This is a genomic window from Pseudonocardia xishanensis, assembly GCF_039541715.1.
Taxonomy (GTDB): domain Bacteria; phylum Actinomycetota; class Actinomycetes; order Mycobacteriales; family Pseudonocardiaceae; genus Pseudonocardia; species Pseudonocardia xishanensis.
The window spans coordinates 54,403-165,717 of sequence record NZ_BAABGT010000027.1; the positions used below are offsets into that span (position 1 = coordinate 54,403).

Here is a 111,315-nt window from a genome sequence, read left to right on the forward strand (position 1 = left end):
CACCGGCGAGACGTTCACGCTGACGTACGGGGCCCGCGTCCCCATCTCCTCCTGCCAGCGCGCGGCCTCGCGGCAGGACTCCGCCAGCACCCAGCGACCGAGCTCCACGATCGCCCCGGACCGCTCGGCGAGCTCGATGAACCGGCCGGGCCCGAGCAGGCCGTGCTCCGGGTGCTCCCAGCGGACCAGCGCCTCCATCCCGCGCAGCGAGCCGTCCGCCAGCCGCACCAGCGGCTGGTAGGCCAGCCGGAACTGGTGCCGGTCCACCGCTGCGCGCAGGCCCGCCAGCAGCCCGGCCCGGACGGCCTCGCCGGCGTCCCGCTCGGGATCGAAGACGGCCCGGGAGCCGCCACCCTGCCCCTTCGCCCAGGACAGCGCCACGCCCGCGGCGCGCTGCAGCTCCGCGGCGCACTCGTTGTCGGTGGGTCCCTCGGCCACCCCGATGCTCGCGGTCAACCCGACCCGGTGCCCGCCGACGTGGAACGGGGCGGCGACCGCGGCCAGGAGCCGGTCCGCCACGCCGAGCACCTCGCCGAGCCCTTCCGGATCGATGAGCAGCACCGCGAACTCGTCCCCGCCGGTGCGGGTGACCAGGTGCCCGCCCGCCGCGGTGCGCAGCCGGTCCGCCAGTGCCGTGAGCAGCTCGTCCCCGACGGCGTGCCCGTGGATCTCGTTCACCCGGCGGAAGTCGTCCACGTCGATCGCGCACAGGCCGACCCGGGTGGCTCCGCCGCCGAAGGCCTGCCGCACGGCGGCCTCGGTGAGGTGCCGGTTGGGCAGCCGGGTCAACCGGTCCCGGGACGAGGCCTCCACCAGCGACGACCGCAGCCGGTACCGCTCGGAGACATCCTCGATCACGCCGATCAGGTGGCTCGGTCGCCCGGAGTCCTCCCGGATCAGCGACCCGGTGACGTGCCCCCAGGTCCAGACCCGCGTCGGCCCGGCGAACCGGACGTCCACGCTGACCGTGTCCGCGGCGCCCGACGCCAGCCTGCCGTATGCGGCGAGGAAGGCCTCCAGGTCCTCCGGGTGCACGAAGTCGCCGACCGGCAGCGGCAGGTCCGGGCGCTGCAGCAGGCCCAGCATCCGGCACGCCGCCGGGTTGAGGTCCTCGACCAGCCCGTCCAGGCTGGCCACCGCGATGCCGACCGGCCCCTGGGTGTAGATCGTGCGGTAGTGCGCCTCACTCTCGGCGAGCACCCGCTCGACGTCCCGGCGGGCCCGCAGCGTGGCGCGCAGCAGGTCCTCCTGGGCCTGGTGGGCGCGGAACCGCAGGCCGCCCGCGAACCCGGCGGCGAGCTCGTCCAGCGCGGGGAGGAGGCGGAGCCGCGCGGTCGTGTCGTCCAGGTCCAGGACCTCGGGAGCGACCTCGCGGAGCAGCCGGAGCGTCCCGGGCAGGACGTCCTCGGGCGCCGCGCCGACGATCCCGACGCGGTCCCCGCAGAACCCCGACGCCGCCAGGTCCGCTCCGATGCCCCGCGCGGCCAACGGCCAGAAGGGCTCGGTGCGCAACGCGGACCGCAGCCGGACCAGCAGACCGGCCAGGATCGCGGCGTCCTCGGCACCCGCGGCGTTGGGCAGCAGCTCGGCCCAGCGATCGGCCAGCGACCGCACCTCGGGGCCGGGATCCTCGGTCACGAGGGCGGCCACCGCGCGGACTGGCGCCGCAGGCGACCGCGGGTCCGGGACGTCACTCGCCGCGACCACTTGAGCCACCTCCCGTCGCCCGTGGGGTCCGGTTTCGTCCCGATCGGGGACAATCTTCGGCCTCGACACGTCGGTTCGCTACTACTCGTCGGCCGGCTTCCCCCGTTCGGGGAGTCGGCCGTCCGACCGAACGGCGGAGTCTCAGCGCAACGGAAGCAGCGTCCCGACCTCCGAGGCGCGCGACCCCGACGACCTCACCGTGCCCGACTCGACGGCATCCGTCCAGTTCAGACGACCCGTGGCCAGCCCGAGCCAGGTCCGGGCGTCCATCTCCACGGTGTTCGGCGGCGTGCCGCGGGTGTGTCGGGGTCCCTCGACGCACTGGATCGCCGCAAAGGGCGGGATGCGCACCTCGACGCTGTGGCCGGGCGCCTTCTCGGCCAACGCGGCGAGCGACTCCTTGACCGCCTCCTTGATCACCGAGCGTGGCGGCGGGGGACCGCCCGCCAGCCAGGTGTCGAGGAGGTCGGTCATCCCTCGACGGCCTCGAACAGGGCGGGCAGGGTCCCCTCCCACGCCTCGCGCAGCTCGGCCAGCGGCAGGGTCGGGATCTCGGCGATCTCCAGCTCGGCGCCGTCGACGGTGCCGAGCGCCCGGGCGGGCACACCCGCCTCGGCCGCGGCGGCCAGCAGCTCGTCCGCGGCGTCCGCGGCGACGGTGACCAGCACTCGTCCGGGAGACTCGCTGAACAGGTCCACGAACGGGTCGGCGCCGGGCAGCGTGACCCGGGCTCCCCGGCCGCCGATCAGCGCCGCCTCGACCAGGGCCTGGGCCAGCCCGCCGTCGGACAGGTCGTGGGTGCCGGTGAGCACGCCGGCCTGCGCGGCCAGCAGCTGCGCGAGCCGCCGCTCCGCCTCGAGGTCGACCGCGGGCGGACGACCGCCGAGGTGCCCGTGCACCACGTGCGCCCACTCGCTGCCCCCGAGCTCGTCCCCGGTGTCGCCGAGCAGGACGATCGCGTCCCCGGCGCGGCGGAACCCGGCGGGGATGCGGGCGGCGACGTCCTCGATCACGCCGAGGACGCCGACGACCGGGGTCGGCAGGATCGCCTGGCTGCCGGTCTGGTTGTAGAAGGAGACGTTTCCGCCGGTCACCGGGATGCCGAGCTGGGCGCAGCCGTCCGCCAGACCGCGCACGGCCTGGGAGAACTGCCACATGACGTGCGGGTCCTCGGGCGAGCCGAAGTTCAGGCAGTTGGTCACGGCCAGGGGCACGGCGCCGCTCGTCGCGACGTTGCGGTAGGCCTCGGCCAGCGCGAGCTGCGCTCCCGCGTACGGGTCCAGCGCGGCGAACCGCGCGTTGCAGTCGGTGGCGACGGCGATGCCGCGGCCGGTCCGCTCGTCCACCCGCACCACGCCGGCATCCGCGGGCTGGGCGGAGGCGGTGTTGCCGCGGACGTAGCGGTCGTACTGGTCGGTGACCCAGGCGCGGGAGCACAGGTTCGGCGACGCGGCCATGCGCAGGATCTCGGCGCGCAGCTCGGAGGGGGCGCCCGGGCGCGGGAGGGTGTCCGGGGTGTTCTGCTCCAGGGCGTCCTGGTCCGCGCCGCGCTCGAGCGGGCGGTGGTACACCGGCCCGTGGTGGGCCACGGTGCGCGGCGGCACGTCCACCACGGTCTCGCCGTGGAAGTCGATGACCAGGTGCTCGCCGTCGGTGACCTCACCGATCACCGTGGCGATGGTGTCCCACTTCGCGCAGACCGCCATGAACGCGTCCACGTTCTCCGGCGTGACGACCGCGCACATCCGCTCCTGCGACTCACTGGAGAGGATCTCCGCGGGAGTCATCCCGGCGGCGCGCAGGGGGACCCGGTCCAGGTCGATGTGCATGCCGCCGTCGCCCGCCGCGGCGAGCTCGGAGGTGGCGCAGGACAGCCCGGCGCCGCCGAGGTCCTGGATGCCCACCACGAGCCCGGCGTGGAACAGCTCCAGGCAGCACTCGATCAGGACCTTCTCGGTGAACGGGTCCCCCACCTGCACCGACGGCAGCTTCTTGCGCCCGGTGCCCTCGCCGAAGGTCTCCGACGCGAGCACGGAGACCCCGCCGATGCCGTCCAGCCCGGTCCGCGCGCCGAACAGAATGATCTTGTTGCCGGCGCCGGAGGCGAAGGCCAGGTGCAGGTCCTCGGTGCGCATCGCACCCACGCACAGGGCGTTGACCAGCGGGTTGCCCGCGTAGGAGGCGTCGAACACGACCTCGCCGCCGACGTTCGGCAGCCCCAGGCAGTTGCCGTAGCCGCCGACGCCCGCCACCACGCCGGGCAGCACCCGCGCGGTGTCCGGCGCGTCCGCCGGGCCGAAGCGCAGCGGGTCGCCGACCGCGATCGGCCGCGCTCCCATGGCCATGATGTCCCGGACGATCCCGCCGACCCCGGTGGCCGCGCCCTGGTAGGGCTCCACGTACGACGGGTGGTTGTGCGACTCGACCTTGAAGGTCACCGCCCAGCCGTCCCCGATGTCGACGACGCCCGCGTTCTCGCCGATGCCCGCGAGCATCTTCTCCCGCATCGCCTCGGTGGTGGTCTCGCCGAAGTAGGCGAGATGGACCTTCGAGGACTTGTAGGAGCAGTGCTCGCTCCACATCACCGAGTACATCGCGAGCTCGGCGTCCGTGGGGCGGCGGCCGAGGATCTCGCGGACCCGGGCGTACTCGTCCTCCTTGAGCCCGAGCTCGCGCCACGGCTGCGGCTGGTCGGGGGTCGCTTCGGCCTGGGAGACGGTGTCGGTGACGGTACGCGCGTCGAGCTCGGTCACGGGTACCAGCGTAAACGTCCGGACGTCCGGACCTTCGAGGCGTCGGTCTCAGTGGTCGGCGCCGGGCTCGCGCGACGGGCCGGCCGGCGCCGGGCCGATCCCGGTACCGTCGAGCGGGGGGCTGGAGCAGGGGAGGCGCTGTGTCGAAGATCGTGGTGCGGGTCGCGCAGATCGTCGGGGTGCTGATCCTCGCGGGGATCGCGGTGTCGGTCGTCGTGGGGCTGGTGCAATGGGTGCTCGGGCTCGCGGTCATCGTGGCGATCCCGGTGGGCGCCTACTGGCTCTACAAGAAGGTCAAGAGCGGCGACAGGCCGCAGATCCCGCACGCCGCGACCGGTGCCCTCCCCGCCGGGAAGGGCGACCGTCGGTCCGAGCTGGAGTCCCGCGCGGTGCTCGACGCGTCCGGTCGCTGCGGCTGGTGCGGTGCGGCGGAGCTGCACAAGGACGAGTACGGCTTCCCCACCACCCCGCTGCGCTACCACCGCGCGGAGATCGACGCGATGCTCTGAGGGTGGGATCAGGATCCCGGGAGCTTCACCACGCTGACGAAGAAGTGGTCGATCTGCTTGATCGCCTCGATGAACCCGTCGAAGTCCACCGGCTTGGTCACGTAGGCGTTGGCGTGCAGCTGGTAGCTGCGCAGCACGTCCTCCTCGGCCTGGGAGGTGGTGAGCACGATGACCGGGATCGAGCGCAGCGTCGGGTCGTTCTTCACCTCGGCGAGCACCTGGCGGCCGTCTCGGCGCGGCAGGTTGAGGTCCAGCAGGATCAGGTCCGGCCGCGGGTGGTCGACGTACGGCGGCTCGTGGCGCAGGTAGGCGATGGCGGCGTCCCCGTCGGTGACGACGTCCAGCCGGTTGTGCAGGTGCTCCTCGAACGCCTCGCGGGTCATCAGCACGTCGCCGGGGTCGTCCTCGACGAGCAGGACGTTGACGATCCGGGCCGGATCGGTGAGGGCATCGGAGGTCACGCGCTGGGCTCCTTCGCGAGCTGGGGTTCGGGGGCCGACTGTGCCACGGGGAGTGTCAGTCGGAAGGTCGTGCCGGGCTCGTCCGACGAGCCGTGGTCCACCCAGATGCGGCCGCCGTGGAACTCGACGATCTTCTTCGCCAGCGCCAGCCCGATCCCGGTGCCTGCGTAGACGTCCCGGCCGTGCAGCCGCTGGAAGATCACGAAGATCTTGTCGACGTACTCGGGCTCGATGCCGATCCCGTTGTCCGCCACCGCGATCTCCCACTCCTCCCCGTGGCGCACTGCGGAGAGCCGCACGACCGGCGAGACGTCCGGGCGGTGGAACTTCACGCCGTTGCCGAAGAGGTTGACCAGCAGCGCCTGCAGCAGCCCGGCATCACCGGTGACCGTGGGCAGGTCCGGGGGCAGGACGATCTCGCCGCCCGCCTCCTCGACGGCGGTGGCGAGCTGGTCCGCCGCGGTGTGCGCCACGGCGCCGAGGTCGACGGGCTCGAAACCGGACGTGGTGCGCCCGACCCGGGAGAACGACAGCAGGTCGTTGATCAGCCGCTGCATCCGCTGGGCGCCGTCGACGGCGAAGCCGATGTACTGGTCCGCGCGGTCGTCCAGCTGCCCGCCGTAGCGGCGCTGCAGCAGCTGGCAGAAGCTGGACACCTTGCGCAGCGGCTCCTGCAGGTCGTGGCTGGCCACGTAGGCGAACTGCTCGAGGTCGCGGTTCGAGCGCTCGAGGTCCAGGGTCCGCTCGTCCAGCTTCGCGTTGGCCTCGTGGAGCTCGTCCACCTCGCGCTGGATGTGGGCGCGCATCGCCTCGACGTCCGCGCCGAGCGCCACGATCTCGCGCGGGCCGCTGCCCTGGATCTCCGAGCCCATGTCGCCGTCGACGACGCTGCGGGTCTGCGCGGCCAGTCCCCGCAGCGGGCGCAGGATCACCGACCGCAGACCGAGCGAGGCGAGCAGCAGGAACACCGCCGCCACCACGGTGATCACGATCCCGACGACCGCGACGAACGTGATCGCGCTGTCCAGCTGCCCGCGGGCGATCGCCCGGCTGCGGTCGACGTCCGCGATGAGGCCCGCCGCCGACGCCCGCACCCGGTCGAACAACAGCCTGCCCTGGGTGGGGTCCGGGACCGGGAGCCCGGCCTGCGCGGCCGCGATGGTGGGCTCGGCGTACTCCCGGCGCCACTGGTCCGCCAGCCGCTCGGTCTCCGTCAGGGTGGCGAGGTAGGTCTGCTGCTCGGGCAGTGCCTCGATGCCGCGCAGCCGGGCCGCGGCGTCCGCCTCCGTCCGGATGCCCGCGAGGTAGGGCTCGAGGAAGACCGGGTCGGGCTTGAGCGTGAACCCCCGCAGGCCGGTCTCCTGGTCGACCAGCCCGGCGTTGACGTTCTGCGCGCTGGAGACGGCCGGGGACACCTTGTCGAACAGCTGGTCCCTGGCGTCACCGATCCGCACCACGGCCCACGCGCCGAGCCCCACCGCGACCAGCGAGAGCACGGCGACCACGGTGGCGCCGACGGCGAACCAGCGGCGCAGCGTCCAGCGGTTCTGGGCCGCCGTGAGCGGGACGGGGTGCAGGCGCAGCGGCCCCCGGCGGGGCGCGACGGCGTTCACGCGTCCACCGGGTGGTCGGCGAGCAGCAGGATGGCGACGTCGTCCGCCAGCGGGCCGCCGTTCACGGCCTCGGCGCGCTCGACGAGCCGGGCGGGCAGCTCGGCGTCGTCTCGCTCGCCGGCCAGCAACGCGACCAGCCCCTCCTGCCAGAGCAGCTCGTCCGGCCCGGGACCGCGGCCCTCGATCAGGCCGTCGGTGTAGAGCAGCAGGCTCCAGCCCGGGGCGAGCTCCACCGTCTCCGACTCCCACTTCGTGTCCGTGAGCACTCCCAACGGGACGCCGACGCGGGGGGTGAGCGGCACCGGCCCCGGTCGCAACGAGATCGGCGGCGGATGCCCGGCCGACCGGATCCGCACCCGCGCCCCGCCCGCGGGCGCGGGGTCGACGGTCACGGTGCAGACGGTGGTGAACAGCAGCGGCTCGTGGCGCTCGCTGACCAGCACCTCCTGCAGCTTGGGCAGGACCTGCGGCTCGTCCACGCCGGCGAGCACCAGGGCCCGCCAGGAGACCCGCAGCAACGCCCCCAGGGCGGCCTCGTCCGGGCCGTGGCCCGAGACGTCCCCGATGATCGCGTGCACGGTGCCCGACGGGCCGCGCACCGCGTCGTAGAAGTCCCCGCCGATCACCGCCCGGGTGCGACCGGAGCGGTAGTACTGCCGCCCGTGCACGGTGCTGCCGCCGAGCAGCAGGTTCGGCAGCAGGCCGCGCTCCAGACGCACCGACTCGGCGGCGACCAGCTGTTCCTCGCGTAGCCGCACCATGCTGGCCTCGGCCCGGCGCCGCTCGACGGCGTAGCGGATCGCGCGGATCAGCACCTCGCCGTCCGCCTTGTTCTTGACCAGGTAGTCCTGCGCGCCCGCACCGACGGCGGCGACGCCGAGGTGCTCGTCGTCCAGGCCGGTCAGCACGCAGACGGCGGCGGCGGGATCGGCGACCAACAGCTCGCGCAGGCCCTCGAGGCCGCTGCTGCCGGGCAGGTTCAGGTCCAGCAGCACACAGTCCGTGGTGGCCAACAGGTTCTCCGCCACAACGGCGCGCACCGACTCGGCCACCGTCACGGTGACGCGCGGGTCCACCTCCGCGAGCAGCTCCTGGACCAGGAAGGCGTCCCCGGGATCGTCCTCGACCAACAGCACCCGGTGCGGGGCCGAACCGGGGTCGGGTCGGGTCACGGACGGCCTCTCGTTCAGCGGGACCGTCACCCTAACCGGACGCGGCGCCTCAGGCGGCCGGAGCCCCGGCTACCGCGGCCAGGACCGAGGTGAACAGGCCGAGGCCCTGCACCGAGGGCCCGGTGAGCAGGTCGATGGCGTGCTCGGGGTGCGGCATCAGGCCGACGACCCGGCCGTTCGCCGAGGTCACGCCCGCGATGTCGTTCGTGGAGCCGTTCGGGTTGGTCCCGACGTAGCGGAACGCCACCCGGCCCTCGCCCTCCAGCTCGGCCAGGGTCTGCGCGGTCGCGACGAACCGGCCCTCGGCGTTCTTCACCGGGACGACGATCTCCTCGCCCGGCGCGTAGCCCGAGGTCCAGGCGGTGGCGGAGTTCTCCACCCGCAGCGTCTGGTCCCGGCAGACGAAGTGCAGCTTCGCGTTGCGGGTCAGCGCGCCCGGGAGCAGCCCTGCCTCGCAGAGGATCTGGAAGCCGTTGCAGATGCCCAGCACCGGCAGGCCCTTCGCGGCGCCGTCGACGACCTCGCGCATGATCGGCGCCAGGCTCGCGATGGCGCCCGCCCGCAGGTAGTCGCCGTAGGAGAACCCGCCGGGGACGACGACGGCGTCCACCCCCTGCAGGTCGTGGTCGCCGTGCCAGAGCGGGACGGCCTCTGCGCCCGCGTAGCGGACCGCGCGGGCGGCGTCGACGTCGTCCAGGGTGCCGGGGAAGGTGATGACCCCGATGCGGGCGCTCATACCCGGGTCACCGTCCAGTCCTCGATCACCGGGTTGGCCAGCAGGTCACCGGCGATCCGGTGCAGGGTCTCGTCGTCGACGGAGTCGTCGACCTCCAGCTCGAAGTGCTTGCCCTGCCGCACCTCGATGCCGCTGACCCCGATCCGGGTCAGCGCGCGGGACACCGCCTGGCCCTGCACGTCGAGGATCTCCGGCTTGGGCATCACGTCCACGACCACTCTCGCCACGGTTCTCCAGCCTACGGTGTCCCCCATGCAGCTCACGCACTACGGCCACGCCTGTGTCCTGGTCGACACCGGCACGGCCCGCATCCTGATCGACCCTGGCGCGTTCTCCACCGGCTTCGAGGGCGTCACCGGGCTCGACGCGATCCTGGTCACCCACCAGCACTTCGACCACGTCGTCCCCGAGCGGCTCGACGCGGTGCGCCGCGCGAACCCGTCGGCGCGGTTGATCGTCGACTCGCAGACCGCCTCGGAACTGTCGCTCGACGCGGAGACCGTCGAGCCGGGCCGGACCCTCTCGGTGGCGGGCGCGACCGTCGAGGTCCTCGGTGGCGACCACGCCGTCATCCACCCGGACATCCCGGTGATCCGCAACAACGGCTACCTCGTGGACGGCTCCCTGCTGCACCCCGGGGACGCCTACACCCCGGTGGACCGCCCGATCGACACGCTGCTCCTCCCGACGGGCGCGCCGTGGCTCAAGGCCGGGGACGCGGTGGACTACCTGCGCTCGATCGCCCCGCGGATCGCCGTGCCGATCCACGAGGCCGTGCTGGCGGACCCGGCGCTGCACTACGGCCTGTTCACGAACCTGGCCCCGAAGGGGACGGCGGTCGTCGTGGCCGACCGGGAGAAGGCCCTTGACCTGAAGTCCGGTTGAGGTCGCAGGCTCGTCCCGTGTTGACGATCAGGGTGGACGAGTTCGGTGACCCGTCGGTGCTCCGACCGGTGGAGGTGCCCGCTCCCGCGGCCGGGCACGGCGAGGTGGTGGTCGAGGTCGAGACGGCAGGGGTGCTGTTCCTGGACACGATGATCCGCCGTGGCGACGGCCCCTACCCGGCCACCCCGCCGTACGTCCCCGGGCGCGGGGCGGCGGGGCGGGTGGTGGCGGTGGGGCCGGGGGTCGACGGGTGGCTCGGGAGGCGGGTGCTCGTCGACGGTCCCGGGACGTACGCCGAGCAGGTCGCGGCCCCGCCGTCGGCCCTCGTCCCGATCCCGGACGGCCTCGACGCGGCCGAGGCGATGGCCCTGCTGCACGACGGCGGCACGGCCCTGGCGCTGATCGGTGCCGTCGGCGTGCGGCCGGGAGAGTCCGTGCTGGTCCTGCCGGCGGCGGGCGGCGCGGGTTCGCTCCTCGTCCAGCTGGCTCGCCGTGCCGGGGCGCGCGTGGTCGGGGCGGCGCGCGGCGCGGCCAAGCTCGCGGTGGCCCGGGAAGTGGGCGCGGACCTCGTCGTGGACTACGGCGTGCCGGGCTGGGCGGACGCGATCCGCCGTCGGGTGGGCCGGGTGGACGTCGTGCTCGACGGCGTCGGCGGCGACCTCGGCACCGAGGCGTTCGGCCTGGTCGCGGAGGGCGGCCGATACTCCCACTACGGCGCACCCTCGGGGCGACCCACCACCCCGGCCGCCACCCCGGACGTCCAGGTGCTGGGGATGGCCCAGCTCGCGGGGTTCGCCCGGGGCCGCCGAGAGCGGCAGGAACGGGTGCTGCGGGAGGCCGCGGCGGGCAGGCTGACCCCGGTGATCGGCCGCACCTTCCCGCTGGCGAAGGCCGCGGACGCCCACACCGCCCTGGAGAACCGCGAGATCGCGGGCAAGGCCCTCCTGATCCCCTGATGTCCGGCTCGCAGGTCGACAGTGGGGGACCCGCGGACACCTCACCCGCGAGTCCCCCACTCCGGACCCGCGAGTCGGACGTCGGGGGCTCAGGCGGACTTCGTGGTGGGGGTGGCGGGGAGGGCGGCGTAGGTGGTGGGCCAGGCGCCTTCGGCCAGGACCGCGTCCACCGTCTCCAGGACCGTCGCGATCCGGCCGGGGCGGCGCAGGTCCTTGGCGCGCACGCCGATCCGGACCACCCCCGCCCGACGGGCCACCCGCAGGGCCTCGGTGCGCAGGACCCGGCGACGCCAGGACTCGGCGCGGGTGCGGGCCGCACCCTCCAGGGTCTCCTGCAGGCGGAAGCCGAGGGCGCGGGCGCGGAGGAAGACGGCGTCGTCGAACAGGTGGGCGCCGGCCTCGTCGAGACAGACCCGGAAGCCCTGGTCGCGGACCGCGTCGATGGTCCCTGGCGAGACGAGCCAGCGTGGCGCGGCGAAGACATCCGTGGCGAGCCCGAGGCCGGTGAGCGCACGCCGGGCCGCGACGAGCCGCAGGCCGGCCTCGTGCCGGGGCAGCGCGGAGAACTCACCCTTGCGCCCCACACCGCCGCGCAGCGCCGGATCGGGGGTGTGGTCGTAGCCGTGCAGGGCGATCGCGTCCCCGCGTTCCCGGATCCAGTCGAGGAGCTCGGCGGAGGGCGGGCCCGCGGGCGAAGCGGGTTGGACGAGCTGCGTCAGCGGGACGCCGCGGGCGTCGAGGTCCGCGGCCAGGGTGCGGGCTGTGGCGAGGGCGTCGGGCCGGGCGTCGGTGAGCCCGGACAGGGAGACCACCAGTCGAGCGGGCATGCCCCGAAGGGAACGCCCCGGAGATGAACTCCGGGAGACCTCCGCGGGTCCGGCCGCGGCAGGGCGGTGAAACTCCGCGCAGGACCCGGCCGATGTCCGACTCACCCGTCGAGAACGGGGGACTCGCGGGGCGAGGGCCCGCGGGTCACCGCCAGGGGGTGGCGGTGATGCGTTCGTAGACCTCGATGTACCTCGCGCGCACCGCCGCCACGACGTCCGCCGGGACCTCGGGGCCCGGGGCGGTCCTGTCCCAGCCCGTCGAGAGCGCCCACTCCCGCGCGTACTGCTTGTCGAAGCTGAACTGCGGGCGGCCGGGCTCCCAGTCCGCCGCAGGCCAGAACCGACTGGAGTCGGGGGTCAGGACCTCGTCGCCGAGGACGATCTCGCCGGACGCGTCGAGCCCGAACTCCAGCTTGGTGTCCGCGAGCAGGATCCCGTTCTTCTCCGTGACCTCCGCACCCATCCGGTAGACCTCGAGGGTCAGGTCGCGGAGCCGGGCGGCCGTCTCGGCGCCGACGAGGTCCTCCACCTGGGCGAACGTGATCGCCTCGTCGTGCTGCCCCTTCGGCGCCTTGCTCGACGGGGTGAAGATCGGTTCGGGGAACCGGGACCCGTCCTCCAGCCCGGGCGGCAGGGCGATCCCGGACACCGTGCCCTTCTCGCGGTACTCGACGAGACCCCCGCCCGTCAGGTAGCCGCGGGCCACGCACTCGACCGGCAGCATCTCCAGCTTCCGGCACCGCACGGCGCGGCCCGCGAACTCCGCCGGGACGTCGGTCGCGGAGATCACGTGGTGCGGCACCAGCGCCGCGACCTTGTCGAACCACCACAACGACAGTGCGGTGAGGATCGCGCCCTTGTCCGGGACCGGCGTCGGGAGGACGACGTCGAACACCGACAGCCGGTCCGACGCGACCAGGATGATGTCGCCCCGGTCGGAGTAGATGTCCCGGACCTTTCCGGAGTGCAGCAGCTTCACAGGATCGCTCCGGGCGTGTAGCGGGCGGCCTCGGGGTGCGCGTCCGTGATCTCCGCGATCTGCCCGACGACCGCCGCGACCTGCGCGGTCGCCGCGCCGGTGAAGGACAGCGGGTCCTTGAGCAGCCCGTCGAGCAGGCCGGTCGGCAGGCCCAGTCGGGAGTCGGCCTGCAGGCGCGCCAGCAGGTCGTTCTCCCACTGGCCCTGCTCTCGCATCGCCAGCGCGACGCCGACGGCGTGTTCCTTGATCACCTCGTGTGCGGTCTCGCGGCCGACCCCGGCCCGGACCGCGGCCATCAGCACCTTGGTGGTGGCGAGGAAGGGCAGGTAGCGGTCCAGCTCGCGGGCGATCACGGCCGGGTAGGCGCCGAACTCGTCCAGCACCGTCAGCGCGGTCTCGAACAGCCCGTCGAGGGCGAAGAAGGCGTCCGGCAGCGCGACCCTGCGGACGACGGAGCAGAACACGTCCCCCTCGTTCCACTGAGCGCCCGCCAGCTCGGCGGCCATCGCGGCGTTCCCGCGCAGCACGACCTGCAGCCCGTTGATCCGCTCGGCGGAGCGGGTGTTCATCTTGTGCGGCATGGCGCTCGACCCGACCTGGCCGGGCTTGAAGCCCTCGGTCGCGAGCTCCTGGCCCGCCATCAGCCGGATCGTGGTGGCCAGCGACGACGGCGCCGCCCCCAGCTGCACCAGCAGCGACGTGACCTCGTGGTCCAGCGACCGCGGGTACACCTGGCCGACACTCGTCAACACCCCCGCGAACCCGAGGTGCTCCGCGACCCGGGTCTCCAGGGACGCGAGCTTGGCGGAGTCGCCGTCCAGCAGGTCCAACATGTCCTGCGCGGTGCCGACCGGGCCCTTGATCCCGCGCAGCGGGTAGCGCGCCCGCAGGTCCTCGAGCCGCCGGAAGGCGACGAGCAGCTCGTCCGCCGCGGAGGCGAAGCGCTTGCCGAGCGTGGTGGCCTGTGCGGCGACGTTGTGCGAGCGCCCGGCCATCACCAGGTCCGAGTACTCGGCGGCGCGCCGGGCGAGCCGGGCCAGGATCGCGACGGAGCGGTCCCGCACCAGCTCCAACGACAGCCGCATCTGCAGCTGCTCGACGTTCTCGGTCAGGTCCCGGCTGGTCAGACCCTTGTGGACCTGCTCGTGCCCGGCGAGGGCGTTGAACTCCTCGATGCGGGCCTTCACGTCGTGCCGGGTCACCCGCTCGCGCTCGGCGATCGACGCGAGGTCGACCTGCTCCAGGACGCGCTCGTAGTCCGCGATCGCCTCGGCGGGGACCTCGACGCCGAGATCGCGCTGCGCCTTCAGCACCGCGATCCACAGCTGTCGCTCCAGCACGATCTTGTGCTCGGGCGACCAGAGCCTGACGAGCTCCGGGCTGGCGTAGCGGGCGGCGAGGACGTTGGGGATCACGTGCACGGATGGTATGCGCTGCGCGCGCTCACGCGGCAGCCGGTGCACCGGCTACAGGCTGCGCAGCAGCGCCGCCCGCGCGACCCCGCGCGGATCCGGGTCGGCCTCGATCAGTGCCGAGATCACGGCGCCGTCGACGCTCTCGACGATCCGGTGCACCCCGTCGGTGTCGAGCCGGTGGCCCGCGCGGGCGAGGGCCTCGCCGAGCAGGGCGTCCAGCTCGGGGCGCAGCGTGCGCATCAGCGGGGCCAGGTAGGGCCGCCGCCCGGCGCCGACGAGCTGTTCGTAGCGGAGCAGCACCGCGTCCAGCCCGCCGTCCCGGGAGCCGCGGCCGAGCAGCTGGTCGAGGACGACCTCGACCGGCTCGTCCGCCGAGTCCAACGCCGCGCGGCCCGCGGCGAGGTCCTGCCTGCCGGTGTACTCGACGGCGGCGGTGATCAGCTCCTCGAGCGAGTCGAAGTAGTACGTCGTGGAGGCCAGCGGCAGCCCCGCCCGCTCGGCGACCGCGCGGTGTCGCAGGGCCTCGAACCCGCCCTCGCGCAACAGCGCACCGGCCGCCTCGGTCAGCGCCTGCCGCCGCCGCTCCCCCTTCTCGGTCGCCACCCGCCCAGTCTGCCCAACCCGCAGGCGGCGCTCGTCGCCGGTCAGAGCCGCGGGGCGAGGGCGTCGGCCAGGGTGGCGACCTCCGCGGCGAAGGGCACGCCGCCGGAGTCGCTCTGCGCGCGGGAGGTGACGGTCACCAGCCCCCCGGACGCCGTGGACCGTTCCTCCATGACCCAGCCGACGGCACCCGCCGTCTGCGTGGGCTCCTCCCCCGGCGGTGTGTAGACGACCGAGAGCAGGCCGGTCAGGTCCCCGTCGACGACCTCCAGGTTGACCTCACGACCCCCGCCCTGGCGGCAGACCATCGTGGTCGGGGCCTGCCGGGCGCTCGCCAGCGCGGGCAGGGCGGTGTCGACGAGCGCGCGCAGCTCCGGGTCCTGCGGGTTCACGCAGTCCCGTCCGGACGCCGGCCCCAGCGGCACGCCGACGGGCGCGGGCGCCACGGCCGCCCCCGAGCCACCCGGCGCCGCCTCCCGGGCGAGGTCCGGGGCGCCCAGCTCGCGGGCACCGGACCCCGAGTCCTGCGCCGGGGCGGCCGCGGAGGTGGTGGTCCGGCCGTCCCGCGCCAGCACCACACCGGTCGTCACACCGCCGGCCAGCACGATCACCGCCGCGGCGACCCCGCCGGTGAGCAGCATCCGGTTGCGGCGACCGATCCGGTGCGACTCGCGCCGCACGTCGTCCGCCGAGAACCCGGCCTCGGGCGGCTCGGGGACCGCGTCGCGGAAGGCGGCGGCCAGCCGGTGGTCGTTCCGGGGGTCCATGGAGTTCACCCGGCCTCCCTCAGGTCGTCCAGCGAGTCCCCCAGGATCCCGCGCAGCGCCGCCAGCCCGTGGCTGGTCTGACTCTTCACCGTGCCCTCGGAGCAGCCGAGCGCGGCGGCAGTGCCCGCGACGTCCAGCCCCTCCAGGTACCGCAGCACCAGCACCGCGCGCTGCCGCGGCGGCACCGACCGCAGCGCGTCCACCAGCGCAGTGCGGGTGGCCACGTCCGCGTCCACGCCGGCGACCTCCGGGGTGCGGTCGGTGGACCGCTCCCGCCGCCACGGCCGCCGCGACTCGTCGATCACCGCCCTGACCAGCGTCTTCCGCACCCAGCCGTCCAACGCCAGCGGGTCCCGGATCCTGCGCCAGTGCCGGTGCAGTGCGACGAACGCGGACTGGGCGTGGTCGTCCGCCCGGTGCCAGTCCCCGCAGAGCAGGAAGGCGGTCCGGCGCACGGTGTCCCGGCGCGCGCGGAAGTACTCGGCGAAGGCCCGCTCGTCGGCGTCGTCCACGGATCCCCCCTTCTGCACACAGGACGGTCGAAACGGGACACACGGTTGCACGGCTCACCCGAACGGCCCAATCCCGTGACCGTTTCGTGACCCGGGCGCAACAGTGAGGCCGCCACCTGGAACACTGCGGTCTCGATGCGGACCTCGACGCGAACCCGACGCCCCGCGGCGAAGGTGATGAGTGCGGCCCGGGCGAAGGTGCAGAAGCCCGATCCCGCCGCGCCCCTCGACCTGCGCTCGGACACCGTCACCCAGCCCACCCCCGAGATGCGCCGGGCGATGGCGGAGGCCGAGGTCGGAGACGACGTCCTCGACCGCGACCCCACGATGGCCGCGCTGGAGGAGCGGGTCGCCGGGCTGCTCGGCGCCTCCGCCGCCCTCTGGACGCCCAGCGGGTCGATGGGCAACCTCATCGCGCTGATGTCCCACCTGCAGCGGGGCGACGCGTTCCTCGCCCCCACCGGCGCCCACGTGCTGGACGCCGAGCTGGGCACGGCCGCGTGGCTGGCAGGCGGCATGCCCCGGCCTCTGGAGCACGACGCGGGACCGGGCCGGGTCTCCCCCGCGGCCGTGCGCCGCGCGGCGAGCGGGGACGCCCCGTACTACGCGCTGAACACGAAGCTGCTCTGCGTCGAGAACACCCACAACGCGGCGGGCGGGACCGTGACGCGTCCCGAGGACCACGCCCGGGTCGCGGCGGCCGCGAAGGGCGCGGGCCTGGCCGTGCACCTCGACGGCGCGCGGCTCTGGCACGCCGCGGTGAAGCTCGGCGTGCCGCCGGGAGCGCTGACCGTGGGCACCGACACCGTGCAGGTCTGCCTGTCCAAGGGGCTCGGCGCGCCCGTCGGCTCGCTGGTCGCGGGCTCGGTCGAGTTCGTGCAGCAGGCCCGGCGGCTGCGCAAGATGCTGGGCGGCGGGGTGCGTCAGGGCGGGGTGCTGGCGGCGGCGGGCCTGGTCGCGCTGGACCGGATCGACCTGCTCGCCGAGGACCACCGGCGGGCCACCACGTTGGCCGCGGGCCTGCGCGAACGCGGCTGGCGGGTGCAGGAGCCGGAGACCAACATCGTGCTCGTGGCGGTTGCGGACCTGCCCGGCACGCTCGCCCGGTTCCGCGACTCCGGCGTCCTGGCCAGCTCGATGTCCGGCAAGGTCCGGCTGATGACGCACGCGGACCTCACGGACGCCTCGATCACGGCGGCGTTGGACCGGATCGGGCCGCTGACGCAGGACTCTCCTGTGCGTCGAGCCGTGCGTGGAGCCTCCTGACCTCGCAGACCAGCAGGTCGATCTTCTGCTCGGCCTCGGCCAGCTCGGTCTCGGTGCGCCGGTTGGACGCCCGCAGGTTCTCCACGAACCAGCTCGCGATGGACGCGGTCACCACGCCGAGCAGCGCGATCCCGGCCACCATGAGCGTGGCCGCGACGACCCGCCCCTCCAGCGTGACCGGGTAGCGGTCGCCGTACCCGACCGTCGAGATCGTGGTGATGGTCCACCACAGCGCCTCGCCGAAGTCCGTGATCGTGGCGCCAGGCGCGTCCCGCTCGGCCTGCAGCACGGACAGCGCCGCCACGAACGCCACGAGCCCGACGGTCCCGGTGACGTACACCGCGATCCGGCCGCGGAAGTCGTCCCGCAGCTGGCGGTTGAGCACGCTGATCACCGTGACGATCCGCAGCACGCGCAGCTGCCGGAACATCGGCAGCAGCAGGATCGCCAGGTCGACGAGGTGCGTGGCGACGAACCGCCACCGCCGCCGGGCGAGCGCGAGCCGCACGAGGTAGTCCAGGCCGAAGACGACCCAGATCGCGGTCAGCCCGACGTCCAGCACCTCCGGCGAGCCCCGGTCCAGCACCTGCCACGCGTAGACCGCCAGGAAGACGACGGCCAGCCCGGTCAGGGGCCAGTCCATCCGACGGTCCCACGCCGCGATGCGGGGCTCGTCCGCGTAAGGGTCCGCCATGGGCGGAACTATGCCCGCTTCGCCACGAACGGCCCCAACCGCTCCAACGCCTCGACGATCGGGGCGGTCGCGCCCGCGAAGGAGAACCGCACGTAGCGGTGCCCCTCCACCGGGTCGAAGTCGACGCCCGGCGCCACCGCCACGCCGGTCTCGCCGAGCAGCTCGTAGACCAGCCGCATGGAGTCGTCCGTGAGGTGCCCGACGTCCGCGTAGACGTAGAACGCGCCGTCCGCGGGGGCGAGCCGGTCGATGCCGAGCCGGGGCAGGCCGTCGAGCAGCAGGGACCGGTTGTGGGCGTACCGCTGCACGTGCGAGTCCGCCTCGGCGTAGGACTCCGGGGTGAACGCGGCGACCGCGGCGTGCTGGGGAAGTGCGGGCGGGCAGACCGTGAAGTTGCCCGCCAACCGGTCGACGGCCCGGCGCAGGTCCTCCGGCACCAGCAGCCAACCGAGCCGCCAGCCCGTCATCGAGAAGTACTTGGAGAAGGAGTTGACCACGATCGACTCGCGCGAGGTCTCCCAGGCGCAGGCGGTCGCGGGTGACCCCGGGTAGCCGATCCCGTGGTAGATCTCGTCGCTGACGAGCCGGATGCCGCGCTCCGCGCAGCGCAGCGCCAGGGCGGCCAGCTCCCCCGGGTCCAGCACGGTGCCGGTCGGGTTCGCGGGGCTGGCCACGATCAGACCCGCGACGTCCAGGCCCTCCAGCATCTCGACCGTCGGCTGGAACCGGGTCTCCGGCCCGGTCGGCAGCTCGACGACCTCGCAGCCCAGCGCGGAGAGGATGTTGCGGTAGCAGGGGTAGCCGGGGCGGGCCATGGCCACGCGGTCGCCCGCGTCGAACGCGGCGAGGAAGGCCAGCAGGAAGCCGCCGGACCCCGCGGTGGTGACGACGACGTCGTCCGGGGAGATCTCGATGCCGTACGTGCGGCGGTGGTGGGCCGCGATCCCCTCGCGCAGCTCCGGGATGCCGAGCGCGACGGTGTAGCCGAGCACCTCGGTCTCCAGCGCGGCGGCCGCGGCGGCCCGCACCGGGGCGGGGGCGGGCGTGGACGGCTGCCCGGCCGAGAGGTTGATCAGGTCGCCGCGGGTCTTCTGCCGCTCCGCGGCGGCGGCCCACACGTCCATGACGTGGAAGGGGGCGATGCCGGAACGGGCGGAGGGGCCGGGCTGACCGACGAACGTGGAGGTCACGACGGTCCAGCCTACGAGCCCGAGGCGGAGCGGGGCCGCCGAGCACCTCGGCGGCCCCGGTCCCGTTCCGGGTGGCGGTCAGGAGAGGCCCACCACCCGGAGGCGGATCAGCTCTCGAACTGGCCGGTCAGCACGCCGACGACGTCGAAGATCTGCTTGTCGGTGCTCGCCACCGCGTCGTCGATGTACTCGCCGACCGGCTCCAGCGGCGGGGTGCCGTGGGTGACGTTCTCGTCGAGGTACGCGGCGACCGGCGCGACCTCGGCCGCCGACGCCTGGCCTGCGACGGCGATCATGGCCGCGGGAGCGACCAGGGAGGCCACGCCGACGGCGAGCAGGGTGGTCTTGCGGGGAGCGTGCGAACCCATGGGGATCTCGCTTTCACATCTGGGGAGACGGAGATTTCCTTCGGTTCGCACCACACGTCGGTGTGCGGTGCGACGGGGAAACCCTCGCCAAACGGACCCCTGGTGATCAACCGGTGGCGAGCCGGTTTACACGCTGTTTGCACGAATCTCATGTAGCTCACATGGCCTAACGAACTGCCCTGAACGGGTCATGGCAGCTCACAACGTGCGGCGCACGAACGCTTGATTCGTGACATCGCGAACCGTCGTTGGCAACAGCTGCGTAACCTGGCCGTCACTTCAGCCACCGACGTGTGAGGCCGGGATCACCGACCCGGATCCGTCACCTCGCCCTTCTCCGCGCGCAGGCCGATGTCCGTGCGATGGTGCGATCCCGCCAGGTGGACGCCCTCGACCCGGCGGTAGGCCTCCGCGCGGGCTGCGGCCAGGTCCGGCCCGGTCCCCACCACGGACAGCACCCGGCCGCCGGTGGAGACCACCGCGCCGTCCTCCCGGCGCCGGGTGCCCGCGTGCAGCACACCCTCGGCCTCGGCCCCGGTGATGACGTCGCCGAGCCGGGGCGTGCCGGGATACCCCTCCGCGGCCACCACCACGGTCACCGCGGCGCCGTCGGTCCACTCCAGGGGGGCGTGGTCGGCCAGCGTGCCGGTCGCGGCGGCGTTCAGCAGGCCCGCCAGCGGCGTGCGCAGCAGCGCGAGCACCACCTGGGTCTCCGGGTCGCCGAAACGGCAGTTGAACTCGATCACCGACGGGCCGTTGCCCGTCAGCGCGAGCCCGGCGTAGAGCAGGCCGGTGAACGGGGTGCCCCGGCGGGCCATCTCGTCCGCCACGGGCTGCACCACGGTCGCCACGAGCTCGTCCACCAGTCCCTCGCCCGCCCACGGCAGCGGGGCGTAGGCGCCCATCCCGCCGGTGTTCGGGCCGGAGTCGCCGTCGCCGACCCGCTTGAAGTCCTGCGCGGGCACCAGCGGCACCACCGTGGTCCCGTCCACCAGGCAGAACAGGGAGGCCTCCGGGCCGTCCAGGTAGGACTCGAGCAGGACCGGGTGGCCGTCGTCCAGCAGGTGCATGGCGTGGGCGCGGGCGATCTCGAGGTCCTCGCTCACCACCACGCCCTTGCCCGCGGCCAGCCCGTCGTCCTTGACGACGTAGGGCGGGGCGAAGCCCGCCAGCGCCTCGTCCAGCCGCGCGGGGTTGTCCACGATCACCGACGACGCCGTGGGCACCCCCGCCGCCGCCATGACGTCCTTCGCGAAGGCCTTCGAACCCTCGATCCGGGCCGCCTCGGCACCCGGGCCGAAGCAGGCGAACCCGGCCGCCCGCACAGCGTCGGCGACCCCCGCGACCAGCGGGATCTCCGGACCGATCACCACCAGGTCCGCACTCCAGTCCCGGGCCAGCGCGACCACCGCCGCGCCGTCGCGGACGTCCACGCCGCGTTGCTCGGCGACGGCCGCGGTCCCGGCGTTGCCGGGGGCGCAGGCCAGCGCCGTCACCTGGGGGTCCTGCGCCAGGGCGAGGACGAGGGCATGTTCTCGGGCACCGCTCCCGACGACCAGTACGCGCACGGGGAGGAACAGTAACCGGCTGACGTGGGGTGATCCTCGTCGCGTACGGCCGACCAGGGTTCACCCGTCGTCCGTACCCTCGACACGGCACCGACGTTCGGGGCGGCGACCCTGGCGTTCCCCTGCGGAAGGAACCCCGTGCCGCTCGTGATCGCCCACCGGGGCGCGTCCGGCTACCGACCCGAGCACACCCTCGCGGGCTACGAGCTGGCCGCGCGGATGGGGGCGGACTTCCTCGAGCCGGACCTGGTCAGCACCGCGGACGGGGTGCTCGTCGCCCGGCACGAGCCGGGGATCGGCGGCACCACGGACGTCGCCGCGCACCCCGAGTTCGCCGCGCGCCGCACCGTGCGCGAGATCGACGGCGTGCCCCGCGAGGACTGGTTCACCGACGACTTCACCCTCGCCGAGCTGCGGACCCTGCGCGCCGTCGAGCGGCTGCCCGCGCTGCGCCAGGGCAACACCCTCTACGACGGGCTGTTCGCGGTCCCCACCTTCACCGAGATCCTCGAGCTGCGCGAGCGCCTGTCCGTCGAGCTGGGCCGCGAGATCGGGGTCTACCCGGAGACGAAACACCCCTCGTACCTGGCCTCACGGGGGCTGGCCTGCGAGCCCGCGCTCGTCGCGGCGCTGCGGGCGTTCGGCCTCGACCGCGCGGACTCGCCGGTCTTCGTGCAGTCCTTCGAGACCCGCAACCTGCGCGCGCTGCACGTCGAGACCCCCGTCCGGCTGATCCAGCTGGTCGACTCGGCGGGCGCGCCCGCGGACGACCCGCGGACCTATGCGGAGCTGCTGGCGGACCTGCCCGCCGTCGCGGCCTACGCGGCCGGGATCGGCCCGGCGAAGGACCTGGTCATCCCACCCGGCGGGGCGCCGACGTCCCTCGTCGCGGACGCCCATGCGGCGGGCCTGCTCGTGCACCCCTACACGTTCCGCAACGAGAACTCGTTCCTGCCGGACGTGATGCGCCGGGGCGCCCGCGAGGACCAGATCGGGAACGTCTTCGCCGAGTACCGCGCCTTCCTCGACGCGGGCGTGGACGGCTTCTTCACCGATCACCCCGACACCGCGCTCGCCGCCCTCTCACTCAGCGCCTCCGGCGCCCGGTGAGTGGCGCCGGAGCCGCACTCACCGCACACGACCCCGGAGGTGGCTCAGGATCAGGTCGGTCGTCTCCGCGGGGCGTTCCTGGTGCACGAAGTGGCCGGTGTCGAGGACGCGGTGGGCGAACGGACCCGTCGTCCAGCGCTCGGAGCGACGCGCGGTCGTCTCCAGGACGCAGGGGTCCGCGGAGCCGTGCAGCTGCAGGACGGGGACCTCGGCGGGCCGTGAGACGGCCGCGGCGAACCGACGACCCTCCGCGCGCAGCTGAGACCGCGCCATCCAGCGGTAGTACTCCAGGCAGCAGTGCGCGACCGTCGAGATCCGCATCGCCTCCCGGTTGCGGCGGGCGGCCTCGGCGAAGTCCGCGGTGTCGGTCCACTCCTGCCCGGACCAGGCCCGCATGATCCGCTCGACCCGCGCGCCGTCGTCTCGGCGCAGGGAACGTTCGGGGCGACGCGGCAGCTGGAAGCCCGCCATGTAGCTCGCGCTGGCCCGGCCCTGACCGAAGGGCTCCCGCGCCACCGCGGCCCGGAAGGCCAGCGGGTGCGCGATGCCGATCGTGGTCAGCGTCGTCAGCCTGCGCGGGTGCAGTGCCGCCAGCGTCCAGGCGATGGCACCGCCCCAGTCGTGTCCGACGACGTGCGCGCGCGGCTCGCCCAGCGAGCGGATCAACCCGTCGACGTCACCGGCGAGGGTCCACAGGTCGTAGCCGCGGGGCGGCTTGTCCGAGTCCCCGTAGCCGCGCAGGTCCACCGCGACGGCCCGGTACCCGGCCTCGGCGAGCGCCCGCAGCTGGTGCCGCCACGACCACCAGAACTCCGGGAAGCCGTGCAGCAGCACCACCAGTGGGCCCTCGCCCGCCTCGACGACGTGCAGCCGGATCCCGTTGGCCGAGAGCGACCGGTGCGTCCACGGCCCCGGGACCCGGACGACCGAGGGCTCGGGGGCCACCTAGCGAGCGTGGCCGTTGAGCTGGGGGGTCGCGGGGGTGTCGCTCTTGCCGCGGTTGCCGAGCACCTGCGCCGTGTCCCTGAGCGAGGAGATCGTGCGCTCCGGCTTGCGGATCTTCTTCACCCGCAGGTAACCGATCAGCGCCGCGAGCCCCGCCGCCAGGATCATGATCCCGAAGACGATGCCGAACGCCGCCGAGCGCGGCAGCCAGATGTCCAGCACCTCGCCGATCGCGAGGAACAGGAAGAACAGGCTGAACAGGGCGATGACGAGGGCGACGATGAAGAAGACGCTGCCTTGCACACCCTTCTTGACCTCGGAGGTCACCTCGGCCTTGGCCAGCTCCACCTCGGAGCGGACCAGGGTCGAGACGTGCGACGTGACGTCGCGGACGAGGTCGCCGATCGACTGCTCCGAGGAGCCGGGAGCCGGCTCCTTCGACAGCGGGATCGACGGCAGTACGGGCGGAACGTCCGTGCCGCCGGAGCTGGTCGGGGTGGCCACCGCGGTCCCTCCTGCTGGTTGGTTGTGCGCATCCTTCCACGAAGGACTTCCCCGCACCGGTCAGGTCAATCTCTGATCACTCGTGAGTGTCCCGCCCACCCCGGCCGCGCAGCTTCTTGATCGCCCCGCGGCGGGTCTTCGAGTCCAGCCTGCGGCGCTGCGACCCCCGGGTCGGCTTGGTCGGGCGCCGGGACGCGGGCGGCGCCTTCGTGGCCTCGCGCAGCGCCTGGGCCAGCCGTTCCCGGGCGGACTCCCGGTTGCGGAGCTGGCTGCGGGAGTCCCCCGCGGCGATGGTGAGGACCCCGTCGACGAGCCTGCCGCGCAGGTTGCGCAGGGCGCGGTCGCGCAGCTCGTCGGACAGGCTGGGCGAGTTCGCGACGTCGAAGCCGAGCTCCACCCGCGAGTCCGTGGTGTTCACGCCCTGCCCGCCCGGGCCGGACGAGCGCGAGAACCGCCAGCGCAGCTCGCGGGCGGGGATGACGACCCCGCGACGCACGAGCACGCCGTCGGGGTCGTCGTCCACCATGGGGTCAGTCCTCCCCCTTGCCCTCTTTCAGGCCCGACTGGATCAGGCTCATCACGCTGTCGTCCGCCAGCGTCGAGACGTCCCCGACCTCGCGGTTCTCCGCGACGTCCCGCAGCAGCCGGCGCATGATCTTGCCGGAGCGGGTCTTCGGGAGCTCCTCCACCACCATGATCTGGCGGGGCTTGGCGATCGGGCCGATCTCCTTGGACACGTGGTTGCGCAGGGCCGCGATGGCCTCCTCGCCCTTCGCCTCGTCCTGGGCGACGTTCCCGCGCAGGATGACGAAGGCGACGATCCCCTGGCCCGTCGTCGGGTCCGACGCGCCGACCACGGCGGCCTCGGCCACCGTCGGGTGGCTGACCAGCGCCGACTCGACCTCGGTGGTGGAGATGCGGTGCCCGGAGACGTTCATCACGTCGTCCACGCGGCCCAGCAGCCAGATCGCGCCGTCGTCGTCGTACTTGGCGCCGTCCCCCGCGAAGTAGTAGCCCTGCTCGGCGAAGCGGGACCAGTACGTGTCCTTGTACCGCTCCTCGTCCCCCCAGATGCCGCGCAGCATCGACGGCCACGGCTTGTCGAGCACCAGGTACCCGCCCTCACCGTTGCCGACCGGCGTGCCGGACTCATCGACCACGGTCGCGCCGATGCCCGGCAGCGGCCGCATGGCCGAGCCCGGCTTGGTGGCCGTGACGCCCGGCAGCGGGGCGATCATCATGGCGCCGGTCTCCGTCTGCCACCAGGTGTCGACGATCGGGCAGCGCTCCTTGCCGATCTTCTCCCGGAACCACATCCAGGCCTCGGGGTTGATGGGCTCACCCACCGTGCCGAGCACCGTCAGCGTGGAGAGGTCGAACTTCTCCGGGATCTCCGCGCCCCACTTCATGAACGTGCGGATCAGCGTGGGCGCGGTGTAGTAGATCGTGACGCCGTACTTCTGCACGATCTCCCAGTGCCGTCCCTCGTGCGGGGTGTTCGGCGTGCCCTCGTACATCACGGACGTGGCGCCGTTGGCCAGCGGCCCGTACACGATGTAGGAGTGCCCGGTGACCCAGCCGATGTCGGCGGTGCACCAGTAGACGCTCTCGCCGGGCTTGTGGTCGAACACCACGTTGTGGGTGTAGGCGACCTGTGTGAGGTAGCCGCCCGAGGTGTGCAGGATGCCCTTGGGCTTCCCGGTGGTGCCCGAGGTGTAGAGGATGAACAGCGGCTGCTCGGCGTCGAACAGCTCGGGTTCGTGCTGGTCGGAGGCACCGTCGACGGCGTCGTGCCACCAGAGGTCCCGACCCTCGGTCCAGGCGACGTCGGTCTCGGTCCGCTTGACCACGAGCACGTGCTCGATGGTCGTGCCCTCGACGGCCTGGTCGGTGTTCTCCTTCATCGGGGCGGGCTTGCCCCGACGGAACTGGCCGTCGCTGGTGATCAGCAGCTTGGCCTCGGCGTCCTCGATGCGGGCCTTGAGCGCACCCGGGGAGAAGCCACCGAAGACCACGCTGTGCATCGCGCCCAGGCGCGCGCAGGCCAGCATGGAGAACACGGCCTCCGGGATCATCGGCAGCTGGATGGCGACCCGGTCACCCGCCCCGACACCCAGCTCCGTCAACGCGTTCGCGGTCTTGCAGACCTCACGCTGCAGCTCGGCGTAGGTGATCGTGCGGGTGTCCCCCGGCTCGCCCTCCCAGTGGAAGGCCACCCGGTCACCGTTGCCGGCCTCGACGTGCCGGTCCACGCAGTTGTAGGCGACGTTCAGCTTCCCGCCGACGAACCACTTCGCGAACGGCGGCTGCCAGTCGAGGACCTGCGACCACTTCTCGCCCCAGCTCAGCCGGTCGGCCTGCTCGGCCCAGAAGGCCTCGCGGTCGCCCTCGCCGCGCTCGTACCAGTCCGCGGTGGCGTTCGCCTGAGCGGCGAACTCCTCGCTCGGTGGGAAACTACGGCTCTCGGTGGACAGGTTGCTGAGTGTCGCTCCCGACTCGGCCATTTCTGTTGCGTCCTCCTCCGGCACCGGCGCTCATGACGCAGCGCGCACGTCGACTTGTGAACGTAGTGCTCCGCGACGGCCCGCGCACCGTCGGTACGGACGGGACACGGGCCGGCCGTTCCGGACGGTAGGGCAGCATGACGGGGTGCCGGATCCGCTCGCGCCCCTCCTCGACCTCCCGGGGGTGACCGCCGCCGTCGCCTCCGTGCGCGAGGCGCTCGTCCCGGTGCACAACCACACGGTCAACCGGCGTGGCTGGCCCGCGACCGCGGCGGAGGCGGCCCTGCGTGCCGCCCGTGCGTCCGCGGCGCTGGACGGGGCGCCCCTCTCACCGGCGCGGGAGGAGCACGTCACGCACCCGGTGCTGGCGGGGGCGGTCCGGGTGGCGGACGAGGCCGGCAAGCTGCTGGCGACCTGGAAGGGGGCGCCGTTGCAGGCCCTGGCCCGGCTCCACGTGCTGGCCGCGGCCGACCTGGCCCCCTCGGAGACCCTGGGCAGGCCGCGGGAGGGCGCGTCCGCCCGGTTGTCGGTGCTCGCCGACCTGCTGACCGGCGGGACCTCGGTGCCCGCGCCGATCCTCGTCGCCGTCGTGCACGGCGAGCTGCTGGCCCTACGTCCGTTCGGGACGGCGGACGGCGTCGTCGCCCGCGCGGCGGCCCGACTGACCGCCGTCTCGACCGGGCTGGACCCGAAGTCGCTGGCGGTGCCGGAGGTGGGACACCTGCGACGCGCGGCCGAGTACCGCGCGGCGGCGGTGGCGTTCGCGACCGGGTCGCCGGACGGGCTGCGCGAATGGATCCTGCACATCTGCTCCGCCTGGGAGGCGGGGGCGCGCGAGGGGATGTCCATCGCCCAGGCCCGCGCATGAGATCGGGCGGTGTCCCCCCGGAGGGGAACACCGCCCGATTCGCACGAGAATCCGGGGTCCAGGCGTGCACTACGTGTCGTGCAACGGCCTCGGCGTCCGGCGTCCCGGTCCGCAGGCCCACGACGACATGCCTCCCGCGGCGTGCTGTGCGTGGAGTGCCCGGCGCTCGTGCACGGAGCCTCGAGAGGGGGAGTCGGGTGCTTCTCTGCCGCACCGACCCTGGCCTTCCGGGGGTCCGTGAGGACTATTCGTACTCCGTGACGCCGGACACAGCAAGGGGTTGGCCGAAGTGCACCGGTTCAGCAGCACAGCGTGGCGATCACCGCGGGAAAGAGGACCCGGACGGCGGTGGCGCAGGGCTCTCACCTGCGTGAACGCGATCTCGTCCACCATCCCGCGCCGCCGGCTGCGGCCAGGCCGCCCGCCACGAGCAGCCCGGCGAGGACCGGTACCTGCGGCCGGATCCGGGCGCGCAGCGTGACCGGCGCGGCGAAGATCCGTACCGGCCAGCCGCGCTCGCCCGCCAGCCTGCGCAACGCCTTGTCGGGGTTGACGACCGTGGGGTGGCCGACGGCGGCGAGCAGCGGCTCGTCGGTGATCGAGTCGGAGTAGGCCGAGCACCGCGCGAGGTCGTAGCCGCGCTCGGTCGCGATGCGCCGCGCGACGATGGCCTTCTGCTCGCCGTAGCAGTAGAACTCGATCTCGCCCGTGTAGCGGCCGTTGCGCGCCTCCATCCGGGTGGCGACGCGACGCAGCGGTCCGCGCCGATCATCGCCGCGATGGGCTCGACGACCTCCAGCCCCGAGGCGCTGAGCACGACGATCTCGTCCCCACGCGCCCGGTGCTCGGCGATCAGCGCGGTCGCCTCGGCGTAGACCATCGGCGCGACGATGTCGTGCAGCGTCTCGTCGACGATCGACCGGACCTGCGCGACGTCCCAACCGGTGGCGAGCGCGGTGATCCGCTTGCGCAGCAGGTCCATCGTGTCCGCGTCGGCGCCGGCGAGGAGCAGCAGCAGCTGGGCGTACCCGCTGCGCAGCACCGCCCGGCGGGTGATCAGCCCCTCGCGCCGGAACGGGCGGGAGAAGGCCAGCGCGCTGGACCCGGCGATGATCGTCTTGTCGAGGTCGAAGAAGGCGGCGGCGCCCTGCGGTCGGTCGGTGGGGGCGGTGGGCACCGGGGGAGCCTGCCAGACCCCCGGCGGGCCCCGGACATGGGACGGCCTCCGCCAGGGGGGATTGGCGGAGGCCGTCGGGCGGTTCAGCCCCGGGGGGTCGGACTGAACCCGCTCGGACACGCGAAAGCGGTACGAGCCAGGGACAACTGTAACCGCAAGTCCGCCGCTCCACCATGGCCGACGGTCGCGGAAGTCGCGGAAACGGTGGGCGGTCGGACGGTCAGCGCCCTGCGCTCACCGTGCGCCGATGTCGGGTGAACGCCCGACGGTCGTGCGGGTCGCCGTCACGGCGCACCCGGATGGCTGCGGGTCCCCCCTCCATGCTGCCCCACACCGGTGACGAAACCGGGCCCGGACCCCGCCGTGGGGCCGTCCGTCCACAGGTGTCGAGGGTTGTCCACAGATTCCGTCGACTCCGGCAGCGAAGGGGTCGACACGCCGCAGGCTTCGTTCGTGACCGCGGCCCGCCGCCGCGGCCGGACGGAGGGAGAGCGGGATGAGCGAGCGGACGCTGGTGCTGGTCGAGGACCCCGAGCTGCTCGACTCCGTGCTGCGGCTGGCGGCCGCGGCCGGGTGCGCGGTCCATCGCAGTCCCGACGCGGCGGACGCGCGGCGGCACTGGTCGCGGGCCCCGTTCGTGCTGGTGGACGAACCGTCGGCGGTGCGCTGCCTGCGGGCGGGGCTGCCCCGCCGGGCCGAGCTGGTGCTCGTCGGGTTCGGCCGGGCGTCGATGGAGGCGTTGGAGTGCGCCGTCGCGCTCGGTGCGGACCAGGCCGTCGAGCTCCCCGAGGCCGAGGCGCACCTGATGTCCCGGCTCGGGGCCGCCACCGAACGCGGCACCGCCCCGGAGCGGACGGGGCGGGTACTGGCGGTGGTCGGCGGACGGGGCGGGGCTGGAGCGTCGGTGCTCGCCGCGGCGGTGGCCGTCGGGGCGGCGCGGTCCGGGGAGCGCACCCTGCTGGTGGACTGCGACCCGCTCGGCGGCGGGCTGGACCTGGTCCTGGGGGCGGAGGAGGTCACCGGGCTGCGGTGGCCGGAGCTGCGGATCTCGGACGGCCGGGTCGCGGCCGCGGCGCTGCACGCCGCGTTGCCCGCCCCGGCGGTCAGCCGGGCGGCCGAGCTCGGCGTGCTGTCCTGTGCCCGGGAGTCCGTCGGTCCCTCCGCCGCGGCGGTCACGGCGGTGCTCGAGGCCGGTCGGCAGGCGGGCGAGACGGTGGTCTGCGACCTCCCGCGCTATCCCACCGACCCCGCGCTGGCCGCCCTCGAACTGGCCGACCGGGTGCTCCTGGTGGTCCCCGCGGACGTGCGCTCGTGTGCCGCCGCCGGCCGGGTGAGCGCCGTGCTCGCCGAGCAGACCCGCGAGCTCGGCCTGGTGGTGCGCGGGCCCTCGCCGGGCGGGCTCACCCCCGCGGATGTGGCCGAGGCCCTGGACCTGCCGCTGGTCGCGGCCATGGCGCCGGACAAGGGCCTGGCCCGCGCGCTGGAGCAGGGCCTCCCGCCCGGCCGCAGGCGCGGGCCGCTCGCCACCGCCGCCCAGGAGATCCTCGCCGCCTCCACCCCGACCGTCACCGCCCTGGGGCGGGCGTCGTGACCGCTCTGGTGGAACGGGTGCGGTCGCGGCTGGCCGAGGCCGGGCGCGAGCCCACGCCGGAGGCGGTGGCCGAGGCCGTCCGGGCCGAGTCCGGCGGGGTCGCCTCGGACCTGGACGTCCTCGCCGCCCTGCGGACGCTGCGTGAGGAGCTGGTCGGTGCGGGCCCGCTGGACGCGCTGGTCCGCGATCCCGCCGTCACGGACGTGCTGGTCTTCGGCGGCGGGACGGTGATGGTGGACCGGGGTGCGGGGCTCGAGACCGCGCCCGTCCGGGTGGCGGGCGAGGTCGCCGTCCGGCGGCTCGCCCAGCGCCTCGCGCTCGCCGCGGGCCGGAGACTGGACGACGCAGGCCCCTACGTCGACGGGTTCCTCGCCGGCGGGCCGGACGGCTCGCGTGGGATCCGCCTGCACGCCGTGCTCGCGCCGGTGGCGGCGGACGGGACCTGCCTGTCATTGCGGGTGCTGCGGCCCGCCGCGCACGACCTCGCCGCCCTCGCCCGCTCCGGCACCCTCCCGGGCCCGGCCGAGGACCTGGTGCGCGCGATCGTCGCCGCACGCCTGGCCGTCCTGGTCTCGGGAGGCACGGGCTCGGGCAAGACCACCCTGCTCGCCGCGTTGCTCGGTGCGGTCGATCCCGCCGAGCGGATCCTCACCGTCGAGGACGCCCAGGAGCTCCAGCCCCGCCATCCCCAGGTCGTCCGGCTGGTCGCGCGACCGCCCAACATCGAGGGCGCGGGCGGGGTCACCCTCCGGGAGCTGGTCCGCCAGGCCCTTCGGATGCGCCCGGACCGGGTGGTGGTGGGAGAGGTCCGCGGGGCGGAGGTCTGCGACCTGCTCTCGGCACTCAACACCGGACACGACGGCGGCGCGGGCACGGTGCACGCCAACTCCGCCCGCGAGGTCCCCGCCCGGATGGAGGCTCTCGCCGCCCTCGGCGGCATGGACCGCGCCGCCCTGCACAGCCAGCTCGCCGCGGCCGTCCAGGTTGTCCTGCACATGCGCCGTCTCCCGCAGGGGCGAGTCCTCGAGGCCGTCGGGGTCCTGCGGCGCGGCTCCACGGGGGAGGTGTCCGTCCTCCCCGCCTGGGAACGCCGCGGGGGCTGGACCTCCCACGGCGCGCACCTCGTGGACCTGCTCGAGGACCGCGGCGTCACCCTCGTGCCCGGCGTGTCGACCCCGGCACGGTCTCAGCCGGTCCCGCGCGACGGACGGCACGTCCCGCACCGCGCGCCGCGGGCCACCCCGTCTCGGGACGCCGCAGGCATCCCGTCCGCCTCGGGGGTCGGCTCGTGAACCCGGTGGTCGCGGTGGTCCTGGCGGCGGCCCTGCTCGTGGCGCCGGGTCCCGCCGGGCTCCGGCGGCTCGGGGCGGGCCGGTCCGGCGCCCGGCCGCGGATCCCGATCCCACCGGCCCCGGTCGCGGCGATGGCGGTGGGTGCCCTGGTCGGCGGGCTGCTGGGCGGAGTCGCCGGTGCGCCGGCCGGTGCCGCCGCGGCGGAGGTCGTGCGTCGCAGGCGCCGCCGCTCCCGGGACCGCGCGAGCTCGGTCGCCGAAGCGGGCGAGCTCGCCGAGTCGCTGGCCCGCATCGTCGCCGAGCTGCGCGGCGGCGCCCACCCGGCGGCCGCACTCGACGGGGTCCGGGCGGACGGCCCGCTGGCCGAACGCACCCTCGCGCCCGCCGCCGCGGCCGCCCGGCTCGGCGACGACGTCCCCGCGGCGCTCACCCGGGTCGCCGCGCGTGGCTCGACCCGGTTGCGCGCCGAGCTCCACCGCACCGCCGCCGCCTGGTCGCTCGCCGAGCGGCACGGCGCCCCGCTGGCGGCCCTGCTCGACGGGGTCCTCACCGACCTGCGGTGGAGACTCGCCTTCGAGGCCCGCACGCACGCCCGTGCGGCGGGTGCACGCGCCACGGCGTCGGTTCTCACCGCGCTCCCCCTCCTCGGGCTCGGGCTCGGCCACCTGGTCGGCGCGGCCCCCCTCGCGGTCCTGCGAGACGGCCTCCTCGGGCAGGTGCTGCTGCTGGTCGGGGTCGCGCTGCTGCTCGCGGGCGTCACCTGGGCGGACCGTCTCGCCGCCGGGTCGGCGTCATGACCGGCACCACCCTCGCGGCCCTGCTCGGTGCAATCGCGCTGGCGGTCGTCGGGGACGGCGCCGCACGCGGCAGGCTCCGGGCGCTCGGACCCCGCACCCCCGCGGAGCCGAGCCGAACCCTGCGCGGCCGCTGGACGATCGTCGGTGGCCTCGCCGCCGCGGCCCCGGGGTGGCTCGTGGCGGGCGGTCCGGAGGCGGGCACCGGGGCCGTGGCGGCCGCGGCCCTGCTCGGGGGTGCCGTGGCGGCGGCTCTCCACATCGCGGCCCGGTGGGCGGTGACGGCTCCGCGCACCCGGGTGGACGGCCTCGCGGCGGGCTGGGAGCTGCTGGCGACCTGTCTGGAGTCCGGCCTGCCGGTGCCGACGGCGGTCGAGGTGGCCGCGCAGCGCATCGAGGGGCCCGCGTCCGCCACGCTGCGGCGGGTCGGCGGGCTGCTCGAGCTGGGCTCGGACGGGGCCGAGGCCTGGACCTGCACCACCGCCGTTCCGGAGCTGGCCGCGTTCGGGCGGGCGGCGCGCCGGTCCGCCGACACCGGGGCGGGCCTGGCCCGGGTCGCCCGGGGTGAGGCCGAGCGGTTGCGGGCCGGGCTGGCGGACGCCGCCGAAGCCCGGGCCGAACGGGCGGCTGTGCTGGTTGCAGCACCCCTCGGCCTGTGTTTCCTGCCCGCCTTCCTGGCGCTGGGGATCGCCCCGGTGGTGATCGGCCTGGCAGGCCGAGCACTGAGCTCATGGTGACGCCCACCGCCCGGCCGCCCCCGGCGCGAGCGCCCACCGATCCGCCCGCCCCCACCGAACTCACCGATCACGAGGAGCATCCGATGTCCGTTCCCACCCTCGCCCACCCCGGCCCCGACCGACCGCGAGGCCCGCGCAGCCGCGCCCTGCGCACCTGCCCGGACGGCGCCGTGCCGCACCGTGCCCCGGCACCCGACGCGACCCCGTCGACCGGGCCCACCGCCCAGGAGGCGGGGGTGGAGGGGTCCCCGCCGGACGCGGCGGGACACGAGACGACCAGACCACCCACCGGCCCGCGGGGGCGCCGCCCCCGCTTCGCCCTCGCGCACGTCCCACTCCTGGTGCTCGAGGTGGCGACCCGGCTGTCCGGTGGCGGCCGGAGGATCGTGCGTGCCCTCCTGAAGGACGACAGCGGCATGTCCACCGTGGAGTACGCGATCGGCACGGTGGCGGCGGCGGCGTTCGGCGTCGTGCTGTACACCGTGGTGACCGGGGACTCGATCCTGACCGCGTTGACCGGGCTGGTGCAGCGCGCGTTGCAGATCGAGTTCTGATGCGGGACACCGAGCGCGGCGCGATCACGGTCGAGGCGGCGATCGCGCTGAGCGCCCTCACCCTCGTCGTCCTCGCCGCGCTCGGTTCGCTGGGCGCTGTCGCCGCCGCGGTGCGCTGTCAGGACGCGGCGCGGGAGCTGGCCCGCCTCGCCGCCCGAGGGGACGTCGAGCGTGCTCACGCCGTCGCGACCACCGCGGCCCCGCCAGGCGCCGAATGGCAGCTCAGCACCACCGGGGACGAGATCCGCGTGACCGTCTCCGCGGCGCCGCTCCCCCTGCTGCCCCTGCGGATCAGCGGATCCGCCCTGGCACTCCGCGAACCCGGCGCGGGCACCGCTGAGGAGCCCCCGCCATGACCGCCGGGTCCGGCGCCTCGGCCACCGAGGACGGGTCCGGGGATTCGACCGACCGGGGTTCGGCCACGGTCTGGGCGGCCTCCGCCGTGGTGATCCTCCTGGCGGTCACGGCGGTGCTGCTCGATCTCGGGGGCGCGGTCGTCGCGCGGCACCGTGCCCAGGCCGCGGCCGACCTGGCGGCCCTGGCCGCTGCGGGTGATCCCGTGGAAGGAGCGTCCGCGGCGTGCGCGGCGGCGGCCCGGGTCACCACGGCCATGGGCGCCGAGCTGGCAGGCTGCACGCTCGACGGCTGGAACGCGCTGGTGGAGGTGCGGCTCGCCCGCCCCTGGGCGCTCCTCACCCGGGGCTCGGCCGTGGCCCGGGCGCACGCCGGGCCCGTGCAGGAGGCGCTCCCCGGCCCGGTCGAAGCGGCCCCCGCCGCCTCCGTGCGGAGGGCGGGCGCGACACGGCGCCGGCGGAGGTCAGCCGCGGAGCGCGCCCAACACCACGTCCAGCACCCGCACCGCTCCGGCCTTGTCCAACGGGTTGTTCCCGTTGCCGCACTTGGGGGACTGCACACACGAGGGACACCCGGTTCGGCAGCCGCAGTCCCGGATGGCCGAGCGCGTGGCCCGGAGCCAGCGCTCCAGCACGGCGTGCCCGCGCTCGGCCAGCCCCGCGCCGCCGGGGTGTCCGTCGTGGACGAACACGGTGGGCAGGCCGGTGTCCGGGTGCAGGGCCGTGGACAGCCCGCCGATGTCCCAGCGGTCGCAGATCGCGAAAAGCGGGAGGAGCCCGATGGCGGCGTGCTCGGCGGCGTGCAGCGCGCCGGGGATCCGGGCGCCGTCGATGCCCGCGTCGGCCAGCGCCGCGTCGTCGATCGTGTACCAGACCGAGCGGGTCTCCAGCTCCTGCGCGGGCATGGTCAGGGGCACGGTCTCCAGCACGGTGCCGTCCGCCGCGCGGCGCTGGTAGGCCACGACCTGCCCGGTCACCCGGACGTCGCCGAAGAACACCGACACCGGCCCGTGGTCGCTGCGGCTGTGCACCGCGACGACCTCGACGTCCGCGGTCGAGCGGGAGTCGGTGCGCCACTCCGGCTCCTCCGGGTGCAGCAGCGCCACGCCGGCCTCGAGGTCGAGCTCGTCCACCACGTAGCTCTCGCCGCGGTGCAGGTAGACCGCACCGGCGTGGACGCTGCCCGGGGCGGAGGCGCCGTCGACCGTACCGAGCATGCGTCCGGTCGCCGCCTCGACCAGGGCGACCTGGCCGAGGCCGGAGCCGCGGATGTCCACGGACGCGGCGGGCTGCTCCCGGGTGGAGGGCCAGAACCAGCCGGTGGGCCGCCGCCGCAGCACCCCGTCCGAGACCAGCTCATCCAGCAGCCGCGCGGCCACCTCTCCCCCGAAGACCTCCGCGACGTCCTCCGGGGTCACCGGCAGCTCGGCCGCGGCGCAGACGAGCTGCGGGGCCAGCACGTAGGGGTTGCCGGGATCCAGCACGCAGCTCTCCACCGGGGCGCCGATCAACGCGCGCGGATGGTGGACGAGGTAGGTGTCCATCGGGTCGTCCCGCGCCACCAGGACGACGAGGGCCTCGTCCGCGGCGCGTCCGGCCCGGCCCGCCTGCTGCCAGAAGGATGCCCGGGTGCCGGGGAACCCGGCCACGATCACCGCGTCCAGCCCCGCGATGTCGACCCCCAGCTCCAGGGCGTTCGTGGTGGCGACGCCGAGCAGCTCGCCGCTCATCAGGGCCGCCTCCAGCTCGCGGCGCTCCTCGGGCAGGTACCCGCCGCGGTAGGCGGAGATCCGGTCGACCAGCGCCCGGTCCACGTCCGCGACGATGCGGCGCGCCCCGAGCGCGGTGGTCTCCGCGCCGCGCCGGGACCGCACGAAGGCCAGGCTGCGGGCGCCCTCGATCACGAGGTCGGCCAGCATCCGCGAGGACTCCGTGGAGGCGGGCCGCCGGACCGGCGCGCCGTTCTCCCCGGTGAGCTCGGGCAGCAGCGGGGGCTCCCACAGGGCGACCGTGCGACCGGCCGACGGCGAGCCGTCCTCGGTCACGGCCCGCACCTCGCGGCCGGTCAGCACACTGGCGAACTCGCCGGGTCGGGCCACGGTGGCCGAGGCCAGCACGATCGTCGGCGTGGCGCCGTAGCGGCGCGCCACCCGCAGCAGCCTGCGCAGGAGCAGGGCCACGTGCGAGCCGAAGACCCCCCGGTAGGTGTGGCACTCGTCCACGACGACGTAGCTCAGCCTGCGCAGGAAGGCCGACCAGCGCCCGTGCCGGGGCAGCACCGAGCGGTGCAGCATGTCCGGGTTGCTGAAGATCCAGCGGCTGTGCCGGCGGATCCAGTCACGTTCGTCCATCGGGACGTCCCCGTCGAGGGCCGCCGGGCGGATGCCCTCGAGGTCGAGCCCCCGCAGCGCCCGCAGCTGGTCCGCGGCCAGGGCCTTGGTCGGCGAGAGGTACAGGGCGGTGGCGCGCGGATCGGTGGACAGCCGGGTGAGCACCGGCAGCTGGTAGACCAGCGACTTTCCCGACGCCGTGCCGGTGGCCACGACCACGTCCCGGCCGGCGTGCGCGTGCTCCGCGCCCTCCGCCTGGTGGCTCCAGGGCTGTGTGACGCCGGTGGTCCGGAAGGCCGAGACCACCTCCGGCGCCGCCCAGTCCGGCCACGGCACTGCGCGGCCCGCCCGCGGCGGCAGCCGCACGGCGTGTCGCAGTGGGCTGAGCGGATCGGCGGCGGCCTCGTCCTCCTCCGAGCCGGGCTGCTGCGGCGGCAGCTCCCCGGAGGGCCCCAGCTCGATCACCGGCACACCCGGTTCGATCCCGGAGCCCGCGAGCACCCGGTCCAACAGCTCCAGGCCGCGGGCGGACCGGAGCGCGGGCACCTCCGGGTCGACGATCCGCTGGTCCTGCACGACAGCGAGGCTCGCATACCCCACCGACACTCCGGGCGGCGGTCGGTCCGGCGGTCAGTCCGCGGGGGCCGCCTGCGCCAGCGTCGCCGCCACGGCCTCGCCGATCGAGGTCAGCCCCGCCCGGGCACGCTCCCACCCGCCCGCCCGCGGCTGGATGCTGAGCAGCGCCACCACGAACCGGGCCTCGGCGCCCACCACACCCGCACTGTGCAGGTAGTAGCGCCGTTCGAAGCAACACATCCAGCCCTGTTTCACGGCCACCTGCCCGGCCTGCAGCCCGACGCTCGCGGCGAGCAGCCCGAAGTCCTGGGCGAACCCGTCCCGTGCCGTCGGCGGCGCGGCGCGCAGCGCGCCGAGGATCAGGTCGCGGTCCGCGGCCGGGAGGTCCAGGACGTGGTCGTAGAGCCGGACACCGTCCTCCGCGCTCACCCGCATCTCGCCCCACTGCGACGGATCCCGGGGGTCCCGGGTGCCGGTCAGCCCGAGCCGGGCCGAGACCCGCGAGGCCGCTTCGGCGCCGCCGAACCGCGACCACAACGCGTTCATCGCCGAGTCGTCGCTCGGCCCGAGGGCCCGGCGGAGAAGGTCGAGGTCCCGGGCGGTCACCACCAGCCCCTCCGTCCGCCGCCGGTCGACCACGTCGATCGCGAGCACGACCTTGGACAGCGACGCCGTGTAGGTCGGTTCGTCGGCGGCCCCGGCCGAGGCGGACTCCCCGAGCTCGCGGTCCCACACCGTGACCCGCAGGTCCATGCCCTGCACCAGCCCGGCGGCCGCCACCGCGGCGGCGACGGCGGAGGCGGCGAACCCGGACTCCGGCAGCGGCTCGGGTTCGGGCTCGGGTTCGGGCTCCTCCACGCGTGGCGCGAAGGCCCACGGTGCCGTGGAGCCCCCCGACCGGACCGGCCCGAACAGCGAGCCGAAGGCGACCTCGACACCGGCCGCGGAGCCGGCGGGAGAGCCTGCCGGGGGTTCGACCGCGGGCAGCCCGCCGCGCGCCGACGCGGGGGTCGTCGGCGCGAGGAACAGAGCGGGCGCGACCGCCAGAACGACCACCGCGGCCGCGAGGCCGCTCCGGCGAGTCCCGCTGACGATGCGGCCTCTGTAGATGATTGTTCAATGATCGCGGGCCCGCGGCCCGGCAAGCGGATCGCTGTGTCCTCAATCACCCATCCCCCTCCAGGGGGAGGGTGCTGTGGATCTCAACTGCGATATCGGACACACTCTCCGTGCGCGTCCGGCCGTCGCAGCGTCGTGGCGGCCGGGGCGCTCGACGTCAGGGCTGCCGTCGCGCGATCTCGACCGGGGCAACCCACTGCGGCCGACGACCTGACGCACTGCGACGCAACAGGAGGTCGGATGTCCGTGCCCGCTATGGGCCTCGCGCTGGGATCGGGGGATCGGATCGTCGTCGGCGTCGTCGCCGTCGTCGCCCTCGCCGCCCTGGCCATCGGCTACAAGCTGCTCCGGGAGGTGTTGGCCGCCGACCCGGGCACCCCCGAGATGCAGAGGATCGGTGAGGCCGTCCAGGAGGGCGCCCAGGCCTATCTCAGACGACAGTTCAAGACGCTCGGCATCTTCGTCGTGATCGTCTTCCTGCTGCTGTTCGCCCTTCCCGCGGACGACATCGGCGAACGCATCGGCCGGTCCATCTTCTTCATCATCGGCGCGGGCTTCTCCGCGACCATCGGCTACCTCGGCATGTGGCTCGCCACCCGCGCGAACATCCGCGTCGCCTCGGCGTCGCGGGAGCCGGGAGGGCGCGAGAAGGCCACCCGGATCGCGTTTCGCACCGGCGGCGTCGTCGGTATGTTCACGGTCGGGCTCGGGCTGTTCGGGGCCTCGGTCGTCGTGCTCGTCTACGCCGGTCAGGCCCCGAAGGTGCTGGAGGGCTTCGGCTTCGGCGCCGCCCTGCTCGCGATGTTCATGAGGGTCGGCGGCGGCATCTTCACCAAGGCCGCGGACGTCGGCGCCGACCTCGTCGGCAAGGTCGAGCAGGGCATCCCGGAGGACGACCCGCGCAACGCCGCCACCATCGCGGACAACGTGGGGGACAACGTCGGCGACTGCGCGGGCATGGCCGCGGACCTGTTCGAGTCCTACGCCGTCATGCTCGTCGCGGCGCTGATCCTCGGCAGCGCGGCGTTCGGTCTGCAGGGCCTGCTGTTCCCGCTGATCATCCCCGCGATCGGCGTGCTGACCGCGGTGCTCGGCGTCTACATCACCCGCACCCGGGTCGGCGAGGGCAGCCTCAAGACGATCAACCGCAGCTTCTACATCTCCGCCGGGGTGTCCGCGGTGCTCTGCGCGATCGCGGCCTTCGTCTACCTGCCGTCCAGCTGGTCCGGGCTGACCAACCCGACGGACTCCTCCGTCGTCCCGGACATGGGCGGGGCGGACCCGCGGGTGATCGCCACGATCGCGGTGCTCATCGGCATCGTGCTGGCGGCGGCCATCCTCAAGCTGACCGGGTACTTCACCGGCACCGAGGACAAGCCCGTGCAGGACGTCGGGAAGTCGTCGCTGACCGGCGCCGCGACCGTCATCCTGTCCGGTATCTCGATCGGCTTCGAGTCCGCCGTCTACACCGCGCTGGTGATCAGCGCGGCGGTGTTCGGCGCGTTCACCCTGGCCACCGGCTCGATCACGGTGGCGCTGTTCGCCGTGGCACTGGCCGGGACCGGCCTGCTCACCACGGTCGGCGTCATCGTCGCGATGGACACCTTCGGCCCCGTCGCGGACAACGCGCAGGGCATCGCGGAGATGTCCGGGGACGTCGAGGGCGAGGGTGTCGACATCCTCACCGAGCTCGACGCCGTCGGGAACACCACCAAGGCGATCACCAAGGGCATCGCGATCGCCACGGCCGTGCTCGCGGCGACCGCATTGTTCGGCTCCTACCGGGATGCGATCTCGCAGGCCCTGGCCAAGGCAGGCGTCTCACTGCAGGACGCGGGCACGGCGTTCGCCAACGAGGTGTTCGCCCCGAACACCCTGGTCGGCGTGATCATCGGCGCCTCGGTGGTGTTCATGTTCTCCGGGCTGGCGATCAACGCGGTCACCCGGGCGGCGGGCGCCATCGTGTTCGAGGTGCGCCGCCAGTTCCGGGAGAACCCCGGGATCATGGAGGGCACGGTGCGGCCGGAGTACGGGCGCGTCGTGGACATCTGCACCCGTGACTCGCTGCGCGAGCTCGCCACCCCCGGCCTGCTGGCGATCTTCGCCCCGATCGCGGTCGGGTTCGGCCTCGGCGTCGGGCCGCTGGCAGGCTACCTCGCGGGCGCGATCGCGTCCGGCACGCTGATGGCGATCTTCCTCGCGAACTCGGGCGGTGCCTGGGACAACGCGAAGAAGCTCGTGGAGGACGGCAACCACGGCGGCAAGGGGTCCCCGGCGCACGAGGCCACGGTCATCGGGGACACCGTCGGCGACCCGTTCAAGGACACCGCGGGCCCGGCCATCAACCCGCTGATCAAGGTGATGAACCTGGTCTCGGTGCTGATCGCCCCGGCCGTCGTGGTGTTCAGCGTGGGCGACAGCGCGTCCACGCCGATCCGGATCATCATCGCGCTGGTCGCGGTGGCGATCATCGTCGCGGCGGTCACGGTGTCCAAGCGCCGCTCGTCGTCCATCCAGGACGCCCCCGCGGACAGCCCGGTGGGCTGATCGGAGCAGGGTCCTCTCGCCCGACCTGCGGGCCCTCTCGGCGACCAACGAGGCCGCTCGTCCCCCACCGGGGCGGGCGGCCTCGTTCGTCCGCACCGCAGGCCGCTACCGTCTCAGCGCCCTGGAGCCGACACGTGGAGGACGGATGAGGATGCGGTGGGGCCGCCCGGCCGCGGCGGCGGCGGCCGTCTGCGGCCTGGTCCTCGCGGGCTGCGGCGGCGCGAGCGAGCAGGAGACCGTCGACTGGGCGAACGGGCTGTGCAGCTCGTACTCGACCTTCCGCGAGGCCGCGCTCGTCGGGCCCGCCCCGGCGGCCGACCCGGCGGGCCAGGCCAAGAGCCTGTCGGTCTACCTCGGCGACACGGCGTCGTCGCTGGACACCGCCCTGAGCCGGCTCGATGAGCTGGGCGCGGCTCCGGTGGCGGGCGGCGACCAGGCGGTGACCAAGTTCCGGGACCAGCTGACGCGCTACCGGTCCGCGTTCCAGCTGGCCCGCACCCAGGTGGACGGGCTGAACCTGAGGTCGTCGACCCTGCAGCGGGACATGGAGGGCGCCGTCGCCCCGGTGCTGGGCCTGCAGGACACCGACCAGGACCCACTGGCCGGCCTGGACGCGGCCGTCACCGACGCCGCCGCCAAGGCTCCGGCCTGCCAGGACCTGTCCCGACTGCGCAACTGACTGCGCAACTGACTGCGCCCCTGACGGACGCCGTTCGTCGCGTAGGGTCGCCCACGGTCCGCAGACAGTCCGCAGTCAACCGTCCCCAGGAGGCGTCGTGTTCCGCCCGTCCCGGCTCGCCGCCGCCGTCGTCCTCGGTGGGGTGTTGTCGCTCAGCGGCTGCGCGAGCGTGATCACCGGAGTCCCGACGGCCGACACGGCCCCGCGGCCCGCGACCGGCCGCGGCGCCGACCCGGTCGCCTGGGTCGACCGGGTGTGCGGCGCGGTGCTCGCCTACACCACACCGGTGCTCGCCCAGCCGAACTTCGACGGCGCCGACCTCGCGGGCATCAAGCAGCGGCTCTCGGACTACCTGGCGGCGAGCCAGACCGGCCTGCAGCAGAGCCGCGACCAGCTCGCGCAGGTCGGGCCGTCCCCGGTCGGCGGGGGTGACGACACCGTCGCGCGGATCACCGCGGGCCTCGAGCAGCTGCAGAAGGACATCGGCGGCGCCAAGACCAAGGTGGACGCGGCCGACCCGAACAACGTGCCCGCCTTCCAGGCCGCCCTCGGCGAGACCCAGACCAGCCTCTCGCAGGTCACCGCCCCGGACGCGCTCGGCGACCTGCGCACCTCCCCGCGCCTGGACAAGGCGGCCCAGCAGGCCGCGAACTGCACGCAGCTGCAGACGATCACGGCGCCCCGATAGGGCGAGTCGCTCGCCACTGATCGAACAGATGTTCTATCGTGCCCGGCGTGTCCCAGCTGTCGCTGTTCTCGGCGGAGGCCCGGCCGACCTCGCTCGCCGACCTCGGCGGGATGCTCTGCGGGCCGGGCCGGATCCTGCGCTTCGGGGGCGGCATCACCGCGCGGCTGAGCCTGGACCTGGCCGACTCGGCGCGGGCGCGCGAGGTGCGGGCCGCCGCGGCGCCGTTCGGCCTGGCGTTCGAGGCCGGTGAGCGCAGCTGCGCGGGGCGCGAGCTGCGTACGGCCTACCGCCGCGATCTCGCCGTCCTGGCGCGGGAGTGGACGGGCACCGACCGCGGCAAGACGGTGCCCGCCGGCTTCCAGCTGGACGGCACGGCCCTGCGGCTGTGGGTCCTGGCCTCCGGCAGGCCGGACGGGCGCGGGGGCTATCTCCTCCCGCTCGACGGCGCCGCGCCCGGCACCCACGACCCGCTGATCGCCGCCACCACCCGCCTCGGCCTCCCGCCGGCCCGCGTCACCCTCGCCCCGTGCCCGGAGTGCGCCGAGCCGGTCGACCCGGCCGACCGCCGGCACCCGGACGACCCACCGGAGGCGACCGCCCCACCGAGCACCCGGGGTACCGCCCCCCGGCTCGCCGATCCCGAGGACGACTCGCCGGACCCCGACGGCCTCCCCGTCGTCGACCTCGCAGGGTCCGCGTCCGAGCCCGGCCCCGTCCTCGTCGACCTCACGCACCTACCCGAGCCCGCCGGCCCCGCGCCCCTCCCGACCTGCCCCGATCATCACCGCGGTCCGGAATGCCGGAGGGCCGGTCCGGCGTTGCGAATCACAGGCGTCCGGCGGATGCAACGTCTGGTCGAACTGGTCGGCCCTCCTCCGGAGGGGGTCGATCCCGCCGGATGGCCGCAGTACCGCGGCCTCACCTGGGGTTGACCAGCGAGCTACGCTGCGCACTCGCTCCCGGGTCACCGTCGGACACCCCCGACGGTGTGAGGGATGCGACAGCCGCGGTCGATGTGCGACCGTGGCGGCGCGGGACCGGCGGAGAGCAATACTGTCGGCCCAGGGTCGAACCGCGATGGCAGAGTGACCGTAGGTGACGGACCACTCCGTCGTCGCGACCGAGACCCGGAGGACGGCGGCGGACCGGTACGAGACCGGCGGCGCGGCCGGAGGGATGGAGTAGGACCAACGTGGCAACCGGAACGACGAGCACCGAGACCGACGAGCCCGCGGCGACGCCGCAGAAGAAGGCCGTCGGTACCTCCACGCGCCGCAGGACGGCCGCGTCCGGGGGTGGTCGTCGCAACGGGACGTCCGCGGCCGCACCCGCGGGCGAGCGCGTCCGCAGGCTCGTGATCGTCGAGTCGCCGACGAAGGCCAAGAAGATCCAGCCCTACCTCGGCAACGACTACGTGGTCGAGTCGAGCGTCGGCCACATCCGCGACCTGCCGCGCGGCGCTGCGGACGTGCCCGCCAAGTACAAGGGCGAGTCGTGGGCCCGGCTGGGCGTGGACGTCGACAACGAGTTCCACCCGCTCTACGTGGTCACGCCGGAGAAGCGGTCCAAGGTCTCCGAGCTGAAGGACCTGCTCAAGGACGCGGACGAGCTCCTCCTCGCGACGGACCCCGACCGCGAGGGCGAGGCCATCGCCTGGCACCTGCTGGACACCCTGCGCCCCCGCATCCCGGTGCGCCGCATGGTGTTCCACGAGATCACCGAGTCGGCCATCCGCGCCGCCGCGGAGAACACCCGCGAGCTGGACCAGGACCTGGTCGACGCGCAGGAGACCCGGCGCATCCTGGACCGCCTCTACGGCTACGAGGTCTCCCCCGTGCTGTGGAAGAAGGTCATGCCGAAGCTCTCGGCGGGCCGGGTGCAGTCGGTCGCCACGCGGCTGATCGTGCAGCGCGAGCGCGAGCGGATGGCGTTCGTCTCCGCCGGCTACTGGGACATCGCCGCGACGATGGACGCCGGGGCGGACGCGACCCCGCGCCAGTTCGGCTCCCGTCTGGTCAGCGTCGACGGCAACCGCGTCGCCACCGGCCGGGACTTCGGCCCGGACGGCAAGCTCAAGGGCTCTGCGGGGAACCCGGAGGTCACCGTCCTCGACGAGGCGAGCGCCCGCAGGCTCTCGGAGAGCCTCGAGGGCCGCGACCTCACCGTCGCCTCGGTCGACTCGAAGCCGTACACCCGCAAGCCCTATCCCCCGTTCATGACGTCGACGCTGCAGCAGGAGGCGGGCCGCAAGCTGCGCTTCTCCTCGGAGCGGACGATGCGCAGCGCGCAGCGGCTGTACGAGAACGGCTACATCACCTACATGCGTACGGACTCGACCACGCTGTCGGCGTCCGCGATCCAGGCCGCCCGTGCGCAGGCCAGGGAGCTCTACGGGGACTCCTACGTCCCGTCGTCGCCTCGGCAGTACACCCGCAAGGTGAAGAACGCCCAGGAGGCTCACGAGGCGATCCGGCCCGCGGGCGACACCTTCCGCACGCCGGGCGAGATCGCCCGCGAGGTGGACGGGGACGACTTCCGTCTCTACGAGCTGATCTGGCAGCGCACCGTCGCCTCCCAGATGGAGGACGCGCGCGGCACCACCGTCTCGATCCGGATCAACGGCAGCGCCGCGACCGGCGAGGACGTCGTGTTCGCCACCTCGGGCCGCACGATCACCTTCCCCGGGTTCCTCCGGGCGTACGTCGAGACCGTCGAGGAGGGCTCCGGCGGCCAGGCGGACGACGCCGAGTCCCGGCTGCCGAACCTGGCCGAGGGCCAGTCGCTCACCGCGGCCGAGCTCACGCCGGAGGGCCACTCGACCAACCCGCCCGCCCGCTACAGCGAGCCCAGCCTGGTCAAGCAGCTGGAGGAGCTGGGGATCGGTCGGCCGTCGACGTACGCGTCGATCATCAAGACGATCCAGGACCGCGGGTACGTGTGGAAGAAGGGTTCCGCGCTCGTCCCGTCGTGGGTCGCCTTCTCCGTCGTCGGGCTGCTGGAGCACCACTTCGGCAGGCTCGTGGACTACGACTTCACCGCGGCGATGGAGGACGAGCTGGACGCCATCTCGTCCGGCAACCTGACCCGGATCGCGTGGCTGAACGGCTTCTACTTCGGAGACGGCGCGAGCGCCGAGGGCTCGGTGGCGAAGGCGGGCGGGCTGAAGAAGCTCGTCGGCGTGAACCTCGAGGAGATCGACGCCCGCACGATCAACTCCATCCCGCTGTTCACCGACTCCGAGGGTCGCGAGGCCGTCGTGCGGGTCGGGCGGTACGGGCCGTACATGGAGCGTCCGACCGGTGAGGTCGACGCGGAGGGTAAGCCCAAGTCGCAGCGCGCCAACCTGCCCGAGGACCTGCCGCCGGACGAGCTCACCGAGGAGATCGCCGAGCAGCTGTTCTCGGTCCCGCAGGAGGGCCGCGTGCTCGGGACGGACCCGGTGACCGGGCACGAGATCGTGGCCAAGGAGGGCCGGTACGGGCCCTTCGTCACCGAGCTGCTCCCCGAGAACGACGCTGCGGAGGCCGGCGCGGCGAAGTCCAAGAAGGCGAAGACCAAGCCGCGCACCGGCTCGCTGTTCAAGGACATGACGGTCGAGACCGTCACCCTGGACGACGCGCTGAAGCTGCTGTCGCTGCCCCGGCTCGTCGGCAACGACCCCGAGTCCGGGGACGAGATCACCGCGCAGAACGGCCGCTACGGCCCGTACCTGAAGAAGGGCACGGACTCGCGGTCGCTGTCCAGCGAGGAGCAGCTCTTCACGGTGACCCTGGACGAGGCGCTGGAGATCTACAAGCAGCCCAAGCAGCGCGGCCGCCGCACCGCCGCGGCCACCCCGCCGCTGCGCGAGCTGGGCAAGGACTCCGCCACGGACAAGCCGATGGTGATCAAGGACGGCCGCTTCGGCCCCTACGTCACCGACGGCGAGACCAACGCCTCGCTGCGCAAGGGGGACTCCGTCGAGGAGATCACCGACGAGCGCGCGTCCGAGCTGCTCGCCGAACGGCGGGCCAAGGCGCCGGTGAAGAAGAAGGCCCCGGCCCGCAAGCCTGCGGCCAGGAAGCCCGCGGCGAAGAAGGCCCCGGCCAAGTAGAAGTCACGTCGTGCGATCACGCGCCCGCAGCACTACACGATGATCACGGTCGGCGACGGCGGGAGCCGGTCGTGAGCGAGGACCCGGCGGGCGCCTCGCGTTCCGGCTTCGTCCACGGGGACTGCCGGTCGGACATCTCCACGCCGGTGCTGACGACGCCCCCGAGCAGCTCGCGCAGGCCGAGCTGTCCCTCGCCGCGGGGCCCCGACCGCGCCCGCGAGCGCGTGCAGGATGCCCGTGCAGCGGTGGGATCGAGGGACACGCTCCGGGTGGTCGCGGCGCTCGTGCGCCAGGTCGCGGGGCAGGGGTTCCTGGCCGATCCGGCCGTTCGTGTACGAGGTCGGGGAGCTCCGGCGGACCGACCACGTGGCGGCGGGGTGGACCGCGGGGAACCGCGCGGACCGGGCACCGCTGTTCGTCCCCGATCCGGCGTACCCGAAGCGTGCTCGTCCCCGACATCGAGCAGGCACGGGCCCGGTCCGACGTGGCCACCCACGTGGCCCTCGTCGCCGGGGGACTGGATCCTCGAGGAGCAGGCCCGCTACCGGTGGGGCGGCCTCTGAGCCCTCAGCTGAGCAGTGACTTCACCGCGGCGGAGAGGCGCTTGCCGTCCGCTCGACCCTGGGCGGCGGCGGTGGCCTTCTTCATGACCAGCCCCATCTGGCGCGGGCCGGGGGCGGAGCCGGTCTCGGTCTCGACGTCCGCCACGGCTTGGGCGGCGACAGCGTTCAGCTCGTCGTCCGAGAGCTGGGTGGGGAGGTAGCGGGCGAGGACCTCGCCCTCCGCCCGCTCCTGGGCGGCGAGCTCCTCGCGGCCCGCGCCTGCGAAGGCCTCGGCGGACTCGGCCCGCTTCCTGGCCTCCTTGGCGATCACCCTGAGCACCTCGTCGTCCGAGAGCTCGCGGTGCTCGGTGCCGGCGACCTCGGCGGTGCCGATCGCGGTCAGGGTCAGCCGCAGGGTGGCCTTGACCAGCTCGTCCCGGGCCTTCATGGCCGCGGTCAGGTCGGCGCGCAGCTTCTCCTTCAGGGTGCTCACGTCGAGCAAAGTACCCTTGTCCCCGTGCATCCCCTCGCGCGATTCGCGCTCGGCACCGCCACCACCGGCGCGGCGGGCATCGCCTACGCCGCCGGGTACGAGCGGCGCCGCTGGACCCTGCGGGAGGCCGCGCTGCCGGTGCTCCCCGTGGACAGCAGGCCGCTGCGGATCCTGCACGTCTCCGACCTGCACCTCATGCCGGGCCAGGAGAGCAAGAAGCGCTGGGTCGCCGAGCTGGCCGCGCTCGAGCCGGACCTCGTAGTGAACACCGGGGACAACCTGTCGCACCCGAAGGCCGTGCCCGGGGTGCTCGCCTCCCTCGGCCCGCTGCTGCGCAGGCCGGGGCTGTTCGTGTTCGGCAGCAACGACTACTTCGGACCCACCCCGAAGAACCCCGCCCGCTACCTGAGGAGGTCGCAGCGGCGGATCCACGGCGCCCCGCTGCCGTGGCGGGACCTGCGGGCCGGGTTCGTCGAGCACGGCTGGCAGGACGCGACCCACCAGCGGCTGTTCCTGGAGGTCGACGGGCGACGGATCGGCGTCGTCGGGGTGGACGACCCGCACCTGTCGCTGGACCGCTACTCGAGCGTCTCCGGCCCGATGACCGCCGACCTCAAGCTCGGCCTCACCCACTCACCCGAGCCCCGGGTGCTGGACGGCATGGCGGCGGACGGCGTCGACCTGGTGCTGGCAGGCCACACGCACGGCGGGCAGCTGCGGCTGCCCGGGTACGGCGCGCTCGTCACCAACTGCGGGATCGACCGGTCCCGCGCCCGCGGGGCCTCGCGCTGGGGGACCCACACCTGGCTGCACGTGTCGGCGGGGATGGGCACCTCGCCCTACGCCCCGGTGCGCTTCGCCTGCCCGCCGGAGGCGAGCCTGCTGACCCTCGTCCCCCGGCCCACCGGCCCGGCCGCCCCGAAGGCAACCCCCGCGCAGGCCGCGGGATCGGTCAGGTAGAGTTCTCCACGGCTCGCAGGGCGGGCCATTCGGGGTGTGGCGCAGCTTGGTAGCGCGCTTCGTTCGGGACGAAGAGGTCGCAGGTTCAAATCCTGTCACCCCGACAACCAAGGCCCAGGTCGCTTCCGACCTGGGCCTTCGTCGTGTCACCGGGCGCGGTGCCGGATCGAGTGCGCGACGAGTGGGCCCGTCGACCTGATCTCGGCGTCGATGCGGCGCAGCACCTCCGCATGGCGCTCGACGTCGAAGAACTCCATCCGGCACCACGCCGTCCGGACCTCCCGCACCTCGAGCCCGGCCGCCTCGGCCGCGGCCACCTCGTCCGCCGGGTGCCGCGCCCGACGCTGTGCGGGTGTCGCGGCGTCGAACCGCTCGATCAGCTCGAACGCCGAGCTCGGCCCGACGTTCGTTCCTCGGTGGCGCGACCGTCCAGCCGGCCGTAGCCCCAGCCGCCGACATCCGCGGCGGCGGCCTCGTCGACCAGCTCGTCGAACCCGCGCATCAGCACAGCCCCAGCGGGGCGAAGTCGTGGTCCCGCCAGATCCGCCGCGACTCGACCTCCGGGTACGGCGCCACGACGGGTTCGGTGTCGAACAGCCGCACGAGCCCGGTGTCGAAGCGGGGCCAGCCGGGGTCTCCGCCGGTCGCGAAGGCGATCCAGGCGGCGCGCATGTGCGCCGAGACCGCCTCGGCGGCGGCGGGGTCCCCGATCAGCGCCGCGGGCTGCCCGTGATGGAGGTTGCCGAAGACGAGCGGGACGTCCAGCCCGTGGCAGGCACCCAGCACACCGGACCAGGTCAGCTCGTAGACCCAGGCGGTTCCCGCCCGCTCGGCGAGGTGCAGCGACGGCATGCGGAACAGCCAGTCGCCGAGCACCCACTCGTAGAGCGGCAGGGGCTCGGCGGCGGGGTAGGGCTCCGGCGCGAACACCGCCACCGAGGTGGTGATCTGCTCCTCGGTGGGCGGCGCGATCGCGGTGAACAGCCGGTGCTCGTCCCGGGTGTGCCCGACGAGCAGGTCGACGCCGTGCCGCGCCTCCCAGGGCGTGGTGGGTAGGACGTCCCCGTCGACGACGGGCGCGAACAGGATCGAGCGGTGCGCCGCCCGCCCCCACCGCCCGACGCGGGCGCCCAGACCCGCGGTGACCTCCTCGGCCGCCGCGGTGAGCAGCCCGGGATCCACGCCGGAGAGCTCCGCGACGGTCGCCGCACACCCGAGCTCGGCCGCGCACGCCCCGGCGATGTCGCGGGCGAGCTCCGGGGTGAAGAAGGTGCCCGGCACGCTCTGCGCGACGGCACGCCGGAACAGCCCCGCGGCCCGCGGCATCGCGAGCAGCGCGGCGACCGACCCTCCCCCCGCCGACTCCCCGAACACCGTGACCCGCGCCGGATCGCCGCCGAAGCCGTGGATGTTCTCCCGCACCCACTCCGGCGCGGCGACCTGGTCCAGCAGACCCCGGTTCGCGGGAGCGCCCTCGAGGTGCGCGAACCCCTCGACGCCCACCCGGTAGTTCAGGGTGACCAGCACGATCCCGTCCCGGGCGAGCCGGGAGCCGTCGTACTCCGGGAGGCCGGACGTGCCGACGGCGTAGGCGCCGCCGTGGATCCAGACCATGACGGGCAGGCCCGCCGCCAGGTCGGGGGACCAGACGTTGAGCGTGAGCCAGTCCTCGCCCGCGTCGGACAGCCCCGGCTGTGGGGGCGGCGGCCCGAACACCGACGCGTCCCGCACGCCCGTCCACGGCCTGCGGGGAGCGGGGGCGGCGAACCGCAGCCTTCCGACCGGCGGTTCCGCGAACGGGATGCCGCGGAAGACCGCGACACCCGCCTCGGTTCTGCCGCGCACCCGCCCCGCCGCCGTCCGGACCTCGACCACGCGGTGACGCTGCCACCGCGCGGCCTGCTCCGCACCCGAATTCGCTACTCGCAGGCCACGCCGTCGTTGTCGCGGTCGAGGGCGCTGCGGTAGCCGGCGTCGCCGCGGTGCAGCGGGGCGGCGCCCGCGGCCCTGGCCGCGGAGCAGTCGGCGTAGTACGCGCTCGCCGGGGCCGGGTCGGGTGCCACGACCCGCGGCGCTGCGGCGACGGGCTGCGGGGCGGCGGCCGGGACCGAACGCCGGCTCGCGACGGGCTGCTGGGCGACGGGCTGCGGGGCCACCGGCTGCCGGGCGACGGGCTGCGGCGTGACGACCGGTGCGGGCGCGGGCGCGACCACCGGCGGCTCGGCGGCCTCGCCGAGCGTGATCGGGTCACCGGCGGAGGCCTGCGCGCCGGTCCCGGGCAGCTGCGAGGTCACGGTCCCCGCCGCGACCCCGGCGACCGACCCCGTCGACGGGCCGAGCTGGACCGTGGTGAACCCGGCCAGCCGCAGCGTCTCGCGGGCCTGCACATCGCTCATCCCGACGACGTTCGGCACGGTCAGCAGCACCGGCGCGGCCGGCACCGGGGCAGCCACCGAAGCGACGGCGACGACCGGCTTCGGCGCGGCGTTCGCGGCACCGACGACCGCGACCACACTCATCAGCACGCACAGCCCGGTCCCGATCGCGCCGAGGACGAGCCCGGCACCGCTGCGGCCCGGGGTCGCCGCCGCGCCCGCGCGGAACCGGGCCCGGCCCGCGCGGGAGGCCAGCACCGCGGGGACCGTCACGACGAGACCGAGGAACGGCACCAGGCCTGCGAGCAGCCCGACCAGCCCGAGCACGAACCCGGCCGTCGCGGGCCGGTTGCCCTTCGGCGCGGACTGGACGGTGCTGCTCCACTGCTGCGTGGCGGTCATCTGTTCCCCCCGAGAGTTCGATCAGCGGAATCATCGTCCGCTGAACGGCCTATCGGGATCGGTGACGGCTCATTACGGGACGTAGTCAGAAGTGACGACGCAACCGGTGAGCAGCAGCAACAGCTCGCCCATCGGCGCCTCGGGCGGCTCGCCCCCGCCGCGCCGCCGGTCGATGTCCGTGGCGATCAGCTCGCGGCCCGGCACGCGCTTCTGCGCGTGGAAGGGGAAGGCGCGCCTCCGGACCAGGTCGGCGGCCAGGGCTGCGCTGCGCGGGACCCTCGGCCGGCTCCGGGAGATCACCGATCCGTCGTCTCCAGCAGGGTCTTGAGCTCCGAGACCAACCGCGGCCAGCCCTCGGCGACCATGGCCGCGATCGTCTCGCCCAGGTCCGAGTGCACGACCCGCAGCCTGACGACATCCCCCTCGACGTCCAGGTCGAAGGTCACCTTCGACCGCCGCTCCGCCCCGAGCCGGGCCAGGGTCTCGGCGTCGATTCCCGCCGCCTCGGCCCACTCCGGCGTGACGGTGTGCCAGGTGTAGGCGAGCCGGCGAGGCGGATCGGCCTCCAGCACGACCTGCTCCGGATCGACGGTCTCGCGTCCGTTCTCCACCCAGGTCATCGGCGCCCCCGCGCGCCAGTCCGTGGTGAACTCCACGCCCCAGTACCGCCGGGTGAACGCGGGCTCGGTGAGCGCCCGCCAGAGCTGCTCCGGGGTGGTGTGGATGTAGGTGGTGTACACGAACTCGGTCTCGGACACGGCGGCCTCCAGGGCGGTCTTGAGCTCGGTCGACGCCTGCACGCGCGGGCGGGCGTACCGGCCGATCCAGCGGGCGGCGACCTCGTCGATCGGCGCACTGTCCAGGTGGTGGCGCTTCTCGCGGCCGTGCCGGGTGGTGGCGACCAGACCCGCCGCCTCCAGCACCGCGAGGTGCTTGGTGACGGCCTGCCGGGTCACGTCCAGCCCGGCGCACAGCTCGCGCAGCGTCTGGCCGTCCCGCTCCCGCAGCCGGTCGAGCAGCAGCCTGCGGTGGCGGTCGGCGAGAGCGCGGAACACCTCCTCGGACACGGGTCGATGATAGGCAACTCCACGGTTGCCTGTCTATCCGGCGTAACGGACACCCCGGCCCGATCCGACTGCAGGGAGAGGGAGGCACTCGATGACGACCGGCCACGACCCCCACGCCCCCGTCCGCGCCGACGACCGGCCCGGGCAGGGCGGACCCGCCCGCCCGGGCTCGCCGCCGCCCGCCATCCCGTCGCCGCGGCGCCGCACCCGACCGCACGCGGCCGGTCCCCTCGACCCGCCGACCAGCCTGATCCCCACCGCCCCGCGCCCGCCCGCCCCGCGGCCGCCGATGCCGGATGCGCCGCTGGGCTCGCCGATCGGGTTCGTCTCCCGGCGGATCCCGAAGGCGCGCAGGCGGTTCCCGCTCGGTGCGGTGGTCGGAATCCTGGGTGCCGGGCTCGTCGCAGCGGCTGTGGTCCTGCCCTGGGCCACGGTGGGCGGCGCCCTGCCGATCACCGGCCTGGACGGGGCCGACGGCCGGATCGCCGTCGGCGCCGGGGGCGCACTGCTGCTCGCCGCGGCGCTGCGCTTCCAGTCCCGCGCCGGTGTGCCGCTGCGGATCCTCGCGGCAATGGCGGGGCTCGCGGCCGCCGGCGTCGCGGCGCTCGACCTCACCTCGCTGGGCAGGCTGACCGGGGACCTCGCCGCCCTCGTGCAGCCGGGCCCGGGCCTGCCGGTGCTGGCCGCGGGCGGCGTCGTCGGGCTGTCGTCGGCCTTCCTGCACAGCCGCACGACGTGAGCTACACGTCCGTCCCACACACCTGTCATGATCTTGGGGTCCGCTAGTGTCGCCGCCCATGGGACATCGCGAGGACCTGCTGGACGGCGCTGCGGACTGCTTGTACACCAAGGGGTTCGGCCGCACCACCGCCCGGGACGTCGTCGCCGTGTCCGGCACCAACCTCGCCTCGATCGGCTACCACTTCGGCTCGAAGGACGCGCTGCTCACCGAGGCCGCGGTCCGCGGCGCGAACGAGTGGGCCCAGGCGCTCGACGCCGCGCTCGGCCGGGTCGATCCCGCCGCGTCGCCGGACGACCGGGTCACGCAGACCTGGTCGGCGATCGTCGAGCTGTTCCGCACCGACCGGAAGCTCTGGACCACCTACGTCGAGTCCCTGGCCGAGGCGGCCCGCTCGCCCCGGCTGCACGACGCCCTGGTCGGGTCCCAGCGCGAGACCCGCGAGGAGCTCGCCTCGATGTTCCACGCCCTTCCGGACGACGCCGTGGAGGCCGACCGCCGCGCCCGTGTCCTGGGCGGCTTCTACCAGTCCCTGCTCACGGGCCTGATGGTCCAGTGGGTCCTCGACCCGGACACCGCCCCGACCGGCGCCGAGGTGGCCGAGGCGATCCGGATGCTGGTGGGCTCGGCGGAGCTCGCCTAGTCCCGCTCGGGGCGGCCGATGCCGAAGCCGTAGAGGGTGAGCAGGACGGCCAGCGGGGGGATGCCGCTCCACAGGAACCACGGGTAGACCGCCTCGCCGGCGGTCAGCGACACGATCCCCCACGCCACCAGGTTCACCACGGTGATCGACGTGAAGATGATCGTCAGCACCCGCATCGCGGTGCCGCCGCCGGTGTCGGAGAAGACCTTCGGCTTGCGGTCGCTCGTGGCGGGGACCCGCGCCGGGACGGCGGGGAGGTCGCGGACCAGCCGAGCCAGGTCGCCGCGCGTCCGCGCCTTCCACAGCTCGGAGGTCCGGGTGTCGAACTCGTCCAGGTCGAGCAGGCCCTCGCCCTGGGCCCACTGCAGGTGGCGGGCGGTGACCGCGCGGTCGGCGTCGGAGACCCGCATGTCCTCGGGGCGGATCGGCTCGTTCACCCCGCCATGGTGCCGGCCCCGTGCCTGTGACGTATCCGGGTTTCCCCCTGATCCCCCACGCCCGCCATCCTGTTCCGCGTGACCAGCACCGCTGCGTTCGACGCGCTCCCCCGTCCCGACGCCGTCGCCGCCCTGGTGGCGGTGTGCTCGTCCGTGACCTGGGCCGACCGGGTCGCGGCGGGCCGTCCGTACGGCGACCTGGACTCGTTGCTGGCCGCCGCCGACGCCGCACTGGCGGACCTGGACGACCTCACCGGCCCGCTCGCGGGCCACCCGCGCATCGGCGAACGGGTGCACTCGGGCTCGTCCGCCAAGGAACAGGCGGGCATGGCGGGCGCCTCCGAGCAGGTCAGGGCCGCGATGGCCGAGGGCAACGCCGAGTACGAGCGCCGGTTCGGCCACGTCTACCTGGTGTGCGCCTCCGGGCGCACCGCGGACGAGCTGCTGGCGGTGCTGCAGGATCGGCTGGGCAACACCGCCGAGGAGGAGGCCGCCCGCACGCGCAGCGAGCTGGCCGCGATCAACCGCCTGCGGCTCACCGGGCTGATCGTGCAGGATCGGTGAGGTGAGTACGCACCCCGCAGCACCCGTGCCCGAGTCCCTCTTCGCGGACGAGCGCGAGCAGCGCTGGCGGGCCCGGTTCACCGCGGTGCGGATGTCTCGGCCCGCCTGGGCGCTCGACGCGCCGGACCGCTGCGTCTACAGCTCGAACCTCAGCGGCACCACGCAGATCCACCTCTGGGACCGCGCCACCGACGAACACCGGCAGCTGACCGACCGGCCCGCGGGCACCTACCACGCCACCCTGCCGCCGGACGGCGAGACCGTCTGGTGGTTCGCCGACACCGACGGGGACGAGTTCGGCCACTGGGTCGCCCAGCCCTGGGCGGGCGGCGCGCAGACCCGCCCGCTGCCGGACGTCGAGGACGGCTACCCGGCGGGCCTGGACATCGGCCGGGAGCGGGTCGTCGTCGGCACCTCGACCGACGACGGGACGACCGTCTGGATCGCGGAACGCGGCGCCGCCGCCGAGATCCTCTACAAGAACAGCGAGGACGCGGGCGTCGGCGGGCTGTCCGAGGACGAGACGCTGGTCGCGATCAGCCATTCCGAGCACGGCGACTCGCGCCATCCCGCGCTGCGTGTGCTCACCGTGTCCGGGGAGACCGTCGCCGAGAAGTGGGACGGGCCGGGCAAGGGGCTGAGCCCGATCGCGTTCTCGCCGGTCCGCGGGGACCAGCGGCTGCTCGTCGGGCACGAGCGGCGCGGGCGTGAGGAGCTGCTGCTCTGGGACGTCGCCGCGGACACCGAGACCGAGCTCGACCTCGACCTGCCCGGCGAGCTGGACGCGGACTTCTACCCGGACGCCTCCGCCGTGCTGATCTGGCACACCCACGCGGCCCGCACCCGGCTGTACCGCTACGACCTGGGCACGGCCGAGCTCACGGAGCTGCCGACCGCGCCGGGCTGCATCGGCTCCGCGGACGTCCGGCCGGACGGCACGCTGGAGTACACGGCGTCGTCGGCGGCGCACCCGTCCGCGGTGCGCGCGCTGTCCGGGGCGGGTGACGACGTGCTGGTGCAGCTCGGGGAGCCCGCGCCGGACTCCGTCCCGGTCGAGGACCTCTGGGTCGGCGACGTGCACGCCCTCGTCGCGACGCCCGAGGGGACGGGCCCGTTCCCGACCGTGTTCACCCTGCACGGCGGCCCGCACGCCGCGGACGAGGACCGCTTCTCCCCCGCCCGGGCCGCCTGGGTGGAGGCCGGGTTCGTCGTGGTCGAGGTCAACTACCGCGGCTCGACGGGCTACGGCTCGGCCTGGCGGGACGCCATCGAGGGCAGGCCGGGGCTCACCGAGCTGGCGGACGTCGCCGCGGTGCAGGAGGCCGTCGTCGGCTCCGGGCTGGCCGACCCGGCGCGGTGCGTGGTGGAGGGCTGGTCCTGGGGCGGCTACCTCGCCCTGCTCGCCGCCGGGACCCAGCCGGAGCGCTGGGCCGCGGTGATCGGCGGGGTCCCGGTCGCGGACTACGTCGCCGCGTACGAGGACGAGATGGAGCAGCTGCGGTCCTTCGACCGGGCGCTGTTCGGGGGCTCGCCGGAGGAGGTGCCGGAGACCTACCGGGTCGCGTCGCCGCTGACCTACGTCGACCGCGTCCGCGCCCCGGTGCTGGTCCTGGCCGGGGAGAACGACCCGCGGTGCCCGATCCGGCAGATCGACAACTATCTGGACGCGCTGGCCGCCCGGGCGGACCTGCCCTACGAGGTCGCCCGGTTCGACGCGGGCCACGGCTCGCTCGTCGTGGCCGAGACCCTGCGCCACGTGGCCACCGAGATCGACTTCGCCCGCCGGGCCACGGTGCGGATCACACCGGCCAGCATCTAGGCGTCATCGCCGCGTAGCGATCTCGTAACGCGGTGCGGACACGATGGGGGTGAGTCTGCGAGGAGGCGGTCACCGTGGCGCTGTGGCGCGTGCACGTGGAGCTGGAGGATCGACCCGGTCGGCTCGGTGAGCTGGCCACGGCGGTCGGCCGCTCCGGGTGCAACATCCTGTCACTGCACGTGGTGGGGGAACCGGCGGACGACGGATCGGTGACCGACGAGCTCCTGGTCAAGATCCCCGAGTCGGTCGAGCCCGCGAGCATGGTCGCCTCGGTCGAGCAGGCGGGCATCCCGTGCACCCTGCTCGTCCGGGCGGACGCCACCGAGCTGGCGGACACGGCCACCACCGCGCTCGCCCTGGCCCGGATGGTCGCGGCCGATCCCGGCAGCGCGCCGCAGGCCGTCGCCACGTTGCTGCGGGCCCGGATCGTCGAGCCCGGCACGGCGGCTCCCGACGGGCACGTGCACACGCTGCGCGTCGGTGCGGCGCAGGTGTACCTCGGTCGGGCGTGGGCCTTCACCGCGACCGAGCTCTCCCGCGCCGCGGCCCTGCTCGAATTGTCGGCCCAGCTGTCGATGACCGGTCCGCGACCGTCGTCGGCGGGCCGCATCGACCCGATCCTGTTGCTGCGGGACGGGTCCGAGGTCCGGCTGCGCCTGGCCACCCCCGCGGACGTGCCGCTGATCGCCGCCATGCACGCCCGCTGCTCCCCCGAGAGCCGCAGCGCCCGGTTCCTCTCCGCCGCGCCGCGGCTGGAGCCGGAGGAGCTGGAGCGGCTGACCGGCACCCCGCGGACCGTGCTGGCCCTGACCGTGGACGGGGGCAGTGCGGTCGGGATGGTGGACGTCGAGCGGACCGGGGCCTCGGCCGCCGCGTTCGCCGTGATCGTCGAGGACGCCTGGCAGGAGCGGGGCCTGGGCACCGCCCTGGTCCGGCGCGCGGCCGACCTGGCCGCCGAGCTCGGCGTCGGAGAGCTCACGGCGACCACCCACACCCAGAACATGAAGGTCACCAAGCTGCTGCGCCGCGCGGGCCTGCGCCCCACCGCCGAGATCGCGGGCGGCATGCTCCGGGTCCGGGCGCCGCTGACGGCGACCCCGGCCCACCTCTAGAGAAGCTCCAGCACCGCCTCGGTCGGGCGTCCGACGACCGCGCGGTCGCCCTTGATCACGATGGGCCGCTCGATGAGGATCGGGTGGGCCACCATGGCGTCCAGCAGGGCGTCCCGGTCGGCGTCGGCGAGCCCGAGCTCCCGGTAGACCTTCTCACCCTTCCGCACGATCGCGCGCGGATCCTCGACGCCGAGCTTCGCCAGCACCGCCTCCAGGCCCGCCCGGTCCGGCGGGGTGTCGAGGTAGCGCACCACCTCGGTGTCCACCCCCTCCTCCTCCAGCAGGGCGAGGGCCTGGCGCGACTTGGTGCAGCGGGGGTTGTGCCAGAGGGTCACGTCGCTCATGCGGCGACTCTAGGCGCCGCGGCGGACGTCGTCGGGGTGGATGACCAGCCGGACGAGATCCGCGGCGAGCATGGCGTCCAGCGCGGCGGCGCTCTCGGGGTCCGCCAGGTCCCAGTACTCACCCGCGAGCCTGCGGGCCAGCTCGTCGGCGCCGTCGTCGTGCACCGTGACTCCGCCGGACACCGCGACCCACCGCTCGGTCTCACCCTCGGGCGCGGCCACGACCAGCGACGCCCAGGGGTCGGCCCGGACCCGGTCCAGCTTGGGCGCCCCGGCCATCGTGAACACCTCGACGCCCGCCGGGGTGAGCCCGAACCAGACCGGGCGGGTGACGGGCCTGCGTCCCTCGGCGGGCGCGACGGTCAGGTAGCCGTGCAGCGGGCGCTCCAACAGGGCACGGTCCTCGGTCGTCAGCACGACGGGCTCCTCTCGACGTGGTCGGCATCCTGAGCAGCGGCCCGCGCTACCGGACGGGGAGGGGCAGCACGCGGATCACCCTCGCACACCGGGGTTCATGGCGGTCTCCGAGTCCGGCCTGCTGGTGTTCGACGGCCAGTGCGGCTCTGTACCCGTGCGCTCGGCTGGTTCCGCCACATCGACCGGCGGGCGCGGGTGGCGGCTCTGCCGCTGCAGGGGCCCGGCGTGCCGGACCGCGTGGGGTGGCCGCACACCGCGGCGCCCTGCCGGGCATCACCCCGTGGTGCACCGGCCATCCGACGTCCTGCGCTCCCTGAAGCCACGCTGAGTGAATCGGCCGGGCGCCCCCCTCGCTCGGGCACACTGAGAGGCGATGAACGCCGACCCGATGAGCGGACCCGCCCTGTATCCGGGGCGAGGCCGTCGATGATCGAGCCGCCCACCGAGCGCATCCCGGTCGTCCCGCCGTCCGCGGGGCGCCCGCGCCGCCGTGGCGTGGCGGGGCGCATCGTCGGCGCGATCGCGTTCGCCCTCGTGGTGTCGGTGTTCCTCGTGCCGGATCTCTGGTTCGGTCTCGACCGCTGGAGCCCGTTCACCCAGCTGATCGCCTTCCGGCCGGTCCTGGTGGTGGCGGTGGCCGTGATGGTCGTGGTGCTCGCGCTGGTCACGGTGGGGATGCGCCGCGCCTGGCCGTTCCCCGTGGCGATGCTCGTGGTGTTGGCGCTCGGCGTCTCGATGCTGGCGCCGCGGATGGTCGCCGACCCGGCCCCGACGGGCGGCGAGACGCTGAAGGTGTTGTCGTTCAACGTCTACACCGGGGACGCGGACGTCGACGCGCTGGCGGAGACGATCCGGACCGAGCGTCCGGACGTGGTCGCGCTGCCGGAGGCGGGCGAGCGCTACCGCCAGCGGCTGCAGCCGCTGGTCGAGGACCTCGGGTACGTGAGCAAGGCCTCCGTCGGCCAGCGCTCCCAGGACGTCAACGGGGTGATCGCGCTGGTCTCGCCCCGGTTCGGGGACGTGGACTTCCGCGTCGGGCAGATCTCCGCCGACTCGCCCTTCCCCTACGTCGAGGTGTCCGGTGGCCGGATGGGCGAGCTGACCTTCGTGGCCTTCCACTCCGTGGCTCCCACCGCGGGCTCGGTCGCGCAGTGGCGGGTGGACCTCGCCGGCGCGGGCGACTGGTGCCGCACCGGACGCCCCACGGTCGTGGCCGGTGACTTCAACGCCACCCTGGATCACTCGGTGCTGCGCGAGGCGATGGCGGACTGCGGGGACGCAGCGTCCCAGCGGGGCTCGGCGCTCACCGCCACCTGGCCCACCTCCACCCCCCGCTGGCTGGGCACGGAGATCGACCACGTCTTCTCCAGCACCGGCACCGCGGAGTCCTTCGAGGTCCTGGACCTGCCCGGGAGCGACCACCGGGCGATCCTGACGACTATCCGCCTGTAGCGGGCCAGCTCGGCAGGCTGTCCTCCTTCACGACGCCTGCGGCGTTCAGGAAGCCCGCCGTCATCCGGTAGAAGCCGACCAGCAGCACCAGCTCGCACAGCTGGGCGTCCGTGTAGTGCTCGGCCAGCTCCCACCAGGTCGTGTCCGACACGTCGGTGTGGTCCAGCACCTCGTCGGTCAGCCGGAGCAGCGCGGCGTCCGCCTCGGGCCAGTCGCCGCCGAGAGCCACGCGCTCGATCTCGTCGTCGGTGAGCCCGGCGTCCCGACCGATCAGCACGTGCTGGGCCCACTCGTACTCGCTCCCGGAGCGGTACGCGGTGCGCAGGATGCAGAGCTCGCGCTCCCGGGCGGGCAGGTCGCCGCGAGTGAGGAAGAAGCCGCCGAGGACGTTGAACCGCTTCATCATCCGCGGGTGCCGGGCCATGGTCCGGAAGATCGACAGCGGCACGCCGTCGTCGTCGCTCATGGTCTTGGCCAGCAGGTCCGCGACCTCGGGCTCCGGGTCCTCGACCGGGGCGACCCGCGGATCGGAGGAGTGGGGGAGGGGCATCAGTTGACCACCTTCGCGTCTCGCAGGTCCGCGATCGCCGCGGCGTCCAGGCCCAGCCGGGCGGCGAGCACCTCGTCGGTGTGCTCGCCGAGACCGGGCAGCGTGGCCTCGCCGCCGACGAGCGAGCTGGCCACCTTGATCGGGTTCCCGACGGTGTGGATCGTGCCCAGCTCGCGGTTGCGGGTCTCCCGGCGCATCTGCCGGGCCGCGATCCGGGGGTCGTCGCGCAGGTCCTCGGTGGTGTTGACCGGCGCGGACGGCACCTTCGCCGCCCGCCGCGCGTACTGCCCGCGGCCCATCGCCTCGCCCAGGTGGTCCTGATGGGCCAGATGTTCACCCGCAACCGGTGGACGCTGCGCCAGGTGCTGGAGGAGAAGGCCCTGTGCGGCGCCACCATGGCGATGATCGGCAGCCCCACCCGGATCGCGGACGAGCTGTGCCGCTGGATGGACGAGACCGACCTCGACGGGCTTGAACGTCGCCCGGATCGTGGCCCACGAGAACGTCATCGACATGGTGATCCCGGTGCTGCAGCAGCGTGGCCGCTACAAGACCGAGTACGCCCTCGGCACCTTCCGCGAGAAGCTCTTCGGCGGAGACGCTCGCATGCCCGCCGAGCCCATGGCGGGCGGCTTCCGCCGGTGAGCCGTCGAGCCCGGCGGCCCGCTCAGGCCCGCGCGGGCTCCGCGGCGGCCGCCTCGTCCGAGCCGTCGCCGACGAAGATCTCGTCGAGGACGAACGACTCGATGTCGAGGACGAACCCTCGGACCCGCGTCTCGGGGTGCAGGAAGGGATCGTGACGCAGCTGCGCGAGGTCGCGACGCACACTGGTCGCGACGTCCCGGAAGGCGTGCGTACGCCAGGACGGCCGCATCCCGGTCTCCTCGGCGAGCGACTCGGTGAAGTCGTCGTCGGTGAACGTGGCGAGGCCACAACCGCTGTGCTGCACCAGGAGCACGTCGCGGGTGTGCAGCTTGCGCTGGCTGATCGACAGCGACCGGATCACGTCGTCGGTCACGACACCGCCCGCGTTCCGCAGCACGTGCACCTCGCCCATCTTCATCCCGAACAACGCGAAGACGTCGATCCGGGAGTCCATGCAGGTGACGACGGCGGTGTGCAGCGCGGGCGGGACTGCCAGCCCTTCGGCGTTCGCGGCGGCGAGGCGGCCGCCGCCTGCCTCGTAGCGCTTCAGCAACTCCTCGTAGCTCACCGGTCCACCTTCCCGGACGACGGCCGGTCCCGGGAAGGCCCGACGCTCGGCTGGGTGGAAGCTCACTCCCCGACACGCCCCCGGACACGCCCCGGACATGCACGAACGGCACTTTCGTGCGGACCTACCGCACGAAAGTGCCGTTCGTGGAGAACCCCGGCGTGAGAACCCCGGTTAGAACTCGCCGGCTATGGTCTCCGCGATCTCGTAGGTGTTCAGCGCGGCGCCCTTGCGCAGGTTGTCGCCGCAGACGAACAGCTCGAGGGTGTTCGGGAAGTCCAGCGCCTGCCGGACCCGCCCGACGTGCGTCGGGTCCTGCCCGACGACGGCGGCGGGGGTCGGCCACACCCCGGCGGCCGGGTCGTCGTCCAGCACGATGGTCGGCTGCTCGGAGAGCACCTTGTGCGCCGCCTCGACGGTGACCTCGCGGGCGAAGGTCGCGTGGACCGACAGCGCGTGCGTGGTGACCACCGGGACACGGACACAGGTCGCGCTCACGCGCAGGTCCGGGATGCCCAGGATCTTGCGGGACTCGTTGCGCACCTTGAGCTCCTCGGACGACCAACCGTCGTCCTTGAGCGAGCCCGCCCACGGCACCACGTTCAGCGCCAACGGCGCGGGGAACGGCGAGTCGTCTCCGAGGTCCGCGACGGCCGCCGCGACGTCTCCCGAGACCGAGCCCACCCCGCGACCCGCCACCGCGGACAGCTCGGCCTGCAGCCGGTCGATGCCGGGCTGCCCCGCGCCGGACGCGGCCTGGTACGAGGCCACGACCAGCGCCTCGAGCCCGAACTCGCGGTGCAGTGCGCCCATCGCCGCCATCATGGACAGCGTGGTGCAGTTGGGGTTCGCGATGATCCCCTTCGGCCGATCCGACGCGTTCGCGGCGTTGACCTCGGGGACCACCAGCGGCACGTCCGGGTCCATCCTGAACGCGCCGGAGTTGTCCACCGCGACCGCGCCGCGGGAGACCGCGATCGGGGCCCACTCGGCGGAGATCTCGTCCGGGACGTCGAACAGGGCGATGTCCACACCGTCGAACACCTCGGGCGCGAGCAGCTGCACCGTGACGTCCTCGCCGCGGATCCGCAGGACCCTGCCCGCGCTCCGGGCCGACGCGACGGGCCGGATCTCGCCCCACGGGACCTCGGGGCGGGCGTTGATGATCTCGATCATGGTGGTGCCGACGGCACCCGTGGCGCCGACGATCGCGAGTACCGGAGCCATTACCGTCCCGTCCCGGCCGCGACGACGGCCTCTTCCTCGGAGTCCAGCTCGAACGCGGCGTGCAGCGCCTGCACCGCGGCGTCCAGCTGGTCCGACCGGCAGATCACCGAGATGCGGATCTCGGAGGTGTTCATGGTCTCGATGTTGATCCCGGCGTCGGACAGCGCCTCGCAGAACTTCGCGGTGACGCCCGGGTGGTTGCGCATGCCCGCGCCGACCAGGGAGACCTTGCCGACCTCGTTGTCGTAGATCAGCTCGGAGTAGCCGATCTGCTCCTTCGAGCGCTCCAGCGCGGCGACGGCGGCGGGCCCGTCCGCCCGCGGCAGCGTGAAGGTGATGTCGGTCTTCTTGTCCGCGGCGTTGGAGATGTTCTGCAGCACCATGTCGATGTTGATCTCGGCATCGGCCACGACACGGAAGATCCGGGCGGCCATGCCGGGGGTGTCCGGCACGCCCGTGACGGTGACCTTGCCCTCGGACCGGTCGTGCGCGACCCCGGTGATGATGGGGTTCTCCAACGGAATCTCCTCGATCGAGCCGGCGACGAGCGTGCCGGGCTTGTCGTTGTAGCTGCTGCGGACGCGCAGCGGGACGTTGTAGCGCCGGGCGTACTCGACCGCGCGCAGGTGCAGCACCTTCGCGCCGCACGCCGCCATCTCGAGCATCTCCTCGTAGGTCACCGTGTCCAGCCTGCGGGCCCTGGGCGCGATGCGGGGGTCGGCCGAGTAGATGCCGTCGACGTCCGTGTAGATCTCGCAGACGTCCGCGTTCAGCGCCGCGGCCAGCGCGACGGCGGTCGTGTCCGAGCCGCCGCGGCCGAGCGTGGTGATGTCCTTCGAGTCCTCGCTCATCCCCTGGAAGCCCGCGACCAGCACGATCTGGCCCTCGGCCAGCGCGTTCTGCAGCCGGTAGGGGTTCACCTCGACGATGCGGGCGTCCCCGTGCTTGCTCGTGGTGAGCATCCCGGCCTGCGAGCCGGTGAACGACCGCGCCTCGGCGCCCAGGGAGTGGATCGCCATCGCGACGAGCGCGTTCGAGATCCGCTCGCCCGCGGTGAGCAGCATGTCCATCTCCCGCGGCGGCGGGGCGCCGGTGGAGACCTGCTCGGCGAGGTCGGTGAGCTCGTCCGTGGTGTCGCCCATGGCGGACACGACCACGACGACGTCGTGACCCTCCTTGCGGGTTCGGACGATGCGCTCCGCGACCTTCTTGATCCGCTCCGCGCTCTCGACCGACGATCCGCCGTACTTCTGCACGACGAGGGCCACTCCGACCTCCTACAGCCTTTGGTTCTCTGTGGTCGGAAGTCGAGGCTACCGGTCCCGAGCTGCGGAGTTAACCTGTTTGACCGATCCCACAGAGGCCGACGCCACGTTTACGCCGTCGGCGTGCCGGGCATCGCGCGAGAACCACTCCGACGGGTGGGAGGGGGCGCGCTCGGCGGCGGGCTCCGCGATCATGAACCGATGATCGTGACGCTCCCGAGCCGGGCGGCGGTCGGCTCGGCGCTGCTGCCGACCGGGCTGTACCTCGGGGTGCGCGCGGTCGGGCTGGCCGTGCTGGCGATGGTCGCGACGGCCCGGGGCACCACCCTGCCCGCCGAGCTCGGGTCCTGGGACGGGCAGTGGTTCCTCGCCCTGGCCACCGGCGGGTACGACGGCGTCCCGGCCGACCTGGTCGACGCCTTCGGCCACCGCTCCGCCGAGACCCCGCTCGCCTTCTTCCCCGGCTACCCCGGGGCGGTGGCCCTGGTCCGACTGCTGACCGGCCTCGCCCCGCTCCCCGGCGCCCTCCTGACGACGCTGCTCGCCGGCGTCGTCGCCGCGCACGGTCTGGCCCGGCTCGGCGAGCTCGTCCCCGGCGGGTCGCGACGGGCCGGGCTGGTGCTGGTCGTGCTGGTCGCGGCGATGCCGATGGGCGTCGTGTTCTCGATGGCCTACTCGGAGGCCCTGTTCTGCGCCTGCACGGTCTGGGCCCTGGTGGCGGTGCTGCGGGAGAACTGGCTGCTCGCCGGGGTGCTGACGGCGCTGGCGGGCGTGGTCCGGCCGACCGCGGCGGCGTTGGTCGTCGCGGTGGTCGGCGCGGCGGTTCTGCACGGGAGCCGTCGCGCCTGGGGCGGGGCCCTGCTCGCCTGCGCGGGGCTCGCAGGCTACGTCGGGTTCGTCGCGCTGCGGTCCGGGTCGCCCACCGGCTGGTTCGCCCTGCAGGCCCGCGGCTGGGGCTCCGCGTTCGACGGCGGGCGGGCCACCCTCGGCTACGCCGCCGACGCGCTGGGTCGCGCCCCGTCGATCATGGGCGTGACGACGGTCGCGGTGCTCCTCGGCGCACTGGCCCTGCTGGTCGTCGCCGTGCGGGAGGCGGTGCGGGGCCTGCTGCCGTGGCCGCTCGTCGTCTTCGCGGCGGGTGTCCTGGTCATGGACCTGGGCAGCGACGGGCTGATGTCGTCCAAGGCGCGCCTGCTCGTCCCGGCCGTCACCCTGCTCGCGGTGCCTGCGCTGGCGCTGGCCCGACTACGCGTCGAGACCCGGGTGTCCGTGCTGGTCGCCGCGGTGTCGGCGAGCGCCTGGTTCGGCGGCTACGCCCTGGCCGTGTGGCCGTACGCGATCTGACGCCGGCACTCTCGACCCGTGGTCGACCCTGCCCGGACTCGCCGAAGGGGTGGTCCGGATCAGCCGATCCGGCGGACCAGCCGCACCACGACGGCGGTGATGATCAGCCAGATGATCGCGGCCGTGCCGTAGTTCAGGGTGACGGCGAGCTTGGGCTCGGCGGGCAGGAACAGGTTGTCCAGGCCGAGGTTGAAGTAGGTCGCGAGGTCCGCGACGAGCATCGTGAGGGCGTTGGCCGGGTTCGCGTCCAACAGGGTCAGCACGATGTGGACGACGAGGATGGCCACGATCAGCCGCCCGATCCAGCTCAGCACCGTCGCCAGCAGGCCAGCTCCGCGACGCACACCCGTTCCGACTGCCATTGTGATCCTCCCCGACACGAGTTACCGGGGAGTATGGCACCGCTCGGGCCTCGGCACCGGACGCCGCGCCGGCCCGAACGAGTGGCGACCGGTTGCCACGGACGGGGGTGGTGGGGTTACAGTCGTCGGCGTGGCACGCCTGCTCCTTCGTCGCCGCGGCGGGGTCTGACCGACCGGCCCCTCGTCGCGGGTTCTGGCGTGCGCCGGTCTCTCTCGGTCACGACAGCAGACTCGGCTTAGGAGCCACCCGCGATGTCCCTCTCCCCCGACGCGTACACCGCCTCGTCGAACTCCAAGATCCGCAAGCCCTCCGTGGCCGCGCCCGCCGACCAGGCGCCGTGGAACACGCAGAAGGGCAGCCATATGCCCTTCGGCCGCTACAAGCCGTTCCACGAGCTGGTCGAGCCCGTATCGCTGCCGGACCGCACCTGGCCGGACACCCGCATCACGAAGGCCCCGCTGTGGTGCGCGGTCGACCTGCGTGACGGCAACCAGGCCCTGATCGACCCGATGAGCCCCACCCGCAAGCGCCGCATGTTCGACCTGCTGGTGCGCATGGGCTACAAGGAGATCGAGGTCGGCTTCCCGGCCGCGTCGCAGACGGACTTCGACTTCGTCCGCGAGATCATCGAGCAGGACGCGATCCCGAGCGACGTCCGCATCCAGGTGCTGACCCAGGCCCGCCCCGAGCTGATCGAGCGGACCTTCGAGGCCTGCGAGGGCGCCCACAGCGCGATCGTCCACCTCTACAACTCCACGTCGGTGCTGCAGCGTCGCGTCGTGTTCCGGCAGGACCGCGCGGGCATCACCAAGATCGCCACGGACGGCGCCGAGCTGGTCCAGCAGATCAGCGAGAAGTACCCGGACACCGACTGGCGCTTCGAGTACTCGCCCGAGTCCTACACCGGCACCGAGCTGGAGTACGCCGTCGAGGTCGTCAACGCGGTCTCCGCGATCTGGCAGCCCACGCCGGAGCGGCCGATGATCGTCAACCTGCCCGCGACCGTCGAGATGGCCACGCCGAACGTCTACGCGGACAGCATCGAGTGGATGCACCGCAACCTGGCCCGGCGGGACGGGATCCTGCTGAGCCTGCACCCGCACAACGACCGCGGCACCGGCGTCGCCGCCGCCGAGCTGGGCTACCAGGCTGGCGCGGACCGCATCGAGGGCTGCCTGTTCGGCAACGGCGAGCGCACCGGCAACGTCGACCTGGTCACCCTGGGCATGAACCTGTTCACCCAGGGCATCGACCCGCAGATCGACTTCTCGGACATCGACGAGATCCGCCGCACCGTCGAGTACTGCAACCAGCTGCCCGTGGCCGAGCGCCACCCGTGGGGCGGCGACCTGGTCTACACGGCCTTCTCGGGCTCGCACCAGGACGCGATCAACAAGGGCTTCGACGCGATGCAGGCGGACGCCGAGGCCGCGGGCCACAGCGTCGACGAGCACCCGTGGGAGGTGCCGTACCTGCCGGTCGACCCGAAGGACATCGGCCGCACGTACGAGGCCGTGATCCGGGTGAACAGCCAGTCCGGCAAGGGCGGCGTCGCCTACATCATGAAGACCGAGCACTCGCTGGACCTGCCGCGGCGGCTCCAGATGGAGTTCTCGAAGGTCGTCCAGGAGGTCACCGACTCCGAGGGCGGCGAGGTCTCGCCCAAGGAGATGCGGGACGTCTTCGAGAACGAGTACCTCACCCGCGAGACCCCGCTCAAGCTGATCCGCCACCGGCTGACCAGCGACGGCGAGGGCCGGGACGAGATCGTCGCGACCGTGCGGGTGGAGAACGACCTGCACGAGATCAGCGGCAGCGGAAACGGCCCCCTCGCGGCGTTCGTGGACGCGCTGGCGGGCATCGGGTTCGACGTCCGCGTCCTCGACTACCACGAGCACGCCATGGGCGGGGGCGACGACGCCCGCGCCGCGGCCTACGTCGAGTGCGCGGTCGAGGACACCGTCCTCTGGGGCGTCGGCATCGACTTCTCGATCGTCGCGGCGTCCTTCAAGGCCCTCGTCTCGGCGATCAACCGCGCGCTGCGCTAGCAGCGGACCTGCCCTCCTGGAAGAACCCGCGCAGGCTCCGCTCGTCGGTGAGCTCGTGGACCGCGCCGAAGCGGGCGTTCCAGAACGCACCGCGGCGCGGCTCCCACGGGCTGACGTAGGCGTACGGCTGCTCGTGCTCGGCATCGCCGGGTGAGACGCCGTAGGTGACCTCGTCCTTCGCGATCGCGAGATCGAAGTGCTCGGGCCACAGCACGGGCTCGCTCTCGCGCGCGAAGCCGCGCAACGCCCGCTCCCCGGTGCCGAACCAGTCGAGGAGCAGGCCGGTGGCCTCCCGGTCGACGACGATCTCGTCGGCCGGGGAGACGCCCGAGTGGTCGGGGTACACCCCCTCCGGCACCCCGGGCTCCACCCCGGCGCGGGCGGCGAGCTCGCGCACCGTCCCGGTGAGCGCCGCCCGGCCCCCGTCCCACACCAGGTCCGCGCCCTCCACCCGCAAGGGCCCCGCGACCTGCCCGAACCCACCCGGCACCACCCGCAGCCGGATGGTCCCGGCCGCCCGGTACTGCGGCCCCGCGAGCACCAGCTCGGCGATCCCGTGCAGCGCTCGTCTCGTCCCTGTGAGATCCACGGAGAATTCCTACAGCCTGTTCACCACCGTGCCCAGGTTGTGCAGCCGCAGCAGCCCCTCCGCGTCGATCACCCGGGCGACGGCGTCGGTCACCGAGATGTCCCGGGACAGTGCTTCCTGGATCAGGACGCCCGCCACGACCGGAGCCGAGAACGAGGTGCCGCTCCACCGGGCCCACCCGGTGAGCTCCCCCATCTCGGTGTCCGCGTCGAACCTGTCCAGGAACGTGCTGACCAGGTCGACGCCCGGCGCACACGCCCGGACCCACGGCCCGTAGTTGGTGAACGGTGCCGGACCGTGCGGGCCGATCGCGCCCACGGAGATCACTCCGGGCAGTGCGGCCGGGTAGGTCCGACGGCAGGTGGCGTCGTTGCCTGCGGAGGCGACCACCGTCCAGCCTCGGCTCCGCGCCCCGGCGATGGCGGCGGCCAGCGCCAGCCCGTCGGTGGTGTCCGGCACGTAGCCGCCGAAGGACAGGTTCAGCACCCCGCCGCGGGCCGGGGGCGCGGGCAGCGCGCTGATGATCTCGGCGATGTCCCCCTCGTCCCCGTCGCCCTCCGGGTGGATGGCGCGGATGACGGCCACCCGGGCCCGCGGCGCGATCCGGCGCACGATGCCCTCGATGAAGCGGCCGTGGCTCGCACACGGGTCGACGCGGTCGTTGCCGTCGGCGTCGGGCACGTCCGCGCCGGTGCTCAGCCCGTTCGGCACCCCGAGCACGCCCGAGTCGTGGTCGGGGCTCGGCTTCCCGGTGTCGATGATCACGACATCGGCCTCCGCAGCGGCCTTGGTCGCCGCGGCCCCCTGCAGCACGTCCCGCACGGCCTTCGCGTCGGCCTCCGACACGCAACGAGCGCTGGTGCGACGCACCCCGGTCGCCTTCTCGGCGCCGGTCGCGTACACCGGGGTCGCGTAGACGGGCGTGGCGTACACCGGGGTCGCGTACACCGGAGTGGCGTAGACGGGGGTGGCGTAGACCGGGGTCGCGTAGACCGGCGATCCCGCGACCCCGCCCGCCGCGGCGGGGTGCGGCTCGCAGCAACCACCGTCGCAGTGGGCGAACAGGACGTGGTTCAGCTGTGCCGGGATCCCGGACGACCGCAGCAGCTCGACGACCACCTCGGGGTCCTCGACGCCGAAGGCCCGCACGATCACGGCTCCCTCGTTGGCGCGCACGCCGTCGCTGAACCGCAGGCTCTCGGAGTCCTGCCGCTCGCGGGAGGCCATGATGCCGCGCGCTCGTTCGACCTGCTCCCCGTCGCCGGTCAGCAGGATCAGCTCGCGCGGCCGGTAGGCCACGCCCTCCGCGCCGGGGGTGAACCGCACTCGGTCCGCCCAGCCCCGCGCCTCGCCCGCAGGTGTCGTCATCGTGCTCCCGTTCGTCGTCCTGAGTGAGGAGAGTCGGCGGAAGGACTCCCTGATGCACCGCCGTCCTGGCAAGCTGCTCGGCGGTGGACGAGCCGACCGTTACCGCGCTGCGGACCCTCGCCGAGCTGCGGCACCGGGATCCGGAGAGCGTCCGCGCGCGCAGTGCGGCGGTCATCGAGGCCGCGCCGCCGGATGCCACAGTCCGGGCCGCGGCCGAATGGGTGCACGGACTCGCCCTGCACGAGCTCGGCCACGCGGGCGCCGCCGTGGCGCACTACCGCGCCGCGGTGCGGGACGGAGACGCCGTGACGACCGCGGCGGCACGGGCGAGCCTGGCGATGTCGCTGCTGGCCGTCGGCGACGCGGCGGGAGCCCGCCGGGAGATCGGCCTCGCACGCCGCGACCCGCCCGCGGCCGCTCTGCGGTACGTCGAGCCGCTCTGGGCCGTCCACCTGCAGCGCACCGGACGGCTCGACGACGCCCTGGTCGTGTTCGACCGGGTCGTACCCCTGCTCGACCGGGAGGGCGACCGGCCCGGGCTCGCCCGCACGCTGCTCAACCGCGGGACCCTGCTCGCCTACCAGGGCCGCTTCGACCGCGCCGTCTCCGACCTGGCCCGGTCCGAGTCGCTCGCCGCGGAGCTCGGCCACGGCCTGCTCTCCGCGATGGCGGCGCACAACCTCGGCTTCACCGAGGGGCGGCGGTTCGCGATCCCCGCCGGCCTCGCCGCCTTCGACCGTGCCCGGGCGGCGTACCGGGCCGTCGGCGACCCGCCGCGGCAGGTGGCCGTGCTCGTCGCCGACCACTGCGAGCTGCTGCTGCACGCGGGGCTCGCCCGGGACGCCCGCGCCGCGGCCCTCGACGCCCTCCGCCCCGGCGCCGCGGAGGTCGACCGGTCGCACGAGACCGAGATCCGGCTGCTCCTCGCCCAGGCGCACCTGCACTGCGGGGACGCGCGGGAGGCCATGGCCGAGGCGGCGCGTGCCGCGGACGGCTTCCGCCGGGACGGCCGACGGCCCTGGGTCGCGCTGGCCCGCTACGTCGAGATCCGGGCCGAGGTCCTGGCCACCGAGGAGGAGCGGCTGCCCGATCCGGCCCTGGTGCGGCGGGCCCGGGACGTGGTCCGCAGGCTCGACGACGGCGGCTGGCCGACCGAGGCGGCCCACGCCCGCGCCCTGCTCGGACGGCTCGCGACAGCGGCGGGCGACGTCCGGTCCGCGCGCAGGCAGCTCGCCTCCGTCGCCGGGCTGCGGGGTCGCGGCGGCGTCGACGTCCGCACCGCGGGCTGGCACGCGCGCGCCCTGCTGCGGCTGGCCGACGGCGACCGCTCCGGCGCGAAGCGGGCGCTGCGCCGCGGGCTGGCCCTGGTCGAGGACCACCGCGCCGCGCTCACGGCCGCCGAGCTGCGGGCCGGAGCGGCGGTCCAGGCCCACGAGCTCGCCCGGCTGGGCCTGCGCCTCGCACTCGCCGACGGGCGGCCGCTCGAGGTCCTGCGATGGGCGGAACGCGGACGGGCCGGGGCCCTGCGGCTCCCGCCGATCGCCCCGCCCTCCGACGACGACCTCACCGCGGCCCTGATCGCCCTGCACGCGGAGCGGGCCGCCGCGGGAGGCGGGACGCGGGTCGCGGCGTTGGAGGCGGAGATCAAGACGCGCACCCTCCGCTCCGGCGGGGCCGGGGGCGGTGCGGCACCGGGACTCGACGTCGCCGCCGCCCGCGCCGCGCTGACCGGCACCTTGGTCGAGTTCGCGGTGCTGGAGCGCCGCGTGCACGCCGTGGTGGTGACCAGGACCTCCGCCCGGCTCGTCGACCTGGGTGCCGTCGAGCCGATGGAGCGGGAGCTCGCGTTCCTCCTCGCCGGGCACCGACGTCGGCTCGCCGGGCGACGCGCGGGCGGCGACGCCGCGGCCGGGCGCCTGGGCGACCTGCTGATCGCCCCACTCGGGCTGGACGCCGACGGCGATCTCGTCGTCGTCCCCGCCGGGATCCTGCACGACCTGCCGTGGGCCGCGCTGCCGCCGCTCTACGGGCGGCGGCTCGTCGTGGCTCCCAGCGCGGACCTGTGGCACCGCCGTCGTCGGCCGCACCGGCCCGCGGGGTCGGTCCTGCTGGTGGCGGGCCCCGGGCTGCCCGGCGCGACGGCCGAGGTGCGGGCGCTGGCGGGCCTGCACCCCGGCGCCCGGACGCTGACCGGCCCCGCGGCGACCGTCGATGCCGTGCTGGCCGCCTTCGGCGACGCCGATCTCGTGCACGTCGCCGCGCACGGTCACTACCGCTCCGACAGCCCGCTGTTCTCGGCGCTGGAGCTGGCCGACCGGTCGCTCACGATGTACGAGCTGGAGAGCGCGGTCGGGGCGCCGCCGACCGTCGTGCTCCCGGCCTGCGACGCGGGCAGGCCCACCGTGCTGACCGGCGACGAGCTCCTGGGGACGACGACGGCGATGCTCGCCCGCGGCGTCCGCTCGGTCGTGGCGCCGGTCCTGCCGGTACCGGACCGCGAGACCGCGGAGCTGATGGTCGAGCTGCACCGGTCGCTCGCGGCGGGGGCGGCCCCGAGCGCCGCACTGGCCGCCGTCGCGCGGGCCGTCGCGGACGATCCCGGCCTGCGCCCGGTGGCGGCGGCCTTCGTGTGCGTGGGTGCGGCCGAGACCGCGGACCTCACACCGCCAGCGGTCCCGTCACCACGACCCGACCGTCGGGCAGCTGCAGCCGCAGCGCCAGCGGTGTCCCTGCCGGGGGCAGCGGGAGGATGAACCGGCCGAGCCCGTCGGCGGTCACGGTGACGCGGGGATCGCTCCCGGTCAGCTCGATCGTCGCCGCGGACGCGGGGTCCAGCTGACCGACCGCCCGGCGGGCCCCGGCGTCGATCTCGAGGACGACGGCCGTGTCCGCCCCCTCGAACGTCACCGACCGGAGCCGGTCGGCGGCGCGGGTGAGGGCGGGCTCCTCGTCGACGAGCGAGTCCTCGACCAGAGCCGCCAGCTCGGCGTCGATCGTCCGCCAGGTGAACAGCCCCTTGGCCGCCTCGGTGACCTCGCGCGGGGCGCGGAGGTCGGGGAAGGCCGCGGCCAGCTCGGCGGCCAGCTCGTCGTCAGTCATGACCGACCTCCTCGGGGAGCAGGGCCCGGAGCCGCTCCAGGCAGCGGGCCCGGGTGGGGCCGATGCTGCCCATCGGCATGTCCAGCATGCTCGCGACCTGGGTGTACGGCAGGGCGAGCACCACCACCAGCTCCAGCAGCCGGGCGCAGCGCTCGGGGAGCTCGCCGAAGGCGCGCCGGACCGTGCGGGCCCGGTCGGTGCTCACGGCCTGCTCCTCGGGGCTCGGCTCGGTCGACTCGGCGTCGAGCGCGTTCTCCGTGGGCAGCTCCTTGGACGCCCGGCGGGCCACCCGCCAGGCCTCGCGCCGTGCCGTGGTCGCCAACCAGCCGCCGAGGGCCTCCGGCTCCCGCAGCTTGGCCAGGTTCTCGACGAGCCGCAGGAACGTCATCTGGACGGCTTCGCCCGCGTCCGCCCGGCCCAGGCCCTGGCGCAGCGCCACCGACCAGACCAGCGACGAGAAGTCCTCGACCAGCCGGTGCCACGCCGACTCGTCGCCGCCGGCCGCGCGGCGCACGACGTCCGCCACGTCCTCCTGCTCCACGCGCGTCCGGTCCTCCCCCGCCACCCCACGTGGCGAGGAGCAACCTAACCGACCGACACTCGCGCATCACAGACCTTCCCGACGTGACCCGCCGTGGAACTGCGCGGGTTCTGACGTCAGGAGGGCTCGGGACCGCACCGCGATACGGGTCCGTCCGAGCGAGACCGGTCACCCATCGTGATTTCCCGGCCGCTCAGCGTCTCCTCAGCGGAGGTCACACTTCCGTTACGGCGATGCTCTACCGTCGGGTGCCGTGGCTCTGCCCGTCGCCCCCCTCGCCGCGTACGCGTTCCTGTTGCTCTGGTCCGCGGTGCCGTTCGCACCGGCCGAACCGGTGCTGCTCACAGGAGGCGCCTTCGCCGGATCGGGCGGACTGATCCTGCCCTTCGCGATCCTGGCCGCGGCCGCCGGGTCGCTGGTCAGCGACCTCGCCAAGTACGCCCTCGGCCGGAGCGCCGGGCCGCGCCTGCTCGCGCGGATCGCCCGGCACCCGGCGGGGGCCCGGGCGGTGCGGTGGATCGAGGGCAGGCTCGTCGCCTCCGGCCCGATGGTGATCGCGCCGTCCTACTTCGTCCCGTTCGGCGTGGTCACGGCGACGATCCTGTGCGGGGCGCTGCGGATGCGGCTGCGCATCGTCGCGGTCGCCTCCGCGGTCGGCGCGCTGATCTGGTCGACGGTCTTCCTCGGCCTCGGCTACCTGGGCGCCGCGGTGACCGGCAACCCGTGGTTCGGCGCGGCCCTCGCCGTCCCCGCCGCCCTGGTCATCGGCCTGCTGGCCAAGCGCAAGGTCGTGCGGGACGACGCGGCGGCCTGCACCTGCGAGCCGGCGCCCGCGCAGCACGAGGAACCCTGCCCCCTCGCCGCCTGAGCGGCCCCGCAGGCACCGGACGCCCGACCTCGCCCCCGCGTGCACGTTTCGTGCTCCCAGCGCGGCAAGATCACCGTTTCCGTGCTCTCAGTGCTGTCCCGACAGCACCGAGGGCACGAAACGTGCACGTAAGCGAGCCGTCAGCGACCGAGGATCTCGTTCACACTCGCCGCGTGCTCCGGCGCCCCGACGGGCAGTCCCGCGGCCTCGTCGATCATCGTGGCCTCGACCTTGTGCGGCTGGATCCGGCCGTCCCGGATCGCCTCGGCGTGGTGGCACGCCACCCGGTGCCCCGCCGCCGCGCCCTCCAGCTGCCGCAGCTCCGGCCGCTCCGACGCACAGCGGTCCTGCTGCTTCCACGGGCACCGCGTGTGGAACCGGCACCCGCTGGGCGGAGCCGCGGGCGACGGCAGGTCGCCGGAGAGCAGGATCCGCTCCCGCCGGTCCTCGATCTCCGGGTCCGGCAGGGGCACCGCGGACATGAGCGCGCGCGTGTACGGGTGCTGCGGGTCGGTGTAGAGATCGCCCGCGGGCGCCTCCTCCACGAGCCCGCCCAGGTACATCACGCCCACCCGGTCGCTGACGTGCCGGACGACGGCCAGGTCGTGCGCGATGACCAGGTAGGTCAGCCCCAGCTCGGCCTGCAGCCGGGACAGCAGGTTGAGCACCTGGGCCTGCACCGAGACGTCCAGCGCCGAGACGGGCTCGTCGGCCACGATCAGGTCCGGGTCCACGCAGAGCGCCCGCGCGATCCCGATCCGCTGCCGCTGCCCGCCGGAGAACTCGTGCGGATACCGGCGCAGCGCGCCCTTCGGCAGCCCGACGGCGTCCATCAGCTCCTGCAGCCGCGCATGCCCACCGGTCAGCCCGTGCGCCTTCATGCCCTCCTGCAGCAGCGACTCCACGGACTGTCGCGGGTCCAGCGACGACATCGGGTCCTGGAACACCATCTGGAACCGCCGCCGCGCCCTCCGCAGCTCCTCACCCTTGAGCCCGGCGATGTCCCGCCCGTCGAACCGGACGGAACCCCGCGTGGGCTCGGTCAGCTTGAGGATCGCCCGTCCCAGCGTCGACTTGCCGCAGCCGGACTCGCCGACCAGCCCGTAGGTCTCGCCCTTCTCGATCGTCAGCGAGACGCCGTCGACCGCGTAGACGTACCCGACGGTCCGGTTGACGAGCACACCCTGCGTGATCGGGAAGTGGACGGCGAGGTCCTCGACCTCCAGCAGACTCATCGTTCTCCCTCACAGCGCGAACTCGACGCCGCGCTCGGACGCTGTGCCCACGGTTCGCTCGCGAGCTCGCTCACGACATCACTCCGACCGGGTTGAGGCAGCGCAGGAGCCTGCCGTCGCGTTCCTCGACCGGGGGTGTCCCGGCCGTGCAGGCGTCCAGCGCCCGGGGGCAGCGCGGCGCGAACGCGCACGCGTCCGTCCAGGGCAGGTTGTCGTTCACGGAGCCGCGGATCGCCGCGAGCTCCTCACCGGGCGGCCCGTCCAGCCGCGGGATCGAGCCGAGCAGCCCGTGCGTGTACGGGTGCCGCGGCGTGCGGAACAGCTCGTGCCGCTCCGCCCGCTCCACGATCCGGCCGCCGTAGAGCACGTTGACCCGGTCGCACAGCCCGGCGACGACGCCGAGGTCGTGCGTGATCATCACCAGCGCCGTCCCCGTCTCCGCGACCAGCTGCTTGAGCAGGTCCAGGATCTGCGCCTGGATGGTGACGTCCAGCGCCGTGGTCGGCTCGTCCGCGATCAGCAGCCGCGGGGTGCAGGCCAGCGCGATCGCGATCAGGGCGCGCTGTCGCATGCCCCCGGAGAGCTGGTGCGGATAGGAGTCCAGGCGGCGCCTCGGGTCCGGGATGCCGACCCGGTCCAGCAGGTCCGCGGCCTCGCGGCGCGCGGCGTCCTTGCGCAGACCGCGGTGTCGGGTCAGCACCTCGGTGACCTGCAGCCCCACCGGGATCACCGGGTTCAGCGACGACAGCGGGTCCTGGAAGATCATCGACAGGTCCTTGCCCCGCCGCTCCCGCATCTCCTTGTCGGACAACGCGAGCAGGTCCGCCCCGTCCATCCGGATGGACCCGGTCACGCGGTTGCCCCGCTCGGGCAGCAGCCGCATGATCGCCAGCGAGGTGACCGACTTGCCGCAGCCGGACTCCCCCACCAGCCCGACGATCTCGCCGGGCTCCACGTCGAACCCCACCCCGTCGACGGCGACCGAGTCCGGCTCGCCGCGCCGGGTGAAGGCCACCTTGAGGTCCTCGACCTCCAGGAGAGCGCTCATCGCTCTCCTCCGCTGCGCGGGCTCGGCGCTTCGCGCAGGCGCTGTGTCGACGATTCGCTCGCACGCTCGCTCATCAGCGGCGCCCCTTCGGGTCGATCGCCTCGCGCATGGCCTCGCCGAGCAGCGTGAACCCGAGCGCGACCAGGATGATCGCGACCGCCGGGTAGAACGCCAGAGCGGGCCGGACGTCGAGGTAGGACTGGGCGTTGGCGAGCATGAGCCCCCATTCGGCGCGGGCCGGGTCGCCGTCGCCCAGCCCGAGGAAGGACAGCGCGGCGGCGTCCAGGATGGACGTGGCGAGGGTCAGCGTGGCCTGCACGATCACCGGCCCGAGGGCATTGGGCAGCATGTGCCGCACCACGATCGCGTTCCGCTTCACCCCCAGCGACGTCGCCGCGAGCACGTGGTCGGAGTCCCGCTGCGCGAGCATCGCGCCGCGCAGCAGCCGGGCGAAGATCGGCACGTTGACCAGCGCGACCGCGATGATGACGGTGGTCTGGCTCGGCCGGGCCGCCAACGCCGCGATGGAGATCGCGAGCAGCAGCGACGGGATGGACAGCAGCACGTCCGTCACGCGCATGAGCACGGTGTCCACCCAGCCGCCGAACGCACCGGCCAGCGCGCCGATGAGCACCCCGAACACGAGCCCGATCAGCGTGGCGAGCACGCCGACGATGAGCGTCTGCCGGGAGGCGAGGATCAGCCGGGAGAAGAAGTCCCGGCCGTTCTGGTCCGAGCCGAGTGGGAAACCGGGCATCGAGCCCGGGATGGAGTCCGGCCGCAGCGTGCGCTGCAGCTCGGGGAAGACGGCCGCGGCGTCGTGCGGGGCGATCAGCGGGGCGAAGATCGAGATCAGCACGAACAGCCCGATGATCACCGCCCCGACGATCGCGACCGGGTTGCGGCGCAGGCGAGCCAGGGCGTCGGCGGTCAGGGAGCGCCCGCCGAGCTCGTCGATCCGGGTCCTCCTGCGGGTCAGCAGCGAGGTCATCGCACCCTCACCCTCGGGTCGATGATCGCGTACGAGAGGTCGACGAGGAGGTTGACCAGCACGTAGACCAGGGCACCCAGCAGCACCACGGCCTGCAGCCGCGGATAGTCGCGGCGTTCGATGGCCTGCGCGAGCAGCGTGCCGAGCCCGCCCCAGACGAACACCTTCTCGGTGAGCACGGCGCCGGCGAGGAGCAGGCCGGTCTGCAGGCCGATGGTCGTGGAGACGGGGAGCAGCGCGTTGCGCAGCACGTGCCGCCGTCGGACCGTGCCGGGCGCCAGGCCCTTGGAGTTGGCCGTCCGGACGAAGTCGGAGCCCATGACGTCGAGCACCGAGGCCCTGGTGATCCGGACGATCACCGCGAGCGGGATGGTGGCGAGCGCGATCGCCGGGAGCACGAGGTGGACCAGCGCGTCCCAGGAGGCGTCGAACTCCCGGGTGATCAGCCCGTCGAGCACGGCGAAGCCGGTGACGTGGGTGGCGTCGATGTCGACGGCCTGCCTGCCCGACGGCGGGAACCACCCGAGGTCCACGGCGAACCACTGCTTGAGCAGGTAGCCGAGGAAGAACACGGGGACGGCGACGCCCACGAGCGTCCCGATCACGGTGGTGGTGTCCAGCGGGCGGCCGCGGTAGCGCGCGGCGAGGTACCCGAGCGGGATGCCGAGCAGCACCGAGAGGAGCAGCGCGGCGATCGCCAGTTCGATGGTGGCGGGCAGCGCCCGGCCGATCTCGACGAGCACCGGCTGACCGGTGATCAGCGAGTTGCCGAAGTCGCCGGTGACCGCGCGGCCGAGGAAACGGATGTACTGCAACGGGATCGGCTGGTCGAGCCCGAGCACGGTGTTGAGCTCGGCGATCTTCTCCGGGGTGGCCTTGTCCCCCAGCAGCGCCGCCGCGGGCCCGCCCGGCAGCGAACGCAGCCAGGCGAAGAGCAGCACGGACAACAGCAGGAGGGTGGGGACGACCTGGATCAACCGCCGCACGATGAAGCGCAGCATGGGGTGGGAGTCCTTCCGGCCCCGGGCCGAGGGCGCGGGTCACGCGCCCTCGGCCGGGGACCTTCGTCAGCTCTGGGTCTTGCTGACGGTGTTGAAGCGCTCGTCGGTCAGCGGGCTGGGGACCAGCCCCTTGATGCTCGGCCCGACGACGATCGCGGGCGGGCTGCTGCTGATCGGCACGGCGGGCAGGTACTTGGCCATCAGGTCGCGGTTGGCCTGCTCGTAGGCCGCCTTCTTGCCCGCCGGGTCCACCACGGCGTCCGCCGCGGTGATCTCGGAGTACATGGCCGGGTCCTCGGCGCCGAACTCCGGCTTCTGGCGGCCGAAGAACGTCCCGATGAAGTTGCCCGCGTCGTTGTAGTCGCCGGTCCAGCCGAGCAGGTGGAGGTCCTGCTTGCCCGCGGTCTGGACGTCGTCTTTGAAGCCGCCGTTCCACGGCCGCGGCACCGGGTTGACCGTGATCCCCACCTGGCGCAGGTTCTCCGCGATCAGCTGGAAGATGTCGGTCGGGTTCGGCATGTACGGCCGGGAGACCTCGGTCGGGTAGTAGAAGTTCAGCGTCAGGTTGGTCGCGCCCGCCTGCGCCAGCAGGTCCTTCGCCTTGGCCGGGTCGTAGGCGTACTGCTGCACGTCGCTCGCGTAGCCCTCGACGGTCTGCGGCATGAACTGGGTCGCGACCTCGGCGCCCTCGGGCAGCTTGGTCTGGACCAGCGCCTGCCGGTCGATGGCGTAGGCCAGCGCCTGGCGCACCCGGATGTCCTGCAGCGCCGGGTTGTTCTTGGTGTTGATGCCCATGTAGAGCACGTTGAACGGGTCCCGGATCAGCACCTGCTGGCCCGCGCTCTTGAGCGACGCGTAGTCCGCCGGGCTGGGCAGGTCGTAGCCGTCGATCGTGCCTGCGGTGAGCTCCTGCTTGCGCGCGTTCTCGTCCGGGATCACGCGGAAGACGAGCTTGTCCAGCTTCGCCTTCTCGCCCCAGTAGTTGTCGTTGCGCTTGAGCGTGATCGTGTTCGCGGTCCGGTCGTAGGACTCGAACGTGAACGCCCCGGTGCCGGTGGGGTGGTCGGTCGCGTAGGCCGGGTAGGCGAACGAGTCCCCGGACTGCGTGACGTTGTTCGCGTCGTACTGCTTCAGCGCGGCCGGGCTCGAGATCGAGAACGCGGTGAGACCGAAGGCCGCCGGGAAGGCGCCCTTGTACTTCGTCAGCGACAGGACGGCCTTGTTGCCGTTCGCCTGGCAGCTGTCGTAGATGCCGCCGGACCCCTTGAAGCCCTCGAAGACGTCCGCGTAGTAGATCATGTTGCTCTGCGCGGCCTCGCTGGCCATCGTGCCCCAGCGGTCGAAGTTCGCGCAGACGGCCGCGGCGTCGAGCGCCGTGCCGTCGGAGAAGGTCACGCCGTCACGGATCGTGAAGGTCCACTGCTTGCCGTCCGGAGACGACTCCCAGGCGGTGGCCAGACCGGGGGACAGCTCGGTGGTGCCCGGCTTGTAGGTGATCAGCGTGTCGTACATCTGCCGGATCGGACGGAAGCTCTCACCGTCGTCGTTGAAGATCGGGTCGAAGTTCTTCGGGGCGCCTGCGGCGCCGAAGACCATGGTTCCGCCGGTCGCCGCGGCCGTGGAGCCCGAATCGCGTTCGGACGTGGCACAGGCGGCGAGGGAGACGGACAGCGCGCCGGCGGCGATGGCGGCGAGCAGACGTCGGGTGGTGGGCATACGGGAGACACCTCGAGGTCGTCGGGGTTTGTCGATGGTGGGAGACGCTAGTCACCACGCTTACCGACGGGTAGCCCTTGACGTCACAGTTGGGGCACAGCTACCTCAAAGGCAGCTCAAATGCGTGAGGGGGACGTAACAACCTCACGCAGGGTCACGAGATCGGCGGGTCGAACTCGCCGTTCTTCACACCGGCCACGAACGCCGCCCACTCGTCCACCGTGAACTCGAGCGGCCGCGCCGACCCGTCCTTGGTGTCGGCCACCGCGTAGCCCTCGGCCGTGCGCCCGACGGCCACACAGTTGCCTGCGCTGCAGAAGCTGCTCACGCGGTACTCGATCACTTCAGGAGGTCCTCTCGAGGGAGTGGAGGTGCTGCGCGATCCGTTCCCGGGAGGCCGCGGGGTCGAGGGCCCGCTCCGCGACATCGCCGAACACGTGCTCGTACAGCTCAACGTCCGCGGGTGCGTCGAGGTACGTCTCGCCCGACGGGCCCTCAACGTAGACCACATCGGACAGAGCCGGATCGTCGAACCCCAGGAGCACGAACTCCCCCAGGTGGGCCCGGTCCAGACCCGCCGAGAACGGGAGCACCCGCAGGTCGACGTTGGGCGCCGCCGCCCGCTCGAGGAGCACCTCGAGCTGGCCGCGCATCACCGCCCGTCCGCCCGCCTCGCGGACCAGCACGCTCTCGTCCAGCACGACGTGGAAGTCCAGCGGCCTGGACCGCTCCAGCGCCCGCTGCCGCTCCATCCGCAGCTCGACGAGCTTCTCGATCGGCCTGCGCCCGTGGTGCGGGAGCAGCGCGGCGAGTACGGCACGCGCGTACTCGCGCGTCTGGAGCAGGCCGTGGAGGAACGCCAGGTCGAACGACGAGACCGAGGTCGCCTCCGCCTCGAGCGAGGGATAGCGCGCCGGTGCGTCCATGACGAACCGCTCGGGGTCGACACCCTCGACGTACGGCTCCCACCAGCCCGTCGTCCGCCCCTCGCCGACCAGCCTGCGCAGCATCTCCCGCTCCGCGTCCGAGGCGACCCCGTAGATCCGGATGAGCTCGTTGACGTCCGGCATCTTGGGGATGCCCTTGCCGGTCTCCAGGCGGGAGATCTTGCTGGTGGAGCAGGTCATCAGCGCGGCGACCTCGTCCAGGGTCATGTCCCGCTTGAGGCGGAGCCTGCGCAGCTCGGCGCCCAGTCGCCTCCGGGGGCCTGCCGGACCCTGCTGCGGCGCCATGCGCGTTCCCACCGTCCGTGCTCGTGCGGTTGCTCCGAGAAGGTGATAGCCGTCTATGCAATTGCATGGTGGCTTGTCCTGCGGCACTCTAACCGTAGATGGACCCCAGTGGTTCGCATCACCTCCACCCGGGGTCCCGAGGTGAGGAGGGCGCCCGTGAACAGCGAGAACGGCAGCAGCCCCCGCCCGTCCGGCGTGTCGCGCCGACCCCGGTCCCCGATTCGCGGGACCCCTCAGCCTCCGGCAGGTCGCCGGAGAAGGACCAACGAGAAGGGTGAGTACTCGATGAGCTCCATCCGAGCTGTTCGCACCGTCGGCTCCAGCAAGGTCGCCCGTCGTCGATCCGGGAGGTGGTCCCCATGAGCGTCTTGGCACTCGTACTGGTCGGAGTGGGTGTGTTGGCCGTGATCGGGGTCGTCGTGGGCGTCATGGATGCCGCACAGTCCCGCGCATGGCGGAGGGTCGCCGCTGACCGGCGTCGCAACTGGGAGGTCCGCCACGGCGGCGGGTACTACGACTCCTGGGGAGACGAGGACGGTGACTGATCGCGCAGTGCCGGGGGGTTCCTGCGCAGGTCCGACCCTGTGAGCACACCCCCGACAACCCTGAGCGGCGCCCCCGGTGGGGCGCCGCTCAGCTGAGGACGCGGCGCCCGGCGAGGGCGCGGCCCAGCGTCATCTCGTCGGCGAACTCGAGATCGCCGCCCATCGGCAGGCCGGACGCCAGACGCGTCACGGACAGGCCGGGGAAGTCCTTCAGCAGCCGGACCAGGTAGGTCGCGGTCGCCTCGCCCTCGGTGTTGGGGTCGGTGGCGATGATGACCTCGCTGATGTCACCCTCGTCGCTCGCCGGGCCGGTGCCGCCCAGGCGGGCCAGCAGCTCGCGGATGCGCAGCCCGTCCGGGCCGATCCCGCCCAAGGGATCCAGCGCCCCACCGAGGACGTGGTAGCGGCCCTTGAACTCGCGGGTGCGTTCCACCGCGAGCACGTCCTTGGGCTCCTCGACCACGCAGACGACCGTGGGGTCCCGCCGCGCGTCCGCGCAGTAGCGGCACCGCTCGTGCTCCGAGACGTTGCCGCACACCTCGCAGAACTGCACGCCCTCCTTCACCTTCTGCAGGACCTCCTGCAGCCGGGTGACGTCCGCGGCGTCCGCCGCGAGCAGGTGGAAGGCGATGCGCTGCGCGCTCTTCGGCCCGACGCCGGGCAGCCGGCCGAGCTCGTCGATCAGGTCCTGGACCGGTCCTTCGAACACCTCAGGCGCCGGGCAGGCCGAACCCGCCGCCGAGGTCGCCGAGCCCTCCGGTCAGCGGGCCCATCTTCTCGGCCTGCAGCTCCTGGGCCGCACGCGCGGCGTCCTGGATCGCGCCCACGAGGAGGTCCTGCAACGTCTCCACGTCCTCCGGATCCACGATCTTGGGGTCGATCTGGACGCTGAGCACCTCGCCGGCCGCGGTCTGCGTGACGCGGACGAGCCCGTTCCCCGCCTGACCCGTCACCTCGGCCTCGGCGAGCTCCTGCTGGGCCGACATGAGCTGTTCCTGCATCTTCTGCGCCTGCTGCAGGATCATCGCCATGTCCGGCTGACCACCCGGTTGCACCACAAGACTCCTCGTGTCGCGGTCTGGAGACCCAGAGTAGCCGTGCGAGGCTGTCCGCCGTGTCCGCCCCGCGCAGAGCCCGCCCGACGACCAGGGCACGCCTGCGCGCGAGCCCGTCCCCGGGCGGTGTCGACGTGCCGCGGGCCGAGCAGGCGGGGCGACCCGCGCGCACCGGCGCCCGGGGTGGGCCACCGTTCGCGAGGCGGGCGGGCTGGGTGGTCGCCGCGGCGTTCGTCCTGGTCGCGTGCTCCGCGGGCGGGGTACCGGCCGCCTCCCCGACGTCGGTGGCGACCGCGAGCCCCGCCGCCACCACCCCTGCAGGCCCCGCGCCGTCGCCGCCGACGCTCCCCCTCGCCGGGCGCACCGTCGTCCTCGATCCGGGGCACAACGGTGGCAACGGCACCGCCCGCGCCGCGGTCACCCGCCAGGTCCCGGACGGGCGGGGCGGCACCAAGGCCTGCAACACCACCGGGACGAGCACCGACGCCGGGTACACCGAGCACGCGTTCGCCTGGGACCTGGCGGGACGGGTGCGGGCCCGGCTGACCGCCGCGGGCGCCCGGGTCGTGCTCACCCGCCCGTCGGACGACGGCGTCGGCCCCTGCGTGGACGAGCGCGGCCGGGCCGGGCAGGCCGCGGGCGCCGACCTGATGGTGTCGTTGCACGCCGACGGCGCGGCCGCGGGCGGCAGCGGCTTCCACGTGGCCTACTCGAACCCGCCGCTCAACCCCGCGCAGTCCGGGCCCGCCCTGACGCTGGCGGGCGACCTGAGGGACGCCCTGGTCGCGGGCGGGTTCCGGGTCAGCGACTACATCGGGCGGGACGGGCTGTCCCCCCGCGCCGACCTCGGCGGGCTCAACTTCGCGACGGTGCCCGCGGCGCTGGTGGAGTGCGCGAACATGCGCAACGCGCGGGAGGCGGCCCTGGTGAGCGGCGCGGACGGCCGGGAGCGCTACGCCACCGCGATCGCCGCGGGGATCCAGCACTTCCTCACTCCCTGATCAGCGCCGGTCGCCGTCCACGATCGGTGCGAGCGCGACCGGACGGCGCTGCCGACACCTCGGTTCGGTCTCGGCTGAGGTGATCAACCCGAGCGTGGCGTGACGGGGACGCCGAGCCGTCCGCTCACCACGGGACGACCCGAACGCTCCCGCCGACCGGTGGTCAGCGCTGGTCGAAGGCCTTCGCGCCGAGCTGGGAGGACAGCAGCTCGATGGCGACCTCCTCCGGGTCCCGACGCACGGAGCGCTCGGCCCGGGAGGCGTCCGCCTCGGCGATCATGGCCTCCTCGTCGTCCGGCGGGGGCTCCTCGTCCGGCGGCTCGGGCGGCAGTGGCGGGCCGTCGTCGTTCCGGGGGGAGGAGGGCCGCTGGTAGCCGGCGCGCGCGGCCGGGCGACGGGCCTCGGCCTGCGGGGTCTCCGGGCGCGACGCGGCGCCCTGACCACCCGACCGGTCGCGTCCCGCCTCCGCGCCGGATCCGGCGGCCGAGCTGTGGTCCCCGCTCTCCACGGCGCCGGACTGCGGAGCGCCGGACTGCGGAGCACCGGACTGCGGAGCACCGGACTGCGGAGCACCCGGGCGCTGGGCGGGCCGCTGGAACTCCGGCCGGGGGGACTCGGACTGGCGTGCCTGAGCGCGCGGAGGCTCGGCGCGGTCGGCCGCAGCGGTCTCCTGGCGGGACGGCCGCTGTGGCACGCTGCGCGGGGCCGACTGGCGGGCCGCGGGTTGGGGCGGGGCGGCTCCGCCCCCGGTCTCGACCCGGATGCCCCACTGCACACCCAGCACGGTGTGCAGCGCCGCGCTGATCACGTCCGTGTTGCGGGTCTCGGCGAGCCGCCGGGCCAGGGGCGGCGAGCCGATGCTCAGCACGAGGGTCTCCCCCTCGACGGCGCGGACCGTGGCGTTGACCATCAACGCCTCGGTGCTGCGGCTGCGCTGCCTGGCCGCGCCGAGGATCTCCGACCACACCCGCCGCACCGCACCGGCGTCCAGACCTGAGACCACGGGGGTGGATCGGTCCGCCTCGGGCTCGGTGGGCCCGGGGGGCTCGGTGGGCCCGGTGGGCTCGGCGAATGCCCGCTCCGGCTCCCCTCCGGCACCAGCGCTGCCCGACGGCACCGCGTCCGGCCGGTCGGTCCGGGCTGCGGCCGCCTGCGGGCCGCTCGTCGGCACGACATCCTGCTGCGCCGCGACGGAGTGGGGTGCCCCGACCGGATCGACGACGGCAGCTGCGCCGCGGCCGGGCTCCGCATCGCCCCTCGGCCCCTCGGCCGCCGCGCCGCAGGCAGCACCGTCGCCCGCCGCCCCGGGACCGGGACCGGGACCACCCTCACCCACCGACGCGCCCGCCGGACCCTCGGAAGCACCGCCGAGCGGCCCGCCGGCCTGCTCCGCAGGCCCGACTGCGGACGACATCGTCCCCACCGACGTCCCCACCGACGCGGCAGCCGACGAGTCGGCACCGGTCGTCACGGTCCCCGACGAGCCGGCACCGGCATCGGCAGCCGACGAGCCGGCACCGGCATCCGGCGACTCGGCACCCGCCGCCCCGGCACCCACCGACGCCACACCCGCCACCGCCACACCCGCCGCCGCGGGCGGGACCGCGTCGGGCGGCGTGGGCGGTTCCGCGGCCGGAGCGCTCGTCGGCGCGGAGCCGACCGGAGTCCCGGCGACCGGCTCCGACGCGGCGACCGGCGCGGCCGCCGCGGGAGTCCCGGGCGCAGGCTGCTCAACGGGCGAGGCCGCCGCAGAGCCGCTTGCCGGGGCCGACGCGGGCGCGTGGCCCGCGGGTGCCCTCTCCCCCGCCGCGGAGCCGGGACCGCCGACCTGCGCGGGTCCGTCAGCGGCGGCCGGGCTGCCGGGGGCGGCGGGGCGGGCGGCGGGGCCGCTCTCGGTCTCCCCCGCCTCCCGCCGCCGCGAGGGTCGGACGAACTGCGGTGTCGGCTCCTCGGCGGGCGCGCCGCCCCCGGACGTACCCGAGCCCGCGGGACCGGGGGCGATCGCGTGGCGGCGTTCGACCCGCTCCAGGCGCTCCAGGAGCCCGGCGTCGGTGGTCGTGGCGGCGGGCAGCAGCATCCGCGCACACAACAGCTCGAGGAGCAGCCGGGGGGCGGTGGCGCCGCGCATCTCGGTGAGCCCCGCGTGGACGATCTCGCCGTACCGGGCGAGCGTGGCGGGCCCCAGCCGCGCGGCCTGGTCCAGCATGCGGTCCATCTCGTCCGACGCCGCCTCGACCAGCCCCTGGCTCGCCGCCTCGGGAACGGCCTGCACCAACATCAGGTCCCGCAGCCGCTGGAGCAGGTCGGCGGCGAAGCGGCGCGGGTCGTGGCCCGCCTCGACCAGCCGGTCCACCGCCTGGTAGACCGCCCCGCCGTCCCCCGCGGCGAGGGCGTCCACCACGTCGTCGATCAGCGCGACGTCCGTGACGCCGAGCAGCGCCATCGCGCGCTCGTAGGTCACGCCCTCGGGTCCCGCGCCCGCGAGCAGCTGGTCCATCACCGAGAGCGTGTCTCGCGCCGACCCTCCGCCCGCGCGGATGACCAGCGGGTACACGGCGGGCTGGACCTGCACGCTCTCCTCGCCGCAGATGCGCTCCAGCAGCGACCGCAGGGTGCCGGGCGGGATGAGCCGGAACGGGTAGTGGTGCGTGCGGGACCGGATGGTGGGCAGCACCTTGTCCGGCTCGGTCGTGGCGAAGACGAAGACGAGGTGCTCCGGCGGCTCCTCCACGATCTTCAGCAGGGCGTTGAAGCCCTGCGTGGTGACCATGTGCGCCTCGTCGACGATGAACACCCGGTACCGCGACTCGGCGGGGGCGTAGAAGGCGCGGTCCCGCAGCTCGCGGGCATCGTCCACACCACCGTGGGACGCCGCGTCCAGCTCCACGACGTCGATGTTCCCCGGCCCCTCGGGCGCGAGGGCGATGCAGGAGTTGCAGACCCCGCACGGATCCGGCGTCGGGCCGTCCACGCAGTTCAGTGATCGGGCCAGGATCCGGGCCGACGAGGTCTTGCCGCACCCCCGCGGCCCCGAGAACAGGTACGCGTGGTTGATGCGACCCGCCGCGAGCGCCACTCCCAGCGGCTGGGTGACGTGCTCCTGCCCGACCACCTCGGCGAACTTCGCCGGGCGGTACTTGCGATACAGAGCGAGGGCCACGAGCCGAGGCTACCGATCGACCCCGACAGGAATGCCAGGGGGAAGAAAGGGGACCCCGCGCACCCGCCAGAGCCCGCTGACCCTTGCTGCCTTCCGGCCCTGGGGGAGTTCACAGGATGGACGCCGCGCGGGATCCGTGGACGAGTGTAGCCACATCCGGGACCCGGGTCCCGCCGCGGGGGTCTCCGGGCTCGTCCCGTAAGGTCTTCCGCGGAGGATTCGCCTAGTGGCCTAGGGCGCACGCTTGGAAAGCGTGTTGGGCGCAAGCCCTCAGGGGTTCGAATCCCCTATCCTCCGCGCTCACGAGCAGCGGCGACGCCGGGCGGTCCACGGACCGACCCGGCGTCGCTGCGTTCGGCGCCGAACGACCGCCACCCGTCGCGCGGGCCGTGCGCCGCGCGGCGGCACCCGGCACAGTCGGTTCCGGTCGTCGAGAGGAGCCTGGACGTGTTGGTCGGAGCGAACGGAACCCGGTTCACCCCGCAGGAGGACGCCGAGGACTTCGGCCGTCTCCTCCGCGAGGCCCGGGCGATGAAGGACCTCAGCGCCGCCGACCTGGCGAGCCGCTGCGGGGTCACCGCGGCGGAGGTCCTGGCCTTCGAGGAGGGTCGGGTCATCCCCGCCAAGCCCCCGTTCGCCGCCTACATGCGGGCGCTCGGCTTCACCGCGGTGTAGCGAAGCCCCGGGAGCCGGGTGCGAGCGCGGCGAGCGCGGGTGCTGCGAGGCAGACCACCGCGCAGCCGACCAGGACGGGGGCCGGACCCCACGCGGTGATCGCCGGGGCGATCAGGGCGAGGCCCAGCGGCGCGAGCCCGTAGGACAGCAGGAAGTCCAGCGAGGACACCCGGGCCAGCTTCGACGGCTCCACCTCCCGCTGCACCGCGGTGAACCACGGGACGTTGAACAGCTCGATCCCGATGCCGCACACCACGTACGCCGCGACCACCGTCCACACCGGAACCGGGAACACCAGCGACAGCGGCGCAACGGCGTAGAGCGCGAGGCCGCCCAGGGCCACCCACCCCGGTGCCCGCGGCCGGAGGCGCGCCACGAGCAGGCCGCCGACCAGCGCACCGGCGGTGTAGCCGGTCAGGGCGCCCGCCAGGACCGTCGCCCCGCCGTAGCGGTCGGCGCTGACCAGCGGCAACGCCACACCGGTCGCCGAGTATCCGGTCGCGATCACGGCGGTCAGGGCGCCGAGGCCTGCGAGGAACCAGGGATGCCGACGAGCCTCGACCAACCCCTCGCGGAAGTCCGCGACGAACCCCGACCACGCCCGACGCGCCACGACCCGGCTCGCCGCCCGACCCACCCGCGCTCCGGGCCGAGCCGAGGCGATCGGACCGCAGGCGGCCTCCATGGCGGGACGTCCGGCCGACACATCCCCGCCGACCGTCCCCGTGACCGGTGCCCCGGTCGTCGCCTCCTCGGCGACCCTGTCGACCCTGTCGACCCTGGCCCCCCGCGGCGGCACCGCGGCGGCGATCAGCCACAACGCCGCGATCCCGAGCGCCAGACCCGCAACCGGGACCACCGTGGCCAGCAGGGCGGTGAGCGATGGGGCGACCAGCGTGGTCGCCCGCACGGACACGGTCATCGCGGCGTTCGCCTCCTGACGGCGCTCCTCCGCCACCACCTCGACGACCAGCGCCTGGAACGCCGGCCTGCACGCCCCCTGCCCCGCCCCGGCCAGGGCGGCCCCGAGCAGGAGCAGCGCGAGCTGCCCCGGCCCGGCCGCCACCAGCAGCGAGCCGACGGCCGCCACGGCGCCGGACCAGCCCACCGTCGCGCGGCGGGAGTACCGGTCCGCCAGCACGCCGGCGGCGGGGACCGCCAGGAGGAAGCCTGCGGTGCGGACCCCCAGCGCGAGCCCCAGCTCCACGGCGGACAGCGCCCCGTCGACCACGCCGAGCCCGAGCACGAACGGTAGCGCCCAGGTCGCGAGGCCCGAGGCCGTCGTCCCGGTCCAGAGCCGGGCGAACCCCACGGCCCCGGACCTCACGGCGCCGGACCGGACCGCACCGTTCCTCACAGCGCCCTCATGTACGCGCCGAACCGCTCCAGGCCGTCGATCACCCGCGGACCACTGATCCCCTCGTTGTAGTCGAGCACGAAGAACCGGTCGTTCCGCACGGCGGGCACGCTGCGCAGCTGCGGCAGCGACTTCAGGAACGCGATCTTGTCCTCGGCGCTCTGCGTGCCGTAGTCCATGATCATGATGACCTCGGGGCGCCGCTCGACGACGGTCTCCCACCCGACGTCGGTCCAGCGGCCGTCGACGTCGGCCAGGATGTTGCGCCCGCCCGCGATCCGCATGACGTCGTTCGGGGGCACCTGGTTGGCGGCGCTGAAGGGCCGGTCGGTGCCGGAGTCGTAGAGGAACACCGGCGTCTCGGTGTCCGGCGCCGCGGCCTCGACCGCCGCGACCCGGGCCTGCAGGTCCGCGACCAGCGCGGAGGCCCGGTCCGGGACCCGGAAGATCGCGCCGAGCCTGCGGAGGTCCTCGTAGAGCCCCTCGATCGGCGGGACCCGCTCGGGGAAGCCGGGGTAGTTCCAGCAGCTCTCGGTATGCATGGCGCTCTGGATGCCGAGGCCGTCGAGCAGCGCGGGGGTGATCCCCCGTTCGTCGGAGAACCCGGACCGCCAGCCCGCGACGACGAGGTCGGCGCGGGCGTCGACGACCAGCTCGCGGTTGAGCAGGTCGTCCGACAGCATCTCGACCTTCGCGTACTCGGCGGCATAGGGGGACTCGGTGACGGGCGGGTTGGCGGGTGGCATGACGTAGCCGAGCACGTGGTCGGTCAGCCCGAGCGCGAACAGCTTGTCGGCGCTGCCGCCCTCGTAGGCCACGGCGCGCTGCGGGACGCGGTACTCGACCTGCTCGCCGCACCGCGCGACGGTCACGGTGTCGGCGGCCCCCGCCGACTCGACCTGCGCACCGCAGGCGGTCAGCAACGGGACCAGCAACAGGGGGGCGAAGCGGCGCAACGGGAACTCCTCCTAGAACGTGTAGAGCAGTTGGGGACGGCCGGTGGTCGGGTGCGCGACGACCTCCGCCGCCACCCCGAACACCTCCGCCAGGACGGTCGGGGTGAGCACCTCGGCCGGGGTCCCGACGGCGACCAGGCGTCCCGCGGACAGCACCCCGATCCGGTCGCAGACGGCGGCGGCGAGGTTGAGGTCGTGCAGGACCACCAGCACGGTCAGGGCGGTGTCGCGCAGGGCGGCGAGCAGCCCGAGCTGGTGGGCGATGTCGAGGTGGTTCGTGGGCTCGTCGAGGACGAGGACCTCGGGGGTCTGGGCGAGCGCGCGGGCGGCCAGTGCGCGTTGGCGCTCGCCGCCGGACAGGGTGAGCACCCCGCGGTCGGCGAGGTGGTCCACGCCGACCCGCCGCATCGCGTCGCGCACGATCTCCGGGTCGGGGGTGCCGTGCGGGGCCCGACCCAACCCGACCAGCTCGGCCACGGTGAAGTCCAGCTCGGAGCCGTGGTCCTGGGTCAGCGCGGCGACCCGCCGGGCACTGTGCCGCAACGGGGTCCCGGCCAGGTCGAGGCCGTCGAGCAGCACCGTGCCGCGGAGCGGGCGCAGGGCCCGGTACACGCAGCGCAGGGCGGTCGACTTCCCGCTGCCGTTCGGTCCGACCAGACCGACCACGCTCCCGGTGGCCACCTCCAACGACAGCTCCCGGACGATCTCCCGACCACCGGCGGCGACCGAGATCCCCTGCAGCGACAGGGTCATCGGGCGTTCCCGAAGACGTACCCGCGGCGACGGACCAGCACCAGGAACACCGGCACCCCGACCAGGGCCGTGACCACCCCGAGCGGCAGCTCCCGTGGCGCGACGACGGTGCGTGCCAGCAGGTCCACCCAGACCGCCAGGACGGCCCCGACCAGTGGCGCGAGCACCAGCACCCGGGCGTGCACCGCCCCGGTGAGCATCCGGACCAGGTGCGGCACGATCAGCCCGAGGAACCCGATCGCCCCGCTCACCGCGACCATCGCCCCCGTCATCAGGGAGGTGAGCAGGAACAGGCGGGTGCGCAGGGCGGTGGCGTCGAGCCCCGAGCTCGCGGCGGTCTCGTCCCCCAACGCCAGGACGTCGAGATCGCGGGCATGGGCGCGCAACAGGACCAGGCCTGCGACGACGACCACGGCGACGACCGGCAGCGAGCCCCAGGTCGCCGCGCCGAAGCCGCCGAGGGTCCAGTAGAGGACGGTCGAGGTCGCCTCGCCCTGCGGGACCAGGTAGATCAGCAGCGCCATCGCCGCCTGGAAGGCGTGGGCCAGCGCGATCCCGGTCAGCACCAGCCGCAGCGGGCTGGACGTGCGGGCCACGAGCTGCACCAGGACGGTGGCGAGGACGGCGCCGAGGAAGGCCCCCAGCGACACCGCGTAGACCCCCGCGACCGTGCCGGTGACCAGCACCGTGACCGCGCCGACAGAGGCCCCGGAGGAGATCCCGAGGACGAACGGGTCGGCGAGGGCGTTGCGCACCAACGCCTGCACGCCCACCCCGACCGCGGCGAGCCCGGCGCCGACCACGGCCGCGAGCAGCACCCGCGGCGTCCGCAGCTGCCAGACGATCTCGTAGACGGGGACCTCGTCGAGGCCGATCGTCCCGCCGGTCAGCGCCGCGGCGAGGTAGCGCACGGTGTCGAGCGGGGGCACGGCGGCGGGGCCGAGGCCGATCGCCACGACGATCGAGACCGGCAGAGCCAGGGTGAGCCCGAGGGCGAACTTGATGAACATGATTGTCGTAAACATCTAGCAGGGCTGGTCCGAGATGACCAGCGTGACCGGTCGCACCCTGGATGTCCGTTAATGACAATGATATTCATTTAGATCATGCACCCACCACCGACCGTCGCCGCTCTGCTCTCCGGGGCCCGGGACCGCGCCGCCGGGCGCACCGCCACCAGCGTCTTCTGGGCCGGGCACGGGACCCGGCTCGCCGGGGGCGCCGTGACCTACCGCAACCACTACGTGCTGGTCCGCTCCGGTCGCGCGTTCGGAGCGGCATCCGTGCAGGCGGGCGAGCTCGATCCGGTGGCCTGTCAGGAGCTCTCCGGCAGCCCGCTGCGGACCCTGCTGACCGACGTCCCGTACCCCGTCCGGATCGCCGCACTCGACGCCCTGCTCGCCGCCGAGTCGCCCTTCCGGGACGATCCCGCCCCCGAGCGGATCACGCTGCCGGACGGCACCCCCGAGGAGCGCGCGGTTGCCCGGGACGCGGCGGTGGCCGGTCTGCTGGACGTGGCGCCCGGCGCACGGGTCGCCCTGATCGGGGTGGTGAACCCGCTGGTCGCCGCGATCCGCGAGCGCGGGGCCGAGTGCCTGCCGTGCGATCTCGACCTGCGGGAGACCCAGTGGGGTGATGTCGTGTCCGCCGACGCCGACGAGGTGATCGAGAAGGCCGACCAGGTCGTCGCCACCGGGATGACGCTGGCCAACGACACGTTCGACGGGATCGTGGCGCGGTGCCGGGCGCGCGGCGTGCCGCTGACGGTCTACGCACAGACCGGGGCCGCCGTCGCGCGGGCGTTCCTCGGGCGGGGCGTCGCGGCGCTGTCGGCGGAACCGTTCCCGTTCTCCCAGTTCAGCGCCGATCCGACCGTGCTCTACCGCTACCGGGCCGCGCCGTGACCGGGAGCGGCTGGTGTCCGTGTCACCACGGTGAGCTGCTGCAGGGCGCGTTCCGGGACCGCGACGGGGTCCTGCGGGCCGGCCTGGTGACGCTGCCGCGCCCCGACCTGCGGGTGCGGGCGCGGTTCGAGCCGGGCCCCGAGCCGGTCATCACGGTGGGTCCCGGACATCGCCCCAAGGCCACCCGCGCCGCCCGGCTGACCGTCGCCGCGCTCGCCGACCGGGGCGCCGAGTGGGCGGGATCGGGCCGAGGCACCGCGGTCGCCGTGCCGCAGCGTCCGGGCGGAGGCCGGGTCACGTTGACCGGGTCCGTGCCGTTCGGACTCGGGATGGGCTCCTCGACCGCCGACGTGGTGGCCACGATCCGTGCGGTCGCGGACGGGTTCGGCGTCCGGATCGCGCCGCGGGAGATCGCCCGGATCGCCGTGGCGGCGGAGGCCGCGAGCGATCCCCTGATGTTCGACGACCCGCGTCCCCGGCTCTTCGCCCAGCGGGACGGCGTCGTCCTGGAGGTGCTCGGGGAGTCCCTGCCCCCGCTGCGGATCGTGGGCTGCCTGCTCGACGGCGGGCGCCCCGTCGACACTCCGGCCGACGCGCCGCCGTTGCCCGACCCGGCGGCGTACGCGGAACTGCGCTCCCGCCTGCGTCGGGCCGTGAGCAGCGCCGATCCGACCGAGGTGGCGCGGGTGGCCACGGCCAGCGCGCGGCTGCACCGGGCGGACTCCGAGATCGACCGGTTGCTCGCCGCCGGGGAGCACGCCCTCGGCGTGCAGGTCGCCCACAGCGGGAGCGTGGCCGGACTGCTGCTGCGCCCGGACGCGGACCCGGCCCCCGCGGTCGCGGCGCTGCGGGCCGTCGGGCTGCCCGCCACCGGGTCGTTCGTGGTGGGCGAGCTGGTGGCGGCATGATCGACGCCCACGTCGCGGACGCCGTCGGCAGACCCGACCTCGTCCGACTGGCCGACGACCTGCTCTGCCTGCGCTTCGAGACGATGAAGGTGCTCAGTGCGGACGCCGCCGTCCGGCACCTGCTGGACACGGGTGCCGTCGCACCCGGGGACACGCTGGTGGACAGCTCGTCCGGGATCTACGCGACCGCCCTCGCACTGGCCTGCCACCGACACGGCCTGCGCTGCCACATCGTCGGCTCGACGACGGTGGACGAGTCGGCGCGGGTCCAGCTCGAGCTGCTCGGCGCGACGCTGGAGCGGATGCCGCGCTCGACGGACCTCAAGCTCGACCAGTCCCGGCGAGTGGCTCGGATCCATGCGCTGCTAGAGGCCGAGCCGCGGCTGCATTGGATGCGCCAGTACCACGACGAGGTGCACTACCTGGGCTACCGCGCGGTCGCCGCGACGATCCGCGCGGCGCTGGGCCCGACCCCGGTGACGCTGGTCGGCGGGGTCGGGTCGGGCGCGTCGACGGGTGGGCTCGCGCGCTACCTGCGCGAGACCGGCGACGTCCGGCTGGTGGGGGTCCAGCCCTTCGGCAGCGTCACCTTCGGCAGCGACGGGGTCGAGGACCCGGACATCCTGATCGCCGGGATCGGCAGCTCCATCCCCTTCGGCAACGTCTCCCACGAGGCCTACGACGTGATCCACTGGACGGGCTTCGGCGTCGCGCTGTCGGGATCGGTGGCGCTGCTGCGAGAGCACGCGGTGTTCGCCGGGCTGTCGGCAGGCGCGGCGTATCTGGCCGCGGGCTGGGAACGGGAACCGGGCCGGACCACGGTGTTCGTCGCCGCGGACACGGGCCACCGCTACGTCGACGCGGTCTTCTCCCGGCACGCCGAGGCCCTCCCACTGAGCAGGCTCGCTCCGCACGAGGACCGCCTGGCACTCCCCTGGTCCCGGCGGGTGTGGGCGGGCGCCCCGGCCCCACCCCCCGCAGCGTGGCGGGACCTGGATACGCGAAACGCCGGGTCCTCGACGAGGACCCGGCGTTCGTGGCGGTAGCGGTGGGATTTGAACCCACGGAGGCTTGCACCTCACGCGCTTTCGAGGCGCGCTCCTTCGGCCGCTCGGACACGCTACCGCCGACAAGGTTACAAGCTCACGCGGTCAGTCCCGCAGGCCCCCGGCGAAGAAGCGTTTCAGCAGGTCGGCGGCCTCGTCCTCGCGGACTCCGCCGAGGACCTCGGGGCGGTGGGTGAGCCTGCGGTCCCGCAGGACGTCCCACAGCGAGCCCGCCGCGCCCGTCTTCGGCTCCCAGGCGCCGAAGACCACCCGGTCGATCCGGGCGAGGCCGAGGGCACCGGCACACATCGTGCACGGTTCCACGGTCACCACCAGCGTGCAGCCCTCGAGCCGCCACTCCCCCCGGACGGCCGCGGCCTCCCGCAGCGCGAGCACCTCGGCGTGGGCGGTGGGGTCGCCGAGGGCCTCGCGGGCGTTGGCTGCGGCGGCGAGCTCGCGGCCGTCGGCGTCCACGACCACCGCGCCGATGGGAACGTCCCCGCTCTCCAGCGCCCCCGCGGCCACCGAGAGCGCGCGGCCCATCCAGGCGAGATCGGACGAGGTGGGCTGCACCGGGCCATGATGCCGGCGCACGAATGTCCGACTCGGGCGCCAGGACGTCGAACTCGCGGGTCGGAAGGGGGGACTCGCGGGTCGTGGGGACTCGCGGGCGGGAAGCGGGGACTCGCGGGTCAGCGGCCGACGAGCTTCGCGAGCTCGTCGCCGAAGCCGCAGCGGCGGCCGATGGTGGCGAGCTGCTCGTCCGGGTACAGCTCGAACTCCCCCGCCAGCACGCCCAGCTCCTCGGCGGGCAGGCCGAGGTCCGCGAGGATGGAGAGATCGCCCTCGGGCCAGGGGTCGTCGTCCAGCGCGTCGTCGTCCGGCGGGAGGTCGACGCGGAGCAGGTCCAACACGTCCGCCGCGACGTCGTAGTCCAGGGCGGCCGCGGCGTCCGACACCATCAGGGCCACGCCGCCGGGGACCGGGCGCAGCAGGACGAAGAACTCGTCGTCCACGTCCAGCAGGCCGACGACCGCGCCGGTGGACCGCAGCCCCCGCAGCTCGGTGATCGCCGCGTCGAGGTCGACGAGGGCGTCCGGCTCGAGGCGGACGCACCGCCACCGCCCCTCCTCCCGGATCGCGGCGACCGCATACCCGGGCAGGGACTCGCCCCTGACCTCGGTGGGGGCCTCCACGCTCTGGACCGGCATGAGCACACGGTAGGCCTCAATCGGATGTGGTACAAACCACAATTCGGGTGGCCTCGCCCACGGTGACAGGATCGGGTGATGCGCGACCTGCTCGGCGCTCCCGCCGCCCTCCTCGGTGCGGCCCGGGCGCTGCAACCGCGGACGGTGGCCCTGCGTCGCGCGCTGCACCGCCACCCCGAGACCGGTCTGGCGCTCCCCCATGCCCTCGACCTGGTGCGGAGCGAGCTGGCCGACCTCCCGCTCCGGCTGTTCGCAGGCCGCGAGCTGACCTCCCTGGTCGCCGTGCTGGACGGCGGCAGGCCCGGCCCGACCACGCTCCTGCGCGCCGACATGGACGCCCTGCCACTGCAGGAGGACGCGACCGTGGACCACGCTTCCGAGGTACCCGGCGTCATGCACGCGTGCGGTCACGACCTGCACACCGCGATGCTCGCGTCGGCCGCCCGGCTGCTCTGCGCGCGTCGCGAGGACGTTCCCGGGCGGGTCGTGCTGATGTTCCAGCCCGGCGAGGAGGGCCACCACGGCGCCCGGCTCATGATCGACGAAGGACTGCTGGACCGGCACGGCCCCGGCGGCCGCCCGGACGCGGCGTTCGCGCTGCACGTCAGCGCCACGATGCCGACCGGCGAGCTGCACCTGCGACCGGGGCCGATCATGGCGGCGGCGGACGTCCTGCGGGTCACCGTCACCGGCCGCGGAGGGCACGCGTCGGCCCCGCACCACGCCGTGGATCCGGTGCCCGCCGCGGCCGCGATGGTCGGCGCGCTGCAGACGATGGTCACCCGCCGCATCGACACCCACGACCCGACGGTGCTGACGATCAGCCGGATCACGGCCGGGACCACGGACAACGTCATCCCGGAGACCGCCGAGCTGGTCGGCACCGTGCGGACGATGTCCGAGCAGGTCCGCCGCGCGGTGCACCGGGAGATCGAGCGGGTCTGCACCCACACCGCCCTCGCCCACGACTGCACCGCCGCGGTCCGGATCGAGTCGGGCTACCCCGTCACGGTCAACGATCCCGCGGCCACCGCCCGGTTCGCCGACACCGGCAGACGCCTGCTCGGCGACACCCGGGTCTGCACCATGCCGACCCCGATCATGGGTGCCGAGGACTTCGCCTACGTGCTGGAGAAGGTGCCGGGGGCGCTCGCGTTCCTGGGCGCCTGCCCGCCGGGGACCGCGCCCCACGAGGCCGCCCCGAACCACTCCAACCGCGTCCGCTTCGACGAGTCCGCCATGCCCGCCGGGGTCGCTCTCTACAGCGCCCTCGCCATGGGGTGAACTAGGACCGTGCCCAGCCTTCGTGATCTGTCCCTGGCCCTGCGTTCCGGCGAGCTCTCCCCCGTCGAGCACGTGCGCGAGACACTGGAGAAGCTGGCCGCGGACCCGTTCAACGCGGTCGTGGCGGTCGCCGGGGACGCACTCGCCGTGGCCGAGGAGCGGGCCGCCGAGCTGGCCCGGCACGAGTGGCGGGGGCCGCTGCACGGCGTCGCGGTCGGGGTGAAGGACCTGTTCGACGTCGTCGGGATGCCCACCCGCGCGGGCTCCGACGTCCTCCCGGCCACCCCGGCCACCACCGAGGGCCCCGTGGTCGCCCGGCTGCGCGAGGCGGGGGCGGTGATCGTCGCCAAGCTGGCCACGCACGAGTTCGCCTACGGGCCGACCGGGGACGTCGCGGCGGCCGGGCCCACCCGCAACCCGCACGATCCGGAGCGGATCAGCGGCGGCTCGTCGTCCGGCTCCGCGGTGGCGGTCGCGGCGGGGTACGTGCCGCTCGCGCTGGGCACCGACACGGGTGCCAGCGTGCGCACGCCCGCGGCGCTGTGCGGGGTGGTCGGGCTCAAGCCGGAGCTCGGCGTGCTGTCCACCGACGGGGTGTTCCCGCTGGCCGAGACCCTGGACACGGTCGGTGTCCTCGCCGCGGACGCGCACACCGCGTCGGTCGCGTGGGACGTGCTGTCCCGCCCGGACGGCACCGGCGGCGGTATCCAGCCGCCCGGGATCTCCGGCGCCCACGTCGGTGTCCTGGTCGACGACTACTGGCACGGCACCGACCTCACCGAGGCCCTCCGGCTGCTGGAGAAGGCGGGCGCGGAGATCATCGAGATCCGCACGCCGTTCATCGACGAGCTCGCGGCGACCTACTCGACGATCGTCGGCGGCGAGGCGTACGCGACCCACCGCGAGTGGCTCGCGCAGGGCGCGCCGTACCAGGCCGAGACGGCCTCGCGGCTGGAGCGCGCCGCCGGGATCACCGCCGCGGACTACGTGAGTGCCCAGCGCACCCGCCGCAGGCTCACCGCCGAGTTCGCCGCGGCCGCCTCGGACATGGACGTGCTGGTCAGCGCCACCACCCGGGCGCGCGCCACGCCGATCGGCGAGCGCACCGGGTCGACGCTGCCGGACCTGCTGGACCTCACCAAGCCGTTCAACCTCACCGGCTGGCCCGCGGTCTCGGTCCCCGCCCCGGTCTCCGGGCTGCCCGCAGGCGTGCAGATCGTGGGCAGGCGTCTGGAGGAGCGCGGGATCCTCCGTGTGGCGGGTGTCCTGACTCGCGACTAGGACGTGTCTCCCGCTGCGGTGGTGTCCCCATCGGGACACAAGCCCTCGGCCCTCCGCTAGCCTCCTCCGCCATGCGGGCGCTGTGCGTGGTGGGGACCGGGCTGATCGGCGGGTCGCTGCTGCGCGCCGCGACCGCGGCGGGGCGGGAGTGCTGGGGGGTCGCCGGGTCGGCGGGTACGGCGGCGGCCGCGCAGGCGGACGGGTTCGCGGTCGACACCGACCTCGACGCCGCCCTGCGCCGGGCCACCGACGCGGACGCGCTGGTCGTGATCGCCGTCCCGCTGCCTGCCGTCGAGCAGGTGCTGACCAGGATCGACGCCGTCGCGCCGACCGTCCGGCTGACCGACGCGGTGAGCGTGAAGGTGGCCGTGCAGGACCTCGTCACCACCTACGCCCCGCGCGCCCGGTACGTCGGCGGGCACCCCATGGCCGGGACCGCCGAGTCCGGCTGGGCCGCCGGGGACGCCGACCTGTTCCGGGACGCCGCCTGGGTCGTGGTCGCGGACGACGGCGTGGACACGGGTGTGTGGAAGGACGTCGCCGAGCTGGCCTGGGCCTGCGGGTCCCGGGTCGTGCCCGCGGCGAGCGACGAGCACGACCTCGCCGTCGCGCGGATCTCCCACCTGCCGCACCTCCTGGCCGCGGTGCTGGCGACCGTCGGCGCGGGTGACCCGGACGACGACCTCGCCCTCGCCCTGTCCGCGAGCTCCTTCGCCGACGGCACCCGGGTGGCGGGCACCCGTCCCGAGCTGACCCTGGCGATGTGCGAGGGCAACCGCCCCGCCCTGCTCGCCGCGGTCGACGAGGCCCTCGGCCGGCTCGGCGTGATGCGCGGGGCGCTGGCCTCCACGGGCGGCCTCAAGGCCACGGTCGAGTCGGGCTACCTCGCGCGGCAGCGCTGGAGGTCCACCCGGGAGCCGCTGGGCCTCGCGGTGTCGCTGGACGGGCCGCGGGCCCTGGAGGACCTGCGCGAGCTCGGCCGCCGCGGAGACGTCGTCAGCGGCTGGAAGTAGCCGCCACCGCGGGCGGACGGCTCGCGGTCACCCGGGCGATGACCTCGATCCCGAGCCGCCGCGGGAAGAACCGGTGCAGGTTGGCGGTGACGCGGTTCAGCGCGCCGGAGACCACGCTCGGCGTGGAACGGCCGTCCAGCGTGCGCATCGCGGTGTCGACGACCTGCTCGGGCGTCTGCATCATCGAGGTCCCGCCCGCGGCCACCTCGCCCGCGACCTCGAGGAACTCGGTGCCGGTCAGACCCGGTGACAGGCACAGCACGCGCAGGTCGGTGCCCTTGGTCTCGTGCCAGAGCGCCTCGGTGAAGCTGAGCACGAACGCCTTGGTCGCGGCGTAGACCGCGAGCTCCGGGATCGGCTGGTAGGCGGCCAGGCTCGCCACGTTCACCAGGTAGCAGCCGCCGGCCCGCAGCCGTGGCAGGAACGCCCGGCTCAACCCGACCAGCGTGCCGACGTTGAGCTGCACCATCTCCTGCAGCCGGGCCGGGTCCTGCTCGTGGACGAGCCCGTGGTCGCCGAAGCCGGCGTTGTTGACCAGCGCGGTCACCTCGATCCCGCGCCGGTCCACCTCCGCGACCAGCTCGGCGGCGGCCTCGGGCCCGCCCAGGTCCATCGGGATGATCTCGACCGTCGTCCCGTGGGTCGCGGTGAGCTCGGCGGCCAGGGCCTCGAGGCGCTCGGCGCGCCGGGCGACGAGCACCAGGTCGGAGCCGCGGCGCGCGGCCTCCCGGGCGAAGGAGTCGCCGATCCCGGAGCCGGCGCCGGTGACGAGGACGGTCTGGTTGCGGTGATCCATGGGTCGCACTCCATGCCAGTTGACACTGAGTGCCAACCTGGCACCATGAGCTACGCTGGGGACGTGGGCTTGTGGGAGCAGACGCGGCGGACGGTGCGGGACGACATCGCGCTGGCGGCGATGGACCTCGTCGTCGCGCAGGGCTTCGAGGCCACGACGATGGACGAGATCGCCGCGAAGGCGGGGGTCTCGCGCCGGTCGCTGTTCCGTTACTTCGGCACGAAGGAGGACGTCGTCCTGCACGGCCTCGCGAGCACCGGCGAGTTCATCCGCGCCGCCCTGGCCACCCGCCCGCTCACCGAGGCGCCGTGGGAGGCGCTGCTCGCCGTCGCACGGTCGATGGAGTCGACGCCCGGCTGGGACACCGCACGGGAGCGGGCGATCGGGCGGGTCTGCGTGGAGACACCCGCCCTGCGGGCCCGGCGCGCCGAGAAGCACGCGGGCTGGATCGAGCTCATCGCCCCCGAGCTCGCCGTGCGGCCCGCCGCGGCCCCCGTCGGGCAGGCCGCGGCCGAGGCGATCATCGCGGCAGGCCTGGCCTGCCTGGACGTGGCCACCGACCGCTGGGTGGCGGCCGAGGGCACCGACCTCGCCACGCTGCTGGAGGAGGCCGTGGCGGCGGTGCGCGCCTGACTCAGGCCCGCGCCGCCTGGTCCGCGCGCTCGCTGGAGAGCAGCGCGGCGATCCCGGGGTAGGAGATCACGAACCCGTCGACGTCCACCTCCAGCTCGGCCTCGAAGCCCCCCGAGGAGAACCCGACCTGCGCCGGGACGTCGCCGTCCCCCGCCCGCACGGTCGCGTACCGCTGCATCGCGGTGCTCACCTCGAGATCCGGCAGCGACACGAACACCACCGGCAGCTCCACGTCCACCGACTCGCGGTGGGCGGCCAGCCGCCGGAGGGGCAGCGAGTTGAACAGCGGGCTGAAGGCCAGGTCCACGTCCGCGGCACCGTCGAAGTCCGCACGCTCGCTGCCGGAGCCGTCGTCGAGCAGCCAGAAGCCGTCGTCCGTGCGCTGGATCGTGAGGTGCCTCTCGGCGGCCGTGGTGGCCGTGGTCAGCGAGAGCCGGACGAGCTTCCCGTCCTCGCGCACCACCAGGTTGTAGGACGCCGTGAAGTCACCCGCCGGGTCCGGACGGACGATCCGGCCGAGCGCGCGGAAACCGAGCGGCCCGGGTCCGAAGTGGACACGTACGCCTTCGAGGCCGGGCCTGCCGTCGGCCTGCCAGGTCAGCATGGTCGTCATCGACACCACCGTAGGGAGCGGGAGGAGGCGGCCACCGGTGCGGGTGGCCTCGGACGAGCTGCAGGACTCAGTTCGCCGGGCCGTCCGGGTCGAGTTCCACCATGAGTGCCCCCTTCTCGAGCATCCCGCGGGTAGTGATCGCTGCGTCATCAAACACCCCGTCCGGCCCGGTAGCTAGCCCTCCCGGCGCACGTCCTGCGGCTCGACGTCCGCGCGGACCCCGCGGAACACCGGCTGCCGGAGCCTCCCCGCGGAGGTCCAGCCCAGGTGCGCGACCTCGACGGCGACGACGGGCTCGCACCACTGCGCCCCCGCTCCGTCCGCCCGCGGCGGACGCTCCCCGAAGGGTGGGGTCGCACGTGCGGTGTCGGTGAGCAGGTCGGACAGCACGCGCTGCACCGGGGCGCCCGCGAGCCCCGCCCCGACGCGCCCGACGTAGGCGAGGTCGCCGCCGTCCGGCAGACCGAGCAGCAGGGCGGTGATCGCGCCGCGCTCGGTGCGCCATCCCCCGACCAGGCAGGTCTGGGTGTGGAGGTGGGTCACCTTCACCCAACCGGGCCCGCCGTCGTAGGGCGACTCCCGCCGCTTGGCCACGATCCCCTCCATCCCGCGCCGCGCCGTCGCGTCGAGCAGGGCCCGCCCGTCGGTGTAGAGCGGGGAGAGCGCCACGGTGGACACGGCCGCGGTGTCGAGGCGCTCGAGGGTGGCCCGGCGCTCGTGCAGTGGCCGTTCGCGCAGGTCCACCCCGTAGAGCCGGAGCACGTCGAACACCATGAACGTGACGGGCCGGGCGAGGGCCTTCGTCCTGGCCACGGGGGCGTGCAGGCGGTCGGCCAGCGCCGCGAAGCTGGGGACGCCGTCCTCCAGCAGGACGACCTCGCCGTCCAGCACGACGTCCGGGGCGATCGCGGTCAGCCCGGCGAGCTCGGGGAAGTCCGCGGTGACGTCCCGGCCGCCGCGGGTGGACAGCCGCAGCACGCCGTCCGTGACGGCGGCGAGCAGGCGCATGCCGTCCCACTTGACCTCGTAGACCCACTCCGGCCCGGTCGGAAGGGCACCGGGAGTGGCGAGCATGGGCTGCACACCGTCATGCTGTCACCATGCGAGCGATGTGGAGCGGTGCCGTCTCATTCGGGCTGGTCAGCGTGCCCATCAAGCTGTACTCGGCCACGACCAACCACGACATCCGCTTCCACCAGGTCCACGGGGCGGACGGCGGGCGGATCAAGTACAAGCGGACCTGCCAGGTGTGCGGCGAGGTCGTGGAGTACGCGGACATCGTCAAGGGCTACGAGACCGAGGACGGCGAGCTCATCACGCTGGACGAGTCGGACCTCGACTCGCTGCCCATCGCGTCCGGCCACGAGATCGACGTCGTCGAGTTCGTGCCGGCGGACCAGATCGACCCGCTGCTGTTCGACAAGGCCTACTACCTCGAGCCGGAGACCAAGGCCGCCAAGCCCTACGCGCTGCTGCGCGAGGCGCTGGCCGAGACCGAGCGGATGGCGGTGGTCCGGTTCGCGCTGCGGCAGCGGGAGTCGCTGGCGCTGCTGAGGGTGCGGGACAAGACGATCGTGCTGCAGACGATGCTGTGGCCGGACGAGATCCGCGAGCCCGCGTTCGACATCCTCGACCAGGACGTCGATCTCAAGCCGCAGGAGCTGAAGATGGCGTCCTCGCTGATCGAGAGCATGGGCGCGGACTTCGACCCGAGCGACTTCCACGACGAGTACCGGGACGCGGTCGTCGAGCTGATCGAGTCGAAGAAGGAGCACGGGGACGCCCGGCCCGCGCCCGTCGAGGCGAAGAAGGAGGACGAGGGCGACTCCATGACCGACCTGCTCTCGGCCCTGCAGGCGAGCGTCGAGGCGGCGAAGGGCAAGGCGGGCAAGGCCGCCGAGCCGGAGCCCGAGCCCGAGCCCGAGCCCGAGAAGAAGCCCGCACGCAAGCCCGCCGCCCGCAAGAAGAAGGACGAGGACGCGGAGGACAAGCCCGCGACCACGCGCAAGCGCCGCTCCGCCTAGACCGAGCTCAGGGGCCGTGGGCGGACTCGGGGGGCGTTCGGTCCTTCTGGAGGGACTCGAAGAGTTGGCTCGCCCTGGCCTTGTCCCAGCGGACCACCGACTGGCCGCCGACCGTCGGAGTGCTTCCCACGGGGACCGTGGTCGCCACGCCGCCGTTCGTCACCCCGCGCATGGCCAGGCCGAGCTGGGCGAGGTTCCAGATGTGGTCGCTGGAGTCCACCGTGATCAGGCCGGTCACCGCGTCCGCCAGCGGCACGACGCGGAACGGGTTGACGATCGTGGCCGGGCTCGTGGCCTTGCCGATCAGGGCCGACATGAACTCCCGCTGGCGCTGCACCCGGTCGAAGTCCGAGCCCGCGGTGGCCCGCGTGCGGACGTAGCCGAGCGCGGTGACCCCGTCCAGCTCCTGGCAGCCGGTCGTGATGTCCAGGTTCGCCTTGGGGTCCTTGATCGCCTGCGGGATGCACATGTCGACGCCGCCCACCGCGTCCACGGCGTTGACGAACCCGCCGAAGCCGATCTCCGCGTAGTGGTCGATGCGCAGCCCGGTGGCGTTCTCCACGGTGGTGATCAGCAGCGGGGCGCCGCCGAAGGCGTACGCGGCGTTCAGCTTGTTCGACCCGTGGCCCTCGATCGGGACGTAGGAGTCCCGCGGCAGGCTGACCAGCACCGATCCCGAGCTGCCGGAGTGCAGCAGCATGATCGTGTCGGTGCGCTGGCCCGCCGCGTCCCCGGTGCCGAGACGCTCCTGGTCCTCCGCCCCGAGATCCGCGCGGCTGTCCGAGCCGACGATCAGCCAGTTCGTGCCGGACGACGTCGCGGCGGAGTCGGCGGGCAGCGCCTCGACCCGGTTGAGGTTCCGGTCGAGGTAGACACCCCAGCCGACCAGCGCGACGAGCAGTACCAGCGCGATCCATCTGATCCGGCGGCCCCAGCGGCGCGGCCCGCGCACCTTGGGCGCCCGGGTCCGGACGGGCGGGCGGTACTCCTCGCGGGGTCGGTTCGACTGGGGTGCCCCGGTCGGGATCACCCGGGTGGACTGCGGCGGAGGCGGCGGGACCCGGTTCGGCGGCGGCCGGTGGCCGGGAGGGCGCTGGGAGGGACCGACCGGCTGGTTGGTCCAGCCCGGACCACCACCACGGCGCGGCGGCGGCCCCTGCGGCCCGCGTGGTCCGTTCATCGCGCCCCTTCCCGACGGGATCCGATCCGGACCCACGGTAGCGAGACGGCCGTACCCGTCCCTCACCCGTAGGACGTCCGGGACCCGGACGGGTTGCCCCGGGTGCCCGGATCCGCGCCCGCCGGTACCGCTCAGCCGAGGAGCGGCTCGCCCTCGAAGCGCCCCAGCTCCTCCCGGTAGAACTCCAGCCCCACCCCGTTGGGATCCCGGATGTAGAGACTGTTGTCCACGCCTCGGTCCGGGCCCAGGTAGTCGACGCCCGCCTCCGTCAGCCGGGCCTTCGCCTTCTCGAACTCCTCCGGCGAGGTCGAGAGCGCGAGGTGCTGGACCGCGCCGATGGTCTCCTCGAACGGCTTGTGGTCGTGGCCGGGGAAGTCGAAGAAGCCGAGCAGGTTCCCGTTGCCGATGTCGAAGAAGAAGTGGCTCGAGCCCGCGTAGTCGCGGTTCTCCACCAGCTCGACGAGCGGGAAGCCGAGCAGCTCCTGGTAGAAGCGGATCGTCTCCTCGACGTCCTTGCAGACCAGCGCGATGTGGTGCACGCCCTGCACGGTGGTCGGCCGCCGGTCGGCGGGTGCCTGCAGGTACTTCCCGCGCAGGTCGGCGCGCCTCGCGCGGACCGCCTCGAGCTCGGCTCCCTCGGGCTGTGGCATCGGACTCCCCTTCCGTCGTGGTGCTGGACGCAACGGTAGTTGCGTACGCAACATTCCCTGGGTCCGCTGACATGGTGACGCATCCGCGGCCGGGGCGCCCGTGATCGGCGCCGGTCCCGCCGCGGGAGGATCGGCGCGTGGATCTCCCGCTGCTCGAGAACGACCTGGACCGGCCCGCCCTGCTCGACCCGCACCGCGTCGTGCCACGGGGCGTGCGCCTGCCGGAGCGGGCCGTGCTGTGCTTCTTCCCCGAGGTGGTCGCGGGCCTGGAGCCCGTACGGACGATCCATCTGTCGTCGGAGCTGGGGCCGTGGCCGGTACACGTGATCGAGCGCGACGGGGTGGCGGTCGCGGTCGTGCAACCGGGCGTCGGGGCGCCGCTGTCGGTGATCTTCCTGGAGGAGCTCGTCGCGCTCGGGGTGCGGTCCGTGGTGGCGGTGGGGGGCGCGGGGTCGCTGGTGCCGGAGCTGACCGTCGGGCACGCGGTCGTCGTGGACTCCGCGGTCCGGGACGAGGGCACGTCCTTCCACTACGCCCCCGCCGGTCGTGTGATCGAAGCCGACCCGGTGGGGATGGCCGCCCTGAGCTCGACCCTCGACGCCGCCGACGTCCCCTACGTCACCGCCCGCACCTGGACGACCGACGCCGTCTTCCGCGAGACCCGCACCCGGGTGGACCGCCGGGTCGCCGAAGGCTGCGTGGTCGTCGACATGGAGGCCTCCGCCCTGATCGCCGTGGCCCGCCACCGCGGCGTCCGCCTCGCCCACCTGCTGTTCGCGGGCGACTCGTTGGCCGGGGAGGAGTGGGAGCACCGCGGCTGGACGAAGGCCGCGGACATCCGTGCAGGACTGTTCGAGGTCGCCTGTGCCGCGGTCCGAGACCGTTGACCCCTACCGGGCCGCCCGCAGCGCCCCCACCAAACCCTCGAACCGCCCCGGCCCGGCCGTGTCGCCGGGGCGGTTCAGGCGGATCCGGTCCGCCAGCGAGCCCCAGCGGGCGACCAGGTCGGCGGCGACCTCGGCCTCCGTGCCGACCGAGCACATGGCGTGCGGGATGTCGTCGGTGACCAGCGGGACCACAAGTTGCCGCCCCTCGGCGAACCGCTGCAGGTCCCAGGCCTGGTATGCCACCGTCATCGGGGTCCGGGCGAAGGCGATCGCGACCGACGAGCCGATCTCCAGCCGGGTGCTGTGCTCGGCGGCGCGGACCATCGGCAGGAACGGGTCGGCCCTGTTCTCGCTGTTCCATGCGCCGTCGACGCCGATCTCCTCGCAGGTCCGGGCATCCTCGACGGTGTGGGCGAGCCCGTCGCGCAACCGTGCGTCGATCTTCACGCGGCTCGACTCCGCCCCACCGCAGCCGATGCGGCCACCCGCGCGGGCCGCCTACTTGCGCCCGCCGCCCAGCAGGCCGCCGAGCAGGTCGCCCAGGCCGCCGCCGAGCACGCCGCCGCCCTGCCCCTGGGCGCCGCCGCCGAGGATCCCGCCGAGCAGGTCGCCGAGACCGCCGCCCGCGCCGCCACCGGCGCCGGGCAGCCCGCCGCTGCCCTGCGACCCGGACAGCTTCTTCGCCAGGTAGGACATGACGATCGGGGCGAGGATCGGCAGCAGCTTCGCGATGAGCCCGGAGCCGTCCTGCCCGCCGAGCGCCGCCTGCGCGCCGGGCGCCGCACCGCCGGCGGGCGCCCCGAGCGCGCCGATCCCGCCCAGCTGGTTGACGACCGTCTCCCGCTGCGCGCCGAACACGTGCGAGACGATCTTGTCCCCGTCCGCCGTGTCCACCTGCCCGAGGTCGACGCCGCCGTCGATCAGCGACTCGTCGTGCTGCTGCACGGCCCCGGCCAGCGAGGCGGCGCCCGCCGGATCGTCCGCATTGGCCTGGATGCCGCCCAGCAGCGCGGGCAGGGCCTGGCGCGCGGCGCGCTCCGCAGTGGACTCGTCGACGCCCAACCGGGCCGCGAGGTCTCCGAGCGGAACCTGGGCGAGGATCTCGTCGACAGGGCTCATGAACGCGGACACTAGCGCGCGGACGGTGGCCGTGACCAGCACGAACACCTATCGTCGAGGGGTGGAGCCGTACGAGTCCGCCGCCGAGAGGGCCATCCGGGAGGCGATCGAACGCGGCGAGTTCGACGATCTCCCCGGCAAGGGCAGGCCGCTGCCGAACCTGCACGACCAGCGCGAGGACTGGTGGGTCCGCGGGTACGTGCGCCGCGAGGGCGTCCCGGCGGACGCGTTGCTGCCCACCGGCATGCAGCTGCGCAAGGAGGCCGAGCGACTGTCGGAGACGGTGCGGGACCTGCCGTCGGAGCAGGCCGTCCGACAGGTGGCGAGCGAGCTGAACCTGCGGATCGCGGCGTACGTGCGCAACCCGGAGGGGCCGGTCCTGCCGGTCCGCCGCGTGGACCCGGACGACCTGGTCGAGGTCTGGCGGGCGGGTCGCGCGGCCCGCTCCGAGGCGCTCCGCGAGGCCCGCGAGGTCCCGCCGCGGCGGCGATGGCGGCGGCGTTCGTCCTGAGAGCCGGGCGGCGATGATCGGAGTGCGGCCGGATCCGGGAGCAGGCCCCGGGACGTGCACGAGGAGTTCTGATCTATGTTCGACAGGTGCCGCAGCGTTGGGGAATCACGGTCCCGCTCACCGGTGTTCCGCTGGGCGACCAGCGCGAGCTGATCCGGAGCCTCCCCGACCTGGGGTACACGGACGTCTGGAGCTCCGAGGCGGACCGGGAGGACGCGTTCACCCCGCTCGTCCTGGCCTCGCAGTGGGCGCCCACCCTGCGCCTCGGCACCGCGATCGTCCCGGCCTTCACCCGCGGCCCCGCCCTGCTGGCCCAGTCCGCGGCGACGCTGGCGGGGCTCGCGCCGGGCCGGTTCGCGCTGGGCGTCGGCACATCGTCGGACGTGATCGTGGAGCGCTGGAACGGGATCCCGTTCACCGAGCCGTACGCGCGGGTGCGGGACCTGCTGGACTTCCTGCGCCGCGCCTTCACCGGCGAGAAGGTGGACGCCGAGTGGCCCTCCTTCGCCGTGCGCGGGTTCCGCCTCGGGATCGCCCCGGAGCAGGCCCCGCCGGTGCTGCTCGCGGCCCTGCGGCCGGGCATGCTCCGGCTGGCCGGGCGGGAGGGCGACGGAGCCATCGTCAACTGGCTGACCAGCGACGACGTCCGCGCTGTCGCCCCGCACGTGCGGGAGTACGGCAAGCCGGACGCCGAGATCGTCGCGCGGATCTTCGTGCTGCCGGACGTCCCGACGGACGAGGCCCGGGCGATCGGTCGCCGGATGGTCGCCGCCTACCTGAACGTCCCCGTCTACCGGGCCTTCCACGAGTGGCTGGGCCGGATGGAGCTGACGCCGATGTGGGCGAAGTGGGCCGCGGGCGACCGGAAGGGGGCCGTGGAGGCCATCCCCGACGCCGTGGTGGACCGGCTGGTCCTGCACGGTCCCGCCGGGTCCGTGCGCGAGCAGGTCCAGGCCTACGTGGAGGCGGGGGTGACCACCCCGGTGCTCGCCCCGCTGGGCGGCGAGCCCGGGGCGGTCATCCGCGCGCTCGCAGCCCGTCCATGATCAGGTCCAGCAGCCTGCCCGCCTGGTCCCGCTGATCGGGACCGCCCGCGGCGAGGGTGACGCCGGAGAGCGCGGCCAACACGTCCTCCGCGGCGAGGTCGGAGCGCAGCGTGCCCGCCTCCGCGCCCGCGGTGAGGAACTCCTCGACCGCGCCGCGCATCCGGCCCTTGGTCTCGGCGAAGGGGTCCCCGCCGGAGGCGACGATGGCCCGCAGCGTGTCCAGCATCCCGCGCTTGGCGGTCATGTAGTCGACGAACCGGTCCATCCAGGTCCGCATCGCGCGGTCCGGTGGGGCGGCGGCGAGCAGCTGCGGCACGACGTCGCACAGCCGGGCGACCTCGTTGCGGTACGCGGCCTCGACCAGCGCCTCCCGGGTGGGGAAGTGCCGGTAGAGGGTGCCGATCCCGACGCCCGCGGCCTTGGCGATCGCCTCCAGCGAGACGTCCCGACCGGGGGTGGTGAAGGCCTCGACGGCGACCTCGAGCAGCCTGTCCCGGTTGCGCCGCGCGTCGGCTCGCAGAGGTCGCATCGTCACGCCTTCAGTGTGACCCACGCCACTTCACCGCCTTAACCGGAATCGCCTCCGCTTTCCTCGGGTTGAGATCGGAGGAAGCTCCGGATGCCAGCTTACGCCGCCGGGGCACGCACACCCAGCCGTGAAGGGGAGCCCCATGACCACCTTCCTCACCCCTCCGATCACGCACCCGAGTACCCGCCGGTTCACCGGCCCGTTCGACGCCGAGACCACCGCCACCGAGGTTGTGGCCGGTCTCGAGCTGCACGGCAGGCGGGCCGTCGTCACCGGCGCGGCGTCCGGCATCGGCCTCGAGACCGCCCGCGCGCTCGCCACCGCGGGCGCCTGCGTCACCCTGGCCGTCCGGGACGTCGACGCCGGCGTCGTCGCCGCCGCGGCGATCACCGAGTCCACCGGCAACGAGCTCGTCTCGGTCGCCCCGCTCGATCTCACCGACCGCACCTCGATCCGCGCCTTCGTGTCCACCTGGGACGGTCCGCTGCACGTGCTGGTGAACAACGCAGGTGTCATGGCCACCCCGCTGACCCGCACCGCGGAGCACTGGGAGCTGCAGTTCGCCACCAACCACCTCGGCCACTTCGCGCTGGCCACGGGCCTGTACCCGGCCCTGCTCGCCGCCGGGGACGCCCGGGTTGTGTCGCTGTCGTCGGGGGCGCACCTGCGCTCCCCCGTCGAGTTCGACGACATCCACTTCCACGGCCGCCCGTACGACCCATGGCTGGCCTACGGCCAGTCCAAGACGGCCAACGCCCTGTTCGCGGTCGAGGCCAACCGCCGCTGGTCGGGCGACGGCATCCACGTCAACGCCGTGATGCCGGGCGGGATCCGGACGGGCCTGCAGCGCCATCTGGACGACGCCGAGCTCGCCGCCATGGACGCCCGCGCCACCGACCTGAGCTGGAAGACCCCCGACCAGGGCGCCGCGACGACGGTCCTGCTGGCGGCGTCGCCGCTGGTGGAGGGCATCGGCGGGCGGTACTTCGAGGACTGCGCCGAGGCCCTGCCCGCGACCCCGGGCACGTACGGGCGCGGGGTCGCCGCCTACGCGAAGGACCCCGAGGCCGCGGAGCGCCTCTGGGACCTCTCCGTCGCGACGCTGCGGGCCTAGCGACCGTTGCGGGACGGGAAGTCCGGGGCCGGCGGCAGGACCGGGTCGCCCGTGAACTGGGCCGGGACAGCGCCGCGTGGGGGTCGGTCACGGCCGGGTGCGCCGGGTGCCGCCGAGCGCGATAGTAGCCCGCGCCTGCGGAGGCGCTGAGGCAAGATGCAGCCGTGGAGTTCTACTCGGCGTACCGGCACGGCTTCCTCCGGGTCGCGGCCTGCACCATCCGGACCACGATCGCCGAACCCACCGCCAACGCGGCCGCCGTCCTGGAGACGGCGCGCGCGCTGGCGGCGGACGGGGTCGGCCTCGCGATCTTCCCGGAGCTGACCCTGACCGGGTACTCGCTCGAGGACATCCTGATGCAGGACACCCTGCTCGACGCCGCCCTCGCCGGGCTGGACACGGTCGTCGAGGGCTCCGTCGACCTGCTCCCGGTGCTGGTGGTGGGCCTGCCGATCCGCCACCGCCACCGCATCCACAACTGCGCCGCGGTGATCCACAGGGGCCGGGTCCTCGGCGTCGCGCCGAAGTCCTACCTGCCGACCTACCGCGAGTTCTACGAGCGCCGCCAGGTCACCCCCGGGGACGACGTGCGCGGCACGATCCGGCTGCGCGGCGAGGACGTGCCGTTCGGGCCGGACCTGCTGTTCACGGCGTCGGACGTGCCCGGGTTCGTGCTGCACGCCGAGATCTGCGAGGACATGTGGGTGCCGATCCCGCCGTCCGCTGAGGCCTCGCTGGCCGGCGCGACGGTGCTCGCGAACCTCTCCGGCAGCCCGATCACCGTCGGCCGCGCCGAGGACCGGAAGCTGTTGGCGCGCAGCGCCTCCTCGCGCTGCCTCGCCGCGTACGTCTACGCCGCGGCGGGCGAGGGCGAGTCGTCCACCGACCTGGCCTGGGACGGCCAGACCATGATCTGGGAGAACGGCGGGCTGCTCGCCGAGACCGAGCGGTTCCCGCGCGGACCCCGCCAGTCCGTCGCGGACGTCGACCTCGACCTGCTGGCCGCCGAGCGGCTGCGGATGGGGACCTTCGACGACAACCGCCGCCACCACGCACCCGAGTTCCGCTGCATCGAGTTCGCGCTGGACCCGCCGCGCACCGACATCGGGCTCAAGCGGGAGATCGAGCGCTTCCCCTTCGTCCCCGCGGACGAGACGCGCCTCGAGCTGGACTGCTACGAGGCCTACAACATCCAGGTCAGCGGCCTGGAGCAGCGGCTGCGCGCGATCGGCCAGCCCAAGATCGTGATCGGCGTGTCCGGCGGGCTGGACTCCACGCACGCCCTGATCGTCGCGGCCAGGGCGATGGACCGGGAGGACCGGCCGCGCAGCGACATCCTCGCGTTCACGCTGCCCGGCTTCGCCACCGGCGACCACACCAAGGGCAACGCCTACCGGCTCGGCGAGGCGCTCGGCGTCACGTTCTCCGAGATCGACATCACCGAGACCGCCTCGTTGATGCTCCGCAACCTCGGCCACCCGTTCGCGGGCGGCGAGCCCGTCTACGACGTCACCTTCGAGAACGTCCAGGCGGGCCTGCGCACGGACTACCTGTTCCGCGC

At 74.0% G+C, this 111,315-nt stretch carries 113 protein-coding genes, 3 tRNA genes, 1 other RNA gene and 3 pseudogenes (2 of these 120 cut by a window edge); 48 read left to right on the plus strand and 72 right to left on the minus strand.

From position 1 onward, the window contains the following. The 3 genes from ABD993_RS09880 to purL form a co-directional block, all read right to left on the minus strand. Window positions 1-1,650, minus strand: partial view of a putative bifunctional diguanylate cyclase/phosphodiesterase gene (locus ABD993_RS09880; RefSeq protein WP_345414946.1) — the 5' portion only. It extends 483 nt beyond the left edge of the window; the window shows 1,650 of its 2,133 coding nt (coding positions 1-1,650); the start codon lies at window positions 1,648-1,650; its stop codon lies beyond the left edge, outside the window. A 198-nt stretch (window positions 1,651-1,848) separates the two neighbouring features. Continuing rightward, complete coding sequence (locus tag ABD993_RS09885; protein WP_345414948.1) at window positions 1,849-2,181, minus strand: sterol carrier family protein; 333 nt, start codon at window positions 2,179-2,181, stop codon at window positions 1,849-1,851. After that, window positions 2,178-4,460, minus strand: coding sequence for a phosphoribosylformylglycinamidine synthase subunit PurL (gene purL / locus ABD993_RS09890; protein ID WP_345414950.1), 2,283 nt, complete (start codon window positions 4,458-4,460; stop codon window positions 2,178-2,180). Before purL ends, ABD993_RS09885 begins: the two co-directional genes overlap by 4 nt. Window positions 4,461-4,600: 140 nt before the next feature. Here purL and ABD993_RS09895 point away from each other — a divergent pair, with 140 nt between their 5' ends. Then, window positions 4,601-4,969 (plus strand): hypothetical protein, encoded by a 369-nt coding sequence (locus ABD993_RS09895; RefSeq protein ID WP_345414952.1) that lies wholly within the window; start codon window positions 4,601-4,603, stop codon window positions 4,967-4,969. A gap of 8 nt (window positions 4,970-4,977) precedes the next feature. Here the strand turns inward: ABD993_RS09895 and ABD993_RS09900 are convergent, their stop codons facing one another. The 5 genes from ABD993_RS09900 to purS are packed head-to-tail and all read right to left on the minus strand — an operon-like array spanning window position 4,978 to window position 9,178. Beyond that, window positions 4,978-5,430 carry a response regulator gene (locus ABD993_RS09900; protein ID WP_345414953.1) on the minus strand — a complete coding sequence of 151 codons (453 nt, stop codon included), beginning with the start codon at window positions 5,428-5,430 and terminating at the stop codon, window positions 4,978-4,980. Beyond that, window positions 5,427-7,043: a sensor histidine kinase gene (locus tag ABD993_RS09905; protein WP_345414955.1), complete on the minus strand. Its 1,617-nt coding sequence runs from the start codon at window positions 7,041-7,043 to the stop codon at window positions 5,427-5,429. Before ABD993_RS09905 ends, ABD993_RS09900 begins: the two co-directional genes overlap by 4 nt. Beyond that, window positions 7,040-8,215, minus strand: coding sequence for a PP2C family protein-serine/threonine phosphatase (locus ABD993_RS09910; protein WP_345414957.1), 1,176 nt, complete (start codon window positions 8,213-8,215; stop codon window positions 7,040-7,042). The genes ABD993_RS09905 and ABD993_RS09910 overlap by 4 nt, the downstream gene beginning before the upstream one ends. 49 nt (window positions 8,216-8,264) lie before the next feature. Beyond that, the gene (gene purQ / locus ABD993_RS09915; RefSeq protein WP_345414959.1) at window positions 8,265-8,951 is read right to left on the minus strand and encodes a phosphoribosylformylglycinamidine synthase subunit PurQ; all 687 of its coding nucleotides are present in this window, start codon (window positions 8,949-8,951) and stop codon (window positions 8,265-8,267) included. Beyond that, the gene (gene purS, locus ABD993_RS09920) at window positions 8,948-9,178 is read right to left on the minus strand and encodes a phosphoribosylformylglycinamidine synthase subunit PurS (protein WP_037049488.1); all 231 of its coding nucleotides are present in this window, start codon (window positions 9,176-9,178) and stop codon (window positions 8,948-8,950) included. Before purS ends, purQ begins: the two co-directional genes overlap by 4 nt. A gap of 25 nt (window positions 9,179-9,203) precedes the next feature. Here purS and ABD993_RS09925 point away from each other — a divergent pair, with 25 nt between their 5' ends. Both ABD993_RS09925 and ABD993_RS09930 read left to right on the plus strand, forming a co-directional pair. Then, complete coding sequence (locus tag ABD993_RS09925; protein ID WP_345414961.1) at window positions 9,204-9,836, plus strand: MBL fold metallo-hydrolase; 633 nt, start codon at window positions 9,204-9,206, stop codon at window positions 9,834-9,836. A 17-nt stretch (window positions 9,837-9,853) separates the two neighbouring features. Further along, a complete protein-coding gene (locus ABD993_RS09930) occupies window positions 9,854-10,792 on the plus strand; it encodes a zinc-binding dehydrogenase (RefSeq protein ID WP_345414963.1) in 939 nt (312 codons plus the stop codon). Window positions 10,793-10,881: 89 nt separating this feature from the next. On the opposite strand, the gene ABD993_RS09935 is transcribed toward ABD993_RS09930, so the two are convergent. The 6 genes from ABD993_RS09935 to ABD993_RS09960 all read right to left on the minus strand — a co-directional run bounded on the left by ABD993_RS09935 (window position 10,882) and on the right by ABD993_RS09960 (window position 15,892). Beyond that, the gene (locus tag ABD993_RS09935) at window positions 10,882-11,619 is read right to left on the minus strand and encodes a DUF2334 domain-containing protein (protein WP_345414965.1); all 738 of its coding nucleotides are present in this window, start codon (window positions 11,617-11,619) and stop codon (window positions 10,882-10,884) included. 145 nt (window positions 11,620-11,764) lie between these two features. Beyond that, window positions 11,765-12,598: a phosphoribosylaminoimidazolesuccinocarboxamide synthase gene (locus tag ABD993_RS09940; protein WP_345414967.1), complete on the minus strand. Its 834-nt coding sequence runs from the start codon at window positions 12,596-12,598 to the stop codon at window positions 11,765-11,767. Continuing rightward, window positions 12,595-14,013 carry an adenylosuccinate lyase gene (gene purB, locus ABD993_RS09945; RefSeq protein WP_345414969.1) on the minus strand — a complete coding sequence of 473 codons (1,419 nt, stop codon included), beginning with the start codon at window positions 14,011-14,013 and terminating at the stop codon, window positions 12,595-12,597. The genes ABD993_RS09940 and purB overlap by 4 nt, the downstream gene beginning before the upstream one ends. A gap of 51 nt (window positions 14,014-14,064) precedes the next feature. Further along, window positions 14,065-14,616, minus strand: a complete 552-nt coding sequence (locus ABD993_RS09950) for a TetR/AcrR family transcriptional regulator (RefSeq protein WP_345414971.1) — start codon at window positions 14,614-14,616, stop codon at window positions 14,065-14,067. Between the two features lie 41 nt (window positions 14,617-14,657). Then, a complete protein-coding gene (locus ABD993_RS09955) occupies window positions 14,658-15,389 on the minus strand; it encodes a hypothetical protein (protein WP_345414973.1) in 732 nt (243 codons plus the stop codon). Then, entirely contained in the window at window positions 15,386-15,892 is a 507-nt protein-coding gene (locus tag ABD993_RS09960) for a SigE family RNA polymerase sigma factor (protein WP_345414975.1), read from the minus strand. The genes ABD993_RS09955 and ABD993_RS09960 overlap by 4 nt, the downstream gene beginning before the upstream one ends. Before the next feature lie 177 nt (window positions 15,893-16,069). Between ABD993_RS09960 and ABD993_RS09965 the strand changes: the two genes are divergently transcribed. Next, the gene (locus ABD993_RS09965; RefSeq protein WP_345414977.1) at window positions 16,070-17,158 is read left to right on the plus strand and encodes a threonine aldolase family protein; all 1,089 of its coding nucleotides are present in this window, start codon (window positions 16,070-16,072) and stop codon (window positions 17,156-17,158) included. On the opposite strand, the gene ABD993_RS09970 is transcribed toward ABD993_RS09965, so the two are convergent. From ABD993_RS09970 to purD, 4 genes are all read right to left on the minus strand, one after another. Beyond that, window positions 17,082-17,852 carry a potassium channel family protein gene (locus ABD993_RS09970; protein ID WP_345414979.1) on the minus strand — a complete coding sequence of 257 codons (771 nt, stop codon included), beginning with the start codon at window positions 17,850-17,852 and terminating at the stop codon, window positions 17,082-17,084. The two genes, ABD993_RS09965 and ABD993_RS09970, sit on opposite strands and share 77 nt — an antisense overlap. Window positions 17,853-17,860: 8 nt before the next feature. Beyond that, window positions 17,861-18,976, minus strand: a complete 1,116-nt coding sequence (locus ABD993_RS09975) for a pyridoxal phosphate-dependent aminotransferase (protein WP_345415280.1) — start codon at window positions 18,974-18,976, stop codon at window positions 17,861-17,863. A gap of 173 nt (window positions 18,977-19,149) precedes the next feature. Continuing rightward, window positions 19,150-19,410: a hypothetical protein gene (locus tag ABD993_RS09980; protein ID WP_345414981.1), complete on the minus strand. Its 261-nt coding sequence runs from the start codon at window positions 19,408-19,410 to the stop codon at window positions 19,150-19,152. Window positions 19,411-19,715: 305 nt separating this feature from the next. Further along, window positions 19,716-20,978, minus strand: a complete 1,263-nt coding sequence (gene purD / locus ABD993_RS09985; protein WP_345414983.1) for a phosphoribosylamine--glycine ligase — start codon at window positions 20,976-20,978, stop codon at window positions 19,716-19,718. A gap of 138 nt (window positions 20,979-21,116) precedes the next feature. Between purD and ABD993_RS09990 the strand changes: the two genes are divergently transcribed. After that, window positions 21,117-22,088 carry a glycerophosphodiester phosphodiesterase gene (locus tag ABD993_RS09990; protein WP_345414985.1) on the plus strand — a complete coding sequence of 324 codons (972 nt, stop codon included), beginning with the start codon at window positions 21,117-21,119 and terminating at the stop codon, window positions 22,086-22,088. An 18-nt stretch (window positions 22,089-22,106) separates the two neighbouring features. Here the strand turns inward: ABD993_RS09990 and ABD993_RS09995 are convergent, their stop codons facing one another. From ABD993_RS09995 to acs, 4 genes are all read right to left on the minus strand, one after another. Further along, window positions 22,107-23,033: an alpha/beta fold hydrolase gene (locus ABD993_RS09995; RefSeq protein WP_345414987.1), complete on the minus strand. Its 927-nt coding sequence runs from the start codon at window positions 23,031-23,033 to the stop codon at window positions 22,107-22,109. Continuing rightward, the gene (locus ABD993_RS10000) at window positions 23,034-23,537 is read right to left on the minus strand and encodes a phage holin family protein (RefSeq protein ID WP_345414989.1); all 504 of its coding nucleotides are present in this window, start codon (window positions 23,535-23,537) and stop codon (window positions 23,034-23,036) included. Between the two features lie 76 nt (window positions 23,538-23,613). Continuing rightward, entirely contained in the window at window positions 23,614-24,063 is a 450-nt protein-coding gene (gene arfB, locus ABD993_RS10005; RefSeq protein ID WP_345414991.1) for an alternative ribosome rescue aminoacyl-tRNA hydrolase ArfB, read from the minus strand. A 4-nt stretch (window positions 24,064-24,067) separates the two neighbouring features. Then, window positions 24,068-26,041: an acetate--CoA ligase gene (acs, locus tag ABD993_RS10010; RefSeq protein ID WP_345414993.1), complete on the minus strand. Its 1,974-nt coding sequence runs from the start codon at window positions 26,039-26,041 to the stop codon at window positions 24,068-24,070. A 145-nt stretch (window positions 26,042-26,186) separates the two neighbouring features. Here acs and ABD993_RS10015 point away from each other — a divergent pair, with 145 nt between their 5' ends. Next, window positions 26,187-26,909: an oxidoreductase gene (locus tag ABD993_RS10015; RefSeq protein WP_345414995.1), complete on the plus strand. Its 723-nt coding sequence runs from the start codon at window positions 26,187-26,189 to the stop codon at window positions 26,907-26,909. A 362-nt stretch (window positions 26,910-27,271) separates the two neighbouring features. On the opposite strand, the pseudogene ABD993_RS10020 reads toward ABD993_RS10015, so the two are convergent. Beyond that, window positions 27,272-28,086 (minus strand): annotated as a pseudogene (locus ABD993_RS10020) (HAD family hydrolase). Between the two features lie 496 nt (window positions 28,087-28,582). Between ABD993_RS10020 and ssd the strand changes: the two are divergent. The 7 genes and pseudogenes from ssd to ABD993_RS10055 form a co-directional block, all read left to right on the plus strand. Then, window positions 28,583-29,677, plus strand: a complete 1,095-nt coding sequence (gene ssd / locus ABD993_RS10025; protein WP_345414997.1) for a septum site-determining protein Ssd — start codon at window positions 28,583-28,585, stop codon at window positions 29,675-29,677. Continuing rightward, on the plus strand, window positions 29,674-30,969 hold the full coding sequence (locus ABD993_RS10030; protein ID WP_345414999.1) for a TadA family conjugal transfer-associated ATPase: 1,296 nt from the start codon (window positions 29,674-29,676) through the stop codon (window positions 30,967-30,969). Before ssd ends, ABD993_RS10030 begins: the two co-directional genes overlap by 4 nt. Beyond that, window positions 30,966-31,766 carry a secretion system protein gene (locus ABD993_RS10035; RefSeq protein WP_345415001.1) on the plus strand — a complete coding sequence of 267 codons (801 nt, stop codon included), beginning with the start codon at window positions 30,966-30,968 and terminating at the stop codon, window positions 31,764-31,766. Before ABD993_RS10030 ends, ABD993_RS10035 begins: the two co-directional genes overlap by 4 nt. After that, window positions 31,763-32,500, plus strand: a complete 738-nt coding sequence (locus tag ABD993_RS10040; protein WP_345415003.1) for a type II secretion system F family protein — start codon at window positions 31,763-31,765, stop codon at window positions 32,498-32,500. The genes ABD993_RS10035 and ABD993_RS10040 overlap by 4 nt, the downstream gene beginning before the upstream one ends. Window positions 32,501-32,583: 83 nt before the next feature. Further along, window positions 32,584-33,054 carry a DUF4244 domain-containing protein gene (locus ABD993_RS10045; protein ID WP_345415005.1) on the plus strand — a complete coding sequence of 157 codons (471 nt, stop codon included), beginning with the start codon at window positions 32,584-32,586 and terminating at the stop codon, window positions 33,052-33,054. Continuing rightward, window positions 33,054-33,410 carry a TadE family type IV pilus minor pilin gene (locus ABD993_RS10050; RefSeq protein ID WP_345415007.1) on the plus strand — a complete coding sequence of 119 codons (357 nt, stop codon included), beginning with the start codon at window positions 33,054-33,056 and terminating at the stop codon, window positions 33,408-33,410. The genes ABD993_RS10045 and ABD993_RS10050 overlap by 1 nt, the downstream gene beginning before the upstream one ends. Further along, window positions 33,407-33,775 (plus strand): annotated as a pseudogene (locus ABD993_RS10055) (Rv3654c family TadE-like protein); the annotation flags it as partial. The gene ABD993_RS10050 and the pseudogene ABD993_RS10055, both read left to right, overlap by 4 nt. A 96-nt stretch (window positions 33,776-33,871) precedes the next feature. Here the strand turns inward: ABD993_RS10055 and ABD993_RS10060 are convergent. Then, the gene (locus ABD993_RS10060) at window positions 33,872-36,313 is read right to left on the minus strand and encodes a DEAD/DEAH box helicase (protein WP_425568937.1); all 2,442 of its coding nucleotides are present in this window, start codon (window positions 36,311-36,313) and stop codon (window positions 33,872-33,874) included. Window positions 36,314-36,367: 54 nt separating this feature from the next. Next, window positions 36,368-37,369, minus strand: coding sequence for a serine hydrolase (locus ABD993_RS10065; RefSeq protein ID WP_345415009.1), 1,002 nt, complete (start codon window positions 37,367-37,369; stop codon window positions 36,368-36,370). A gap of 303 nt (window positions 37,370-37,672) precedes the next feature. On the opposite strand from ABD993_RS10065, the gene ABD993_RS10070 reads away from it, so the two are divergent. The 5 genes from ABD993_RS10070 to topA all read left to right on the plus strand — a co-directional run bounded on the left by ABD993_RS10070 (window position 37,673) and on the right by topA (window position 45,439). Further along, window positions 37,673-39,979: a sodium-translocating pyrophosphatase gene (locus tag ABD993_RS10070; RefSeq protein ID WP_345415286.1), complete on the plus strand. Its 2,307-nt coding sequence runs from the start codon at window positions 37,673-37,675 to the stop codon at window positions 39,977-39,979. Between the two features lie 145 nt (window positions 39,980-40,124). Continuing rightward, entirely contained in the window at window positions 40,125-40,658 is a 534-nt protein-coding gene (locus ABD993_RS10075) for a hypothetical protein (RefSeq protein WP_345415011.1), read from the plus strand. Between the two features lie 97 nt (window positions 40,659-40,755). Further along, on the plus strand, window positions 40,756-41,346 hold the full coding sequence (locus ABD993_RS10080; RefSeq protein WP_345415013.1) for a hypothetical protein: 591 nt from the start codon (window positions 40,756-40,758) through the stop codon (window positions 41,344-41,346). Window positions 41,347-41,393: 47 nt separating this feature from the next. Then, a complete protein-coding gene (locus ABD993_RS10085) occupies window positions 41,394-42,278 on the plus strand; it encodes a hypothetical protein (protein ID WP_345415015.1) in 885 nt (294 codons plus the stop codon). Between the two features lie 422 nt (window positions 42,279-42,700). Continuing rightward, complete coding sequence (gene topA, locus ABD993_RS10090) at window positions 42,701-45,439, plus strand: type I DNA topoisomerase (protein WP_345415289.1); 2,739 nt, start codon at window positions 42,701-42,703, stop codon at window positions 45,437-45,439. A gap of 43 nt (window positions 45,440-45,482) precedes the next feature. Here the strand turns inward: topA and ABD993_RS10095 are convergent, their stop codons facing one another. Beyond that, on the minus strand, window positions 45,483-45,701 hold the full coding sequence (locus ABD993_RS10095; protein WP_345415017.1) for a hypothetical protein: 219 nt from the start codon (window positions 45,699-45,701) through the stop codon (window positions 45,483-45,485). A 305-nt stretch (window positions 45,702-46,006) separates the two neighbouring features. Next, window positions 46,007-46,474, minus strand: a complete 468-nt coding sequence (locus ABD993_RS10100; RefSeq protein ID WP_345415019.1) for a GatB/YqeY domain-containing protein — start codon at window positions 46,472-46,474, stop codon at window positions 46,007-46,009. A 24-nt stretch (window positions 46,475-46,498) separates the two neighbouring features. Between ABD993_RS10100 and ABD993_RS10105 the strand changes: the two genes are divergently transcribed. Both ABD993_RS10105 and ABD993_RS10110 read left to right on the plus strand, forming a co-directional pair. Further along, on the plus strand, window positions 46,499-47,434 hold the full coding sequence (locus ABD993_RS10105) for a metallophosphoesterase (RefSeq protein WP_345415021.1): 936 nt from the start codon (window positions 46,499-46,501) through the stop codon (window positions 47,432-47,434). Window positions 47,435-47,464: 30 nt separating this feature from the next. Continuing rightward, a tRNA-Pro gene (locus tag ABD993_RS10110) sits at window positions 47,465-47,538 on the plus strand. A 42-nt stretch (window positions 47,539-47,580) separates the two neighbouring features. On the opposite strand, the gene ABD993_RS10115 is transcribed toward ABD993_RS10110, so the two are convergent. The 6 genes from ABD993_RS10115 to ABD993_RS10140 form a co-directional block, all read right to left on the minus strand. Next, a complete protein-coding gene (locus ABD993_RS10115; protein WP_345415023.1) occupies window positions 47,581-47,751 on the minus strand; it encodes a hypothetical protein in 171 nt (56 codons plus the stop codon). A gap of 59 nt (window positions 47,752-47,810) precedes the next feature. Beyond that, entirely contained in the window at window positions 47,811-47,936 is a 126-nt protein-coding gene (locus ABD993_RS10120; protein WP_345415025.1) for a hypothetical protein, read from the minus strand. Further along, window positions 47,936-49,309: a carboxylesterase/lipase family protein gene (locus tag ABD993_RS10125; RefSeq protein WP_345415026.1), complete on the minus strand. Its 1,374-nt coding sequence runs from the start codon at window positions 49,307-49,309 to the stop codon at window positions 47,936-47,938. Before ABD993_RS10125 ends, ABD993_RS10120 begins: the two co-directional genes overlap by 1 nt. A gap of 44 nt (window positions 49,310-49,353) precedes the next feature. Beyond that, window positions 49,354-50,211: an excalibur calcium-binding domain-containing protein gene (locus ABD993_RS10130; protein WP_345415028.1), complete on the minus strand. Its 858-nt coding sequence runs from the start codon at window positions 50,209-50,211 to the stop codon at window positions 49,354-49,356. 72 nt (window positions 50,212-50,283) lie between these two features. Then, a complete protein-coding gene (locus ABD993_RS10135) occupies window positions 50,284-50,511 on the minus strand; it encodes a hypothetical protein (protein ID WP_345415030.1) in 228 nt (75 codons plus the stop codon). After that, window positions 50,508-51,278, minus strand: coding sequence for an ArsR/SmtB family transcription factor (locus ABD993_RS10140; protein ID WP_425568939.1), 771 nt, complete (start codon window positions 51,276-51,278; stop codon window positions 50,508-50,510). Before ABD993_RS10140 ends, ABD993_RS10135 begins: the two co-directional genes overlap by 4 nt. Before the next feature lie 91 nt (window positions 51,279-51,369). Here ABD993_RS10140 and ABD993_RS10145 point away from each other — a divergent pair, with 91 nt between their 5' ends. Together ABD993_RS10145 and ABD993_RS10150 are read left to right on the plus strand one after the other, a co-directional pair. Further along, window positions 51,370-52,017 carry a hypothetical protein gene (locus tag ABD993_RS10145; RefSeq protein ID WP_345415032.1) on the plus strand — a complete coding sequence of 216 codons (648 nt, stop codon included), beginning with the start codon at window positions 51,370-51,372 and terminating at the stop codon, window positions 52,015-52,017. 58 nt (window positions 52,018-52,075) lie between these two features. Continuing rightward, the gene (locus ABD993_RS10150; protein ID WP_345415034.1) at window positions 52,076-52,660 is read left to right on the plus strand and encodes a TetR/AcrR family transcriptional regulator; all 585 of its coding nucleotides are present in this window, start codon (window positions 52,076-52,078) and stop codon (window positions 52,658-52,660) included. On the opposite strand, the gene ABD993_RS10155 is transcribed toward ABD993_RS10150, so the two are convergent. Beyond that, window positions 52,657-53,097 (minus strand): DUF1707 SHOCT-like domain-containing protein, encoded by a 441-nt coding sequence (locus ABD993_RS10155; RefSeq protein WP_345415036.1) that lies wholly within the window; start codon window positions 53,095-53,097, stop codon window positions 52,657-52,659. The two genes, ABD993_RS10150 and ABD993_RS10155, sit on opposite strands and share 4 nt — an antisense overlap. Window positions 53,098-53,175: 78 nt before the next feature. On the opposite strand from ABD993_RS10155, the gene uraD reads away from it, so the two are divergent. The 3 genes from uraD (at window position 53,176) to ABD993_RS10170 (ending at window position 56,592) form a co-directional block, all read left to right on the plus strand. Then, a complete protein-coding gene (uraD, locus tag ABD993_RS10160; RefSeq protein WP_345415038.1) occupies window positions 53,176-53,661 on the plus strand; it encodes a 2-oxo-4-hydroxy-4-carboxy-5-ureidoimidazoline decarboxylase in 486 nt (161 codons plus the stop codon). A 1-nt stretch (window position 53,662) separates the two neighbouring features. Continuing rightward, window positions 53,663-55,480, plus strand: coding sequence for a S9 family peptidase (locus tag ABD993_RS10165; protein ID WP_345415040.1), 1,818 nt, complete (start codon window positions 53,663-53,665; stop codon window positions 55,478-55,480). Between the two features lie 74 nt (window positions 55,481-55,554). After that, a complete protein-coding gene (locus tag ABD993_RS10170) occupies window positions 55,555-56,592 on the plus strand; it encodes a GNAT family N-acetyltransferase (protein ID WP_345415042.1) in 1,038 nt (345 codons plus the stop codon). Here ABD993_RS10170 and arsC read toward each other — a convergent pair. Together arsC and ABD993_RS10180 are read right to left on the minus strand one after the other, a co-directional pair. Continuing rightward, on the minus strand, window positions 56,589-56,936 hold the full coding sequence (gene arsC / locus ABD993_RS10175) for an arsenate reductase (glutaredoxin) (protein ID WP_345415044.1): 348 nt from the start codon (window positions 56,934-56,936) through the stop codon (window positions 56,589-56,591). The two genes, ABD993_RS10170 and arsC, sit on opposite strands and share 4 nt — an antisense overlap. Before the next feature lie 9 nt (window positions 56,937-56,945). After that, a complete protein-coding gene (locus ABD993_RS10180; RefSeq protein ID WP_345415046.1) occupies window positions 56,946-57,353 on the minus strand; it encodes a pyridoxamine 5'-phosphate oxidase family protein in 408 nt (135 codons plus the stop codon). A gap of 426 nt (window positions 57,354-57,779) precedes the next feature. On the opposite strand from ABD993_RS10180, the gene ABD993_RS10185 reads away from it, so the two are divergent. Continuing rightward, window positions 57,780-58,805, plus strand: a complete 1,026-nt coding sequence (locus ABD993_RS10185) for an endonuclease/exonuclease/phosphatase family protein (protein ID WP_345415048.1) — start codon at window positions 57,780-57,782, stop codon at window positions 58,803-58,805. Here ABD993_RS10185 and ABD993_RS10190 read toward each other — a convergent pair. Then, complete coding sequence (locus ABD993_RS10190) at window positions 58,792-59,355, minus strand: carboxymuconolactone decarboxylase family protein (protein WP_345415050.1); 564 nt, start codon at window positions 59,353-59,355, stop codon at window positions 58,792-58,794. The genes ABD993_RS10185 and ABD993_RS10190 overlap by 14 nt on opposite strands. Beyond that, window positions 59,355-59,864 (minus strand): CoA transferase, encoded by a 510-nt coding sequence (locus tag ABD993_RS10195; protein ID WP_345415052.1) that lies wholly within the window; start codon window positions 59,862-59,864, stop codon window positions 59,355-59,357. The genes ABD993_RS10190 and ABD993_RS10195 overlap by 1 nt, the downstream gene beginning before the upstream one ends. A gap of 4 nt (window positions 59,865-59,868) precedes the next feature. On the opposite strand from ABD993_RS10195, the gene ABD993_RS10200 reads away from it, so the two are divergent. Continuing rightward, window positions 59,869-60,000 (plus strand): hypothetical protein, encoded by a 132-nt coding sequence (locus tag ABD993_RS10200; protein ID WP_345415054.1) that lies wholly within the window; start codon window positions 59,869-59,871, stop codon window positions 59,998-60,000. Window positions 60,001-60,022: 22 nt separating this feature from the next. On the opposite strand, the gene ABD993_RS10205 is transcribed toward ABD993_RS10200, so the two are convergent. The 3 genes from ABD993_RS10205 to ABD993_RS10215 all read right to left on the minus strand — a co-directional run bounded on the left by ABD993_RS10205 (window position 60,023) and on the right by ABD993_RS10215 (window position 63,063). Beyond that, a complete protein-coding gene (locus tag ABD993_RS10205) occupies window positions 60,023-60,568 on the minus strand; it encodes a beta-class carbonic anhydrase (RefSeq protein ID WP_345415056.1) in 546 nt (181 codons plus the stop codon). A 174-nt stretch (window positions 60,569-60,742) separates the two neighbouring features. Continuing rightward, window positions 60,743-61,795 (minus strand): aspartate-semialdehyde dehydrogenase, encoded by a 1,053-nt coding sequence (locus ABD993_RS10210; protein ID WP_345415058.1) that lies wholly within the window; start codon window positions 61,793-61,795, stop codon window positions 60,743-60,745. Continuing rightward, on the minus strand, window positions 61,795-63,063 hold the full coding sequence (locus tag ABD993_RS10215) for an aspartate kinase (RefSeq protein ID WP_345415060.1): 1,269 nt from the start codon (window positions 63,061-63,063) through the stop codon (window positions 61,795-61,797). The genes ABD993_RS10210 and ABD993_RS10215 overlap by 1 nt, the downstream gene beginning before the upstream one ends. A gap of 198 nt (window positions 63,064-63,261) precedes the next feature. Here ABD993_RS10215 and ABD993_RS10220 point away from each other — a divergent pair, with 198 nt between their 5' ends. Then, entirely contained in the window at window positions 63,262-64,404 is a 1,143-nt protein-coding gene (locus ABD993_RS10220) for a hypothetical protein (RefSeq protein ID WP_345415062.1), read from the plus strand. A 59-nt stretch (window positions 64,405-64,463) separates the two neighbouring features. On the opposite strand, the gene ABD993_RS10225 is transcribed toward ABD993_RS10220, so the two are convergent. Next, complete coding sequence (locus ABD993_RS10225; RefSeq protein ID WP_345415064.1) at window positions 64,464-64,766, minus strand: hypothetical protein; 303 nt, start codon at window positions 64,764-64,766, stop codon at window positions 64,464-64,466. Between the two features lie 252 nt (window positions 64,767-65,018). Here ABD993_RS10225 and leuA point away from each other — a divergent pair, with 252 nt between their 5' ends. Further along, a complete protein-coding gene (gene leuA / locus ABD993_RS10230; RefSeq protein ID WP_345415066.1) occupies window positions 65,019-66,815 on the plus strand; it encodes a 2-isopropylmalate synthase in 1,797 nt (598 codons plus the stop codon). Here leuA and ABD993_RS10235 read toward each other — a convergent pair. Together ABD993_RS10235 and ABD993_RS10240 are read right to left on the minus strand one after the other, a co-directional pair. Next, complete coding sequence (locus ABD993_RS10235) at window positions 66,796-67,404, minus strand: hypothetical protein (protein ID WP_345415068.1); 609 nt, start codon at window positions 67,402-67,404, stop codon at window positions 66,796-66,798. The genes leuA and ABD993_RS10235 overlap by 20 nt on opposite strands. Before the next feature lie 9 nt (window positions 67,405-67,413). Next, entirely contained in the window at window positions 67,414-68,772 is a 1,359-nt protein-coding gene (locus ABD993_RS10240; protein WP_345415070.1) for a S8 family serine peptidase, read from the minus strand. A gap of 83 nt (window positions 68,773-68,855) precedes the next feature. On the opposite strand from ABD993_RS10240, the gene ABD993_RS10245 reads away from it, so the two are divergent. Next, window positions 68,856-71,525 carry a CHAT domain-containing protein gene (locus ABD993_RS10245; protein WP_345415072.1) on the plus strand — a complete coding sequence of 890 codons (2,670 nt, stop codon included), beginning with the start codon at window positions 68,856-68,858 and terminating at the stop codon, window positions 71,523-71,525. Here ABD993_RS10245 and ABD993_RS10250 read toward each other — a convergent pair. Both ABD993_RS10250 and ABD993_RS10255 read right to left on the minus strand, forming a co-directional pair. Further along, window positions 71,431-71,871: a hypothetical protein gene (locus ABD993_RS10250; protein WP_345415074.1), complete on the minus strand. Its 441-nt coding sequence runs from the start codon at window positions 71,869-71,871 to the stop codon at window positions 71,431-71,433. The two genes, ABD993_RS10245 and ABD993_RS10250, sit on opposite strands and share 95 nt — an antisense overlap. Further along, complete coding sequence (locus ABD993_RS10255; RefSeq protein ID WP_345415078.1) at window positions 71,864-72,412, minus strand: RNA polymerase sigma factor; 549 nt, start codon at window positions 72,410-72,412, stop codon at window positions 71,864-71,866. Before ABD993_RS10255 ends, ABD993_RS10250 begins: the two co-directional genes overlap by 8 nt. A 253-nt stretch (window positions 72,413-72,665) precedes the next feature. Between ABD993_RS10255 and ABD993_RS10260 the strand changes: the two genes are divergently transcribed. Continuing rightward, window positions 72,666-73,280: a DedA family protein gene (locus ABD993_RS10260; RefSeq protein ID WP_345415080.1), complete on the plus strand. Its 615-nt coding sequence runs from the start codon at window positions 72,666-72,668 to the stop codon at window positions 73,278-73,280. Between the two features lie 140 nt (window positions 73,281-73,420). On the opposite strand, the gene ABD993_RS10265 is transcribed toward ABD993_RS10260, so the two are convergent. From ABD993_RS10265 to ABD993_RS10295, 7 genes are all read right to left on the minus strand, one after another. Beyond that, on the minus strand, window positions 73,421-74,515 hold the full coding sequence (locus ABD993_RS10265) for an ABC transporter ATP-binding protein (RefSeq protein WP_345415082.1): 1,095 nt from the start codon (window positions 74,513-74,515) through the stop codon (window positions 73,421-73,423). Between the two features lie 70 nt (window positions 74,516-74,585). After that, a complete protein-coding gene (locus ABD993_RS10270) occupies window positions 74,586-75,563 on the minus strand; it encodes an ABC transporter ATP-binding protein (RefSeq protein ID WP_345415084.1) in 978 nt (325 codons plus the stop codon). 73 nt (window positions 75,564-75,636) lie between these two features. After that, a complete protein-coding gene (locus ABD993_RS10275; protein ID WP_345415086.1) occupies window positions 75,637-76,554 on the minus strand; it encodes an ABC transporter permease in 918 nt (305 codons plus the stop codon). Continuing rightward, a complete protein-coding gene (locus ABD993_RS10280) occupies window positions 76,551-77,555 on the minus strand; it encodes an ABC transporter permease (RefSeq protein ID WP_345415088.1) in 1,005 nt (334 codons plus the stop codon). Before ABD993_RS10280 ends, ABD993_RS10275 begins: the two co-directional genes overlap by 4 nt. A 66-nt stretch (window positions 77,556-77,621) precedes the next feature. Further along, entirely contained in the window at window positions 77,622-79,271 is a 1,650-nt protein-coding gene (locus tag ABD993_RS10285) for an ABC transporter substrate-binding protein (protein ID WP_345415090.1), read from the minus strand. A gap of 154 nt (window positions 79,272-79,425) precedes the next feature. Next, the gene (locus ABD993_RS10290; RefSeq protein ID WP_345415092.1) at window positions 79,426-79,614 is read right to left on the minus strand and encodes a DUF397 domain-containing protein; all 189 of its coding nucleotides are present in this window, start codon (window positions 79,612-79,614) and stop codon (window positions 79,426-79,428) included. A 1-nt stretch (window position 79,615) separates the two neighbouring features. Further along, entirely contained in the window at window positions 79,616-80,503 is an 888-nt protein-coding gene (locus ABD993_RS10295; protein ID WP_345415094.1) for a helix-turn-helix domain-containing protein, read from the minus strand. 359 nt (window positions 80,504-80,862) lie between these two features. Between ABD993_RS10295 and ABD993_RS10300 the strand changes: the two genes are divergently transcribed. After that, window positions 80,863-81,048, plus strand: a complete 186-nt coding sequence (locus ABD993_RS10300) for a hypothetical protein (RefSeq protein WP_345415097.1) — start codon at window positions 80,863-80,865, stop codon at window positions 81,046-81,048. Between the two features lie 88 nt (window positions 81,049-81,136). Here ABD993_RS10300 and recR read toward each other — a convergent pair whose 3' ends face one another. Together recR and ABD993_RS10310 are read right to left on the minus strand one after the other, a co-directional pair. Continuing rightward, a complete protein-coding gene (gene recR, locus ABD993_RS10305) occupies window positions 81,137-81,757 on the minus strand; it encodes a recombination mediator RecR (RefSeq protein ID WP_345415100.1) in 621 nt (206 codons plus the stop codon). A gap of 1 nt (window position 81,758) precedes the next feature. Then, window positions 81,759-82,103 carry a YbaB/EbfC family nucleoid-associated protein gene (locus ABD993_RS10310; RefSeq protein ID WP_345415103.1) on the minus strand — a complete coding sequence of 115 codons (345 nt, stop codon included), beginning with the start codon at window positions 82,101-82,103 and terminating at the stop codon, window positions 81,759-81,761. 59 nt (window positions 82,104-82,162) lie between these two features. Here ABD993_RS10310 and ABD993_RS10315 point away from each other — a divergent pair, with 59 nt between their 5' ends. Beyond that, window positions 82,163-83,104 (plus strand): N-acetylmuramoyl-L-alanine amidase, encoded by a 942-nt coding sequence (locus ABD993_RS10315; RefSeq protein WP_345415106.1) that lies wholly within the window; start codon window positions 82,163-82,165, stop codon window positions 83,102-83,104. 1,534 nt (window positions 83,105-84,638) lie between these two features. On the opposite strand, the pseudogene ABD993_RS36670 reads toward ABD993_RS10315, so the two are convergent. Then, a pseudogene (locus tag ABD993_RS36670) lies at window positions 84,639-86,264 on the minus strand (DNA polymerase III subunit gamma and tau); the annotation flags it as partial. A 44-nt stretch (window positions 86,265-86,308) separates the two neighbouring features. Next, window positions 86,309-86,403: signal recognition particle sRNA small type (gene ffs, locus ABD993_RS10325), an RNA gene on the minus strand. A 73-nt stretch (window positions 86,404-86,476) separates the two neighbouring features. Here ffs and ABD993_RS10330 point away from each other — a divergent pair. Together ABD993_RS10330 and ABD993_RS10335 are read left to right on the plus strand one after the other, a co-directional pair. Next, window positions 86,477-86,561, plus strand: a tRNA-Ser gene (locus tag ABD993_RS10330). Between the two features lie 150 nt (window positions 86,562-86,711). Then, window positions 86,712-86,939: a helix-turn-helix domain-containing protein gene (locus ABD993_RS10335; RefSeq protein WP_345415112.1), complete on the plus strand. Its 228-nt coding sequence runs from the start codon at window positions 86,712-86,714 to the stop codon at window positions 86,937-86,939. Here ABD993_RS10335 and ABD993_RS10340 read toward each other — a convergent pair. The 4 genes from ABD993_RS10340 to ABD993_RS10355 are packed head-to-tail and all read right to left on the minus strand — an operon-like array spanning window position 86,926 to window position 91,015. Next, window positions 86,926-88,251: an MFS transporter gene (locus tag ABD993_RS10340; RefSeq protein ID WP_345415114.1), complete on the minus strand. Its 1,326-nt coding sequence runs from the start codon at window positions 88,249-88,251 to the stop codon at window positions 86,926-86,928. The two genes, ABD993_RS10335 and ABD993_RS10340, sit on opposite strands and share 14 nt — an antisense overlap. Window positions 88,252-88,292: 41 nt before the next feature. Continuing rightward, window positions 88,293-89,252 carry an ABC transporter substrate-binding protein gene (locus tag ABD993_RS10345; RefSeq protein ID WP_345415116.1) on the minus strand — a complete coding sequence of 320 codons (960 nt, stop codon included), beginning with the start codon at window positions 89,250-89,252 and terminating at the stop codon, window positions 88,293-88,295. Between the two features lie 12 nt (window positions 89,253-89,264). Then, window positions 89,265-90,005, minus strand: a complete 741-nt coding sequence (locus tag ABD993_RS10350) for an ABC transporter ATP-binding protein (protein WP_345415120.1) — start codon at window positions 90,003-90,005, stop codon at window positions 89,265-89,267. Then, complete coding sequence (locus ABD993_RS10355; RefSeq protein ID WP_345415123.1) at window positions 90,002-91,015, minus strand: FecCD family ABC transporter permease; 1,014 nt, start codon at window positions 91,013-91,015, stop codon at window positions 90,002-90,004. Before ABD993_RS10355 ends, ABD993_RS10350 begins: the two co-directional genes overlap by 4 nt. A gap of 96 nt (window positions 91,016-91,111) precedes the next feature. Between ABD993_RS10355 and ABD993_RS10360 the strand changes: the two genes are divergently transcribed. Genes ABD993_RS10360 through ABD993_RS10370 form a run of 3 tightly spaced genes read left to right on the plus strand, consistent with a single transcriptional unit; the run spans window position 91,112 to window position 93,863 of the window. Then, window positions 91,112-91,909 (plus strand): Rossmann-like domain-containing protein, encoded by a 798-nt coding sequence (locus ABD993_RS10360; protein WP_345415126.1) that lies wholly within the window; start codon window positions 91,112-91,114, stop codon window positions 91,907-91,909. Next, window positions 91,906-92,817 (plus strand): GHMP family kinase ATP-binding protein, encoded by a 912-nt coding sequence (locus tag ABD993_RS10365; RefSeq protein ID WP_345415129.1) that lies wholly within the window; start codon window positions 91,906-91,908, stop codon window positions 92,815-92,817. The genes ABD993_RS10360 and ABD993_RS10365 overlap by 4 nt, the downstream gene beginning before the upstream one ends. After that, window positions 92,814-93,863: a pyridoxal-phosphate dependent enzyme gene (locus ABD993_RS10370; RefSeq protein ID WP_345415132.1), complete on the plus strand. Its 1,050-nt coding sequence runs from the start codon at window positions 92,814-92,816 to the stop codon at window positions 93,861-93,863. The genes ABD993_RS10365 and ABD993_RS10370 overlap by 4 nt, the downstream gene beginning before the upstream one ends. Here ABD993_RS10370 and ABD993_RS10375 read toward each other — a convergent pair. From ABD993_RS10375 to ABD993_RS10385, 3 genes are all read right to left on the minus strand, one after another. Further along, window positions 93,855-93,942: transfer RNA gene (locus tag ABD993_RS10375), tRNA-Ser, on the minus strand. The two genes, ABD993_RS10370 and ABD993_RS10375, sit on opposite strands and share 9 nt — an antisense overlap. Window positions 93,943-93,968: 26 nt before the next feature. Next, window positions 93,969-94,436: a nucleoside deaminase gene (locus ABD993_RS10380; protein WP_345415135.1), complete on the minus strand. Its 468-nt coding sequence runs from the start codon at window positions 94,434-94,436 to the stop codon at window positions 93,969-93,971. A 119-nt stretch (window positions 94,437-94,555) separates the two neighbouring features. After that, entirely contained in the window at window positions 94,556-95,074 is a 519-nt protein-coding gene (locus ABD993_RS10385) for a tRNA adenosine deaminase-associated protein (protein ID WP_345415138.1), read from the minus strand. 78 nt (window positions 95,075-95,152) lie between these two features. On the opposite strand from ABD993_RS10385, the gene ABD993_RS10390 reads away from it, so the two are divergent. The 3 genes from ABD993_RS10390 (at window position 95,153) to ABD993_RS10400 (ending at window position 98,652) form a co-directional block, all read left to right on the plus strand. After that, window positions 95,153-96,358, plus strand: coding sequence for a M20 metallopeptidase family protein (locus ABD993_RS10390; protein WP_345415141.1), 1,206 nt, complete (start codon window positions 95,153-95,155; stop codon window positions 96,356-96,358). Between the two features lie 9 nt (window positions 96,359-96,367). Further along, window positions 96,368-97,639 carry an amidase gene (locus tag ABD993_RS10395; RefSeq protein WP_345415144.1) on the plus strand — a complete coding sequence of 424 codons (1,272 nt, stop codon included), beginning with the start codon at window positions 96,368-96,370 and terminating at the stop codon, window positions 97,637-97,639. A gap of 71 nt (window positions 97,640-97,710) precedes the next feature. Further along, a complete protein-coding gene (locus ABD993_RS10400; protein ID WP_345415147.1) occupies window positions 97,711-98,652 on the plus strand; it encodes a prephenate dehydrogenase in 942 nt (313 codons plus the stop codon). Here the strand turns inward: ABD993_RS10400 and ABD993_RS10405 are convergent. Beyond that, on the minus strand, window positions 98,636-99,448 hold the full coding sequence (locus tag ABD993_RS10405) for an SDR family NAD(P)-dependent oxidoreductase (protein ID WP_345415150.1): 813 nt from the start codon (window positions 99,446-99,448) through the stop codon (window positions 98,636-98,638). The two genes, ABD993_RS10400 and ABD993_RS10405, sit on opposite strands and share 17 nt — an antisense overlap. Before the next feature lie 45 nt (window positions 99,449-99,493). Between ABD993_RS10405 and ABD993_RS10410 the strand changes: the two genes are divergently transcribed. Beyond that, window positions 99,494-100,081 (plus strand): TetR/AcrR family transcriptional regulator, encoded by a 588-nt coding sequence (locus ABD993_RS10410; protein ID WP_345415153.1) that lies wholly within the window; start codon window positions 99,494-99,496, stop codon window positions 100,079-100,081. A 1-nt stretch (window position 100,082) separates the two neighbouring features. Here the strand turns inward: ABD993_RS10410 and ABD993_RS10415 are convergent, their stop codons facing one another. Together ABD993_RS10415 and ligD are read right to left on the minus strand one after the other, a co-directional pair. Further along, complete coding sequence (locus ABD993_RS10415; RefSeq protein WP_345415156.1) at window positions 100,083-100,694, minus strand: putative glycolipid-binding domain-containing protein; 612 nt, start codon at window positions 100,692-100,694, stop codon at window positions 100,083-100,085. 174 nt (window positions 100,695-100,868) lie between these two features. Next, window positions 100,869-101,768, minus strand: a complete 900-nt coding sequence (gene ligD, locus ABD993_RS10420) for a non-homologous end-joining DNA ligase (RefSeq protein WP_345415159.1) — start codon at window positions 101,766-101,768, stop codon at window positions 100,869-100,871. Window positions 101,769-101,794: 26 nt separating this feature from the next. On the opposite strand from ligD, the gene ku reads away from it, so the two are divergent. Continuing rightward, complete coding sequence (ku, locus tag ABD993_RS10425; protein ID WP_345415162.1) at window positions 101,795-102,718, plus strand: non-homologous end joining protein Ku; 924 nt, start codon at window positions 101,795-101,797, stop codon at window positions 102,716-102,718. A 7-nt stretch (window positions 102,719-102,725) separates the two neighbouring features. Here ku and ABD993_RS10430 read toward each other — a convergent pair whose 3' ends face one another. Together ABD993_RS10430 and ABD993_RS10435 are read right to left on the minus strand one after the other, a co-directional pair. Then, window positions 102,726-103,748 carry an LCP family protein gene (locus ABD993_RS10430; RefSeq protein WP_345415165.1) on the minus strand — a complete coding sequence of 341 codons (1,023 nt, stop codon included), beginning with the start codon at window positions 103,746-103,748 and terminating at the stop codon, window positions 102,726-102,728. A 281-nt stretch (window positions 103,749-104,029) separates the two neighbouring features. Further along, the gene (locus ABD993_RS10435; RefSeq protein WP_345415168.1) at window positions 104,030-104,548 is read right to left on the minus strand and encodes a VOC family protein; all 519 of its coding nucleotides are present in this window, start codon (window positions 104,546-104,548) and stop codon (window positions 104,030-104,032) included. 137 nt (window positions 104,549-104,685) lie between these two features. Here ABD993_RS10435 and ABD993_RS10440 point away from each other — a divergent pair, with 137 nt between their 5' ends. After that, entirely contained in the window at window positions 104,686-105,435 is a 750-nt protein-coding gene (locus ABD993_RS10440; protein ID WP_345415171.1) for a nucleoside phosphorylase, read from the plus strand. A gap of 3 nt (window positions 105,436-105,438) precedes the next feature. On the opposite strand, the gene ABD993_RS10445 is transcribed toward ABD993_RS10440, so the two are convergent. Together ABD993_RS10445 and ABD993_RS10450 are read right to left on the minus strand one after the other, a co-directional pair. Beyond that, a complete protein-coding gene (locus tag ABD993_RS10445) occupies window positions 105,439-105,882 on the minus strand; it encodes an LLM class flavin-dependent oxidoreductase (protein ID WP_345415174.1) in 444 nt (147 codons plus the stop codon). Between the two features lie 51 nt (window positions 105,883-105,933). Further along, on the minus strand, window positions 105,934-106,554 hold the full coding sequence (locus ABD993_RS10450; protein WP_345415177.1) for a DUF937 domain-containing protein: 621 nt from the start codon (window positions 106,552-106,554) through the stop codon (window positions 105,934-105,936). 31 nt (window positions 106,555-106,585) lie between these two features. Here ABD993_RS10450 and ABD993_RS10455 point away from each other — a divergent pair, with 31 nt between their 5' ends. Beyond that, window positions 106,586-107,065: a DnaJ family domain-containing protein gene (locus ABD993_RS10455; RefSeq protein WP_345415180.1), complete on the plus strand. Its 480-nt coding sequence runs from the start codon at window positions 106,586-106,588 to the stop codon at window positions 107,063-107,065. Between the two features lie 86 nt (window positions 107,066-107,151). Further along, on the plus strand, window positions 107,152-108,111 hold the full coding sequence (locus ABD993_RS10460; RefSeq protein WP_345415183.1) for an LLM class F420-dependent oxidoreductase: 960 nt from the start codon (window positions 107,152-107,154) through the stop codon (window positions 108,109-108,111). Here the strand turns inward: ABD993_RS10460 and ABD993_RS10465 are convergent. After that, window positions 108,083-108,640, minus strand: coding sequence for a TetR/AcrR family transcriptional regulator (locus ABD993_RS10465; protein WP_345415292.1), 558 nt, complete (start codon window positions 108,638-108,640; stop codon window positions 108,083-108,085). The genes ABD993_RS10460 and ABD993_RS10465 overlap by 29 nt on opposite strands. A gap of 142 nt (window positions 108,641-108,782) precedes the next feature. Here ABD993_RS10465 and ABD993_RS10470 point away from each other — a divergent pair, with 142 nt between their 5' ends. Together ABD993_RS10470 and ABD993_RS10475 are read left to right on the plus strand one after the other, a co-directional pair. After that, complete coding sequence (locus ABD993_RS10470; protein ID WP_345415185.1) at window positions 108,783-109,754, plus strand: SDR family NAD(P)-dependent oxidoreductase; 972 nt, start codon at window positions 108,783-108,785, stop codon at window positions 109,752-109,754. 164 nt (window positions 109,755-109,918) lie between these two features. Continuing rightward, on the plus strand, window positions 109,919-111,315 hold the 5' portion of the coding sequence (locus tag ABD993_RS10475) for an NAD(+) synthase (protein WP_345415188.1). The gene runs 634 nt beyond the window's last position; only the first 1,397 of its 2,031 coding nucleotides appear in the window; its start codon is at window positions 109,919-109,921; its stop codon lies beyond the right edge, outside the window.

Bases quoted from the DNA above. Each gene is read 5' to 3' on its own strand.
- ABD993_RS09885 (WP_345414948.1), bottom strand. From the start codon at position 2,181: ATGACCGACCTCCTCGACACCTGGCTGGCGGGCGGTCCCCCGCCGCCA.
- purQ (WP_345414959.1), bottom strand. From the start codon at position 8,951: ATGAGCGCCCGCATCGGGGTCATCACCTTCCCCGGCACCCTGGACGAC.
- ABD993_RS09925 (WP_345414961.1), top strand. From the start codon at position 9,204: ATGCAGCTCACGCACTACGGCCACGCCTGTGTCCTGGTCGACACCGGC.
- ABD993_RS09935 (WP_345414965.1), bottom strand. From the start codon at position 11,619: ATGCCCGCTCGACTGGTGGTCTCCCTGTCCGGGCTCACCGACGCCCGG.
- ABD993_RS09965 (WP_345414977.1), top strand. From the start codon at position 16,070: ATGAGTGCGGCCCGGGCGAAGGTGCAGAAGCCCGATCCCGCCGCGCCC.
- ABD993_RS09970 (WP_345414979.1), bottom strand. From the start codon at position 17,852: ATGGCGGACCCTTACGCGGACGAGCCCCGCATCGCGGCGTGGGACCGT.
- ABD993_RS09975 (WP_345415280.1), bottom strand. From the start codon at position 18,976: ATGGACGTGTGGGCCGCCGCCGCGGAGCGGCAGAAGACCCGCGGCGAC.
- ABD993_RS09980 (WP_345414981.1), bottom strand. From the start codon at position 19,410: ATGGGTTCGCACGCTCCCCGCAAGACCACCCTGCTCGCCGTCGGCGTG.
- arfB (WP_345414991.1), bottom strand. From the start codon at position 24,063: ATGGTGGACGACGACCCCGACGGCGTGCTCGTGCGTCGCGGGGTCGTC.
- acs (WP_345414993.1), bottom strand. From the start codon at position 26,041: ATGGCCGAGTCGGGAGCGACACTCAGCAACCTGTCCACCGAGAGCCGT.
- ssd (WP_345414997.1), top strand. From the start codon at position 28,583: ATGAGCGAGCGGACGCTGGTGCTGGTCGAGGACCCCGAGCTGCTCGAC.
- ABD993_RS10040 (WP_345415003.1), top strand. From the start codon at position 31,763: ATGACCGGCACCACCCTCGCGGCCCTGCTCGGTGCAATCGCGCTGGCG.
- ABD993_RS10045 (WP_345415005.1), top strand. From the start codon at position 32,584: ATGTCCGTTCCCACCCTCGCCCACCCCGGCCCCGACCGACCGCGAGGC.
- ABD993_RS10050 (WP_345415007.1), top strand. From the start codon at position 33,054: ATGCGGGACACCGAGCGCGGCGCGATCACGGTCGAGGCGGCGATCGCG.
- ABD993_RS10070 (WP_345415286.1), top strand. From the start codon at position 37,673: ATGTCCGTGCCCGCTATGGGCCTCGCGCTGGGATCGGGGGATCGGATC.
- ABD993_RS10075 (WP_345415011.1), top strand. From the start codon at position 40,125: ATGAGGATGCGGTGGGGCCGCCCGGCCGCGGCGGCGGCGGCCGTCTGC.
- ABD993_RS10120 (WP_345415025.1), bottom strand. From the start codon at position 47,936: ATGCGCGGGTTCGACGAGCTGGTCGACGAGGCCGCCGCCGCGGATGTC.
- ABD993_RS10130 (WP_345415028.1), bottom strand. From the start codon at position 50,211: ATGACCGCCACGCAGCAGTGGAGCAGCACCGTCCAGTCCGCGCCGAAG.
- ABD993_RS10145 (WP_345415032.1), top strand. From the start codon at position 51,370: ATGACGACCGGCCACGACCCCCACGCCCCCGTCCGCGCCGACGACCGG.
- ABD993_RS10150 (WP_345415034.1), top strand. From the start codon at position 52,076: ATGGGACATCGCGAGGACCTGCTGGACGGCGCTGCGGACTGCTTGTAC.
- arsC (WP_345415044.1), bottom strand. From the start codon at position 56,936: ATGAGCGACGTGACCCTCTGGCACAACCCCCGCTGCACCAAGTCGCGC.
- ABD993_RS10185 (WP_345415048.1), top strand. From the start codon at position 57,780: ATGATCGAGCCGCCCACCGAGCGCATCCCGGTCGTCCCGCCGTCCGCG.
- ABD993_RS10190 (WP_345415050.1), bottom strand. From the start codon at position 59,355: ATGCCCCTCCCCCACTCCTCCGATCCGCGGGTCGCCCCGGTCGAGGAC.
- ABD993_RS10195 (WP_345415052.1), bottom strand. From the start codon at position 59,864: ATGACGTTCTCGTGGGCCACGATCCGGGCGACGTTCAAGCCCGTCGAG.
- ABD993_RS10200 (WP_345415054.1), top strand. From the start codon at position 59,869: ATGGTGATCCCGGTGCTGCAGCAGCGTGGCCGCTACAAGACCGAGTAC.
- ABD993_RS10210 (WP_345415058.1), bottom strand. From the start codon at position 61,795: ATGGCTCCGGTACTCGCGATCGTCGGCGCCACGGGTGCCGTCGGCACC.
- ABD993_RS10220 (WP_345415062.1), top strand. From the start codon at position 63,262: ATGATCGTGACGCTCCCGAGCCGGGCGGCGGTCGGCTCGGCGCTGCTG.
- ABD993_RS10225 (WP_345415064.1), bottom strand. From the start codon at position 64,766: ATGGCAGTCGGAACGGGTGTGCGTCGCGGAGCTGGCCTGCTGGCGACG.
- leuA (WP_345415066.1), top strand. From the start codon at position 65,019: ATGTCCCTCTCCCCCGACGCGTACACCGCCTCGTCGAACTCCAAGATC.
- ABD993_RS10240 (WP_345415070.1), bottom strand. From the start codon at position 68,772: ATGACGACACCTGCGGGCGAGGCGCGGGGCTGGGCGGACCGAGTGCGG.
- ABD993_RS10250 (WP_345415074.1), bottom strand. From the start codon at position 71,871: ATGACTGACGACGAGCTGGCCGCCGAGCTGGCCGCGGCCTTCCCCGAC.
- ABD993_RS10265 (WP_345415082.1), bottom strand. From the start codon at position 74,515: ATGAGTCTGCTGGAGGTCGAGGACCTCGCCGTCCACTTCCCGATCACG.
- ABD993_RS10270 (WP_345415084.1), bottom strand. From the start codon at position 75,563: ATGAGCGCTCTCCTGGAGGTCGAGGACCTCAAGGTGGCCTTCACCCGG.
- ABD993_RS10275 (WP_345415086.1), bottom strand. From the start codon at position 76,554: ATGACCTCGCTGCTGACCCGCAGGAGGACCCGGATCGACGAGCTCGGC.
- ABD993_RS10280 (WP_345415088.1), bottom strand. From the start codon at position 77,555: ATGCTGCGCTTCATCGTGCGGCGGTTGATCCAGGTCGTCCCCACCCTC.
- ABD993_RS10285 (WP_345415090.1), bottom strand. From the start codon at position 79,271: ATGCCCACCACCCGACGTCTGCTCGCCGCCATCGCCGCCGGCGCGCTG.
- ABD993_RS10295 (WP_345415094.1), bottom strand. From the start codon at position 80,503: ATGGCGCCGCAGCAGGGTCCGGCAGGCCCCCGGAGGCGACTGGGCGCC.
- ABD993_RS10300 (WP_345415097.1), top strand. From the start codon at position 80,863: ATGAGCGTCTTGGCACTCGTACTGGTCGGAGTGGGTGTGTTGGCCGTG.
- ABD993_RS10350 (WP_345415120.1), bottom strand. From the start codon at position 90,005: ATGACCCTGTCGCTGCAGGGGATCTCGGTCGCCGCCGGTGGTCGGGAG.
- ABD993_RS10355 (WP_345415123.1), bottom strand. From the start codon at position 91,015: ATGTTCATCAAGTTCGCCCTCGGGCTCACCCTGGCTCTGCCGGTCTCG.
- ABD993_RS10360 (WP_345415126.1), top strand. From the start codon at position 91,112: ATGCACCCACCACCGACCGTCGCCGCTCTGCTCTCCGGGGCCCGGGAC.
- ABD993_RS10370 (WP_345415132.1), top strand. From the start codon at position 92,814: ATGATCGACGCCCACGTCGCGGACGCCGTCGGCAGACCCGACCTCGTC.
- ABD993_RS10385 (WP_345415138.1), bottom strand. From the start codon at position 95,074: ATGCCGGTCCAGAGCGTGGAGGCCCCCACCGAGGTCAGGGGCGAGTCC.
- ABD993_RS10390 (WP_345415141.1), top strand. From the start codon at position 95,153: ATGCGCGACCTGCTCGGCGCTCCCGCCGCCCTCCTCGGTGCGGCCCGG.
- ABD993_RS10400 (WP_345415147.1), top strand. From the start codon at position 97,711: ATGCGGGCGCTGTGCGTGGTGGGGACCGGGCTGATCGGCGGGTCGCTG.
- ABD993_RS10405 (WP_345415150.1), bottom strand. From the start codon at position 99,448: ATGGATCACCGCAACCAGACCGTCCTCGTCACCGGCGCCGGCTCCGGG.
- ABD993_RS10410 (WP_345415153.1), top strand. From the start codon at position 99,494: ATGAGCTACGCTGGGGACGTGGGCTTGTGGGAGCAGACGCGGCGGACG.
- ABD993_RS10415 (WP_345415156.1), bottom strand. From the start codon at position 100,694: ATGACGACCATGCTGACCTGGCAGGCCGACGGCAGGCCCGGCCTCGAA.
- ligD (WP_345415159.1), bottom strand. From the start codon at position 101,768: ATGCTCGCCACTCCCGGTGCCCTTCCGACCGGGCCGGAGTGGGTCTAC.
- ku (WP_345415162.1), top strand. From the start codon at position 101,795: ATGCGAGCGATGTGGAGCGGTGCCGTCTCATTCGGGCTGGTCAGCGTG.
- ABD993_RS10435 (WP_345415168.1), bottom strand. From the start codon at position 104,548: ATGCCACAGCCCGAGGGAGCCGAGCTCGAGGCGGTCCGCGCGAGGCGC.
- ABD993_RS10450 (WP_345415177.1), bottom strand. From the start codon at position 106,554: ATGAGCCCTGTCGACGAGATCCTCGCCCAGGTTCCGCTCGGAGACCTC.
- ABD993_RS10465 (WP_345415292.1), bottom strand. From the start codon at position 108,640: ATGCGACCTCTGCGAGCCGACGCGCGGCGCAACCGGGACAGGCTGCTC.
- ABD993_RS10470 (WP_345415185.1), top strand. From the start codon at position 108,783: ATGACCACCTTCCTCACCCCTCCGATCACGCACCCGAGTACCCGCCGG.